A 115,343-nucleotide genomic window follows, 5' to 3' on the forward strand; every position below is an offset into this window, starting at 1 on the left:
CGCCTGTGTAATGGAGAAGCCTGGCCCGATCGTGCCCCGGAGCAGACATTCACCGAAAAATGGGACTGCGGCAGGCTGTCGGGTATCCGCCAATTTGCGGCTAAACCTTTAGAACCAATCCGTGCTAATTTTCAGAATTATGTCAATGAAGTTGTCCTTTTGGCAGAAAAAAGAGATGATATGCAACTGTCTGTATTACCTGCTTATGACATAGCAAGCGGTGCTCAGGCATGGAAAGGCTTTAAAGATAATGGCCTGTTCGGGAATGCGGATCGGGATATATCGTTCCTAAGTACTCCGCATAAGCAGGATGGCGGTAGCGCTATAGCATTGAAAACAAAAATAAAGAAAGGAGAGAAGAAAACCTTACGCTTCATTTTGGCATGGTACTACCCTGAGATAAAAATAGACAGAAAAAATGATATGCCTGAATATTACTGGGTAGGCGGCAGCGATTACGGGCGGTATTTCCATAATTATTTCAATGATCTGACCTCTCTGGTTGATTATGCTTATCAGAAAAGAAGTTATCTTCTGGAGAAAACAAGTGAATGGCAACAACCTGTGCTGAACAGCACAATGCCGGATTGGTATAAATTTAAGTTAATAAATAGCGCGTATGTCATTTATACCAATATGATTCTGAATAAGAAGGGTGACATGACCGTTAACGAAGGCGGAATGGGAGGACTGGCCGGTACTATGGACCAGCGTATATCATCGCATCCTTTCTATCAAAAGTTTTTCACACAACTCGACCGTTCCGAAATGGATATTTTTGCCGATGCTCAACAGTCGAAAGGAAATATACCTCATTTTGTAGGGCATTATTATATCGGCATGGGGACTGTCGGTGGGCGTGTACCTACAGAAGACAGCTGGATGACAGATAATACGGGCGGCTGGATTATTCAGTTAGCTAAAGACTATCAGCAAACAGGTGATATAAAATATCTCCGCCAACATACCGGGCGTGTACACGATGGTATGGATTTCTTGAAATCCCTGATGCCTGCTAATCTTGAAATTCCCATAGGTCCCACTACCTATGATGACTTTACCCATCCTCCTGTGTACAGTTATGGTGCAGGTATTTATCTTGCTACATTAAAAGCTGCTGCAGTAATATCAAAAGCTGTTGGGGATATCATTAAGGAAAAAGAATATAACGGGCAATTTATACGCACTCAGAAAGACATGATGCGCGTCCTTTGGAATGGCCGTTTCTTTTCTTACGGATGCGAGATAGATGGTTCCGGCAGGCTCGACAATATTTTGTTTACGGGACAATTAGGAGGGCAGTTTGTTAGTCGTTATTGTGGGTGGGGAGATATTATTCCAATGGATATGGTAAAAGCATCCCTCATATCCCAGTTCAAAATATCATTATCAAAAACACCTGACTACTATGCGAATAAGGTATGGGATATAAATCAAAATAAGGGAATAGACAACAGAGGTTCGCAATGCTGGCCGTTCTACCTTGAAAGTTACACCGGATATCCGGCGTTTCAGGCCGGATATTGTGCCGATGCATTAGAAATTATGAAACACATACAACTGGTACATTTGCGTAAAGGGTGGACATGGTGTCAGAATTTATGGAATCCGGCGGAATTATCTTATATGACAGCTCCCGTTACATGGTTTTCGACCGATGTACTGGCAGGAGCGGGATTGAATATTCCCGATAGGGAACTGAGACTGGCTCCGGTAATAAATGGCAAAGATAAAGTTGTTTTACCGCTCTTTTACCCTACTTTCTGGGCAACATTGACAATAGAACCAAAAACAAAAAAGCTGTCTTTGGAAATTATCAAAACATATGGCAATAATAATGTGACATTATCCAGAATAGTATCGGAACCCAACGGAGAGAGCACCGGTAACAGGCAGATTGTAGAAATACCGGAATTTTCCGTCAAAGAGGGTAACGTTTTAGATTTATCTCCGTATTGGGAAAGGATTGTCCGTATTAATACAGATAAGGCTATTTTACCCCAGGCAGATCAGGTAGACTTTATAACGGTGAAGTAATTGGATAATGAAATTTTTATATAATTATCTATACTCATTTCAGTCAACAGCCAACAGTTAGCATAAAAATAAGAGTGGAAAAAGTAACAATAAGAAAATGTGTAAATAGTGTTACATGTGTTACCTTTTGCGACTTTGCGAGAGACTTTTTCACCACAGAGTAAAAGGAGTTACACGGAGTTCCTAGAAGAAAAAGTGGTAGCATAAAAATATCGAAAAGGTGTCAGATATGTCAGATTTTAACACTATATAGTCAATAAATACGAATTTCGTTAATGATTACACCTGCCTATCTTCATGTGTTTGCCACAGTTGTTGGCTGCTAACTGAAAAAAGATTTTCAATAAAAAATAACAAATCTGTATGAATAGAAAAGATTTACTCAGCGTATTGTTTGGAATGGTAATTGTCTTCGTTCTTGGAATGGAGGTACAGGCTCAGGTATACAAAGACCCGAAGGTACCTGTGGAAGAACGGGTAAAAGATTTACTCCAATGCATGACTCTCGAAGAGAAGGTAGAACAGATGTCTATGACGGGAATCGGCAATTTCGATAAAACACAGGCTGTGTATGGCATCTGCGAAAGTCCTTTTGAAGAATTGGAACATGTAGCAACCTTATCTGCCAAAGCAAAAAAACATGCAAGGGAAAATACGCGTTTGGGAATTCCTCCGATTCAAATAGCAGAATGCCTGCATGGCGTACTTGCCTATGGAGCTACAATTTATCCGCAGGCAATAGCCCAGGGTAGTACATGGAATCCCCAACTAATCGAAAAAATGGCTGCCACTATTGCTATCGAAGCTTCGTCTGCCGGAATAGATCAGGCTCTTTCTCCATTGTTCGACCTGATAAGAGATCCCCGATACGGGAGAAATGAAGAATGCTATGCTGAAGATCCTTATCTCGTTGGTGTGATGGGTTCGGCTTTTGTGACAGGGATGCAAGGAAAACCAGAACAGACAAGAACCGGTATTCCGGTAGGAAAGCTTATGTGTACAGCCAAGCATTTTGCAGGATACAGTGTTCCGTGGGCAGGTATAAATCTGGCTCCGGCATCGATGGGCGAAAGAGAATTGAGGACGTTACATTTCACTCCTTTCGAAATGGTAGTAAAAGATGCAAATGTATATTCGGTAATGCCATCCTATAATGAAGTAGACGGTGTACCTGCCCATGCAAATGATTTCCTGCTTAATAAAGTATTACGCGACGAGTGGGGATTTGAAGGATATGTATTTTCAGATTATGGAAGCGTTTCACATCTGTATAATTTCCATAATATAGCTAAGGACAGGCCGGAGGCAGCAATGCGGGCTGTAGAGGCGGGAGTAGATCTGGAGGCAGCACGTCCGCATGTATATCCTCATCTTGTACAATTGGTCAAAGATGGTAAAGTGTCAGAAAAACTGATAGATATGGCTGTCTCTCGCATATTGGCAGCTAAGTTCAAAGCAGGATTGTTTGAAAAACCTTATGCTGACATAAAAAACGTGCAGAAAAATGTTCATACCTCCGAACATGTAGCTTTAGCACGTCAGATTGCAGAAGAGTCCGTAATATTGCTCCAAAATGAAAATAATCTTTTACCACTGAATAAATCCACTCTGAAAAGCATAGCTGTTGTAGGCCCGAATGCAGATCAGGTCCAGTACGGAGACTATAGTTATACGCGGGATAATAAATCGGGAGTAACCATATTGGAAGGTATAAAGAAGACTGTAGGTGAAAAGATAAAGATTAATTATGCTAAAGGTTGTGGAATTACCGACCTTAGCAAAGACGGATTCCGGGAAGCGATAAAAGCTGCACAAGAAAGCGATGTTATTGTTACTGTACTTGGGGAAACCAGTGTCATCCTTTCAGGATTAGGTTGGGGTAAAGGCCCGGGGGAAGGAGAAATTCAGGACCCTTTTACTACCGGCGAAGGATATGACCTGACAGATATTAATCCAATCGGAGTGCAACGTGAATTGTTACAAGCACTGAAAGAAACAGGCAAACCTATAATACTTGTTCTTGTACATGGCAGGCCATGGAGTATAAAATGGGAAAAGGAGAACATTCCGGCAATACTGGAAGGATGGTATCCCGGAGAACAGGGTGGAAATGCTATAGCCGACATCCTTTTTGGTAATGTAAATCCTTCAGGGAGGCTCAATGCCACTTTCCCCCAGTCAGTGGGACATATCCCCGTATTTTATGACTACAAGCCATCCGCAAAGGGTATAAACAGAGAGCCCGGAACACCGGAAAAACCCGGACGGGACTATGTTTTCTCTTCTCCGGACCCATTATTTCCTTTTGGATTCGGACTGTCATATACAACATTCGAATATTCGGATATGCAGGTATCGAAGAAAAAGTTCGGTAAGGAAGATATCCAAGTCTCTGTAAATATAACGAATACAGGGAAACGCAGAGGAAAAGAAGTGGTACAGTTTTATATAAACGATAAGGTAAGTACAGTAACCACTCCTGTGATAACACTCAAACGGTTTGAAAAAATAGATTTAAATCCGGGAGAGAGTAAGCGGGTTTCTTTCAACCTGTCATATAAAGACCTGGGGTTATGGAACTCGCAAATGCAATTTGTAACTGAGCACGGAGAATTTGAATTTATGTTTGGTAAATCAGCCGAAGATATCAAATGTAAAGATACTGTAGAGTTTGTTTCTATGCCTTAAATCAGGTTTGCGGACTATTATGGAAATACATTGATACCAGTATGCTGTTTGAGTCACTGGACAAATTAATGTAAATCTTTTACCCTGCACTATATAACCAATAGGAATTATTAAATTCGATAAAAACATAGCAAACGAAGTATTCAGAGTGACTATTAATGAAGAAAAAATTAAAAGTAAGTTTTTGTGGAATTTTGAAAATGCTCCTATAGAATTGAAAGTTAAAGCCAAAGCTATTCCTAGCTAGGGATTGTATAATGAAATGGCAGATTCTTTACCCTTCTCAATAAGCCAATGGAAAGATGAACCGGAAAAAGAGATAATATTAATACCGTATGGTTGTACAACGTTGAGGATATCACAGTTCCCGATAGTAAGATAAAGAATTTTATGCCCATGAAATAAATGTTTCAAAAAAGAGTACAACCATACACGCCGAATCGGAAGTAAAAACGAATACGTTACCAACAAAAAATTTCACTTTGAGGTAGAAATTGAAGACATGGAAAGTCATATTGTCAAAACCGGCCTCACATCAGCACAGGGAAAATTAGATGATATCCATTTCTGGAGCTAGGGTTACAGTTATCTATATAATGTATACACTATTCTAGATGTGGACAACAAACCTATGGATGATGGTTTCCATCCTATCTAGGTTGCCGGATATGCGGGCAATAGCCCGAATGTCATATATAAACATCATTATATAGCGACGAACCCAGATGAACAAAAACTTACAATGTCGAAAAAAACGGGATTAGCTGAACACCAAAATATTGTAGTATGTTTTATTCCAAATTCGCTCAAACCGATTATCATTATACTTCCTTTGTGGAGGACTACTCATAATGTTGCTTGCTGTTTTTAACTGCCTTGTACCACACACCTGACTATTATTATATGCTCAAGTCATAATTATTGATTTTGGATTTCGCCATATTGACTTGGAGTCATTCCATAAATATGTTTGAAACATTTGGAAAAATATTTGATATCGGAAAAGCCAACCATATAAGCGACTTCTTTTATCATATATTCCCCTGTCTTTAACAATAAAGCAGCTCTTTTTATTCTGATTTCCCGTATGAACTCCACCGGAGCCAATCCAGTCAGGCCTTTTACCTTATTATAGAAAACTTTTCGGCTTAAATTGGTTTCGGAAACCAAATCGTCTATGGTTAGTTCACTGTTATCGATATTCTTATCTATCACGGTGGTAATATCTTTTAAGAATTGTTCGTCCCGAGGAGTAATCCATGATTTTATTTCTTCGTTTTCGTCTTTACATAAATCGTTTTCTGGAGTATTTTGGGTCAGGTAATCGGATAATCGTTTTCTTTGTTTAATAATATTCTCGATTTTGGACTTTAATAGCTTTACATTGAACGGTTTTGTGATATAATCGTCAGCACCTTGTGCCGTTCCTTCCAATTTATCATCCAGGCTTGTCTTTGCTGTAAGTAATATAAAAGGAATATGACTGGTTTCTTTGCTGTTACGTATTTTTTGCAGAAACTCTATCCCGTCCATTTCCGGCATCATAATATCGCTTAATATGAAGTCAGGCATATATTTTACCGTTAGTTCATATCCCTCCCTTCCATTTTCCGCTTCATACAGGATGTAGTATGGAGACAAGATAGATTTAATAAAACTTCTTAAGTCAGCATCATCTTCTACGATCAATATAGATAACAGGTTTTCTTCTTTTATAGATTCACGGTTGGATGGATTCCCTGCTTCGTCCAATGCAAAAGCAACGAGTTTGTCTTGTCTGGTATTGCCTATGTGTGAGTTGATTATTTCAATATTTTCATCATTTAAGAATTGATTTAAACCCGGTTGGAACAAAACAGTAAACGTGGATCCTTTGTCAACATCACTTTCAACAATTATTCTTGCATGATGCTTATCCGCGACTTCCTTAACTATGGAAAGGCCTATGCCTGTGCTGGGTTTACTTTTGTCCGTATTGAAAGAGGTAAAACGTGTAAATAATTTATTTTGTATCTCCTTGGTCATACCCTTACCTTCATCTTTGACCTGAAAAGCAAACATTTTATCTTTTTGGAAAATACTGACTTCTATTTTTTTTTCGACTGCCGTATATTTGATGGCGTTAGACACCAGATTATAAACAAGTTTCTCGATACTGTCCGTATCGACCCATATTTTTTCTGATCCGATCTGATTGTTGACAACCAGTGAAATGCCTTTACTTTCTGCCGTCTTTCTGAAATTACTGCATAAATCGGAAATATATTCGCCAAAAGCGACCTCTTTTATTTGTAATTTTTGCTTTTGGATTTTTCTAAAGTCTAGTATTTGATTTACCATGTTCAGCATCCTGTTTGCATTTTTAAGTACCAATTGAAGTTGAGGCTCGGCATCCGGCAATACTTTATTATTCTCGATAATATCTTCTATCGGTGAGACTATCAGTGTAAGCGGAGTACGTATTTCGTGTGATATGTCCGTGTAGAAACGGGTTTTCATTTCAGTTTGCTCCTGTTCCAGTTTTACTTTGTCTCTCATCCTGTAGAATACGAACAGGCTGCGGAATATTACGAAGATCACAATAATAGATAAAATGATATATAATAGATACATCCATTGTGTTTGCCAGAAAGAGGGTCTAATAACAATTTTGAGTATACGTTCATTGTCGGTCCATTCCCCGTTGCTGTTTGTTGATTTTACCCTGAAAGTATATTCTCCGGGGGGAACATTCGTATAATTGACCAAACGTTGGTTTTGATTATATATCCATTCATTTTCCAACCCTTCCATTTTATATGTATATGAAATACTGGGTGGATTGGCGAAATCTAAAGCTGCATATTCAAGGCTGAATGTATTTTCCCTGTGACTTAAGGCTATTTTCTGTATATCGTCTAATTCCGCATTCAGTGTATAATCTTTCCCTGACACTTTGAATTTGGTGAAAGCAATATAGGGTTTATATTCGTCTTTTCTTATATTTTCGGGATCAAATGACAACGTACCTTTAGTGTAACCTAAAATGATTTCTCCTTTTTTTATGAACAACGGCGAAGCTTCAGAAAAAAAATGATTCTCAATGATTCTGGCAACATCCCTGAATTGTTCGACCTGTCCTTGTTGAGGATCAAATCTTGAAAGATTACCTTCTCCAACGATCCAGAGTCTATTATGTTTGTCTTCTATTACGGATAATACAATATCGAAAGGAAGTCCGTTACTTGTATCATACGTCTTGAATTGAGACGGAAATCCTTTCGTATCAGATTCACTAACGAGGCTTAATCCTCCTCCTTGAGTGGGGATGTATACTTTTTTGTCTTGGGTAATATATATCTTGAAAATATCATTGGCCCTCAATCCGTTTTTTTCTTTGTATGTTTTTGCATAAACTTTGTAATTCATGGATTCCGGTCTTTCATAGTTGACAGAGAAAACGACTAGCCCTAATGTTGTACCCACATAAAAAATATTACTCAAGCTATTGATTGCCCGTACCTGATAACCTGTATTCATCGGGTAGTTCTTCAAAAGATTGTGACTGTTGATAAACTGTCCGCTATTCTTATCGAAAAGATTGATTCCACCACCGTAAGTTCCAACCCAGATATATCCTTTATCGTCTTCATGTACGGAATAAACATTATTGTTACTTAGGCTGTAAATATCAGAAGGATTATTCTTGTAATTCTTGATATGGTATGAATTATCTTTGTCCTTCCTTTTTTCGAGAAAATATAATCCGTTTCCTTTGGTTCCAATCCAGATATTACCTTTGATATCTTGGGTAAATGTATATGCCATAACCTTTAACGGGGTAGCTGTTTTCGAAATATTTCCATCAGTGGTTAAATACCCTTTGAATTTCTTTTTCGAATCATATACAAGTATCATGTTTTCCTTACTTCCCAGCCAGATATTATTGTTTTTATCTTCAAAAAGAGCTCTTATCTCGTAATTTAATGAGTTGGGTTTCTCTGTAAAATCCGACTTTCTGAATATTTCACTGTCGAAACTTATCTTTTCCACCCCATCGGTACGGGTGCTTATCCACATATTACCCTGCCGGTCTATGCACAGATCGTGAAGCATATGCGAAAACTTCCATTCGGGAGATAAGGGGGCATTATAAAAAGGTAATAATTTGTCAACGGTTTTATCATAATAAGAAAGACCTCCACCTCTGGGATGTACCCATATACGTCCGCTTTTATCTTCTTCCATAACAAAGCGGGGAGGAAATAAATAATCGCCTATTACTGATACAGCAGGAACATAGTATCTCAATCGGCTGGTTATTATATTGAACCTTGCAATTCCGGGAGAATCCGTTTCGATCCATATATTATTATTGCTGTCAATGAAGCAAGATTTCATATTATTGGAGGGCAATTCTGCCGATGTTGATTTATCAAACTTGTTGAGTGTTGTTTTGTTTTTGTCACAAATGAAAAAACCATCTTCTGAACTTAGTATTATCAGCAGGTTATCATAAATATTTTTAATGGAAATGATATCGGATTTGACGTTTGTATTGAATATATCAAACTTTTTACTTTTTTTGTTGTAACACACGATACGTCCTTTGTCGGCTCCAAACCATACTTCATTATCCGTTTCGTACGCTGAAAAAAACGACATTCTTCCGCCGTGTTCTTTGTCGGAAGAGTAGAAAGTTTTATATGCCGCGTCTTCTTTCTCCGGTTCCTTGAATCTGACTATCCCCTGATCTGTTAGTACCCAGGAACAATTGTCGCTATCTTCATATATGGCTCTTACATTGTTACTTGGCAGGCTTTGATTTGCAATAGAATATATTTTATAAGTATTGGTTATGTCAAGTACACAGATTGCCCCCATATCTTCCGAGGTTAGCCATACTCTGCCTGATGGCATTATTAATATTTCAGATGCGGAAAATGGCTCATCTTTGATATTGAATGATGCTATATATTTCTCCTTATGCGGATCAAAGCAATAAATTTCTTTGTTATAAGTATGTACCCAAATATAACCGGAAAGAGCTTCGACAATTTTATCAATGCGATTACTCCTCATAAAGATACTATCTTCCCGAGAAGATTTGTAAGTGGTGAAATTATATCCGTCAAATTTGCATAGCCCATCCCATGTCGCAAACCACATAAATCCTTTCTTATCCTGTATGATGCTCATCACGGAACGTTGAGGCAAACCTTCCAATAATCCATAATGCTCTATATGACATTTTGGTTGTCCTGAAACAGAGTTATATAACGGAAGAGACAGGACTAATAAGGCGATAATGTGATAATTCATGATATAAGTCAAGTTAAACCCAAATGCTATAGCAAATATAACTTTGTTATAACAATAATCATAGTTCATTAAGAAGAATTTATGTTTAATATTTTGTATGGTTATTTTTGTTTTACGATAGCAATCAGCATCTTGTGAGTCGTGTATTGTTTTATCGGTTCCAATTTAACACCTACAAAATGCCAAATATTCGATATGAAACCGGAAATATTGTTTTATTATTGTAACAAGATAATCATTATTAAATAACCATTAAAAACTATGAAAAAAAAGAGAATCTTATTGAGTATATTTTGTATATTGTCATTTAGCTTGTGCTCTCAAAATATGGTAAACGAAGTCTCTAAAGCTTGGGTTTCAGATTTAGGGAATGGCGAGTATAAGAATCCTGTTTTGTATGCCGATTATTCCGATCCGGATGTCTGCCGTGTGGGTGACGATTTCTATATGACAGCTTCCAGTTTCAACTGTATCCCGGGACTGCCTATCCTGCATTCGAAAGATCTGGTAAACTGGACTATTGTCGGACATGCCATCGGCAGAATGCCCGAAAACGCTATCTTCGGAGATGGTGTAAATCATGGAGGCAATGTATGGGCTCCCTCTATCCGTTACCATAAAGGAGAATTCTATATCTATTACGGAGACCCCGATTTAGGAATCTTCATGACAAAAACCAAAGATCCCTGCAGGGAATGGGAACCTCTTGTACTGGTCAAAGAAGGTAAGGGACTGATTGATGCCTGCCCGCTTTTCGATGATAATGGCGATGTATATCTGACACACGGGTATGCCGGAAGCCGTGCGGGAATTAAAAGCCTGTTGGCTGTTACACGCCTTACACCCGATGGGAAGAAAGCTGAGGGTGAATCTAAAATAATATATGACGGGCACGATATTGACCCTACCATTGAGGGGCCTAAGTTTTATAAAAGGAACGGCTATTATTATATTTTTGCTCCCGCGGGAGGTGTTGCCACAGGTTGGCAACTGGCTATGCGTTCGAAAGATATATTCGGCCCCTATGAGCGTAAAGTAGTGATGGACCAAGGCAAGACAGAGGTTAACGGCCCTCATCAGGGAGCATGGGTAGATATTCCTACAGGTGAAGACTGGTTCCTGCATTTTCAGGATGTAGGAGCATTCGGACGTATTACCCACCTTCAGCCGATGGTTTGGAAGAACGATTGGCCTGTTATCGGTGAAGATAAAGACGGTGACGGATGTGGAAATCCTGTTTTGACAGATAAAAAACCGAATGTGGGTAAAACTTATCCTATAGCCACCCCTGCCGAAAGTGATGAATTCAATACCAACAGTCTGGGATTGCAGTGGCAATGGCATGCCAATCCTGAATCGTGGTGGTATTTCACTAATCAGGAGAAAGGATACCTGAGCCTCTATTCGGTACCCAACCCTGATAATTACCAAAGCTTGTGGGATGTACCCAATCTGCTGTTACAAAAGATTCCCGCACCTAATTTTACCGCAACAATAAAACTGGCGCTGAAACCGGACCTGAGATTTACGGGTGAGCGTACCGGATTAATAGTAATGGGATTGGATTATGCTTTGTTATCGTTCGAGAATACTGAAACCGGTTTTACCTTATCGCAAGTGGAATGCCAGAAAGCCGACAAAGGAGGGATGGAAAAAATAAACGCTTCCGTACCACTAAAAGATGCGACAGTATATCTAAGGGTTAAAGTAAATCCTGATGCAAGCTGTAGTTTCAGTTATAGTACGGACGATAAGAAATATACCCCGTTGGGAAACAGATTCATGGCAAAAGAAGGCAGGTGGATCGGCGCCAAGATCGGTACTTTTTGTTCCCGTCCCCTCAAAGGTAACGACGGCGGCAGAGTCGATATAGACTGGCTCAGAATAAGTAAATGATTTTGCATGGTAATTTTATATTTTTGAGTTAAGTTAGTCAGGTGTGGATAATTGGTCAATATCCACACTTTTTTATATTTAATAAGTACGTCATTTTAATTAGTATATATTATTATTGTTTAGCAGTTCTCCTGTTTATCAGACTTTTGGGGATTTAATAGCATAAACTAATTTAGCATGGGTGCTCATTTAAGTATAAAGTGCGATTTCAATTATTTACTACCCTCAGTTCATTAAGTTTAATGTTAAAAAACAGATATGATATATAATATATTTATAATCAATGTATTTACTTATTGAGGAGATTTGAAAAATCCAATTTAACCCTACTGAAAAGCCAAATTTTACCCTTTGCTAAAATTATTAAAATCTAATATTGCATGATAAATATTTATTATTTGTGTAAAAAGAATCTCTAAACTATGAATTATGCAAAAATCGAACAAACTAATTAGTCTGTGTATTGTTGCTTTGTTCTTCTTGAGTGTTAATGTTTATGCACAACAGAGGGCAGTAACAGGTACTGTTACAGACAGTAAAGGAGAAACTCTCATCGGAGTTTCAATTATTGCCAAAGGAGCAACAACCGGTACGATAACTGACATGAACGGTAAGTACTCTATTAGTGTACCTTCCGGTAGCAATGCTCTTATAGCAAAGTACATAGGGATGAAAGAGAAAGAAGTTGCGATCTCTGGCCCTATCGTTGATATCGTAATGGAGGAAGATAACGCCCAATTAGATGAGGTGGTGGTTATCGGTTACGGGGCGGTAAGGAAAAAAGATTTGACGGGAGCTGTCTCTTCAGTCGGAGAAAACGTGTTGAAGAATATTCCTGTTACATCCGCGGCAAGTGCTATTACCGGACGTTTGGCGGGTGTGAGTGTTATTACGACAGAGGGTTCGCCCGATGCTGCTATCAATGTTCGTGTACGTGGAGGCGGTTCCATTTCGCAGGATAATTCTCCGTTATTTATTGTCGACGGATTTCAGGTAAGTAATATCGATGATGTTCCGCCCGGGGATATCGAAAGCATGCATGTGCTGAAAGATGCATCTTCTACAGCTATCTATGGAGCTAAAGGGGCTAACGGAGTTATACTTATTACAACCAAGAGCGGTAGGGCAGGGAAAACAACTGTGCGGATGAACGCTTCTGTCGGCTTTAGTGATATGTATAATGAAACCCCTGTACTTTCCCCTTATGAATACGTTTATTTGCAAAGGGAATTGGACTTGGCCGATAACGCCAATTTCTTCAAGTATTACGGACGTTGGGAAGATATAGACATTTACAAATCGAGACAAGGAACCAACTGGCAAAAAAAATTGTATGGGGAAACCGGTGTAAAACAAAATTACAATTTAAGTATAAGTGGAGGAGACCAGTCGCTGTCATACAGTATTAGCTATACGCGTGATGATGAGAGTTATATCATGAAAACATCAGAATACAAGCGCGATAATCTCAATATAAAAATAGACAAAACTTTCGGCAAATATTTGAGGCTTGAGTTTAATCCCAAGATGTCAAGAAGGGTTATCGACGGAGCCAGCGTATCTTCGGGAGGTAAATTGCGGGACGCAGTAAAATTCGCTCCGGTAAATACGCAGACCAGTATATCATTGGATGACGCTGAAAACGGTTATAATTCGGAGAATATAAGCAACCTGAACGACCCATATTTCAATGTGGTAAATGAGTATAAAAAACAAATCAAATTCAGCAATTCATATAATGCGGCATTAACATGGAATATACTTAAGGGCTTATCCCTTCGTGCGGAAGGTATTTATGGCTTCTTAAACGACCGTACCGACCAGATCTATTTAAAGAATACGGGTGAAGCCAATCAAAAAGCCGGGCAACCGGTTGCTTACCGTACATATTGGGATGGTAATAATTGGACTGCCCGCGGTATATTAAGTTACAACAACAAAATAAAAGAGCATTATTTTGATGCGATGGCGGCAATAGAGTATAATCATTCAGTAAAAAACAGGATGGTGATCAATTCAGATTATTTCCCTCACGACTACACAGCTGAAAATATTTTGGCTATGTGGAACAATGGGAAAGCGGAACCTACCTATACGACCATTGAAGAACCAAGCCGTACGAAGTCGTACTTCGGACGTGCCAATTACATCTACAACGACCGCTATTACGCTACATTTACACTACGTGCCGATGGCACGAACGTATTTGCACCCGGAAACAAATGGGGCGTGTTCCCTGCCGGATCGATAGCATGGCGTGTATCAGAAGAAGATTTTATGCAAGTAACGCAAAACTGGATGCCAAATATGAAGATACGTGCCAGTTATGGTTTGGCCGGTAATGCCCGGGTTGGTTCATACTGGCGCCAGACCTACAATGCGGTAACAAACACCAAAAACCTGTATTATGTAAATGAGGTTGGACAAAGTTCCCTGCAACCGGGTAAAGAATTGCGCAACGAAAACCTATCCTGGGAAACGAAATACTCTACAAACCTGGGGCTTGACTTCGGATTCTTGGATAATCGTATCGGCCTGACAGTCGATTATTATAAAGATGTTACTAAAGACCTGATTATGCAGGTGGATTTACCGTCTAACTCGGGTTATGAAACTCAATACCAGAATCTGGGACAAACAACGAATAAAGGACTTGAGATTACTTTGAACGGGACTTTAATCAGCCAGAAGGATTTCTTTCTGGATATGAACTTCAATATCTCCTTTAATAAAAACAGGGTAGATGCCTTATACGGGAAAGAAAAAGATCAGATGATCATAAGCGGTACCAATGCTCTGGAAATCGGACGTGACAATTACCGGGTTGTAGTCGGGGAAGAAGTTGGCCTGATGTATGGATATGTATCCGACGGCATGTATTCTTTCGATGACTTTACTTTTGACGAAGTGGGTAGAAAATGGGTTATAAAGGAAGGTGTTGTCGATTGCCAGGGAGTATTGACCAGAGCCGGTAATTATTACGGACCGGGACATATGAAATTGAAAGACCTGAATGGCGACGGGAAAATCGATGCCGATAACGACCGGAAGATTGTAGGCCGCGCACAGCCGAAACATACCGGAGGATTCAGCTTCACAGCAGGGTGGAAAGGCTTTGACCTGGTTGCCATGTTCAACTGGTCGTATGGAAATGATATATTGAATGCAAGCAAGGTTGACTACAATAGTTATGCAGGGTCGAAACGCTATCAGAACATGACAACCGAAATGAATCTGGCAAACCGGTTCACGTTTATTGACCCTGCAACAGGACGTAACATTTACTCCGGAGATTACGCTAATCCTGGATTACTGCAACAGTTGAACACGAATGCAAGTTACTGGCATCCGATGACAAATGCGACCGTGATGACTGACTGGGCAGTCGAAGACGGTTCATTCCTGCGTCTCGGTAACCTGACGTTCGGTTATACTTTGCCGAAAAAAATTACCCGGAGATTCGCTGTTGAGAATTTACGCCTGTATGGTACGGTAAATAATGTATTTTGCCTGACTTCATATAGCGGACAAGATCCTGAGGTCAGTACATCTGGTAGCAATCTTTCTCCCGGTATAGACTATTCTGCCTATCCCAAATCACGTACATGTATTTTCGGAATTAATGTAACATTTTAGAAATTAAATTATGAAAAAGAACAGATTAATATATTTATTGATATTAAGTACATTCCTGTTAAATGCCTGTACGGATGATTTTCTGGACACAAAATCACCATCGATACAAAGCAGCCAGAATGTCTTTGAGAACGAAGGAATGGTGCGGTCCGCCATTATGGGTGTATATTCGCAACTGTCTACTACTTTGGTTTACGGACAAAAAATGTCTGTGAACTGGCAAGGCGTTTCCGATATAGAACTGGCAAGTGGTTATCCGTCCCAGACAAATACTGATAAAACGAGTGATACGGGTGCAGCCAATTATTGGTGCGACTGGTACAACCAAACCGTGCGTTGGAATGAGATATTTAAGTTGACAGAATTGGCAAGTGCCGCTGTAGATGGTATCCGTAATTCGGAAATGCTAAAAAGTAATCCTGATAAAATGAAGCCTTATCTGGGTGAAGCTCTGGTATTGCGTTCGTTAGGTTATTTTGAACTGGTACGCCGTTGGGGAGACATCCCATATAAGGATGGTATGTCGAGTTCCGACCTTTCGAATGTATATCTGGGTAAAAGTGACAGAGACAGTGTTTATACTGCTATTATTAAAAACATGCAGGAAGCTATCGAATATTTACCATGGCTTGGAGAAAACGCGGATTTCAATTGTGAACGTGTTACAAAAGGTTTCGCCAAAGGCTTATTGGCGCGTATTGCCCTTTTCGCCGGAGGTTGGTCGCTTCGTGACGGTAACAATTTTTCCGATGCTAATGTGGAACATTATCCTAATACCGAAAATAATCCGGGTATGGCCGAAGTGAATGGTTATTATATAGGACGCCCTAAAAATTGGCGGGACTTTTATGAAATTGCTGAGCAACAGTGCGCCGAAATGATAGGAAGTGCCGAAAATCCACATCGGTTAGACCCTGATTATGGTAATATATGGAAAACTGTTTGCGGCCTAGGATATAACTCTTCCAACGAAAATCTATTCGAAGTAGCCAACGGCGTAGGATATAGCGGTGATATAGGCACGCTGATGGGACGCGGCATAGACGGAGGTCTCGGCTATGGATCACGCGGTTTTGGCGGTACTTATGTGAGTACCAATGCGTATTATTTTTATTCTTTTAATCCTGACGATTTACGTCGCGATTATGCCTGTTACTGGCCTAACTACGGAAAAACGAATAACGTCAACATGGAATCGATGAAGAATGATATCATGTCCGTCCGGCTGGGTAAATGGGACTTTTTTTGGACAAGCAATGCTTACAAGTCTATCGCCTTGACGGCTACAGCGCGTGTACCGACGGGTATCAACTGGATTATTATGCGTTATCCGGATGTTTACCTGATGTTTGCCGAAGCCCGTAACGCGTTGTCGGATCCGGAGTCAGTTAATCCTGTAGCTGGAATGAGCGCCCGCCAGGCACTGGTTAAAGTTCGCGAAAGGGCTTTTGGTACCGGTTCTGCCAGTGCAGCAAATATCAATCCGGATTTCTTCCAGGCTATAGTGAACGAGCGTGCTTGGGAATTTGGAGGGGAAGGCATCCGTAAATTGGATTTGGTTCGCTGGGGATTGCTCGATCAAAAGATTGAAGAAATGAAGGAAGCCATGCTGTTGTTAATGGACGGGGGGCACCCTGTTAAGATATTTGACAAGGTATACCAACCGTCGGATTTCCCTCAAAATCTTTATTTCAGGTATGACAGTAATAATGAATTTATAGACCTCTCCAGCGTGAACTTTTACAGAAATTTAGCAGCCAATCCGAATGAGAGCCTTTATACTACTGTAAAATGGTTTCCTGCTAACTATTGGAATTTAACGGAAGGTAGTGAAACAACCTTGGTAAATAACTCGGTAAAAGTATTGATTTGCGCTTCAGGATTAAGATCCTCTTATAATTATAGCACTCTTTTCTCCAAGCTGAAATACGGTGCTAAGATCAGCGAAGCTTATGCCAATTACAATACAGGTAACAAAACCTGTAATTATCGTCACCTGTATGCTATCTATTATGAAGATATATACGAATCTAACGGCTACCTGTCCAATTCTTACGGTTTCGATTACGAATAAAAATAATAAGTTCCTATGTTTAAAATCGGAAGCGATGGCTGAGTAGAAAAAATAAGCTATATGTTTTTGGTTAATTTTAGTAATAGAGATTACTTACTTATTAACCTCAAAGAATATAGCTTATGAGACAAAGAAAGGAATTAGATTTCAAAGGACAAAATATCTATGTAGGGATAGATGTTCATTTGAAGAGTTGGTCGGTAACAGTTTTGTCGGAAACCTCTGTAATGAAGAAGTTTAGCCAAATACCAGAACCGGAAGCGTTGTATAAGTTTCTGGTCACGAATTATCCGGGAGCGGATTATCACTCGGTATACGAAGCGGGATTCTGTGGTTTTTGGATACATGAAAGATTGACAGGGTTAGGAATTGATAATATTGTTGTAAATCCGGCCGATGTTCCGACCAAAAGCAGTGAAAAGCTGCGTAAGACCGATTCCATAGACAGTGGAAAACTGGCGCGAAGCCTGCGGGCTAAAGAGCTGAAAGGCATCTACACGCCGGACAGTGTGTCATTGGAGATGCGTTCTTTGATAAGATTGAAAAACTCGATAACGAAAGACATGACCCGGCAGAAGAACCGCATCAAGTCACAGTTACGCTATCTGGGGATAGAGATTCCCGTAGAGTATCTGGAGCCGTACTCTAATTGGTCGAAGCGCTTCATCGTCTGGCTGAAGGAGGTACAGACACTCACATCTGTCGGCCGTCAGTCGCTTGACATCCGGATCAGGCATCTGGAGGAATTGCGCAGGCAGAAGCTGGAGATGACGCGGGCCTTGCGGGCTCTGGCCAGGACGGAACAGTTCCGCGAACCGCTACGGTTAATCATGACAGTTCCGGGTATCGGTCAGGCCACGGGTATGGTGTTCCTGTCGGAGATATGCGACATATCCCGTTTCAGGAATGCCGAACAACTGGCGGCTTATATCGGTATGATCCCCATGTGTCATTCAAGCGGAGAAAAAGATGGGACAGGAGATATTACCGTGCGCAAGCACGCTGCTATGCGCTGTAATCTGATTGAGGCCGCGTGGGTGGCAATCCGGCAAGATCCTGCAATGAACCTGATCTACACGCATAACTGCAAAAGGATGGCTCCAAGCAAAGCCATCGTAAAGGTGGCGCGTAAACTGGTTAACAGATTATTCTTCGTACTGAAACACAAAACAGAATATATCAATGGTATTGTGTCATAGAGAGAACTTCCTTCCGGTAGACGGATTTTCCGAGAGAGAATACTACATAATTGTTGCGGCTTTGAAGTCCGCTTAAAAAAGTTTGCTCCTCTCGCCTTTGTGAACTAATGCAGGAACTTGCGGCAGAGACTGACCGCTGTGGAAAGTCTGTTTACCGAAGGATTTAATATCGGGTTTTTTAAGCCATACGGACAGTATCGGTAACTTAAAAAGAGAGGCAGAAAACCGGCCTCCCAAGTAGCGTTACCGCGTACCGTCAGGATGTTTATTGCTGACAGGTTGCTCCCCAGCAGTGCCTGTTTCCTCTTAACATCCTGACATAAAGATATAAAACTGAAATTAATTAAAAATAATCATCCAATTTGTTTGGATTTTAACTGGAAAGAACAATTATGAAAATACCTTATTATATTCTATTATTAAGTTTTCTATCGTTCGCCCTCATATCGTGCGAGGAAGATGTGAATGATTGGGGTTATGATGAACGGTACGACAGGCTTTTCCGTCCTGCTACCTTTGAAGTTGAGAATATGTTGCCTACATCCGTGCAGTTGAAGTTTTCAGGTGTCGTAAATGCCACAAAGTATGTATTTGAATTCAGTGAAGGAGACAGTTTGTTATTTACAAATATTACCAAGATTGTTGATATTACCACCGATTCCTTGTATACTTTGTTTTCAAATTTAGATTCGAAAAAATCTCCGGCAGCAATTGAATTCTCAATGCCGTTCGGTGGTCTGAAAGGTACAACTCCTTATTCGGTACGGGTAAAAGCCGTAGATGAAAATCACAATTTGGAATCCGGTTATATGCAGGCCTATTTCGAAACGCCCGACGAACAGATATTCAAAAGTTCGAATTCCGCTACTAATAAGGCTACTCTTTTCTGGATGCCTGACGCCGAAGTTACACATATCCTGTATTGGGAAAATGTAGGAGAAGGGCAAGAGCCTGTACAACAGACCCTGCAATTAACAAGCGAAGATAAGCTAGCCGGACGGGCAACTATTACAGGTCTGGCCAGTGGCACAGGTTATATGGCTGTAATTTATAACGATGATGCCAAGCGCGGAACATGGTCATTCCGGACTTTGGGTATCAATAATGGCCGTACTATCAGGCTTCAGGCAGGTGATGCTTCCAATATCGATGCTATTTTAATTGACTGTGTAACAAATGGAGACAGGACTGTAACCCTTGTTTTCGATGGTAACCAAGTTTATGAAATCGACAAGATTATTGTTCCGGAGGGAATTGACCTGCTGTATATGGTCGGTGATGCAGCAACGGACGGTATACAACCCGAACTCTACCTTAACAATATAACGATGTCTGCTCCTATGACAGCCATAATATTCCAGGGTGTCGACTTGAATGCCCGGTTGAACAGCTCGAATTATGTATTCGATATAGGTAATACCAACTGTTTCAAAGGAGTTTCCTTTGAAGGTTGTACTATACGGAATATTGGAAGAAGCCTTGTCCGTCTCAACCATGAGGGGCTGAATGTCGACTATGTCCGGATTAGTGATTGTATTATCAAAAACGTAGGAGTAAGCGGTTATGGATTCATTAATATGGGAAAGAATATTGTCAAACTTGGGGAACTTTCTATAAAAAACAGTACGGTAATGGACTTTGGATCCGACCGCTTGATGCAATTACAAGGTGGAGTAGTGAACCTGATAATCGACAAATCGACACTTTGCAATTTCATATCCAAAAGCGCCGAAGTCTTCCGTTTTGACAGGCAACCGGGAAGCGTAACCGTGACCAATTCTATTTTTACCGGAAATAACGGTAATTCCAAGATTAATGCCGGCAGGAATGATTATTCCGCGTATCTCGAATATCCTAGTTGTTACATAACATCCGATCTTGTTATAAATACAAATCCATTCACAAATGCGGTATCATTGGAATTGACATCCGAAGATTTGTTTGTAGATCCCCAGAACGGTGATTTCCATTTTAAAGAAGGCGTTTCGTTTAACGGTAGGGGAAAAGCTGGAGACCCGCGTTGGTGGTGATATTAGTTATTAATTATCATTGAGTATTTGCCTTAGGAAAAGAAGGCTGTCCTCAAAATCGAAGACAGCCTTTTTGTCCAAATGGTTTTACTGTAATAAAAAATTATTCTTGAACAATGAAACCCCCATGACGTAAAAGCCGCCAAAGAGCATGTAAAAGTTCGCAAAGGCCCTTACCTTTGGATATAACCCATTAATCAGTAAGGCTATGGAACAGATTACATTCACCCAGGTCGTATCCAGGGGATGCGGCATAGACGTACACCAGAAAGTAGTAGTTGCCACCGTGTCTGGCGAAGGTATAAAGAAAACCACGCGTGAGTTCTCTACTTTCACGAGTTCTTTGACAGAATTAAGAGAATGGTTATTGGAATTGGGTATCACCCATGTTGCCATGGAGAGTACCGGAGTTTACTGGAAGCCGGTATATCATATACTGGAACCGACCGGAATGAAGGTCTGGATTGTCAACGCCCGTCATATCAAGTATGTTCCGGGTCACAAAACCGATAAGAAGGATAGCACCTGGATATGCAAGTTACTGCTTGCCGGATTACTCAAGCCGAGTTATATTCCACCGCGTGAACAGCGTGAATTGCGGGACCTGACCAGATACAGGGTCAAGCTGATACAAGGCATTGCCGCCAATAAGAATCGCATAAACCGGATTCTGGAAGACTGCAACATAAAATTGTCGAGCGTGATGAGCGGAACAGACGGTGTGGTCGCTACCAAGTTGATCGATAAACTGATCGAGGGAAAACAGATAAGCCCTGAAGATATTGACCGGGTCTATCACGGTAAGCTGAAAGCCAGCAAGGAAGAACTATTGGAAGCCTGCAATGGATTTATAACCGAACATCATGTTTACATGTTAGGTTTAATAAGGCGTGATATTGCCGCCTCAGAGGTTATCATATCCGAGATTGACGATAAAGTCAGGCAGGTGCTTAGCCCTTATGATAATGTCATCGAACTACTCAAAGGCATACCGGGCTTCAACCTTAAAACGGCTCAAGACCTTATTGCCGAGATTGGATTGGACATGAGTGTCTTTCCCAGCGAGAAGCACCTGTGCTCCTGGGTAGGTATATCTCCCGGCAACAATGAGAGCGCGGGCAAAAAAAAAGCAGACGAACCACCCACGGCAACAAATCCGCCAAAGCGGCAATCGTAGAAGCTGCCTGGGCGGCGACAAGGACGAAGAATACATTCTACAGTGCAAGGTATCACCGGTTGGCAGCAAGACGGGGCAAGAAAAGAGCCCTGGTAGCTATAGGACATTCGATCCTGAAGTCTGTCTACCATATACTAAGTACACAAAAGGATTATCATGAACTTGGAGCCGGCTATATCAACCAGAAAATGGAAGCCAAACGTAAGTCCTACCTGAAGAAAGAGTTGGAAAAACTGGGCTATCAGGTGGATTTGGTCGATACTAAAGCCGGATAGCTCAAATTACAATAAAGGTCGATGTTTACTGGCGCCAGTTATCCAAATAGGTAACATATAAGCCGACAATGAAACTGACTTCAACAGCTAAGTACCAAAGATTGTGGAATAAACCACGTGTATGAAATTTTAATTTTCTTGGCTGTTCCCTTTTAATATATCCAATAACCGTGCATTTATTACCATAAGTGTTATCTCTTGTTTTGTCTGAAATAACGATTTAATAACTAAAAGTCCTATTTAGGGACTATAAACTATAATTTATTTACGTATGAAACCTTACTATTTATGCATTTTTTTGCTGTTATTTCTGAGTGATTGTGGAAAATTCAATGTGAATAACCAATCAGGAACCAGAGAACCGGATTCGGGCACATACAATGATGAACTTGCCGCTTTCCCAGGGGCTGAGGGCTTCGGACGGTATGCTACAGGTGGACGCGGAGGCAAAGTATATCATGTGACGACCCTGGAGGACGGGAATTATATAGGCACATTTCGTTACGCCGTTCAGCAAAAAGAAGTGCGTACCATTGTTTTTGATGTAGCGGGTACTATTTTCCTGAATGGTAGTCTGGATGTTAAGGAAGGCAATCTGACAATCGCGGGACAGACCGCGCCCGGACAAGGCGTTTGCGTAGCCGGATATCCGGTAACAATCAAAGCAGATAATGTAATTGTCCGTTACTTGCACTTTCGTGTCGGTAATGAAAGTGGAGGTGATTACGATGGATTTGGCGGCTCAAGGAGCAATAATGTGATTATCGACCATTGTTCTATCAGCTGGTCGATTGATGAGACTTGTTCTTTGTATGGCGGCGAAAACCTGACCGTTCAATGGTGTTTCATAACAGAAAGCCTTCGTAATGCGGGACATGTAAAAGGGAGTCACGGTTATGGGGCGATTTGCGGTGGGGCAAAATCTTCGTTTCATCACAATCTGATGGCGCACCACGAAAGCCGGGTACCACGTCTTGGTCCTCATGCTTCGACTCAAGAACGCGAGCATGTGGATATGCGAAACAACGTTTTCTATAATTGGGCCGGGAACGGCTGTTATGGCGGTGAGGGAATGAAGGTTAATATTGTCAATAATTATTACAAACCGGGACCTGCGACCCCAAAGAACAGTCCGGTCAGCTACCGTATTGCCGCTATCGGCGTACGTACTACGAAGTATTGTACCCGTGAGGACGGAACGCCCAACGCATGGAAACCGATGGAACATGTCTGGGGCAGGTTTTATGTGGATGGTAATATTATTGAAAACAATGCCGAAGTGACAAAAGACAACTGGACAAAAGGAATTTACGGACAAATCAATAATGCCCAATGTGACAATACTTTTACTGAGCAAGTGAAAAAAGAAATACGGTTAAGCATTCCTTTGGAGACAGGTATAATTACCACACATACGGCAGAGCAAGCTTATAAACTGGTGGTAGCATACGCGGGATGCTCCAAGCAGCGCGATATTATCGACTCGCGTATCGCAGAAGAAACCCGAAACGGTACGGCGACCTATTTTGGAAGCATAGCCAAAGATGCGAAGGACAGACCTGGATTGATCGACTTGCCAAGTGATGTGAAGCCGGCAGGAGCAATGAGCGCATGGCCAGAATTGAGCAATGGGGGAATAAGCCCGGATGAGTTGAGAGATTCAGACGGAGACGGTATACCCGATGTATGGGAAATTGCCCATAAATTGAACGCGCAAGACGCTTCTGATGGTAATACTACGATATTAAGCAAAGCCGGATATACAAATCTGGAGATATATATGAATAGTTTAGTAGAGGATATAACCCAAAACCAGAATACACTGAAATAAAAGAAATGGTTAAGAGAAAACTCATAGTAATATACTTGTTTGTCAGTATGTTCGTATACGGATATGCTCAAGGTAATTCTTCCCCATTCCACGCCGTGGTAGCGGAAGACGGAAGTGGTGATTATACAAGTATTCAGAAAGCGATTGATATGGCGCCTGATAATTCTGCAACACCTTGGCTGATTTTTGTAAAAAACGGTTCGTATAAGGAACAAGTATTCATACCCAAGACAAAACCGAATATTCACCTGATAGGCCAGGATAAAGATAAAACGATCATTCACCATAGATTGAATGTCGGTGGAAAACCGGATGATAATACTCCTAATGAAAAGCGTGGCTACTGGGAGTATTCGGTACATAATCCGGCGTCTGAAATGTATAAATGTGAAGGAGCGGTCGTCAGGATAGAGGGGTCCCATTTTTATTCGGAAAACATTTCGTATATCAACGATTGGGGAGTGGATTTCCAAAGTGGCCCACAAGCATTGGCGATGAATACTCAGGCCGATTGCGTCGCTTTTAACAATTGTATTTTCCGGTCTTTTCAGGATACATGGATGACCTCTATGAAAAACGATGCAAACCGTATTTATGCGAGAGACTGCTGGATCGAAGGAGCAGTTGATTATTTTTACGGGGGAGGCGACGCCCTGCTCGAAAACTGCACATTTTATAATGTGCGCAGTGGCTCGGTAATCGTTGCCCCCAGCCATAAGACAGCCAAATATGGCTATGTGTTTCGCGACTGTACCATAGATGGTAGCAGTGCGGCGGCGGATGGCAAACAAAAGTTGGGTCGTCCCTGGCATAATTCGCCTCGCGCAATTTATATCCATACGACAATGCGTATTCCTGTCGCTCCCGAAGGATGGGCGAACATGGGAGCTGTACCCGCCTTATTCGCTGAATATGACAGCCGTGACCAGGAAGGTAATGTATTGGACTTGAGTCTTCGCAAGACAGAATATGAAGGTCGTGGAGAAAACGCGCCCAAAGGGTCTTGTCCTGCATCCATTACCCGGGAGGAAGCTGATGGATATGTGTATGAAAATATTATCCATGGTAATGACGGATGGAATCCCCGTGCAATGATGGACAGGCTCCCAGCACCCGAAAATATAAAATTTCAGGAGGGAAAAGTTACCTGGATGGCTATTCCTGAAGTAACCGGATATATTGTTTTCGATGGGGAAAATATAGTGGGTTTTACAACAAAAACATCCTGCGTTTTATCCGGAACAGTTACGGCTCTGAGTATATGCGGCATAAATCGTCATGGTTCCTTAGGATTAAAATCCCAGTAATAAAATACATCGGTTAAATAATAAATAAAGCAACATGAAAAAAACGGTTATAATCTGCTTCTTATTTTTACTGGCAGGGAGTTTATCGGCACAACAAGGATCGGGAATGAAATTATGGTATGATCGTCCGTCCGGTTTATGGGTCGAAGCGCTGCCTCTTGGTAACGGGCGTATCGGAGCCATGGTATATGGAAATCCAGTTAATGAAGAATTCCAATTGAATGAAGAAACAATATGGGGAGGTTCTCCCTATAATAATACCAATCCTTTGGCTAAAAATGCTTTGCCGCAAATCCGGCAACTGATATTCGAAGGACAAAACATGAAGGCCCAGGAGTTGTGCGGTCCGGCTATATGTACGACGGGAGCTAACGGGATGCCTTATCAGACCGTAGGTTCGTTACATCTGGACTTCGAAGGAGTGGATTCATACAATGATTACTATCGTGAGCTCGATATTGAAAAAGCAGTGGCAAAAACGACTTTCTTGGTAAATGGAGTTAAATATATTCGTGAAGCTTTTACTTCTTTTACAGACCAATTGTTGATAATAAGGTTGACCGCATCTGAAAAGAATAAAATAAGCTTTACAACCCGTTTTACCAGCCCGTATAAAGACGCGGTAAAAAGCATCGACAATAAAATGGTACGGTTGGATGCAAAAACATCCGACACTGAAGGAATCAAAGGAAAGGTATGTTTCACTTCACTGGTCAGGATAGATAATGACGGCGGAAAACAGGAGGTCTTGTCTGACAGCACCCTGAAAGTGAGCGATGCCAACAGTGTGATTATTTATGTATCGACAGGTACTAATTTTAAAAACTATAAAGACATATCGGGTGATTCCGAAAAAGCGGCAAAAGATTATTTGAAGAATGCCGGAAAAAAATCATTCGAAAAATATATGGCAGATCATTCTGCGTATTACGGTAAATATTTCAACCGTGTTTCACTTGATCTGGGAATGAACGGGCAGGCTTTAAAGACTACTGATATAAGGATAAAAGAATTTGCCCATACATTCGATCCCCAGATGGCCGCACTATACTTTCAGTTTGGCAGATACCTGCTGATATGTTCGTCTCAACCGGGAGGACAGGCCGCCAATTTACAGGGAATCTGGAATTATCAACTCAAGGCGCCCTGGGACGGGAAATATACCACCGACATAAATGTCGAGATGAACTATTGGCCGGCGGAAGTAACCAATCTGGTCGAGATGCATGAACCTTTCCTCCAGCTTGTAAAAGACGTTTCGAAAACAGGCAGGGAGAGTGCGGCTATGTATGGTTGCCGGGGATGGACTTTACATCACAATACGGACATTTGGCGTTCGACAGGAGCGATAGATGGTCCGAGATATGGTGTGTGGCCTACATGTAACGCTTGGTTTTGCCAACATTTATGGGACAGATATTTGTTTTCGGGAAATAATGACTATCTCAAATCCGTATATCCTATGATGAAGGGCGCTTGTGAATTTTATTTGGATTTTCTAATCAAAGAACCTGATAATGGCTGGTTGGTAGTCGCACCTTCATATTCTCCCGAAAACGCTCCTAATGTGGATGGGAAAAGAGATTGGGTGATAACCGCAGGATGTACAATGGATAATCAGATGGTCTTCGACCTGTTTTCAAATACGATACAGGCTGCTTCAATATTATCTGAAAACGGATCTTTTATTGATTCTCTGAAAAATGTAGTAAAACAATTGCCGCCTATGCAAATAGGGAATTGGGGGCAATTGCAGGAATGGATGTATGATTGGGACAACCCTAACGATCATCATCGTCATATATCTCATTTGTGGGGACTCTATCCGGGTTATCAGATTTCGAAATATCAGGATTCCGCCTTGTTCGAAGCTGCAAAAACTTCCCTGATACACCGGGGAGATGCTTCTACCGGATGGTCGATGGGATGGAAAGTTTGCCTTTGGGCAAGGTTGCTCGACGGAAATCACGCATATAAACTCATTGAAGATCAGTTGAAACCGACAGTCGAAGAGAAAGGGCAAAACGGGGGAACATATCCTAATCTGTTCGACGCACATCCACCGTTTCAAATCGATGGCAATTTCGGTTGTACGGCAGGCATTGCCGAGATGTTAGTACAAAGCCATGCTGGAGCTGTACACTTACTTCCGGCATTACCGGATGCATGGACAGTTGGGACTGTAAAGGGATTGAGATGCCGCGGAGGCTTTGAGTTGGAAGAACTGGCTTGGGAAAATGGAAAGGTGAAAAAGGTTGTTATCAGGTCCAATATTGGAGGCACATTGCGAATATGCAGCAGAGAAAGCCTGAGAATGAAAGGACAATCCCTGGATAATACGCAATCCGTATTATCTGTTAATCCGCTGTTAGCGACACAAGATGTAAAGAAGCCGTTGATAGCGGATAACGCATCTGTTACGGCCACGTTTCCATATCCGGAATTCCTTTATGATATTGAAACGGAAAAAGGGAAAATTTATGAATTTGAATATAATCAATAAAAATAGAAAATGAGGAATTATTTGTATAAACTATTTTGTATCATATTTTTATTATTCTTTGCAATATTACTGATTCCGGAAAGGTTTACCGCGTCCCTTAATGCCGGAAACAGATATAAATACCTTTATGAAGGCTTGCCCTTCGAAATGCCGTTTATTGACCACCCTCAATTTCCGCCGAATGAAGTTAATTTAAAGGACTATGGCGGTATTGCTGATGGTATGTATATCAATACGGAGGTCTTTGAAAAAGCATTCAAGGCTTTATCTGAAAAGGGTGGAGGAACATTAATTGTTCCATCGGGAATATGGTTTACCGGACCTATTGTTTTCCGGTCCAATATTAATCTTCACCTTGAAAAAGGAGCTTTGATACTTTTTTCATCCGATTTTAATTTGTACCCACTGGTGAAAACCGTATATGAGGGTTTGGATACATATCGTTGTCAGTCACCTGTTTCGGGTCGTAATTTAGAAAATATAGCTATTACTGGAGAAGGTTCGATAAATGGTTCGGGGGAGGCTTGGCGGCCGTTGAAAAAGGATAAGGTAACTGAATCTCACTGGAATAAAGTTGTCGGGGCGGGAGGAGTACTGAAAGATTCGAATTATTGGTTCCCGAGTGAAAAATCACTTTTGGGTGAATCTTTAAATGCCAATACGCCTAATGGACGATTCTCGGATGAAGACCGGCTATCTTTCAAAGATTATCTTAGGCCTGTAATGCTTAGTTTTATTGAATGTAAGAATGTATTGCTGGAAGGCGTTCTTTTCGAAAACTCACCCAGTTGGAATATTCACCCGTTGATGTGCGAGAATGTTATTATTGATAATATAACGGTAAGGAATCCGGCTTATTCACAAAACGGAGATGGTATAGACCTTGAATCGTGTGTAAATTCGATCATCGTAGACTGTGTATTTGATGTTGGAGATGATGCGATATGTATCAAGTCGGGGAAAGATGAAGATGGACGCAGGCGTGCGCGTCCGGCGGTTAATCTGATTGTCGACAATTGTAAAGTTTTTAAAGGGCACGGAGGTTTTGTTGTCGGTAGCGAAATGTCGGGAGGAGTACGGAATATATCAGTTTCGAATTGCCAGTTTCTGGGGACGGATGTCGGTTTGAGATTTAAGGCCAATAGGGGTAGAGGCGGCGTGGTGGAAAACATTTATATCAATAATATCAATATGTTTAATATTGCTACCGAGTCTTTTCTTTTCGATTTATATTACGGTGACAAATCTAATCCGGATGATATTCCTCCGGTTGACGAAACAACTCCGGTATTCAGGAACATTTATGTGAAAAATTTGATTTCACGCAATGCTAAACGCGCCATGTTCTTTAATGGATTACCAGAGATGAATATAAATAATATCCATGTGGAAAATGTGGTTATCACAGCGGTTACAGGTGCAGAGCTATCCGAGTTGGAGCGTATCAAATTGACGAATATCGAGATAATACCGGAGACAGGCCCTGCTTTAATTCTGAATAATGTGAAGGATATGCAGGTAAATGGCTTTAAATATCCCGAACAGTTAACTGAAGCTGTACGCATTACTGGTAATAAGAATAAGACAATACAATTACCAAAGGCTATAAATAAAAATAATATTGTGGAGAACTTAAAATAACTAGAAGATGAAATATGCATTTATAGGGTTGTTTTTACTTTTATCTCTTTGCTCATGCAGTGCACAGAAAAACTATGAAAAAATGGCAGATTCAGAGATGAGACGTAATCCGGAAGCCTGGATGATCGATTTTTCCAAAACTCCCGGATGGAATTATTGTCATGGACTGGAGATGCAGTCTATCCTGCAGGTATGGAAAAGGACGGGCAGTTCACGATACTATGATTATGTCTATGAATATGCGGATATGATGATTAATGATGAAGGTAAAATAAAGACATATAAACCGGAGGAATACAATATAGACCGGATAAATACTGGGAAAATACTATTTCCACTGCTGGAAAAAACCAGAGAGGAACGGTTTTGCAAAGCTTTGACCTTGCTTCGTAGTCAGATGAATACACATCCGCGAACTACAAATGGAAGTTTTTGGCACAAAAAAATATACCAACATCAGGTTTGGCTGGACGGACTATATATGGCTTGCCCTTTTTTGGTACAATACGCTGTACAGTTTGATGAGCCGGCTTTGTTTGATGATGTCGCTTTGCAGATAATCGATGTACACAGGCATATGTATGATAAAAAAACAGGCTTATATTATCACGGATGGGATGAAAGCCGCCAACAGAGATGGGCGGATCCCCGAACCGGATTGTCTCCTAATTTTTGGTCGAGAAGTATCGGTTGGTATATGATGTCGGTAGTAGATGCGCTTGATTTTATTCCTAAGGATCATAAACAACGTCAGGAAATAATTTCTATTTTAAAAAATCTTTCACAATCCCTTGAAAAATTTAGGGATAAAGAAACAGGTATGTGGTACCAGGTGACCAATCAACTTGGAAGAGAGGGTAACTATCTCGAATCGACCGGATCTATCATGTTTATATATTCTTGGATTAAGGGGGCGCAGAAAGGTTATCTCGACAATGGCTATTTACAGAAGGGAATAGATGCTTATGATAAATATATCGAAAGATTTATCCGGAAAGATGCTGGTGGTGAATTGTCTGTAACCGACTGCTGTGCAGTTTCCGGTCTGGGTGGCGAGAAGGTTTACAGGGACGGGAGTTTCGAATACTATATTTCCGAACCTATACGGGACAATGATCCTAAGGCGGTAAGCCCTTTTATTATGGCTAGCATATTATTAGATAGGTAATACTTATGAGAAAATATTAGTGTGTTAATGTAAAATTAAATACTTCACTAAAAAGCAGAATCGAACAAGATAAAAATATTCGTAACGCGCAAAAAATTCCATACTTTAATAAATATAGGTGTTTAGTCCACCCTCGTCAGACTATCGTATATATTCTAATAGGCTTTCACCATGTATTTAATGAGCTAGTCAAAGATTGTGTCTATTACATCTACTCATTGAGACAACTTTGGCGCCTTTCTTTTGAAATGTAGTGATGTGTTCCGCATAGTCAAGTTTTGATATTCATTATATGATGATATAGTTCTGGCAAGCATTTCCCCCTACTGGACTTCACTTGTTCCAAGTTTGGATAATCTTTTTTCAAGAGCTTTTATAGGTGGTATTTTTTATTTTCCAAATTGTCTGATAAATTTTCTTAAACCCTGTCAATGTAGGAAAAGAAAACCTCAGCTTTCTAGCCGGAATTAATGCCAAAGGATTTATTCTTTGACCTTTTAGCCTGAAAAACTTGTTCTGTATTATGTTTTGTTAATTCCAATTTAACACTCTATAAATTCCAAATTATCATCATGAAATAAAACCAGATCATATTAATATTGCGTTATGCTTGTAAAAGTTTATCATTAAACCAAATTACCTAAAGAATAAAAACATAATTAGATGCCATGTCTTTAAACAAATTTCATCTGTTAGTTCTCCTTCTACTTTTATCCCTGTCAACATTCGGGCAGGATTCCCTGAAATACGATATTGTTGTCGACCGCAACGGCTGGGGCGATTACAGAAACCTGCAAGAAGCCGTAGAATCTGTCAGAGCCTTCAATCCGGCAGGAATAACCACTATATTTATTATGGACGGAGTGTATAAAGAGAAGGTGGAAATACCGACTCATATATGCAATTTGAGGATAATAGGACAAAGCATCGAAAACACGGTGGTCAACTTTGACGACCATGCCAACATCAACAAGATGGGGACATTCAGGACTTATACATTCCTTATACGCGGCAATGATATCAGCATGGAAAACCTGACCATCGAAAATTCCTCGCTTCCATTGGGGCAGGCTGTAGCATTGCATGTGGAGGGGGATCGCATCATATTCCGCAAATGCCGTTTTTTAGGCCATCAGGATACGATATATACAGGGAAAGAAGCTTCCCGTATCTATTTTGAGAACTGTTACATCGAGGGGACTACCGATTTCATTTTCGGCCCGTCCACATGCTGGTTCGAATGTTGTGAGGTACATTGCAAGAAAAATTCTTATATAACAGCGGCAAGTACATCTCAGCATATTGAGTTTGGTTATATATTTAACAACTGCAAAATTACAGTAGGCAAAGACGTAAACAGGATGTATTTGGGGCGCCCATGGAGGGCTTATGCCATGACTTTGTTTATGAATACTGAATTACCCGAAGGTGTCAGGCCCGAAGGATGGCACAACTGGGGAAAAGAAGAGAATGAAAAAACAGCACGGTATATGGAATACAACAACACCGGTGTGGGATCAAAAACCGGGAACCGTGTGGAATGGGTAAAAATACTTACTAGCGAAGAAGCCCGGAAATATACTGTAGAAAACGTAATGAAAGGTTCCGACAACTGGAATCCCTTAGTAAATAAAAAATACAAATATTGATTATGAAACGACTAACAGCGTTAACTATCTTATCCCTGTGCTTTCTGATTATGCAAGGAAAGATTTATAACATGCAGGATATGGGTGCAGACACAACAGGGGCAAAAGCATGTACGGCCTTGATCAACAATACAATCAGGAAAGCGGCACAGGAAGGTGGTGGCACTATTTATTTCCCTGCCGGACAATACCTTACGGCAGCAATACATATGGAAAGTAATATTACAATAGAAATTGAAGCAGGGGCAACGTTGAAATTTTCAACTAACTTCGAAGACTACCTCCCTTTTGTCAGGATGCGTTGGGAGGGTGTGTTCATGAACAGCCTGTCACCTTTATTCTATGCCCGTAATGTGGAAAATATAACCATTAAAGGACGGGGAATAATAGACGGGCAGGGACATACATGGTGGGCTGAATCGAGGCGTATTATTGACGAAATAAATAACAACGGAAAAACATTATCGACAAATTCATTCCAGCAGAAATGGCTCGATGCCAACAAAGGCATAAAAGTTTCGCCATATTATGAAAAGTCGCTTGAACGCAAATTCTTCCGTCCACCGTTCATACAGTTCCTCGAATGTAAGAACATTTTGATAGAGGGCATTACAATCCAAAATTCTCCGTTCTGGACTATCAATCCCGAAGGCTGCGACAACATTGTCATCACGGGCGTAACAGTGTACAATCCGTGGGCTAATCCCAAAGGACACAATACAGATGGCATAAACCCTTCTTCGTGCCGCAATGTCCGCATATCGGATTGTTTTATCAGTGTCGGGGACGACTGCATCACCATCAAGTCGGGACGGGATGAAGACGGCCGGATTTACGGCAGGCCTTGCGAAAACATTACAGTTACCAATTGTGTAATGCTGACAGGGCACGGAGGCGTTGTTATCGGCAGCGAAATGTCAGGTAGTATAAAAAAAGTAACAATATCCAACTGCGTATTTAACGGTACGGATGCAGGCATTCGTTTAAAGGCGTCACGCGGACGTGGAGGTGTGGTAGAGGAAATAAGGGTGAATAATATCATAATGAACGATATTCAGCGCAATGCTTTCATCTTCGACCTGTTCTACGATAAAGAATCACAGGCTGAGCCTGTCAGCGAACGCACCCCGGTGTTCCGCAATATTCATATAAGCGATGTAACAGGGAGCAATATAAAAAAGATCGGATATATTACAGGTATTGATGAGATGCCTGCCGACGAAATATCATTTTCAAATATCAACATGACCGCAATTGAAGGCTTTACCGTAAAAACGGCATCCAACATACATTTCCACAATGTGGATTTTTCATCTGAAAAGGGTAGTCCTTTTTCTTTCTCCGACACAAAGAATATTATACTCGACAATGTCCGTTCAAAAAAGCCTTTGCCTAACCAGCCTGTAATCTTGTTTGACAATGTGGAGAACACACTCGTCAACAACTGTTTCCAACTGACACCCGCCGATATTTTTTATTCGGCAAAAAACAGCAATATCATATGGGGCAACAATTTCATGCAAAATGTAAAAACCATCGAAGCAGGGCAATAATATGAAAACAGCCGTATTTTTTATATCATTATTATATAGCATTTCATTTTATCCTGAAAAACTCTTTTAATATTGCATTTATTATAGATTTTCGAAAAAATATGACCCAAATCTACTTTCTTAATCACAAGAGAAACTATCAGAACGAAATAAACCAATGGAATATACTGATAATAATGCTGTTTATAAAGATGTACATATATTTCTCGAAACGGCATCCGGAACATTTCTGTCCGAGATACTGATAAATACTGTGGTATTCAGCTTTTACAATAACAATTTAAAGGTACTTTTACTCCAAACCGGGGAAGGCTGCTGTTATTTTTTGCCTGAGGGATATATTTCTTGTCTTTTTCATATTAATCCTGATTTCTTCAAAACTTTTTGCTGCGTATGCTTTTTTATGGATGTAGTTTTGTAAAGTTTGTGAAGGTTGGGGAGTTAACGAAGTGATTTTGTGAACTTCCTTTTTTGTTTAGGCTGGGTTTAGGGATTGTTTAAATTTTATTTATTCCGTTTTTTTAGATAAAAAGAGGCTGCGGGTTATATAGGATTGATGCGAGAGTGAAGTTGTAAGTATTTTCTCGTATATTTTTGCACAGACTGCTGGTCGCTTACTTTTAAATGATTAATAGCGATTTAAATAATAATCCGTATATGGAAACCATATGGTAAAAAATCCTTTCTAAATAAAAACCGGCGTCTTACGAGGTTTATTGGAACTTTCAGTAAAACGCCGGGGTGTTATAACCTAAGGAAGATACTCCTTCAGTTGGCTATCTTTCCTCAAACCCATCTGTTTGATTTTCCTTACTTTGTATCCCTTCCTTGACAGCTTTTTCGATAGCTTCCCTGCGTTGCCTGCGCAAATACTCCGATTGATGGTTCCCCGTCATAACCAAGGCAGGCGGGACATCACCGAATCCGGATTTATACTTATCCAATTGAGTAGCCATTTCTTTTGCTTTCGAAGGATTCTTCTTGAAAAGATCGACCCTTTCCGCCGGATCGTTTTTCAGGTTAAACAATAAGGTATCATGGGCTGCCGTGCCTGTCCGCCAGAAGTTACCCTTGATTTCTGCCTGGGGCAATGTGATTTTCCAGTCACCTACCCGCAATCCTGTTACGTCTTTATTATCCCTGAAATAGGCATAAGCATCACTGGCCCGTTTTCCGTTGTTTAGCAGCAGGTCTGACAGGTCGTAACCATCCAGGCGGATATTACCGGGAATATCGACATTACATACATGGGCGATGGTCGGGTACCAGTCCATTGTGGAAATTATATCTTTTCTTTCGACCGGGGTTATCCTTCCTTTCCAATAGGCAATAGACGGTATCCTGACTCCACCCTCGTAACTCGTTGTTTTCCCTTCCCGGAGAGGAAGAGCCTCTCCGCCCAACGGGCCTTCCTGTAACCACGGGCCATTATCGCTGGCAAAAATAATCAGGGTATTTTCCAGTATCCCCTGCTTTTCCAGTTCCTTTACAACCTCGCCCACACTCCAGTCTATTTCAAGTACTGCATCGCCGTAAATCCCTGCCGCCGATTTCCCCCTGAATTCCTCGGAACAGAAGATAGGAACATGCATCATATTATGTGCCAGGTAAAGGAAGAAGGGTTTATCCTTATGTCGTGAAATAAAATCTTTGGCTTCAGCCGTATATTTTTTTGTCATCTGGGACTGGTCTACATGGAAATCTTCCACTTCGTTGCCCCGCAAATACACCTGTGCTCCCATATCGTTGCTGTAAGGAATACCGAAATATTCGTCAAAACCGTTCTGGAGAGGCAAAAACTTATCCCTACTGCCGAGATGCCACTTGCCGACGATTCCCGTGGCATATCCGGCCGGTTTCAGTAATTCGGAGAGAAGAAGCTCTTCCTGTGGAATCCCCGTATAACTGTCCGGATAAAAGACGCCCTGGATTCCCATACGGGCTGGATAGCGCCCCGTAAGTAATGCCGCCCGGGAAGGACTGGATACGGGAGAAGCCGAGTAAGCGTCCGTGAACCTGACCCCTTCCTGTGCCAGGCGGTCGATATGCGGTGTAGACCATTTCTTTTGTCCGTAACAACTGATATCAGAGTAGCCCATATCGTCAAGATAGATAATCACTATATTAGGGCGTTCCTGGGCGTTTACATGTCCTCCTGCCAGGGACAACAGGGAAGTTGTCATCAATATATTCCGTACCTTCATATTTGCCTGTTTCATAGTTACCAAAGATATGATATGACGGATTTTGCAGGTATGGCATATTTGAAGCTGTCTTTTCCGTCATCTATTCTTATCGTTTTACTTTCAGTACTGTTGTTTAGTAACACCACGGCATGCGTGCCGTCGGGATTTTCAAAGGCCGAACTGACCACTTCCGGGTCTGTAAAACCTGTTGTGCCGATCCTGACCGCTCCCGGCTTTATCACTGCGGATAAATGGCCGACAATGTAATAATGTGAATTGAACGATAATGTTTTATAATCGGAAGCAATATCCACGGCGCCAAAGCAGGTCTTGCAGCCGCCGGGACGGTTTGGTCCCCGTTCCGCATCCAGCATTAAGTTCCAGACGATCACTGCGCGGCACCAGTTGTTGACCGTGCCCAGTGCTACATTTTGCATATCTTCCATCAGCCGGACAGACAGGTCTTTCCCGTTGTTCCATGTACCGATGGATGTCTCTGTGAATATCAGTTCCTTATTGGGATACTTGCCGTGTATATCCAGCAACTCCGACCTGCTTCCGCCGTAATTATGATAGGCTGCGCCGACTACGATGTCGTCTACACCTGACTCATATATTCTGGCCGGATAATCATCCTGTTCCCCCATGTTATCATAATTGTAATTGTGGTCGAACAAATAGATCGTGGTTTTCAATCCGGACGATTTCAATGCCGGAACCAGGGCAGAATTCACAAAGTCGCGCTGTTCCTGCCAGCCCATATACAACGAAGCGGAATTACCCCTGTTCAGCGGTTCGTTCTGAGGCGTCACCGCTGTAATAGAGATCCCTTCGGCTGCAAACGCCTGTACCCACTTTATAAAATAAAGGGCATAATCCTGGTAATAAGCCGGATTCAGTTGCCCGCTTGTCCATGAATTGTATGGCTGTAGATCGGCCAGGTTATTAACTTTCATCCAACGCGGACAGGTCCATGGGGAACCCAGTATTTTTATGCCGGGATTTATAGCCAGTATCTCTTTGAGTATGGGCATTACATAATGTGTTTCTTCATTTGTCAGCGTAAAGTTTTCAATACCCGGGACATCACAGCAGGTATATTCGCTCAGTGAAAAGTCAGAACATCCGATAGAGATACGTATATAGCTATATCCCATTCCATCTGTCGGAGAGAATGTATTTTTCAGGAATTTAGCCCTGTCCGCAACAGTCATCTTCAACAGGTTATAACATGTGGAACCCGTTATCGCCGCGCCAAAGCCGTACATTGTCTGGAAGCGCTGCCCGGGATCGAGCTTAATAGCCGGTACAGGCAGGTCACCCGGTGATGAGAAATTGACTTCCAGCTTGCTGAAAGCATATGTCCGGTCGGCCGATGTAAGGTAAATCCTGGCGGCTTTGTTTTCCGGTATGGGATTACCGTTGCTGTTTTCCTGCTCCGACCCTTTACAGGCGGATACTGTCATGCAAACAGCCAGAAAGAGATTCAATAAATTCATGTTTTTTATATTATTATTCATAATCGTTTACTTATCAGGGAAAGGGATATTTCCCCTACAAAATATCCCTTTCAATGGAAATATATCAATATCCCGGATTTTGAGTCAGCAGATCATTTGCATCCAGGATGGCTTTCTGTATCGGGAACTTATAGTGGGTGCGTGTAAACCTGTTCGTAATACGCGAATACGGGTCACGTTCCTTGAAAGAGTTCAACACCTCCTCTACTTTTTCAAGCCGTACCAGATCGTTCCACCGGTGTCCTTCAAATGCCAGTTCCTTGCGGCGTTCTTTCAGCATAGTATTCAATGCGGCCTCTTTATTTGCCATCGCCGGTGCCGTTAAGTCTGACAGGCCGGCACGGTGCCTGATCTGGTTAATGATTCCGGCTGCCCCGGACAGGTCAGGGTTCTGTTTTAATATCAATGCCTCGGCTTTTAGCAATAGGATATCCGCATAGCGGTATTTGATATTGCTGCTGAACGAAGAACGGAATTTATACATGTGCGGGTAATGGCTGGTGGTGTATCCCCAGTTACGCGGCGGTGTAAAACCGAGTTGGGTACCTCCGTAATACACGATTGTCTCGGGATAACGCTTATCGCCGCTTTCACTTTCGTACAGGTCGATCAGTTCATGGGTCGGAAGCACCCAGTTGGCAAATGTAACAGGAGTGAAATTGTCCAGTAACGGGCCGAATATCTGGTTATTAAAGCTGCCCCTGTCACCGGCCGCGGAGAACTGTATTTCGAAGATAGCCTCTTCTGTATTCCGTCTCCTGGCATTTATAGCCGGATTCGCGGGCCCCGGAGGATTTGCCGGATCTTGTAGCTGTACGCCGAATAAGTCGCTGAAATCTCCTGCCAGTGAAAACCCAAGGTCACGTACCTGGTCGCAGTATTGGATAACTTTATCATAGTCCCTGAACGAAGTGTTGTCTGCATAGATCTTGGCCAGTAAAGCACAGGCCAGCCCTTTCGAACAAAGGCCTTTATTGCTGTTGTCCACAGGCGCGTCAGGCAGGGCATCGAGCAGGTCTTTCTCTATCTGCGCATATACTTCATCCTCGGTGTTTTGCTTTGGAAAGTATTTTTCGTACGATTCCCCTATATTTTCGGCAGTGATGTCGCCGGCCTCGATAATAACAACCGAAACGCGCCCCCACAGCAATGCCATATCATAATAAAGCATGGCGCGGTAAATCAGGGCCTCGGCTTTATACTGCCTGCGTTCATCATCAGTAAGTGCAGGGTCAGGGACATTATCTATGTTCGATATCAGCTTATTGGCAAGGGCTATATTTGCCATACGACGGTTCCAGCCACGTTGCAAAGGCGGCTTTGCCATCATATCGGCCACATCATTCTTTTCAAATCCCGGAGGTGCTCCGCCTTCATTCCCTGAATAGGCATTATCTGAGTGTATTTCTGCAAATAAGAGTACATCCTGATAAAAATGCTCGCATTCCTTCAGTGCTATATACATCGATTGCCTGTGTGCAAGAACATCGGCTTTACTGGTAAAGGCCAGTCCCACCTCCGTGCCTTCGGTCACATCCGAGTAAGCGCCGACCGGATCATAATTAAGGGAGCAGGATGATAACAGGATCAAAAGTCCTGCTGTAAAAAACAGCTTATTCCTTTTCATATTATCGTAGTTTAAAATTCAACATTAATACCGAACACGAATGTTTTACTGTATGGATAGGTTCCCCAGTCGATCCCCTGGACACCGCCTGCATCACCCCATTCATTTACTTCAGGATCTGTTCCGGAGTATTTTGTAAATGTAACCATGTTGGTTGCCGTGATGTAAGGCTGTAATCTTGTTATACCGGCCTTTTTCAGGAATTTCCCAGTAATGTTATACGATAACGAGATGTCCTTGATCCGCAGGTAGCTTCCGTCTTTCACATAATAGGATGAGTTGGTGACGGCAGTTCCGGCTTTAGGTATCTTTGTGATATCCCCCGGCTTTTTCCACCGGTTCACCACAGTTGCCGCCTGGTTTCTCTGGGTGGTCATCGATTCGGTTTCTATCTTCGATGCATTGTAAATGTCATTTCCGTAAGAGCCTTGCATAAATATACTGAGGTTGATCCCTTTCCATGAGAATGTATTGGTCATACCTAAAATAAAATCGGGATTCGGGTCGCCTATATAGGTGCGGTCGTCGGGCGTAATGCCTTCTTTCCCGTCCAGGTCTTTGTATTTAAGTTCGCCTGTCTGCGGATCGACACCTTCGCAGATATAACTGTAAAATCCGCCGAGCGGGCGTCCCGGTTCATTACGGACGATATTATCCCTCAGGATTTCGCTGTTGATATAGGCGCCGTAATATACCTGCTGCAGGGCAAGGCTCTCAAGACGGTTCCGGTTAAACGACATGTTAAAGTCGGTCGTCCATGTGAAAGCGCCTTGTAAATTGCGTGAATTGACGGAAAACTCAAATCCTTTATTGGTCATTACCCCTTCATTGCGGATAATGCTGCTGGCTGCCTGTCCTGCCGGGAGGGATACATACATCAGCATATCGGAGGTGCGTTTGTGGTAATAATCCATAGCAACCGTAAGTTTGTTCCCAAAAACAGTGAAGTCGAGTCCTATATCCGTTTGTGAAGTTGTTTCCCATGTCAGGTCCCTGTTCCGCAGGTTGTTTACCGTGATGCCCGGAAGATCGTTGCTATGCCCCTCGATTGTCCAGTCGGAACGGACAATATTATATGTCTGGAGATAAGCATAGTCGCCAACACCTGACTGGTTCCCGGTTTGCCCCCATCCGCCACGGATCTTCAGGTCGTCGAGCCAGGTCATGCCTTCCATGAATTTTTCCGATGAGATACGCCACGCGGCCGAAAAGGAAGGAAAGGTGCCCCAACGGTGATCCGGGTGTAGCTTTGAAGAGCCGTCTTTACGGACATTGGCCGTCAGCAGGTATTTGCTTTCATAGTTATAGGCGGCACGTCCGAAGTAAGACATGATCCCCCATTGCGAGGCGTTGGATCCTGCGTTGTTCCAGGCGATCTTATTGGCGGCATTCAGCGTATGTATATTGCCATTCCGGAAATGGGAGGCATTAACGTAATTTTGCGACCAGTCGGACGTAGTCCGTGATGTACCGGCCATAGCTTCAACGTTGTGTTTACCGAACGATTTATTATAGGTAAGTACATTGTCCAGTACCGTCAGGGTATTGACACTCCGTGTATCCGACCCTGCTCCGTAATCGATCCTGCTCCCGTGAACGCCCGGTTCTTCCTCGATGTAAACCGGAGGACGGAAAGACGTATTCAGCCCGTTGCGTCTGTCCAGCGTAAATTGTGTTTTCAGTGTAAGCTCCGGCAAAAAAGAAATCAGGGAACTTCCCGAAGCGATCAGGCGGTTTTCCTTCGAACGGTTGTTCTTCCCGTTTTCCATGGCTTCTACCGGATTTGTCAGGTTCAGCCCGTTGAAATTACGGTTATAAGCGCCCATTGATTCATCCCATACGGGAGCTCCTGTAGGCAGGTTGATCGCCGACAGTACGAAACCTCCCCGGTTGGCGGGCAATCCGGTAGCTACCCCGTTGCCGGTATAGTCTGAATAGGATATGTTGGTATTGACAGTCAACCACTTGCGTATCTGGTTATCTACCTTTGCCCTGATGCTGTAACGGTTGTAGAAGGTTGAGTTGATAATCCCTTTATTATCCAGGTAACCGGCCGATAAAAAATATTTCATCTTGTCGTTACCGTTAGAAATGGATACCTGGTAGTTTTGAGTATATCCTGTACTGTAAATTTCCTTATACCAGTCCGTTACATCACCTGAGCCATAGGTGGCAAAACCAAGTTCCGACATCAGGTCATCATATTGTGCCGCATTGAGGGATTTTATCTCATTGCTCAGGTTGCTGACGCCTAGCTGTGCGTTAAGAGTCACTTTCGCCTGGTTCTGTACGCCTGACTTGGTGTTGATAATCACTACCCCGTTTGCCGCACGTGATCCGTAAATAGCGGCAGAAGAGGCATCTTTGAGTATCTGCATGCTCTCGATATCGGTAGGTGACAGGAATTTCAGGTTATCCACAGGTACGCCGTCCACTACATAGAGGGGATTGTTGCTGCCGTTAAACGATGTTGTACCGCGTACCCGGACTGTCAGTTCACTGCCGGGAGAACCGTTTGGTTGGGAAACCATCACGCCGGCCGCCTTTCCTTGCATAGCTTGTGCCGCTGAAATGATCGGCCGCTGGTCTATCTCTTTATTCGAAATGGTCGCCACGGCTGTGGTCAGGTCTCCTTTTTTTACTGTTCCGTACCCGATAACCACGACCTCGTCAAGTTCCCTGCTGTTTTCTACAAGAGTTATTTGCAGGTCGCTCTGATTGCCTGTGGTTATCTCCTGCTTCTCAAAACCGATATAAGATATAACCAGCGTGGAACCGGGGCGGGCTTCCAGCGAAAACCTGCCGTCATCATCTGTTATTATTCCTGTTTTACTGCCTTTAATGGTAATACTGGCACCGATAATAGTTTCACCCGATTCGTCTTTCACGATGCCTGAATACTTTTTTTGAGGGATGCCGGCATTTTTTTCCCCTTCTTTATTCTTAGCGTCCGTCAGCATGATCTGTTTATTTGCGCCTACGGAAAAGTTTATATCCGTTCCTTTGAATACCTTGGACAGCGCCGATTCGATACTTTCATTTTTTATATCCACGCTGACTGTCTTATCCAGGTCCAGGTAATCGTCGCTATAGAAAAAGCTGTATCCGCTGCTTTTCTCTATTTGCAGGATAATCTGCTTTATTTTGGTGTTTTTTGCCGAAACCGTAACCTGTGCTAAGGCGGATGCTTGTGTAGCGGCTATCAGGAGGAATAATAGCAGGCAGCCGAGCATTTTATTTTTTCTGTTTTTCATATCTTTATGATAATTAGGGTCTGCTGAAAAACTCAGCAGACCAATTCATATTTAATTCGGTTTGCGTCCGCTATTTCCCGGTTCCGATAACTATTATTGCGTCCATCCGATTTATTAGCGATTATCTCCAACAGCAATGCTGAAAAACTAAACCATAAGTTCTGAATAAGACACGGGAGTGCCATCCCCGCCAATTTGACCAGGTTTAGCACAAGGAAGATGCAGGCAATCCATGATTCGCTTGTTTGTCGGAGTCTGGCTTTGATACGGTTTAAGCCATAACCTGTTTTGGCTTGTCCAAACTTTCCTTCTATTGGATTACGCTCTCCCGGACTTACATGAATTGACATGGGCGAAGGCCTGCCCAGTGGCTTTGCTAAAAGTTTGATGCCTTTTTCCTTGAGCATAACCCGATTGGGACGACTACAGTAAATCTGATCAGCGAGTACTTCGCGGGGGTAGCATCCGAACCGTTCACGATACTTTTCAACATAGTGCTCCATGTGACTTCCCTCGTTAAAAGCATCCCAGGAAAGTTCATCCAGAAACGAGATGCCATCAATAATGGAAACATGTATCTTGGAACCAAACTCTACCTTGGCTTGACTCTTTCCTCTGACTATGGGGCGTACATGAGGTTGATGGATGCTTACTATCCGGTCTTCCACTGTATGCGTCCTGGACTTATACATGTACAACTGTTGATCAAACAAGGTCTGGATAACATACAATATTTCCGATCCTTCTTCTTTAAGGGAAGGTTAGGATAAGCATCCAGCAACCGATGGATAGAATTTATATTCCGCTTGAGATACCCCAATTGAATGCGAACGGAGTTTCTGATCTCTTTCTTGCTCTTTTTCTTCTTCTGGGCTGTCTTCAGATAGCGTTTGCGAGCAACCTTGCGGTAGCTACGCGGCTTTTTATCATGTAACAGATGGGTATAGAGCTGATCAATCAGGTTTTCCGATATTTCACGAGCTTCGTTGAGCAGATTCAAATCCGTTGGATAAGCAATATCCTGTGGACAAGCAGTAGCATCAAAAATGATCCGGCCTTTGTTCGCTGAGCCACCGGATAAGGAATCCTCATCAGGATCAATGCCGGAATCGTCTTTATCCGATTCTTTTTTCACAAACTCCATCCCTGTCTTCAACTGAACAATCCGCTCGTTGATCGCATTGATCGTATCTAGACCCAAGCGTTTTCGTAAATCCACAAACAGTGAAGCATCAAATGGGGCTTCATGGGTGAAGCTACAGTACCCCAGAAAGTATTGCATATAGATGTTTTCCGAAATCTGACTCACTGTCTCCCGATCATCCAAATTGCAAAGATGCTTGATCATTAGAGAACCCAAAACCACACGAGGACTCAATCCCGGTCGACCCGTTGAACTAACCCCTACATGTTTGAGGTAAAGATTGCAAATCTCATCCCAGGGAATCAAATGGGACAATACAACCCAACGGTTTCCCGGATCGAGTTGCTGATCGAATGGATTTTCAAATCCCGATAAAACCAACTGATTCGGACTCGCATAATTGGGACTAAGTGCACGACTTTTGCGCTGTTTCTTCATATATCCTTGCATTTGGAAAAAACAAATATAAGTATTTTCACTCATCCTTAACGAATTATCAGTTTATCAGCAGACCCTAATTAGATGTTGTTGGGATATTTTACTATCTTTGTTATGCAGACAGGGGTATAAGACAACCCGTTGAAGAGTATTTCCTCAATGGCGTTTTATGGATTAAGCTATCGACCCTTTGCATACGAACGGAATAATGCTCCAACATTGTTCCGTTTTTTCATTTTACAGGCAGTTTATGATGTGTTCATGGTTTGGATAAATTTGATAATTATAGGTTCTATTTATTACGGATAATTACGGTCGTGTCATTTTCCAGTGAATACCGGATTGGGGAAACAAAAGCAATCAACTGTAGTACACCTTCCAGGTTGTTGTTTTTAACCGTTCCCGAAAAGCGGATGTTTTTCAGATCATCGGAGGCAAAATGTATCCGGACATTATACATCCGTTCCAGTGTCTTGGCTATATTTTCCAGCCGTTCCTGCTCGAATGCGAGCTGGTTATTGACCCATGAAGAATTTTTCTCCGCATCCGGCATTATGCTTTTGGTAAACGCGCTGTTATCCTTGTTAAAAGTCAGTTTTTCGTTCGGCTCCAATATGGCCGATTGAAATGGTGAATTTACCCGGATGCTGCCTTCTATCAGTGTTGCGGCGATATAATTATCATCGGGGTAAGCCTTGACATCAAAGCTTGTTCCCAGCGCTTCGATAGAAATTTCATTGGCCCTTACAATAAAAGGCCGGGCCTTATCCTTGCTTACTTGAAAATAGGCTTCTCCTTGCAGGTAAACGACACGTTCCTTCTTATTGTATGTGCCATCATAGGTCAACGAACTGGCGGAATTGAGCCATACATCAGTACCGTCCGGCAGTTGCATTTTCGCTTTTTGCCCGGTCTCTACCTGTATCGTCATTTTATTACTACCCTGTACCGGTTTGCTTCCGGAATAGAAATATCCCAGTCCTATGCAAAGTAACGGCACCAGTATCGAAGCGGCTATGCGCAGGTATTTTTTCCAAACGGTGCGCTGTACCGGCACCGGTAAAACGTCAGTAGATTCAGGGCGTATTTGTTCACGTAACTTCAGCCAGATACGGTCTTCCATATCTTTTTCCGGGGAGGAAGCCGCCTGTTCCCATTTTTCATCGTATAAGCCGGAAAGCATATCTTCTGCTTCCGCCTGCATAAGCAGTTCTTTTAAACGGTTAGCTTCCCCGTCGCTTATCTGCCGGCGGAGGAACTTTTCTATCAATATGGTTAATTCGTTTTCCATTAAATTTCTACTGTATATAACTTATATATACGTGAGAGGGAATTTTATTAACAGCAGGATTGAAATTTAACGTAGTTTAACTTTTGTGTTTGTTTTTATTGGAAATAAATGCAGGCTAGTAGAGCGATGTAATTTTTTAAGTGTTTGCGGATATAATCCAGCGACCGCCGGATTTGCTGTGCGACATTTTCTTCCGAGATGGAAAGCCTCGCAGCTATTTCCTTGTTGCTCATATCTTCCGTAAAGTGTAGCAAGAATATTTTTTTACGCACTTCGGGGAGATTATCTATCAGACGGAAAATGGTTTCCCCCAGGGAATCGGCATGGATCGCTTCCTCTGTGGAAAGGTCTTCTTCATTCCGGCGCATTTGAAGGATATGGCTTTCATAGCGGTAGGACAGCACCATTTTTTCCGTTTCCCTGAAAACCATATTTTTGGCTATGGCATAGAGGTAAGCTGAAAAATTCTTTTCGGGTACAATATCTTCCCTGTGTTCCCAAACTGACAGGAAAACATTCTGGGTAATATCTTCCGCCAGGGTTTTATCATAAAGCGTATCCGATACGAAATGATAAATTTTCGCATTGTATTTTCTGAAAATGGCTTCGAAGGCTTCTTCATTTCCCTGTTTTAAAGCATATAATACCTTGATATCCATAATGCAACGGTAGATATGTTTAAAAACAAAAGTATATAATTATCCCGATTATTATAATAGATTGGGAACAATTATTTTTTGCTGCGTAGTTTATATAGACAATCCTGTTTCTGGCCTGAGGAAGTGATACATCGTACTGCAAACGGTTTGATGATTGTAATTTTCTTACGGTAAAGCTATAAAGTTTTATTGCGTTCACATATTAAGAACAGGTGTTTTCCTTTTCAAAGGCGAAGTTATCCCGCACCCTTTGAAAGCAAAGCGCCTGCCTTGGAGAAGGCGTATAATATAATTAACCCAAGTTGCCACTTGACAGGAACAGTGAAATATGGCTGCGTCACTTCGACTTGGAATAAGACGGTAACAATTGGAAGCTTAGCATGCAACAATGGTACAATAGGTCTGAGTTCCTATCATGTGGAATAAGCATACGCTGCATAAAGTAGTAAAAAATGCATATCCTATCTATTGCCTAATATCTTTTTCATATTGATTTTAATATCCGTAAAACTTTTTACTGCGTATGCCGTTTTATGGATATAGTTTTGTAAAGTTTGTGTTAAGGCCCTGAAGTTAACGAAGTGATTTTGTGAACTTCCTTTTTTGTTTAGATTGAGTTTGAATCCTGTTTAAATTTTATTTGCCCCGGTTTTTAGACAAAAAGAGGCTGTGGGTTATATAGGATTGATGTAATGTTGCTACTGTAAGCTATGCATCTGTTACACCTTGCTTACTAATAGATAGTAATTTCCTATTAAACCATACAGTATAGCTTGCTGGTTGCTTACAAATTGATGAGGCTATTGCTGCTTTTGGTTGCAAAAATCTTGTTTCTGCTCTTTTACTCTTATGATATACAGATCACAGAACCAGGATAAATAATATAATAATCCTGCTCCTGCTTATATATGGACAGCAAGGGATTATAAGCATCAATAAATATGATTTCCAAACAATTACATTGAATCCGCTTTACCAATTCCTGTATATATCAAATAAAACAGGATTGAAATACACAGACTATCCAATGACCTCTACTGTCCTGTTGCCTGTCAGTTGCTCCTGTTGCTTCCATCAGCTACAAGCAGTAACACACAAGCAACCAACCCAAGCTAAAAGCAACACCGGACAGCAACTACAAGTGTAAAAATGACCAAAAACAAGCGTGAACGATTACCCGCAGATATACAGTGAGTTATACGGGATTTGTTTTTGTTATTTTTGTATTTAACAAAAATGAATCCGGTGTGCAGGTCGTGTTTTGTTGGTTGTTGCCGCTTATCTGCTACACCTGTCGCTTCTAACTTGTACAATCAGGAAAGTACAAGCTACAACAAACTATAAAAACACACCTTGATATCCTGATGCATGCCTTTACAGACCTTTGCAAAAAAAAATATGGGCCCGGATTCAGGCCCATATAAATCCTTTATTATTTTACAATACACGGTTTACCAAATGCTTACATTCCTAAAGGCAGGGAAGCTGTCAGAGGTATTTAAACTATTCCAGGACTAAGCTCCTGTCGTTTACCGGATGATTGCATCAGGATGTAAAACACCCTGCTGCAACCCATAAAATACCCGTTCCGTTATACCCCTTATAATTCATCTGCAAGCCTTATAAGCCTGTCAATGAGTTTCCTTGCATCATCCTTCGTAACGGATATAACCAAAGATCCGTCTTTTGTCAGTCCATCAGGTATGATATCCCCGGCCAGGAATAAGAGCTCCTTTTGTGCCGGAATCCCGTCAATCTTAGGCGTTACCACCTGTAGGCTGAAATTTATACCTTCGTTGTTGTCAATCATGTAAGGCTTTTTAGCCGCTGTCTTTAAAAATTTCCGTTCCATTTTTTTTTAATTTTAAGTGTTGCGTATTTATATAAATTATTTAAGCCACTGTTCCTCAATATCTTTCATAAAGTGGGAAATTCCCCATTTTATGGGATTATCTTTATTTCCACTGTTTTTCATAAAAGGGCGGATATTCTTCTTTACGGGGTCACATCCCGGATCAATAAAATAGCCCTGCTTCTGAAGGATATAAAATATCCTTTCCGCGTTAGCCGTAGAATCGGATATCTCATCAGTCCTCCTGTAGCTCCAGCCTTTCCTGTTCCTTTCTGTTTTGTAAGCCTTCGTTAATCCGGTACATTCAGGAAGCCCGTTTTTGTCTCCTGCCGGATAACGATGCCGGATAAATCCCGGTCTGCGGATTTCATTGTTATATTTGTTTTCATTTCCCCATGTGTTTAAATGTATTTAAATATTTAGAAGGGACGTTTGCCCTCATTTTTCAATACCGGGGACTCTATGTCCGTAAACTGCGTCGTTTCACTGTTGAACGACACCAGGAAGCTGACAAGCCCCGTATTGCGTCCCTTGCCCCCGATGATAAGGGCCTTCGCCTGCGTATCGTAAGCTTTGAAAGGCTCCGGGAAATCCCTCCTGTAGAGTTCGGGACGGTAAACAAAGTAGATGTTGTCCGCTGCTTCCCCTATCTGGCCGCTGTCCCTCAGCCTGTTGATGTTCGGTTCCGGGTTGGATGCGTCCCGGCTTAACTGCGACAGGGCGATAACCCAGATGTCCAGCTCCCTGGCTATGTTCTTCAACCGCCTGGCCGCATCCGCCATCTGCTGCTCCTTGCCGGCTCCCTTCATGTTTACGGTCAGGATCTGGAGGTAGTCTACCACCGCCCCGTCGATATCATAACGGGCTTTCATCATGCGGATGGACGAAAGGATATTGTCGATGTTGGATGTGCTCCTGTCGTCAAAGTAGATGCCCGAATGGTACAGGGGTGATATGGACTTGTCCAGTTGCCCGAACCTGTGGTCTTCCAGCGGGGCGTACAACAGCTTTGCGGCGGGTATCCCGCTTTCCATGGCCATCAGGCGGGCCGTCAACTGTTCCTTCTTCATCTCCAGCGAGTAGACGGCTACACGGCTACCGTATTTGACCGTATTGTTGAGGACGGACATGGCGAACGATGTCTTGCCCTGTGAGGTCTCCCCGGCGATGATGACCAGGTCGGACTTTTGCAGGCCGCCTGTCCTGCTGTCCAGCTCCCGGAATCCCGTAGGGGAGCCGCTAAGGCATTTATTGGTCTTATTGGCCTCGATGATCGAGTATACGCCTTTGATGGCATCCTGTATCGTCGTTACCGGGTTCTGCGGCATGCTATAGAGGTTTTTCAGTACCTGGCCGCAATATGCCGTAATGTCGGCTATATCCGTAGAGTCCGTATAAGCTTCGAGCCTGACCCTATCGGCCAGTTGCACCAGCTTGCGCCGTGTATCGAGGTCGGAGAGCCGCAGGGTATGGCTGTACACCTGTGTTACTTCCGTCAGTTCGCCCATCCCTGCCAGCTCCACAAGCTTTATTTCGCCGGTTCCGGCTTTATACAGGCTTGCTATGCCGGCGATATCGGGCTCGGCGCCTTTGGCCTCTATCTCCCTGAAGATCCTGAATACCCTCCGGTGGAAGTCATCATAGAAACAGTCTTCGTGCAGGATGTCCCGGACTTCATCATATCCGTGGCGGTTGGAGATAACCGTACCGAGCACGATCTTTTCCAGTTCCGGGTCATGCGGCGGCATATATGCCGGAGTATCTGTATGTACCTGCTTTTTCATCTGGTGTATACCCTGTTTGATTGTATGTTTAACGCATTACGGAAGGTTGCCTGCCAGTCTATGGCCTGCGACCTGGTCTTTTTCTTGTTTTTCCATCCGGCTTCCAATGACCAGAACTCGACACAGGCTTTTTCGACCGATAATTTGATATCCACGTTCGGGTGGTAGCGCTGCATTTTGTTCAGCAGGCCTTCATCCGACATAAGGGTGTCATAGGCTTTCCTCAACCCGTCCAGGTATGTACCGAAATCATCCCTCCAGTTTTTAGCACTGGCAGCCGCTTTATCTTCCCCGGATGAGTGGGAAGGGGATACGCATGCAGGAAGGGAAGAAGGTAAAGGAAAAGAAGAAAGGCAGGGGGAAGGTAAAGGAGAAAGGCCGGGAGAAGATAAAGAAGAATCTGAATATTTATATGAAGATTCTTTCTCCTTATCATTCTTTTCGTTCTTATCATTCTTATCATTCTTGTTAGTTGTGAGGTCTTTGCCACCGCTTTGTGAAGGCTTTGTTATGCCTTTGCGGGAATCTTTGTCCCCTCCGCTTTTCGCCTGCTGGTAACAGTCCCAGTTACAGATGGTTATCAGCCTGCCTGTCTTTGCCGACTCGTTTGTCAGGAACCCGTATTTTTCGAAGCGTGCCAGGGCTGTCCTGACATGCTGTACCGATATCCCCTTGCCTGCCCTGCGGGTGATCTTCTCCAGGCTGGTAACCACCTGTCCCGGCTGGCAGTTGAACTTCCTGCCCTGCCATTCCCATCCGGCCTCTTTATGGTTGACCATCAGCAGCAATGTAATGAGTACTGTTTTTTGCCCGGGGGTCGAGAGATGCCAGATCGGTTTATCCGGCAGCGACCTGTATAGCTTGATATATCCTTCGTTTTCCATTTTTTTTGTATTACCTGTTTTGTTATTTACATTTATGCCGGCGATTCAATTATCTATGCCGGCTATCCGGTTGTTCAGACTACTGTTTTATTTATCTTTTCAGGATAACCCTTTCCCATACGCATATCAGGTTATCAGGTTAATATTATTGGATTCATATTAGTTATGTGGCAAAGGCTTTACCTCCTATACAGGGGCTTCCGGCTTATTTTCCGGAAATCCTGTATTTATGGACTCATCCGTAGTATTTTCTTTATATCGCTCACCCGGTACCTCCTTCTCCCCACGGTGGAGACAGGGCACAGGTAGCCGGATTTATTCCAGCGCCGGAGCGTGCCTGTATTTACATCCAGTAGCTGCGCCGCCTGTCCGGCGCTCAGGCAGGTTCCGTTTTCAACGTCCGTATCCTGATGCCCCGGTTCTTCCCGGGTTTTGTCTATACAATAATCGATTGCTTCGATCAGTTGCCCGGCATTGATGGTTACATTCAGGCTGGCATTGTCGCTTAATAAGTCATACAAGTTCATTATGCAAAAATTTTTGGTTTGCCCGTGTTCCGGTAGCTTACGGCCTATCCCGCACGTCCGGCAGTCCGTAAGTACCTGCCGTTTTAGACAATACAAAATTGCACAAAGGATACCTGTTTACAGAAAAGGGAATTTTCGAAAACAGGTAATAATGTAATATACAGAATATTGCAGGAAAAAGAGGGAATTGCTACAGGGAACAGGCAGGGAATTTATAAACGACAATTCCCTTTTATAATTTTTTAGTTATACTTTACAGGTAACCGAATAGCTTTTTGAGATCCCCCGAGGGTGTGTCCAGGTTATTGGGCTTGTATCCCTTGCCTTTCTCAATGCCAATGGCCTCACAGAACAGGCCGTACCATTGGGAGAATGTTGCAGGCTTCCTGCTGTTCATATGCTTGCCTGTGTATATCATATAAGCGATCTGGCCAAACTCTTTGGCTGTCCGGTCTGTATGTAATTCATCGACCAGGGTGTCGAAATAGTTGATGTTATTTCCCATGCCCCTGAAGGCAGGGCTAAAATAGTCTTTCAACTTACCGGCATCTATTATCCGCTGAGGCCTGTCCTCCTTTACTCCCGGATGTGCAGGCTGACCGGATTGCCCTATGCTTATCAATTCCTTTATAAGCCCTATTTCCAGCAGGCAGTTACCGGTAAAGGTGTTTTGTTCCGGAGTACCATCTGCATCCCGGTATTTTTGTAAAAAGGCCGTTTTACGCTCCAGCAGGTACGCCAGCTTTCCGGGATAGCTTTCGATTGTTGCCAGGTGCTCTTTCTCATCGTCCCAGTCAAAGCCTATGGCCTTTTCTATTTCTTCCCTGTCCGGCACGCAGTCATACGTAAAAAGGCGGCCGGGATTCCTGTTCTGCTCGCTTGCCAGCAGGTAAAACAGGTAGCCGAAGCTTTTATCCTGTTCAACGGCTTGCAGTAATTCAAGGCGCACTGCCGGGGCCGTATCTTTATTTATTTCACCGGGATTGTAGGCAAAGACAGGCTTTTGCCCGGCCATGATGCTTTTATTCAGTTCATAATCCATCGCGGAGTACCTGTACTTTTGGTACCGCCGGTCGGCGGTCAGGATACGCTCATGGTATTCACCGGTTGCAACCTCATCGGAACGGAGGGGATACAGGTCAGCTATGGCCTGTGTAACTTCCTCCAAATGGCTGATGCTGTTTTTATTTTTTTCGATATAATCTTTTGCCCTCATGACCGCTTATAAAAAACAGGTTGTTAGATTGCAAATGTAAGGCTTTAATTTAAAATCATGTAAAACAGTACCCGTTATAAATAAAATATGTTATATCTTGCAACCGTTATTTTTGACGCTTGATTATGGCCGTACAGGGATGTCATGGAAAGGAAAAGAAAGGTAGTTGGTGGTATCGGAAAAGAAATGTATCTTTACAGACTTAATCTTTCCAGGCGAATGTTGTTTTCTGCATTTTTGTTACCCGGTTGTTACTCACTATTTTTAAAAAGCAGGCTTATGTATTTATTATCAATTGATTACAAATACCATTTACCTTTGTTACCTTTTTGACCCCGCTCGCCCAGACGTCCCGTCTGTGTGTTGCGTAGCAAACATTTTTGCCCTGTCAACAAGACACGGACTGGAAGTCCGCGCAAGCGGAGGAGTTTGACTCCGTCGATTTGCAATTCAATTGGCACATCGGCAAATTTACTAATCGGCACATTAGTTTTCTGTCAGATATGTCAGATTTTAACAAAATACCCGGTGCCGTCCTGTATTTCTCTGTATGACCAAAAACTCACAGAGTTTAATGGCTCTGCCCTTCCGGAGACCAAGAAGAAGAAACTTTACAATTCTTATGTTATTCAATAGCTGAACCATTACGTTAAAATATTGTTTTTATTATTATCTTTGTCTTAGTAGAATTTATCAAGCATTTTATGGCTCTAAAACAGTCCTTACAACTCAAGCAGCAACAGAAGCTTTCGCCTCTTCAGATGCAGGTTATTAAATTAACCGAGTTGCCTGTTATTGAGTTGGAAGAGCGAATAAAGCAGGAGCTCGAAGATAATCCGGCTCTTGAAGAAGGTCTTGAAGCGACAGATGACACATCGGATTTCGATGATGAGTACAATTCGGAAGACGATGGAAATATATCGCAGGAAGATCTGACTTTAGGTGACTATATGAATGAAGAAGAGATTCCTGATTATCAATTACGGGACAGCAATAGACAAGCCTCGGGTAAACAAGAAGAAATACCGTTCTCGGTAGCCGCTTCCCTGCACGAATACCTGATAGAGCAATTGGGCGAATGTGAATTGGAGAAGAATGATGAAAAAGTAGCCGAATATATTATTGGAAACATTGATGAAAACGGTTATCTTGACAGGTCTCTTTCTGCAATTTCGGATGACCTTATTTTTCAGCAGAACCTCGACATTTCCGTCTCTAAACTCGAAGAAATCCTAAAGATAATCCAGGACTTTGAGCCGGCAGGTATAGGAGCACGGAATCTGCAGGAATGCCTCCTTTTGCAATTAACCCGGAAAGAAAAATCAGATAATACAGAATTAGCTATAAAGATAATTGCAGATTATTTCGAAGAGTTCTCTAAAAGACATTATGATAAGATCATCAGGCAACTGGATATTGATGAGACTGGGCTGAAAGGTGCGATACAGGAAATTACCACGCTGAATCCCAAACCGGGGAATAACTGGGGAGATTCCATGTCCATAACCCTGAGTACCATCATTCCCGATTTTATCGTGGAAACATATAACGGAGAACTTCTGCTAAGCATGAACAATCGCAATATTCCCGACCTGAAGGTAAGCCGTGAATATTCCGACCTGCTCAAAGGGTATGCCGATAATAAGGAAAGCATGTCCGCCGACAGTAAGAATGCTGTTTTATTCGTAAAGCAGAAGCTGGATTCCGCCCGCTGGTTCATTGATGCTATCAAACAGAGGCAGGATACACTCCAGCGTACCATGCAGGCGATAATGGATATGCAGTACGACTTCTTCCTTACAGGGGATGAAGCCCAGTTGAAACCAATGATACTGAAAGATGTAGCTCAACGTACAGGATACGATATATCCACCATATCACGGGTGAGCAACAGTAAATATGTACAAACCAGTTTCGGGATTTACCCGCTTAAATACTTCTTTTCGGAATCGATGCAGACCGACACGGGCGAGGAAATTTCTTCCCGCGAAGTGAAAGCCATATTAAAAGAATGTATCGAACACGAAGACAAGAAGAAACCACTTACAGACGACAGGCTTTCAGAGATACTGAAAGAGAAGGGGTATATAATTGCCCGCCGTACTGTAGCTAAATACCGGGAACAGATGAACTTGCCTGTTGCCCGATTAAGAAAGGAAATATGATAGAAGAAACAGACAATGTGCCGGAGATAAGAAACAATCCCGCTAATGCCGGCGATAAGTACGGCTCCGGTAAATCGCCGTTCTCATATGAACCACCAAAAGAAAAAGAGCCACTTCTTGCCCGGATAATATCTATTATCCTGCATCCCTTTTTTATGGGAGTGTATAGTGTCTCACTTTTGTTTCTGTATACGGATTTCAGGCTGATCTTTGCCGGACAGTTCATGCGGTTTATCACTCCCGTATTTTTCCTTACATGCGTGATTCCCGCGAGTAGCATATACTTTTTGAGAAAAGCCGGGCTGATAAAAGATTATGACCTGAAAAACAGGAATGACAGGTTTATTCCTTTTGTCGCGGCGTTCTGTTCTTACGGCTTATTGATATACTACTTTGTGTCGGCCGGATTATATGCATGGTTTATCGGGATACTGGTTGCTCCTCCCGTTCTGATCGTTATAGCTGCCGTCACAACCAGATATTGGAAGATCAGTGCACATATGATGGGGATCGGAGCGCTGATTGGTTGCACTTTGTCAGTTTGTTACTACGTTAAAGGGCTGAATCCATTCATTTTGTTCATCATTTTGTTTATCTTAGCAGGGTGTTTGGGCGTGTCCCGGCTGACGCTTCAACGGCATACTCCCGGACAGGTATATACGGGCTTCTTGGTTGGTCTTATCGTTTCATACCTGTGTGTACTGGTGGGGGCATATTGGGGTGTTATCATGTTTATTAAGAACTTATAATTTATTAATACATAAATAAAGAGATTATGAATTTTCCTGAAAATCTGAAGTATTCAAAAGATCACGAGTGGATCAAAGTTGAAGGTGATAAAGCTGTAGTTGGTATTACAGAATTTGCTCAAAGCGAACTGGGTGAAATCGTTTATGTAGATGTTACTACCGAAGGGGAAACAATCGACAAAGACGGAGTATTCGGCAGCGTAGAAGCTGTAAAGACCGTTTCTGACCTGTTGATGCCTGTATCCGGAGAAGTACTCGAAGTAAATGCCGATCTGGAAGACAAGCCTGAATTGATTAACGAAGATCCATACGGAAAAGGCTGGATTATTAAAATTGCTGTAAGCGATGCTGCCCAGTTGGACAGTCTGCTTTCGGCAGCAGATTACAAAAAACTAATTGGTAAATAATTAAATGAAACCTATCGTAAGTATAATTATGGGAAGTACATCCGACCTTCCCGTAATGGAAAAAGCTGCAAAGTTTTTCGATGAAATGGAGATTCCATTCGAGATAAACGCTTTGTCGGCACACCGTACTCCCGAACGTGTAGAGGCTTTCGCTAAAGCAGCCCACGAACGCGGAATCAAAGTTATTATCGCGGCCGCCGGCATGGCAGCCCATCTTCCGGGTGTTATAGCTTCCATGACATCTATTCCTGTTATCGGAGTCCCTATCGATGCTTCGCTCGACGGAATGGACGCATTGCTGGCTATCGTGCAAATGCCTCCGGGAATACCTGTTGCCACAGTGGGTATCAATGGTTCCCAGAATGCAGCTATCCTTGCCCTGCAAATGATAGCTACGGGAGATGAAGACCTGCATAAGAAACTGATCGCTTACAAAGAAACCTTGAAAAGTAAAATTGAAAAGGCTAATGAAGATTTAGCCAAAGTTCAGTATAAGTTCAAGACGAATTAAGAAGCGGTCTCGTTCGAAGTAAAAGAAAGTAGAGGTGTACTTTCGGGTACACCTCTATTCTTATCACAAATCTATTACTTACTTATGCTACCTCCACCCGACTTGTGGGCATTGATAGTTTCGTATGTCAGTTTTTTGATATCAACATCGGCTCCCCCACTGCAACTGACAGAGATAACCTTCACCTTTCCCGATAGTTCTACATCGGCTCCGCCACTAACGGAAAGGCTTACGTCATCTGCACTGCCGATATTTATATTTGAATCGCTTCCGCCTGATGCTGCTATCTTGAGCTTATTCGCTCTTAAATCCTTGATATCAGAGTCGGAACCTCCGGAGAAAGCAAAATTTGCCTCATTTACATTCAACCGGTCTATCTCTATATCCGCACCGCCTGATGCTGCGATAGACAACGCTCCTTTATTATTCAATTCTTTCGCATTGAAATCCGAACCACCCGATATGGCTATCGCATCTAATGCAGGGGCAGAAACATAGGCGTATATTCTGGAGTTTTTCTTAAAACGCTCGCCGTCTTTCCGCTTCAGTTCGAGATTGCCATTACTTACTGTTATTTCAATTTTCGGCATATTCTCCGCATCGGTTTCAATCTCCAATGAGTGCGAGTTGCTTTGGGAAAAATAAATGTCTATACCTCCACTTACGGCAATCTTGTTAAATGAACTTACCGGTTTCTTTTCTTTTACAACTTGTGCCGATATACCTAAAGATATCACACAACACACTGCTAACAGGATAATACTTTTTACTTTCATAGTTCTTTCTGTTTTTAAGGTCACAGACCTATTTATTACTTTCAGCAATAATCAGTTACTATTTAATAATATTACATTAAACACCTTCTTTTGCTTACCTTATATCAATATCTGCATAATTATTGGACACTACTATAGTTGCAGTAGGCGTACCGCTTCCTATCTGGCCTTTCTTAGTCACCTTATTACTCTTTTCAATGGATTCGGTATATTTTACAGTATACTTTTTCGAGATATTGAGATCTCCGTATATAAGGCTTGCGTCAAATGTTGCAGACATATTCAATGGAAAACCTATTGAAACATCGCAGTAACTGCCTTTTACATTTATCGTTTTCACTTTAGGCGACATTCCCCTAATCGTGACATCGCCATAAGAACTGCGAATGTCGATATCGGACAGCAGGTTGTCTATAATTATATCTGCATACATCAGCTGCCCTGTCATACTGCCGATAGTACCTATTTTCATATCACCGTATGAGGAGGATTTAGGAATCACAAGGGTTTGTACGTTATTGAACCGGCAATCGTTATAGTTACCAGACGACTCTACTCTCTTTGCCTTCTCTATCCTGAAATCCGAATAAGATCCCGATATGTTAATATCCTGTGCTTCTCCTATTTTCACATCACTATACCGTGCTTTTACTGAGGCAGCCTTATTTAAAGCCTGTGCCGAGAGATCACTGTACGAAAGGTTCGCGTCGAGACTTCCGTTTAGTTTATCCAATTTCACATCGCCATAGTCCAGATTAATATTCAGAGATATATTTTTAGGAACAGCTATTATATAATTAATCTGAGGTTTCGAATTACTCCTGCCGGTATTATTCGTAGTGATGGAAAGAAGCTTATTGCTTGTTGTTATATTACATGAAGCGGATTGATCCCTCTTATCGAAATATTGTATCTCCAGATCTATCTGACTCGAATTTGATTCCTTGACTATTATATTTCCGTATTTATGGAAGAATTCGATCTCGGATATATTCGAAAAGCTCTTCTTTTCTATACGGGTAGGTGTACCTTCAGCACGTTGTTTAGTCCCTTTACTATCATAGCTAAAGGCATAAGCGGTGTATCCTTTGCCATCAACATTGAGATTCCTGAGACTTGACTTCGCTGTTTTAATACCCTCTTTTGCAGCGTTCATGGCCAGTGCTGTGATAGAATCTGTGTTTATATTGATGATGAAGTCGTTCAATGCCGTGATAGAGTCCATATTAAGATCGAGATTGGGTCCATTTAATTCCATGAACTGGCTTGAATCTATGTCTATTCCATCCAACACCTTATCCAGATTGAGATTCAGTTTCTTTTTGAATACTTTGACAGAGTCCTGAGGCTGATTACCTGTGCTTTCATTCGCAAATGTATGAAAGAGGGTAAGGCAGCATAAAACCGTTAATAATATATTCTTCTTCATCGTGTGTACATTTTTAGCATTTTGTGTATTTACCTAATTTTTCGTTTATACTTTCCAGTTTTTGTATATTTGTTTTATAGTGTTTCACCAGATAGCGTATTGCCATTTCCTGATTTTCATTTTTTGACATCTCATCCACAAAGGCCGTATTGTTGCTCATTATCTTCTCTATATCGCGAGTCAGCTGTGCCTGGTTTTCGGTATCGGTATAGGCCAGTTTACACATGATATCCGCAATCTGCTCCTCCATTTGCTGATTGTAATAATCGTTTGTCGCCCTGAATTCATCAGTTGCTATGGAGCTTTCAGTTGGCGGAGCCACTTCCAAGCTTTGTGGCGCATAGAATTTGACGGCTACTCCAATTAATATCGCAATGGAGGCGGCAATCGAAATATAGCTTATCAGGTTTACTCTTTTAGCAGGTTTCTTTTCAGCTTCCTGAATACCCATCTGCTTGTTAAGCAAAGCTTCGAATCGTTCTGTATGACCTGCCGATGGCTCCTTATCGTCAAATAGTTCTCTATTCTTTTCTATATATTCTTTTCTATCTTTCATCTCTCTCTCCTTTCAGATAAGTTCGATTAATCTTTGTTTTGCTCTCATATATTGTATACGGGCCGTACCCGGTGCTATGTTTAGTATTTCAGCGATCTCTTCATGATCATAACCCTCTATCAGATACAAATTTATAACCAGACGGCTCGATTCCGGTAATTTATCTATTGCTGACTTCACCTGACCTACTTTTGCCATTATTTGCTCCCAATCGGCATTATCGTCCGTGTCGGCAATGTCATAATTCATATTATCATGCAGCTCTGTCATTTCCATATTTCTCCTCCTCAGCTTGTCGATGGACGCGTTAATCGCTATTCGTACGAGCCAGGCCTCGAAAGGAACAGAGTCATTGTAATTATCCAGTCCCGAAAAAGCTTTCAGAAAAGCGTCCTGCATCGTATCTTCAGCCTCGGCAGGGTTACGGAGTACACGAAAGCATGTGTTGTAAACCCTTTTGTAAAAGGTTGTATACATTTGCATTTGCGCCCTGCGTTCGCCTTTCCTGCACTGCTCGATTATACCTGAGTCGAAACTTATCATTTACTAATCCTGTCACCCTTTCTATTTAGGTCTCACATCTGTTTACTGACGTCCTAAGCATAATAACAACTGATAGTTAACTCTGCTGAATATGGCATTAAACACTTTCCTTTAATTATATGTACGCAATAAAAAAAGAAGTGTTACAAATGAACTGATTTTTTTTAAGAAAAATAAAAATCCCTTACCTTATTCTTTCTATATAAAACCTGCCATGATATCAGTTCTCAGCTGATTGCCGTTACCTGCCCGGCTCCGGATATCACGCAAACTGCTTTTTCAGGGAGATTTATATCATCATAAATAGAGCAGAAAAAGAATAAAAACCCCAGGCTGTCATTAGGCCTGGGGTTTTTCAATGTTATAACTTTAATGTCTGTGTGAATCTACTATATTACTCAGGATTATTTCAAAACTTCAGAGTATTCCCCATCTCTTGTATTATTTAGCCCAAAACAATTTTATATAGGCATTATCTGTTCCACCCATAGCCTGTATCTGTGCATCATAATTTTTTGTATTATTACTTCTTTCGGAATCCGGATAACGAATCCGGAAAGGTAATGTTTTCAATAATTGAGCCGCCTGATCTTCCGGATAATATAACTGGGGGTATCCTGTACGACGCACTTCATTCCAAGCCTGGAACGGCTGCATATAACCAAAATTCAGCCATTTCTGAGTAATGATGGCTTCTTCTTTGTTAGAGGCGGCATCCCATGCCTTTTCTGCATAAGCCTGAATAACCGACTCTGCCGGCATGTCCATCTTTGTTCCGGTTTTGCTCGGGCTGATGGCATTCTCTTCGAAATAGAACTGTGCGGAGTGTAGAATCCCGTCAACAAACGCCGCTTTTGCATCGCCGCTGGCCCATCCTTTCTGATATGCTTCGGCTTTCAGGAAGTCTACTTCGGCCGCTGTAAAGATCGGGCTTATAAACTGTGTATTGTACATCACTGTAGTAGAGTCGATACGCGAATATACGCGCTCTGATTCCGGCTTCGCGGTGTTTACCTCTTGTTCGGCATACGTTTCGCGAGTAGAGAGTCCTTTATATTCTCCTGCCGCGTTCTTGGAATACATGATAGGCAGGCGCGGGTCATTTTCTCCCGAAACGGCGTTTGTTAATACATCTAACATGGCTTGTGATGCACGGCTCTGGTCAATATAGCCTGTCCGAAGATCATCCGGATTGAAAAAAGCTCCGGTATCTTTATCATTGGAATCCAGTTTAATAGTTTCGTTCAGGCTGGATACGAGGGGATAGCCACCACCCAGGATTTCAGCTATCACCTGCTTTCCTTTGGCAGATAAGTCACCCTGTGAAGCGACCCGTACGGCAAGGCGCAGGCGAAGCGAATTACAATACCTTTCCCATTTATCCAGATCGCCGTAATTGATAAAATCCTGCTTAGGCAAGGATGCAGACGCCTGTTTGTCCAGATTATCTTTTAAACTATGTATATCTGTATAAAGTTCGCCCAGACGGTCGAGCATCGTAGTATATATGTCCGTAGCCTTATCGTATGCCGGATAGCTGCCGGCCACATCACTGGTAATGGCAAGAAAACCGGCCTCTTTGAACGGCGCGTCGCCGAAAGTATCCACTATCTGCGATAAATGATCGTAAACAAATACTTCGGATAAATTCTTGAATACTCTATATATATCTTTTTCGCTGTCGCTTAACCCTTCATAGACATTCTGAAGTACACGAAACTGTGTCAGTGTATTATAGAAATGTATCCATCGGTCGTTAGCATAGCTGTCGTTAGCCGAATAAAGGGAACCTTGCGAATTCATAAATCCGAGTGTCTGGGCATATTTTCCCGTAACGGTATTATCCCATGTGTACATGCGCCAATAAGAATTGAACGTATAAACACGCCCTGTATAAAACACACCTGTCATCAGTTTGTCACAGGATGCTATATCGGTTTTTGACGGATCAGGGTATTTATCCGAATACTCGCTGTCGGCGCAGGAATAGAATGTGAGCGCCGCAACCAATACAATGAGAAATAAATATATTTTTTTCATATTGTTCTTTTTTTATTAATTAAAGAATTAGAAGCTGGCTCGTAACGAAATACCTACCGAGCGGGTTGTCGTAGTAGAACCTCCCAGGCTGGCCTGTGTTATCCAAGATGTACCGTCTGCTGCTTCAGCGTCCAGCATCGGCATGTTCTTGTAAACATAGAACAGGTTACGTCCGAATACGGATACCATTAAACTCTTACACTTGACTTTAGAAAGTATAGACTTCGGAAGATTATAACCTATTGACAATTCGCGGCATTTTACATAGGTATTATCAAATACGCCATGAGAATAATAAGTTACATCTGTCGGATCATAACCACCCCAGTTGTAAGTCCAATATGCCAGCTGGTCACCCGGAATCATTGTCGTATTAGCGCTTCCATCCGCTTTAACTCCTTGCAATATCACACCGTTATCATAAATCCTCTCTCCGTTAGGGCCTGCAGAACCTGTGAAAGGAACGACGTTACGATTGGCATCGAAGTAATAGGTCAGCCCTTTACCTTCTCCATCATGATAATCCAGACTTTCTTTAATCGCTCCCTGTCCCATCATATACTGGTAAGGCATATTCATTACCGCACCGCCTATGCGGTAATCGAACGAAGCATCGAGCACGAAATTCTTATAAGAGAAAGTAGTGGCGAAACCTCCGACCATCTTCGGCATGGCATTTCCCACTTTAACCGGTTTATCGGTCAGTTGATAGAAACCATCTTCACGGATAATATAATTACCTTTGTCATCTTTCTTAGGCGCCAAAGCATATATATCTCCGGCTGGTTCTCCTAATTTTGAATAAAGATACGCGGACCCGTTATCCCAGTTTGTATGTGTTATCTGGTCGATACCTTCCGCCAGCTTAACCACGGTATTTTTATTCCATGCAAAATTGGCGCGCACATCCCATCTCAGGTCACGTGTCAGAACCGGCGTACCGTACAGGGAAAGCTCAACGCCTCTGTTCTTCATGTCGCCGATATTTAATGTCATACTTGTTGCACCGGAAGATGCAGGCATGGTAGCATCCAAGATCATATCCTGTATTTTATTGGTATAATAAGAAAGTTCGAAACCTAAGCGATTGTTAAAGAATTTACTTTCCAATCCGAATTCCCATTCGAATTTCTTTTCGTTGCGGAGGTTGTAATTGCCCACTTTAGGATCGACACTATTATATATCCACTTACCGCCGACTGATTTTTGCGTATAGGCCTGAACGGCGTAATACGCCGGCGGTGGATTGCCCACAACGCCGTAAGAGGCGCGGATCTTGCCATAATCGTACCACGAAGGCATTTTATCTTTAAATAGTTCGGTGTAAATAATACTTCCACTCACAGATGGAAAATAGAATACATTCTTCTTGGGTGCCAGCGTGGATACTTTTTCCTGACGGAGTGTTCCTTCCAGGTAAGCCCAGCTATCGTATGACAGGTTTAATGTTCCGAAGTACGCGGTCTTCAACAGATTTAATTTACGCATTTCAGAAGATTTCGGTTCATTGCTGGCATTCAGGTGAAACCAGTTTTCTACCGAAAGCCCACCATTGGTATTGGCCCAGGTATTGAATTCTTTTTCCGTACGTCCCTGCCAGCCGACCATAGCGTTCATACCCAACTTATCAGTCAGGTTGGTATCATAATTCAACATAATGTCACCGTAGAAGATTTCATAGCGATTGTTACGCGCCATATAGTATCCTACGTTTTCGTTGATCAACCGAGAGTTCGCCGCCTGCTCTTTTTGCTCGATCTTTTCGGCAGTATAATCTGTTGCTATACGCCCTTTCAGAGTAAGACCCTTTACAATTTGCCAGCTTGGAGTAACATTTGCCAACAAGCGGTTGGTATTATTCAGATATTCCTTACTCAGGATATTCCAAAAATATTCGTCTACCAATGCATAAGGAGCCGGAGTCCATTCGAATCCTTCATCCGGAGTAATTTGATTAGCATCAGAATAAATCCGGTTCAGGTATCCTAAGCTTGTTCTTGTATGCTCGCGCAGGTACTTAACATCATCGAAAGGCCCCGCCATACCGCTAAAATTAGTCAATGTACGGCTGAGACGGTAAGGCGGATTTTTTTGGTCCTGGAGTATATAATTAACACCGTAACCGACTGAAATATTTTTCGTTACGTTATAATTACCTGTCAGGTTAAAATTATGCTTATGAAACGTGGAATTATACTGCGTAGGCAAATTGTCTATATAAGTATAAGAAAAGCGGAGATTGCCCTTTTCAGTAGCGTTTGTAACAGCCAGGTTGTATTGTTGGGTAAAGCCTGTACGGAATATTTCCGACCATGGATTATCATTTATCGGAGAGTACTTGCGTACTGTTCCGTCATAATAGATTACATCTTTACCATCATATTTCGGCCCCCAATACCTTGTCGTTGAAGACGCTCTTCTGTGGTTTACGCCATGTCTGTCATCCCAGCCATTAATCCTCCATCCTTCTTCATCGAGTCCGTTTGCCGCAGTGCGTTGATACCCATTAGCTCCCGGGCCATATTTAGTCTGATATTGGGGCATATAAGCCACCGGGTCCCATGTCAGACTGGCATTGAAGTCCACACCCAAACCCGTAGAACCCTTACCTGTTTTGGTCGTAATCATCACAACGCCGTTGGTCGCCTCCGAACCATACAAGGCAGAGGCCGCAGCACCTTTCAGTATAGACAGGCTTTCAATATCCTCGGGATTGATATCTGCCAAACCATTAGACGATATCCGCTGATTATCCCAGTAACCGCTCAGGTTAGCATCACCGTTATGGATAGGTACACCATCCACCACGACCAGAGGCATATTGGTCAGGTTCAGGGAATTCAGACCGCGTATATTGATAGAAATGGCACCTGCGATACCTCCCGGGGCTGTCTGGATACGCACGCCGGACGCTTTTCCATAAAGAGCGGCACCTAAAGTAGGCGCTGCCGCTTTTGTTAAGTCGCCTGCACTTATTGTACTGACCGAGTAGCCCAGTGCTTTCGCTTCTTTTCTAATACCCAAAGCTGTCACCACAACTTCATCCAGCTGAAGGGCATCTTCCTCGAGGGCCACATCAATTACCGATGAGGTTACAGTTACTTCCTGTGACTTATAACCGACAAAGGAAAAGACCAACACTGAATTTGTACCTGCTGATATAGCATACTTTCCGTCTATATCTGTCAAGGTACCATTAGTCGTTCCTTTCACTGTGACACTTGCCCCTATAATAGGCTCATTATTTATGTCTTTAACTACACCCGTTACTGTTTGAGCCTGAGCAAAGACATGGGAGCATAATAAGATACCGCACAACAGCAGTGCTTTACATACGCTCTTACTAATTTGGTTTTCTTTTAAGTAAACATTCATAATAAAAAAATTAGAGGTTACTCATTAATAATAGAGAAGTAATTACCGAATAAATCGTTTCTGAATCTGTAAAAATCTGTATCGACCCTACCTTACGTAACAAAGATCTTACCTTCTGAATGGAATACAGAAGGTAAGATCTTTGTTATCATATATATACATGCTAAAAAACCCGAATAACAATAATTCGAGTTGTATATCTTTAGGTAAGACTTGACTACTTATATTCTCTCTCTCTCTCTCTCTCTCTCTCTCTCTCTCTCTCTCTCTCTCTCTCTCTCTCTCTAGTTTATTTGCGTATAAAAACAAATCTAAAATGTTAAATTTTAAAGGTTTAACGTTTTCGATATGTAATCGATTAACCGTTATTATTGATTGTGAAATACAGGATATGAAACAATCCATCCTTTATTCTTATTTTTAAGGTTAATTCATTAATACAAATATACAAGTTAAATATGATTAAAAATAACAAATTATCGACAATTTACTAACACTATTTCGACATGAGTCATTTGCATAAAATCTGGCATATCTGGCAGAAAGCTAATGTGCCGATTGAATTGCAAATCGACGGAGTCAAAATCCCCCGCTGGCGCGGACTTCGATTCCGTGTCTTGTTGACGGGGCAAAAATGTTTGCTACGCAACACACAGACGGGACGTCTGCGCCAGCGGGATAAATATACGGGCCTCGGTCTAAAAAGCATAGATTCCTTAAAGCAACGCTTTGCCCTGTTGGAAAAATGCCTGCCCTATACGCATATCACACGCCCGCCCAGGATAAAGTGGGTTGAGTTCATTCCTCCCGAAGCGAGTAATAATGATGAATATTAAGCAGGGTTGATTTATACTTATGACAGGATTATCCATAGAAATTCGTGTTAAATCACATATACCAATAAACAAAATATCAGAAAAATAATGTACCTTTGTGCGCATTAAAAACAATAACTTATACTTGTTATTTTTATGCAAGAGAAAATCATTATCCTCGATTTCGGGTCACAAACCACCCAATTGATTGGTCGCAGAATCAGAGAATTAAATACTTACTGCGAAATTATCCCTTACAACAAGTTTCCTTTCGATGACAAAAGCGTAAAAGGCGTAATCCTGTCGGGAAGTCCTTTTTCGGTAAACGATGCTACCGCCTTTAAACCAGACATCAGCCAGATAAGAGGTAAATATCCGGTATTGGGTATTTGTTACGGAGCGCAATATATGGCCTATACATCGGGTGGGAAAGTGGAAAAAAGCGATTCCCGCGAATACGGACGGGCACATCTGACAAAGATTAAGTCCGGCGTTGCCCTGTTTGACGGAATATCTGAAGGTACTCAGGTATGGATGTCTCACGGAGACTCTATCACAGTAGTGCCGGAGAATTTCGAAATAGTAGCTAGCACAGCTGATGTACCGGCAGCAGCATATAAAATAAAAGGAGAGGAAACATGGGCCGTACAATTTCATCCTGAAGTTTACCATACTACAGACGGCACACGACTTTTAAGTAATTTCCTGAATATCTGCCATTCGAAAAGAGGATGGAGCCCTGCTTCTTTCATCGATTCCACAGTGGACCAATTGAAAGGGATGCTTGGAGACGATAAGGTGATCCTTGCCCTTTCGGGAGGTGTAGACTCTTCGGTCACTGCCGTTTTGCTGAATAAGGCTATCGGAAAGAACCTGACCTGCGTATTTGTAGATCACGGATTACTTCGCAAAAACGAATTTGAAAATGTATTAAGGGATTATGAACATCTCGGACTGAATGTAATAGGCATAGATGCCAAACAGCGTTTCTACAAAGAACTGGCCGGCGTGACCGACCCCGAACAGAAACGTAAGATCATAGGTAAAGGCTTTATTGATGTATTCGACGAAGAAGCGCATAAGCTTAAAGATATAAAATGGCTGGGCCAGGGAACTATTTACCCTGATATTATAGAGTCGCTTTCCATCACAGGCCATGTCATCAAATCGCATCACAATGTAGGCGGGCTACCGGAAAAAATGAACCTGAAGCTGGTAGAACCTCTGCGCCTGCTCTTCAAAGACGAAGTGCGCCGTGTAGGTCTGGAACTGGGCATGAAGGAAAACCTGATAAAACGCCATCCATTCCCTGGACCGGGGCTTGGCATCCGTATATTGGGAGATATTACTCCGGAAAAAGTAGAAGTAGTTCAGAATGCCGACGATATCTTTATCCGTATGCTTCGTGAACAAGGCTTCTATGATAAAGTATGGCAGGCGGGAGCAATTCTGTTGCCGATCAAATCGGTTGGGGTAATGGGTGATGAACGCACCTATGAAAATACAGTAGCTTTGCGTGCTGTGACTTCTACGGATGCGATGACTGCCGATTGGGCACATTTGCCATATGAATTTCTGGCTAAGGTATCAAATGAGATTATCAATAAAGTAAAGGGTGTAAACCGTGTCGTTTATGATATTTCATCAAAACCTCCTGCCACTATCGAGTGGGAGTAAAAAAACACAAGATATTTTCCTTAAAAAGTGTCTCCTGCAAAGGGGACATTTTTTTTTAAAAGCATCGGACTTAAAAGGTTCAGAGCTTCCTTTTCACCTGTTTATTTTGGACGGAATCCTAATATTTGTTTCATAATTCAATTTTTTCTTATTAATTTTAGTGTATTAACCTACACACTTGATATTCCATGACAAATTTAAAGAGGATCAGTCTGGTAATTATACCTGTATCAATACTCAATCCATATGGCTATGGACAAAAGGAACAAAATAAATCCCGTCCCAATATTATACATATAATGACAGACGATCATTCGTTCCAGACAATCAGCGCATATGGGCATCCGCTATCGAAAATAGCTACTACTCCCAATATAGACCGTCTCGCAAATGAAGGAATGTTATTCCGGCAAGCCTTTGTTGAGAATTCGCTGTCAACTCCCAGCCGGGCATGCCTTATGACTGGTTTATACAGCCATCAGAACGGACAACGCCAACTGGGAGCAGGCATTGATACAACTAAGATCTTCTTTTCCGAATTATTAACTCAGGCAGGTTATCAGACCGGAGTTGTCGGAAAATGGCATATGCAATGCGAGCCAAAAGGATTCAATTATTATTGTGTATTGAACGATCAGGGAGATTATTACAATCCCAGTTTCAAGACGAAGGAGTCTCAAGGTAAATATGTGCGTGAAGAGGGTTATGCAACTAACCTTATCACTACCCATTCCATAGAATTCATAGAAACCAGAGATAAAAACAAGCCTTTTGCCCTTTTGGTGCATCATAAAGCTCCCCACAGGAACTGGATGCCGGAAGCCAAATATTATGACCTGTATGAAGATGTAGAGTTTCCAAAGCCGGAAACATTCTATGATGATTACGAAAGCCGTTGTTCTGCGGCTAAGACTCAGGATATGACAATCGGCAAGACAATGACATTTATTTATGACCTTAAGCTGATTGAATTGAGAAATACTACCCCATATAATAAAGAGTGGAATAACGGCGGCCTACAACAAGCGATGAATCAGATGACTCCTGCACAACGCGAAGCCTGGGAAAATGCCTACCATCCCAAAAATATGGAATTTATCGACAGTAATCTATCCGGAGACGATCTGCTTAACTGGAAGTATCAGCGTTATATGAAAGATTATCTTCGATGTATAAAATCGATTGACGATGAAGTCGGACGTCTGATAGACTATCTTGAAAAAGAAGGGTTGATGGATAATACCATCATAGTCTATACCTCGGATCAGGGTTTCTATATGGGAGAACATGGATGGTTTGACAAACGTTTCATGTATGAGGAATCATTCAGAACTCCGCTTATCATACGTTATCCCAAAGCTGTCAAAGCAGGTACGAAGACCGATGCCCTGGTTCAGAATATAGATTTTGCACCTACATACCTGTCTTTGGCAGGAATAAAGAAACCGGCTGAAATGAGCGGTGTATCCCTTGAGGCTTTATTTAGCGGAAAAACGCCTGAACATTGGAGAAAAGATTTATACTACCATTATTACGACTATCCGGCAATCCACAATGTCCGCCGGCACGATGGAATCAGGACAGACAGGTATAAACTCATCCATTTTTATGGTAAAGGCGAAACCCGGAATGATGAAGACATTGATTGTAACGAATTATTCGATCTTAAGAATGATCCGAATGAACTGCATAATCTCTATGGTAAAAAAGGATATGAAAAGATAAGCCAGGAATTACAGGCTACTTTAGATAATTACAGAAAGAAGCTTAAAGTAGATGAATTCTAAGAACCTGTTTAAACTTTCCATCAAATTTTTACCATATATGAAGATGTATCACTCTACTCCCTGAAACTTAAAAGGTTCGGATGTTACAAAATTATCAGCGGTATTTCCCGCATAAGTTTTACCCCCGACCAAATCCAGTTTTCTTACAGGGGCTTTCTCCGAAAAATCGACATTCTGAAAATCTACCCAGAAAACATTCGGATATAAAGCAGACTCAAAGTAATATACTTTATGCTTCTGGTCTGCTACTGTTCTCCACCTGGTAGATGAAATGTTCGGTTCGTCAGGTGTACTTATCCCAAAAGGAACCGATGTATTCCGTATGACGCTGAATACGCTGGCAACAGCCAGTCTGGTATCATCTACTTTCGGAATTACGTTTATATAATAAGAAGCCCTTACAAATCTGTCGGCGGCACGGTTAGTCCCCGGAAGAAAAGTCAGGCCTCCAATACTTTTCCAGTATTCATTCAATGCCAGTTGCTGGTCGAATACGGGCGAATTCGTCATCACCTGATAGGATTTATCGTGATGTATCACCAACTTTCCGTTTATATATTCAAAAATAGCGCTATCACCGTCCGAATCTGACAGGGACAGGTGGAGAGTAGCCATTCTGGAACCATCGGGCATCATATCCGAAACGACTTCGAATGTCCCTTTTTCCATATATGCTACGGCTTCATTTACAGTAGCGAAATTGTCGAGTATATACTGCACCCATGCAGCGATCGACAAGCCCGGCTTCTTCTTATCCCATTCCGGATATGCCGACTCTGCAAGCCAGAGAAGATTGGCTACAAGACCTTTCTCGTTCATCCCGTCTGTACTGGCAATATCGTATGCAGAAGTAATCACGCTTCCATATTTCGATTTCCACTTCAAAGGGTTGCTGCCCACTTCACCGTTCCGTTCCATACCTCTGGGGAAGATCCACAGGTTACTCCTGCTGTCCTCTTTCCAGTCCATAGTTCTTGCAGTCAGTACCGTATTATTGAGTCCGTGATAGACTATACGGGTGCAAGCCTCGATTGCGCTGAATTGTGTAAATGCCAGAACCGCTGCCAATAGAACGATTCGTGTAATAGTTCTCTTCATAAATCTTTTAATCTGATTTGTTCATACTTTATATAGAGGAACAATCCCTGATGGCTAAAAGTTTATAATTGCAGTAAATATCCTATCTGTCGAAATGTAATCTTTCCCCTCTCATGTCGTAAACCACACCATCTTCAAAGGCAATCTTTCCATTCAGGAAAGTCTTTTCTATCGAAGTGGAGAATGTCTCCCCTTCCAGCGGCGCCCATTTACATTTATACAGGATATTATCTTTAGTGACAGTATAAGGTTTATTGGGATTCACCAATACCAAATCGGCAAAATATCCTTTACGGATATATCCCCGCTTATCTATCCTGAACATGGTGGCTGGCGCATGACACATTTTATTCACCGCTTGCTCTTTTGTTATTTTGCCTTTCTTGACCAACTCAAGCATCATTTGCAGCGAATGCTGAACCAAAGGTCCTCCCGACGCGGCTTTCAATGCACCGCCCTGTTTTTCTTCCAACAGGTGGGGTGCGTGGTCGGTCGCGATTACATCCAGTTTATTCTTCAGTAGTCCCTGCATCAGAGCACCCCTGTCCTGTCTGGTTTTCACCGCGGGATTCCATTTTATACGCGCGCCGTATCTGGAATAATCTTCATCCGAAAACCAGAGATGGTGAACACAAACTTCTCCGGTGATCTTCTTCTCCGTCAAGGGTTTTATATCGAATAAACTTATTTCTTTCTCGGTGGAAAGGTGTAAAATATGCAAACGGGTCTGGTATTTATCTGCCAGCTCGATAGCTTCGGCAGACGAGCGATAGCAGGCTTCGGCGCTACGGATAAGTGGATGATACTGAATCGGTATATCCTCTCCGAACTCGGATTTATATTTAGCCAGATTCTCCCGTATTATTTCTTCCTTTTCGCAATGGGTGGCAATGAGCATATCCACTTCGGCAAAAATGGATTGCAAGACCATTTTGTCATCCACAAGCATATTCCCTGTCGAAGAACCCATAAACACCTTTACCCCGCACACTTTTTTCGGATCGACTTTTTTCAGTTCTGTAATATTATCATTTGTAGCCCCCATATAGAAGGAATAATTGGCGAATGATTTTTCGGCAGCCAATTCAAATTTCTGCTCAAGGAGTTCAATTGTTGTCGTTTGCGGCTTAGTATTAGGCATTTCCATAAACGAGGTAACACCTCCGGCAATAGCCGCGCGACTCTCGCTGGCAATATCTCCTTTATGTGTCAATCCCGGTTCGCGGAAATGTACCTGATCGTCTATTACTCCGGGCATCAGCCATAATTCCCTGCCGTCAACAACCGTTGCATTGTTCAGTAGCCGGTCGGGAATCTCTTCCGTTCTGAATATCTCCGCTATAACATTGTTTTCTATCAATACCGAACCGATGAAAGATGTTCCTTCATTTATAATGGTCGCCTTGTGAATGAGTATCATGATTAAAAAAAATAAATGGTTTGATGCAAAGGTAGAAAAAAGAGTTTGTCGATGTATACGAAATATGCTAATCAGTTGAGATTAGAAGAACATTAAAACCCAACTACTGACCCGCACTGGTAAGCAATGAGTATTGAGTGACAAGTGAATTAAAGATCGGCAGAGCCAAAAGTGTAGAATGAAAAATGTTTTTTGCACTTTAGCGTCTTTGCGAGAGGCTTTTCACCACGGAGTAAAAGTTGTCATACTTACTTTTGACACGCCGTCCTCTCTACTTTTTCCGTTCATCACTTATGGCAGGCTGCTTGTTCACTGCCGTTTGAGTCGAATCAGCCGGTAGGGCAGGAGGTGTTTGTTGTTCTGCGGGGCTTGTTGCGTTCTGTTGCCTTTGTATTTGATCCTGATCCTGCTGAGCCTCGTTCCGTCTGAACCTTCTCGGCTTAAATGACTGGAACAGGCGCTTCAGTGTCGCCGCTTCTTTGTTGTAAATAATACCCACACCCTGTGTTGTAGGCGCCTGGCGGTAATATTTATCGTTGGTATGGCTATATGCTCTCAATGTCCATATTGTATTCAATTTATATTCCAGGTCGAAATTCCCGATAAAAGTATTATCTACACTCGATTGATCTGTGCGGTAGCCTAAGTCTGTTTTCAGTATCAGCCTGTCATCCCAGAAAGTACGGGAAACGTTTACCTGCATGTTCATGTCAGATAATGTACCGTCGTTCGACTCCACAGTAGCGCCTACCTGCCATTTATCCCCCAGCATATTACCTACCAGAGACGACATAACACTGGATAGGGCACCACCGGCGATACTGGTCCATATACCGTCGCCAAAGTTTGCCCCGCTACTCCCCGAACTCGAATAAAATGTACCCATAGCAATCAGGGATGCAAATTGCTTTATTTTTTGCTCGTCAGTGCTGATATAGGTGTTTACTCTTCGCTGTACATCATCATTTGCATCGGGTAAACTGATATTGTATGTCAGGTCCATGTTATCCATATTTCCTACGATACCCAGTACACAGTCGACAGATATTTTTGATGATGAATTATCCATCGCAAAACTGGGGTCCAGTGTCTCCAATGCCGCCCTGACCCTCCTGTAAGCTGTGATTTCGAAGCGGGTCTTCATCGGGTCTCCTATGAAATGCAGCTTGCTGCCGTTCTGTATTTTAAAGTCCAGTTTCTTTATATTTTGCAGGTTCAGTTTCACCGTTCCGTCTGTCAATGAATAATCGCCATATGCCGACATATTCTCATTCAGCATATTATAACTGAACGTAATGGAACCGTTTCCTTTTGCTTGCAACTCATCTCCCGTTACCGGATCTATGATGATGCCGATTGCCAGATCGGGGGTCACATCGAGTTTTACGGTCAGCTGTATGGGTAATGGTTGATCTTTGGCCCTGGCAACGATATCTTTGAGCGAGTTTTTCAGTTTTTCTTCCGGTACGTTGATATATACCACACTCTTATAGTCTGTCGCTTCCGAATGTTGAGGTAAAAGGATATTCAATATGGAATTCTTGTCATTCTTTATCTGCAAGTTTATATTGATACCGTCGTTAGTACCATCTATCTTTACATTACCTGAAGCGTAAACCCGCCCGTAGAAAAGGCTGTCAGTCCTGTGTTCGGTATTCAGCACCATGAGTTTGTCCATCCGCATATTAAGCGAATACTTCATGTTGTCGAAATTCTTGTGTGTAACGGTTGCGCTCACATTTGCCGTGTTCCCCTGGCTGTCTTTCAATATCAGATTGTCAAACCCTATTCTGTCGGGGCTTACCCTGATGGTATCGGATATTGTATAGGTTACATTGGTGTAATCTATACCTATCTGTGTGTCGTTAAACCCGAGGAATCCCCTCACAAGCGGAGCTTTGGTGTTACCTTCTATCATCAGGTTGGAACTGATGGTGCCATCTACCTTGTTGAGCATGTCGGAAACGAAAGGTTGCATCCAGCGCAGAGGCATCTTTTCCATCCTCAGCTGGAGGTCGAGTGAGTCCTGATTGGTATAGATAGTCCCGTCTATCTCCGCAAGGGTTTCTTCTGCCCTGACCAGCGCCGCCTGCATGGCCACCCCCCCGTATTCGTTGCTCCAGTGGCTGTCGAGGTCTATTGTGCCTAATGTGTCGGAGAAGATAACGATATCGGCTATCTGGAAGCCTTCTGTATATAGTTCTGGTTGGTCGAGTATATTTGTGAGCAGGACATCCCCGTGGATACATCCCCGGATGTTCTTCACATCGAATGCCTCGAGCAGGTCTCCTATCTCGGCATGGGTGAAGTAAACCCTGAGGCTATCGCTTTTTTCTCTCGAAATTACCCCATCTATATTGAAATACGGTTTTTTGTTCACACCCAGACCTACATTATGTATTTCGGTTCGCGTTCCTTCGTTCAGTATCTCGGCAGGCAGCAGGTTGAGAGCCAGCCTGTCCACCATGATGTCTGACGGAGTTATCTTGAGGGAAGATACAAGTTCATTCTTCTCATTCCTGCTAAAATCAGCCAGGGCTTCGATGTCCCCTTTTATATTTATATCGGTACTATCGCTGGTTACACTTACGAATGAATATATTGTGTCGCTCTGCCCGGTTGTATTAAGGGCGATATTATACTTGCCTTTGTTCATCAGTACACTACTGCCTCCGGAGATATTAAATTCCGTATCCAGGTTCACGACATTTATTATAGTGTTTTTGATCTCGGTTTCACCGAAGCGGAGATGCGGAATATTTCCTTTAACCGATAATTGCTTATCGATCGTATTGATCCGGCCGCTTATTGTGGCAGGGGTTATGACATTGACAGGCAATACGAATATTTCACCGAGTTTCTCTGTATTATTGGCAGTGATATTAAAGGTAAAGTCATTTTGTTCCTTCCTGACGTGTTTGGTTGCGGGGAAGATTGCAGGCAGGTATCCATTCATCAGATTTGAAAATTCATCGGAAAGGGACATAAATGAGTACCGGCCCGTAATATTCGCGGTGAACAGCGAAGAGGTCAACGCTATATATTTACTGTTATCCTCTTTTTTGCCGGCTTCCAACGTAAATTTTCCGGGTGTAAACGAAAAATTATCATCATGAAAATCAAGACTGTCGATAGTAGCCGTCCCTGTCATATTATCAATATCCAGGCCTTTGATGCTGCCATTCAGAGCCATGGTCAGACGGGGATTTACCCAGTCGGGATTTTTATAGAAAGGGTCTATCTGTAGCGAGTCTAGTCTGACCCGTACATTGATGTCAGGTACTTTAGCCTGGGACATATCGGCATCAACGAATATTTTTCCTATTTTCCAGTCGGCGCGGGCAGTCAATCCCATTTTTTGAGCATTGTAAAATCCGTTGAAAGGAACATTCTTCATCGTTTCTTTTTCTATTTGCAAAGCATCTATATTTCCCTGCATCTGTGCAGAGAGAGACTCTTTCTCAGTTTGCCTTGCTCTCAGGTCTATATGGGCGGAGAGGCTACCCAGTCCTGCCGTACCTCCGAGCAACCTGCCCAGATTGAAGTTACGTGTTCTCAGCCCGGCATTTACATTGAAGTTGGTAAATGTTGTATCCACACCACCGGTAGCGAGGAGCGAGACGAGCCCCTGCCTGCACCATGCTTCGGAATTGAGCTTAAACTTATTCAGTTGCCCTGTCAATGTTCCTTTCAGGAATATGTCTCCCATGTCTCTCAGTATATCGGGAGTCACAAATGTGGAATCGCCCAGTTTGGCAAAATCGGAAATTGCTTTGGGCGACGCTTTCAGTTTGTTGATTGAAAGATTTATATCCGAATTGCCGTATTGTTCATAACTGCCCAGACTGGCCAGCCCTTCAAGGACAAAATCATCGCCATAGGTGAGGTTTATATTTTCGATATTCACAGCAGGCAGCGTTCCCGATATATTGGTTTTCAGTGAAAGTCTGTTTCGCAGAAATTTGAGATTCGGCAGGAACGCGATTAAGTCTCCGGCTGATAATTCCGTGTCGTCGGTGCCTATTTCGAAAGCGCTGTTCGATAGGTTATATCTTACTTTAGTGGTTATCAGGTGAGAGTTAGGTAAGTTTAAGGAGAGGTTTTCTACCCAGAGTTGCGACTTGTCGGAGTATAAATGCCCTTTCAGGCTTTTGATTTCAACTCCCGACTTTTCTTTTGCCGACAGACTGTTGAGCGCGATGTCGAATTTGTCGGCATCTATCGAGTTCAGGTCTGCATTGGCATTTACATCATATAGTGATATATGCGATGCATTGAACATCTGCGGTGTCTCCGGCACAGACAATACGTCATAATTCAATCGACCGCGTTTCAGACTGACGTCTTCGAAGACCACTACCAGCGAGCTTTTGGTCGTATCCACTTTGGTGGTGTCGGCGCTCGAAAATGCATCTATTACAAACTGGAAGTTAAAGTCGCTTATGCTATCTTTCTGATTTACATTTATCAGGAAATTGTCTACCGTGATTCCTGTAATCGCCAGTTTATTGCTTTTGATAAATTCCCAAGGGCTGAGGCTTACGCTCAGGTCCTGCGCATAAAGCAACGTATCCCTGGCCTGATCTTCTATATAGATGCCTTTAAGGCTTACATTATTGAACAGACTTAGGCGGATCTCATCTATCGAGACCTCCGTTTTCATCGTCTCTTTCAGTTTGTTTACTGCAAAGTCCGCAACTTTTTGCTGCACATACGGTATGGAAAGGAGAACATATAAAAGCACATTAAGCCCGATAAGTCCGAGGACTATATACAGGAATATCCTGAAAAGCTTTTTAATCAGGCTTTTCTTCTTCGGGGTCTTTTGGGGTACTTGTTTTACGTCTTCTGTTTCCTCCATGCAGGACTATTTATTATTTTAGCCTTTCAGACCATTCTTCTTCATTGAATCCTACCAGTACAAAGTCATTCCCGATAACCAGCGGCCGTTTTACAACCATTCCGTTGGATGCGAGTATATCTATCAATTCACTCTCGGATGCGGACTTGACCTTTTCTTTCAGATTCTCTTCCTTATAAATCCTGCCTGAGGTATTAAAGAACTTTGCGATAGGCAATCCGCTCTTCTTTATCCATGCAGCCAGTTCTGTTTTTGTAGGGTTATCGGTTGTTATATCACGGCTTTGTACGGTCACATTGTTTTGTTTTAGCCACTTGGCCGCTTTCTGGCATGTGCCGCATTTTGGATATTGCAGGAATAGTTTTGTGTCCATTCTGATTTCTTTATTTTATTTTGACTAATTGCAAAATTAAGGATTTACTAATGATTAACGCAGATTGTACATTTAAAGTTCTTGTTTTTTAATAGGAACGTATAATATTTGTGTATTTTTGTGCCTAAATCTAAAATTAGCAGCATGATACAATCAATGACAGGTTTTGGAAAAGCCACAACCGAACTTGAAAAAAGAAAGGTTACAGTAGAAATAAAATCCCTTAACAGCAAACAACTGGATCTATCGGTCCGTATGCCAAACCTATACAAAGAACATGAAATGGAAGTCCGCAATATGCTTTCCCGTGAATTGGAACGTGGAAAAGTAGATTTCCTTATATATGTGGAGAATATCGGCAATGAAACAGCAAACCAGATCAACCACAATCTGCTCGAAGGATATTATAACCAGATAAAGGAATCGGCCCGTAAACTGGGAATAGATACTCCTGCCGATTGGTTTTCGACTTTACTTCGTTTACCGGACGTATTAAAATACGAATCGCAGGAAGTGGATGAAGCCGAATGGGCTGCCGTTTCGAAAACAATAAGTGAAGCGAAGAAGCAATTGCTTTCTTTCCGCAAACAGGAAGGGGCTATGCTGGAAAAACTGTTTGAAGAAAAAATAGCGAATATATCACGGCTTCTGACTGACATAGAACCACATGAAGCCGAACGTGTGGATAAAATAAAAACCCGTATTACAGAAGCCCTGCACAAAATAGAGGACTTCGATTATGACAAAAACCGTTTCGAGCAGGAAATGATCTATTATATCGAAAAACTGGATATAAACGAAGAAAAGGCACGTCTGACAAATCATCTGAGCTACTTCCTCGAAACAATGAAATCCGGTTCGGGTCAAGGCAAGAAGCTGGGTTTCATTTCTCAGGAAATGGGACGTGAGATAAATACAATGGGTTCGAAGTCGAATCATGCCGAAATGCAGCAGATAGTTGTACGCATGAAGGATGAACTGGAGCAGATCAAAGAACAGGTATTGAACGTATTATAAAGGTCACTTATAAAGTTAATGGGTAAATTAGTCATATTTTCGGCTCCTTCAGGTGCGGGTAAATCTACAATCGTCAATTACCTGCTTTCGCGGGATTTGAACCTTCAGTTTTCAATATCGGCTACCAGCCGTCCGCCAAGGGGAACAGAAAAGCATGGAGTGGAATACTATTTTCATAGTCCCGAAGAATTCAGGGAAAAAATCGCCAATGGCGAGTTTCTCGAATATGAAGAGGTATATACGGATAAGTTTTATGGCACGCTGAAAACAGAGGTGGAACGTATTATGAACGGCGGAGGCAATGTGATTTTCGATGTGGATGTAGTAGGCGGCTGTAATATAAAGAAATATTACGGAGAGAAAGCTTTATCTGTGTTCATAGAACCACCTTCCATAAATGAACTGCGTTGCCGTCTGGAAAAAAGGGGAACCGATTCGCCCGAAGTTATCGAATCCCGTATAGCAAAAGCCGAATATGAAATGACATTCGCATCCCGGTTCGATGTGGTGATACACAACGATAATCTGGAAGAGGCGAAAGCAAAAGCATTGAACGTGGTAACTGATTTTCTGAAGGAATGAATATCGGCATCTTTTCAGGGTCTTTCAACCCGATACATATCGGGCATCTGATACTCGCGAATTATATAGTGGAGTTCACAGAAATAGAAGAGGTGTGGTTTCTGGTAAGCCCGCAAAATCCGTTAAAATCGGAGAATGAGCTTTCGGATGAACATATACGTCTGGAAATGACAGAACTTGCGCTGGCAAAATATACAAAGTTAAAAGCCAGTGATTTTGAATTTTCAATGCCCACCCCATCTTATACGGTGAATACCCTGGACGCTTTGCGGAATGAATATCCCGGATATAATTTCACGCTGATTATCGGCGCCGATAACTGGAATGTATTTGAGAGTTGGCGGGAATATGACAAGATCCTCGAAAATTATAAAATCAGGGTATATCCGCGATTAGGTCACCGTATCACCATTCCTACGAAATTGAGGGATAAGGTGGAGGCACTGGATTCCCCTATTATCGAGATTTCATCGACATTTATCAGAGACAGCATTGCCGAAGGAAAAGATGTAAGGGCTTTTTTGCCGGATGACATATATGATTATATTCTGAATAAAGGATTGTATAAATAAAGATTATGAACAACAAGGAAGCATTGACAAAAGATTTGGAGATTCGCTGTTCCCGTCTGCAGAAAGCAATGCAGGCGATGGAAGTAGAAGCTTGTATATTGAGTACATCTGTGAACGTATTTTATATGACAGGCATGGTTTACAATGGTTATTATTATCTGCCGGCCGGGGGTACCCCTATACATTTTATTAAGCGGCCCGAAGGTATCGCTTTTGAAAATACGATCTATATCCGGAAGCCGGAACAAATTACGGAAGAACTTCAAAGCAGGGGCATATCATTGCCCAAGACATTATTATTAGAGACAGATGTCCTTTCCTTCGGTGAATGCGCCCGTTTGATGGGAACATTTAATATAACCAAAGCTGCTAATGCTTCAACTCTTATGCGTAAGATACGCAGTGTGAAAACGGATTTCGAACTGGAACAGGTGAGGGTCTGCGCCCGGAAACACGAAGCTGTTTATAAGCTGATCCCATCCGTTTACAGGCCAGGTATGACTGATATAGAATTGCAGATAGAGATAGAAAAACTGATGCGTTTGCACGGCTCTATGGGCATCTTCCGCAGTTACGGCGACAATATGGATATCTATATGGGAAGTTTGCTGGCCGGAGAGAATGCAGAAGCTCCGTCTCCTTACGATTACGCTTTGGGCGGAGCAGGTAGTAGTCCTACTTTACCTCTGGGCGCATCGGGACAAAGGATAGAAAAAGGGCAAACCATTATGGTGGATATGGCAGGAAATTATTCGCCTTGGATGACCGATATGACACGTGTATTTTCGGTAGGAAAGACATTAGATATCGCTTATCGTGCCCATCAGGTATCGATAGATATTCATAACCATATAATGGATGTTGCCAAACCCGGAACCGCTTGTGCCGAACTGTATAATATCCCGATGGAAATGGTCGTAAAGAATAATCTTGAACCATACTTCATGGGTACGAAACAACAGGCTAAGTTTGTCGGACACGGACTCGGCCTTGAAATAAACGAGCCTCCGGTATTGACTCCCCGTTCGAAAGAATTACTGGAAAAGAATATAGTTTTTGCGCTGGAACCGAAGTTTGTGATTCCGGAAGTAGGGGCCGTGGGAATAGAAAACACATATGTGGTGACTGAAACCGGAATAGAGAAACTGACCGTATTGGAAGAGGGGATAATAGAGCTGTGAGGGATAGGGAAAAAGGGCAAACCACTATCGGAGATAATTAACCCTTCGTTTGCGGGTTCGCAGTGTGAGTACTGCTCATAGGGCAAATCTTTCTACTTTTTTTAAGTAAGACGCAGTTTGTGAAACCGCGCCGATGGGAGGAAGGCAAATTCTTATATTACCACATCTTTTACCGTGTTATTTCTCATCTCCCAGCTAAGGCCGAAGGTAATTCAACATGACAAAGAGGAATATATCTTAATTATTATTCATTACTCAATTCAATATATACTCTAATAAACTAATGCATGGAATTTATTTTACTTATCAGACTTTTTAATAAGTACGGATTCTATCAATTCTTTTGCTGTAAAATTCTTTAATTGGATTCCATTCGAAGCCACTGCCGCCCTGACCTCCATAGCTTCATCTCCGGATAGCTCTTCCAATAAATATTCGGGGCAATTCGGATTTCCGGCAAGTGCCGCACGAACCCTGAAATCCTTATCTCTGGATAAAACATCCATGATATTTTTATGTAAGTTGGGATTCGCTCCCACAGAACAGCGGATCGCACTGTTTCCGGATACGGATAATCTTTCCAATACCGCGCTCGGACAATTGGGATTTCGTGTTATGGATAACTGCATGTTAACGTCTTCATAGCTGACAAACTTATCCAGTATTTTTTTCGGACAGTTCGTATTTGACGCGACAGTGTGAAGGACTTCAACGGATCTGTCACCTGAAAGCTTTTGTAACAGTTTTTCGGGGCAATTCGGGTTCGAAGCCACGCCCAAACGGACTTTTACATTTTCATCCCGGGATAGCTTATCCAATACATCTTTTTCGGTAGAAGGATTGGCTGCCACGGCTGCGCGTACATTAAATACCTTTGACCGCGAAAGTAATTCGAGTAGTTTCTCCGGGCAATCAGGGTTGGACGCGATTCCTACGCTGACCTTCTGATTGTCATTTTCATAAAGGCTCAACAAAATATCCTTCGGACAGGTGGGATTTGAAGCCATGGCACAAAGGATGTCCAAAGATCCCGTAGCATGGAATTCTTCAAATAATTCCTTCGGACAACTCGGATTTGAAGCCACCGCGATACTGAAATAGGGAGCGTTTAGCGCCAGTTTGCGCAAAAGCTCTTTGGATGTATTGTGATTCAGCGCGACACCCAAACGGATTAGATTATCCGCGCTTTCTGAAAAGAGTAAAAGCAGGTCTTGCGGGCAACCGGGATTTTGAGCGACCCGGGAAACCACCTCAACATTTTTATCCCTGGACAAGCGTTCCAATGTCCATATATACTCTTTTGTGTACTTTCTTTTATAATTGTAGTTTCCGGGGGAAACAGCGGAGCATAAGCCACAACTGAGATAAAGTATAAATAACGATACAATAAAATGTTTCTTCATGAAAAAATACTCTGTAATTGACATTGTTGCTATTTTTTATAATAATTACTTCTTTAAGTTTTTGATCGCGATGATACGAACATTCTGGTCATTGTCCTCAGCCAGCTTTTTTAATACATCCCAAGGGGTGTTCGGGTTGTTTGCCACTCCCCAACGAACATCCGTATTTGCATCTTCAGCCAGTACGACGAGTATTTCCCGTGGCGTATTCGGATTTTCGGATACGATCCAACGTACATTTTCACTCCTATCCATTGATAAAAATTTTAGTACGTACTGAGGAGTATTCAGATTCTCTGCCACATTCCAGCGAACCTCATTGTCTTCATTTTCGGCAAGTCTGGCTAATACCTCTTCCGGTGTATTTACGTCTTTGGCTATTTCCCATTCGGTAAAGCTGTCATTCTCTTCTGATAATCTCTTTAATATTTTCTCCGTTTTATTTCGATTGGCTGTAAGAGCCGCCATTTTTACTTCTTCAACAAGGTTTGTACCTGAACTCACTCTTTGTGTAAACTCATTCCTTGTTTTCTTTCCATAATCCTTGGCAGTATTTTTACTTTTATACATATCCGCATATTTTTGAGCGAAAAGATCGTAGGAGTCTGCCATGCCATTCATGGTTCGGGTCACAGCCCACGTGACATACAGGTTGTTATCCTTTGACAGGGTTTCCAGTATCTGAGGGGAAGTATTCGGGTTTTCGGCAACTCCCTTACGGACGTGATAATTAGGGTCAGTCGACAGTTTAGTCAATATATCCGGTGGGGTATTCAGGTTACGCGCCACACCGTAGCGGACATTCCAGTCGCTGTTTTTGGATAAGCGGCTCAGACTGTCTGTTTTAAGTCTAGGATTCAAGGCTATATCCAGGCGAATGTCGATATCATCCCTGCGATCATAATTTTCCCGTGTATTATCATCTGCGTATAAATTCCTGAATAAGTCAATTGTCCCATTCATGGTCCGGGTCACAGCCCAACGCACATACAAATCGTCATCTTTCGACAGGGCTTCCTGTATTTGGGGAGGAGTTTTCAGGTTTTCGGCAACTCCTTTACGGACACGGTAATCAGTGTCTGCCGACAGTTTACTTAATATATCCGGTGGAGTATTTATGTTACGGGCCACACCATAGCGGACATTCCAGTCTTTACTTTGGGATAATTTTCTCAGGGCGTCTGTTTTAAGGTTGGAATTCAAGGCTATACTCACACGGATATCATCATCATCTTCCCTGAAAAGCCCTTCCGCAAACTGACCTTGCGTATGAAATAAGGATGACCGATAAAACGAAGACATATCGTTCCTTCTTATACTATGCGCTCTGCAACAAATTGTTGAAGCAGATAATATAAAGACTGCACACAAATTCGAATACTTCATTTTTTCAAATCAGATAAATTAAGTTTAGTTTTTTCAGATAAAAATATCACTCAATTTTGTAGAATTTTTGAATTTTTCGAATAAATGGTTAATTTTTTCATTTTCTCATACTTATCGGAAATACAGGAGTCTTATAAATAGGAAGTATAAATATTTTCTTATCTCCTATTACCGTTGAAGTCTAAAAGTTTAGCAAAAATATTATTATAGGTTCCTAGACAGACTCTGAAAAATCCTAAAATTCCATATAAATAAAAATCTTATTTATCTATATCAAAAAACGGCTATGGCAAAATATGAAGCAAAAACCGATGGAAGAAATATTGGAAACCTGTATTGTGGCAATCACGAAGTACCCTCCGAAAAACGAACATATAGAAAGGGAGATGAAAGAGCTGGCTTCTTCCCAAGAAGAAAAGGCGGACATAAAAAGAAGAAAAGTATGACAACCGAAAAAAAAAGTGTAAGATCTGTCAGATTTTAACAATTTGGCTAAGCCGGAATAAGGATGGGTAAGCTGATACTGTAACAAAAAAACACTTACTTTGTATCCATATTGAAAAATGTTAGGTTTATTCGTAACCTGTTTACGAAACCCTATAAGAAAATCCGATGAAAACAATCAATATTAAAGGAGAGCTAGTAGATCTGTCTTATCCCGTTGTAATGGGGATACTGAATATTACTCCCGATTCATTTTATTCCGGTAGCCGCAAAGAAACCGTGCAGCAGATTATAGACAGGGTTTCGGAGATACTTTCTCAGGGAGGAACAATTGTAGATATAGGAGCGCAGTCAACCCGTCCTTCCTCGACTTTACTGTCTGCGCAGGAAGAAATAGAGCGGCTGAAGTTTGCTTTGCCTCTTATCAACAGGGAATTTCCCGATGCTGTTCTTTCAGTGGATACTTTCTATGGGGATGTGGCCCGTTTTTGTGTTGAGGAACATGGAGTATCCATTATAAATGATATATCGGGAGGTGAAATAGACAAAACCATGTTCGATACGGTTGCCCGGCTTAATGTGCCTTATATATTGATGCATATGCGCGGTACGCCCCAAACGATGAAGGATTTGACCGGTTATGATAATCTGATTCAGGATATTTTCTATTATTTCTCTAAAAAGATAGCGGAACTGCACTTACTCGGGGTGAACGATATTATTATCGATCCGGGGTTCGGGTTTAGTAAGACGATGGATCAGAACTATGAGTTAATGGCTGCGCTGCGTGGCTTCTCTGTTTTTGAATTACCTCTTTTGGTGGGGATCTCGAGAAAAAAGATGATTGCTAATTTGTTAGATACCACATCTGCTGATGGCCTGAACGGAACAACGGTTCTGAATACTTTCGCCTTACAGAACGGAGCTGATATTTTGCGGGTACATGATGTAAAAGAAGCGGTGGAAGCTATAAAAATAGTGAGTAAGCTGGGGGAATATAAATTCTGAAAGCATTGATCTGTAGGATATAATTTATATACACATGTCGTTCTGGTGTTTTTTATAGAAAGAGTGTTAATTTTAGTATTTGTTAAAAATCTTCTTTGTATCTTTATAATTCTAATAGTATAAAATGCCAAAATCTTATTATTATGAAAGCAATATTTAATATTTCATTCATCCTTATTATTTCCACATTATTCTTTAGTTGCAGCTCTGAAGATACATCTGAATTTGAAGTGCCGGAAAAGCCTTTTAACACATTAACATTATCTATCAACCAAAATAAAATCCATTCAGTTGAAGATGTGGATGTTGAGTTCGAAATATTATCAGGCAATGGAGAATATGCAGTAACATCGTCGGATGAGAAAATCGCAAAATCAAGAATTGAGGGAAACAAAGTGATTGTAAACTTCATCAGTAACGGATTCGTGGAATTAGATATAACAGATAGTAGAGAGCAAACTGCAAAGGTAAGAATGAGCATTTATTCAAAATCGCTCATTCCCTCTTCACACACTCTCATTACTGAAAAAGGATCAATATATACTATTGATGATTTGTCTTTTGGTGTAGGTGATTATAGTCTGGAAGATATAAAAGGTACAAGTGCCGAAGTGCTTATCGAGAATGATATATTGAAAATAAAAGCATTAGATCATGGAAATACCTATTGCAAAATAGCAGATAAGAGAGGTACAGTAATGGATTTCGAAGTGATGGTAGCGGCAATGGCCAATCTTACATCTGACAGACTTGATATAGAAATGAAAAGAGATCAGAGAACATCCGTTCTGTGTCTTTGGGGCAAAGATTGGAAGATAACTTCTCCGTCTGAAGCCTGTGATGCTGTGATTATCTCAAATGCCAAACCGCAAAATGTTGATATTCTACAGATTGATACCAAATCAGATATATGGGGGAGTACATCCATACAGTTACAAGATAAAGACAATAATTTTGCTACTGTAAACATTAATATAAAGTAAGGAACAAATTATTTATAGAAGCGACAGGGATTGAAATCTATCTCAGCTCAGGACATGTAATGTATGACAGGCAACCAATGCTGCCGTTTCGGTGCGCAAGCGGCTGTCTCCCAAAGAAATGGGTTTGAATCCATGGTCTATTGCCATTTTGACTTCCTCTTCTGAGAAGTCACCTTCCGGCCCGATAAGAATAAGAGCATTACTGCCTTTTTTATAAATGTCTTTCAGCAGTACTTTTTCCTGCGGATAGCAATGGGCGATGAACTTCTGTCCGTCATATTCCTGTTTGATGAATTTCGAGAAAGATTGTATGTCATCCAATTGAGGCAATAAGGCTTTTTGGGATTGTTTCATTGCTGAAACAAGTATTTTTTCTATCCGTTGGGCCTTTATCTCCTTCCGTTCGGAATGCTGGCAAAGAATAGGGCTGAGGCGGTCGATCCCTATTTCCGTGGCCTTTTCTGCAAACCATTCTATGCGGTCGATATTTTTTGTCGGGGCAAAAGCTATTTGCAGGTTGAAGTCCCAGCCTTTAGGCTGTTCTATGGTTTTGAGGATGTTTACTATACAATGTTTCGGGTTAGCCTGCATTATTTCGGCATCATAAAAAAAGCCCTTTCCATCGGTAAGTAGTATTTCATCGCCTTCTTTTTTACGCAATACTTTTATGCAATGCAGAGCTTCCTCCACCGGCAGTTCAAGATTGGAGAGAATATCAGGGGTAAAAAAGATTGTTTTATCCATTGCTTAATCTTCGAAGATGATCTTATTATCACCCAGTTCCTTGATTTTAGCCAGCGACTCTACGTGGATACCGAGTTCGCGCAGACGCTGTCCTCCGTCCTGGAAGCTTTTCTCAATAATAAAGCCCATGCCGTAAAGTTCGGCCCCGGCTTCTTTTATCAGGTTGTATATACCGATGGCCGCGTTACCGTTAGCCAGGAAATCATCGATGAAAACGACTTTGTCGTTCGGATTCAGGAAATCTTTGCTTACGCAGATTGTATAGTCTTTGTCTTTAGTAAAAGAATGGGCAATGGTCGACACCATATTTACCATTGTTTTCGGTACTGCTTTTTTTACAAATACGACTGGCAATTCAAGCAGGTAACCCAGCATGATAGCAGGGGCAATGCCACTGGCCTCTATTGTTATAATTTTATTTATCGGCAGATTCCCGAACTTACGGACAAATTCCACTCCTATCGACTTCATCAGGATAGGGTCCATCTGGTGATTGATAAAGCTGTCTACTTTAAGGATTCCTCCGTCAAAGCTTTTTCCATCCTTAAGGATACGGTCTTTTAATAATTTCATATTAGTTAGTTACGAGTTGCAAGTAAACAAGTTACGAGCTACTTTGTATTATTTTAAATTTTTCACTTTCCGTTTTTCACTTATATTAGTCTTTGATACGGATAATCACATTAGCCAGGATAGCAACAACACCTCCGGTCGTAATTCCCGATGCAAAGATTCCTTTTATAGCTGTCGGCATTTGGGAGAGGATATCAGGAACCAGTTCCACGCCGAGCCCACAGGCAAAGCTGACCGCAAGTACCAGTATGGCTTTTCTGTCGATGTTTTGCGATGCAATGATGCGTACTCCCGATGCGGCAACAGTACCGAACATCAGCAATGTGGCGCCTCCAAGTACAGGCTCAGGCATGATAGAGAATATACCGCCGATGAAAGGGAAGGCACTCAGTATAATAAGGAATGCTGCGATATAGTAACCTACCCGGCGGCTGGCTACCCCTGTCAACTGGATCAGTCCGTTATTCTGCGCGAATATCGAATTAGGGAAAGAGTTGAATATTCCGGCAATAGCCGAATTGATGCCGTCGGCCAATACTCCACCTTGTACACGCTTCATAAATTTAGGGCCTTCTATAGGTTCTCCGCCAATCATCGAGTTTGCAGTGATATCACCGTATGCTTCGATAGAAGTGATAAAATAGATAAGAGCTACGGCAATGAAAGCAGAGAGATCAAAGCCTAGTCCGTATTTGAATGGCTGGGGAATAGTAAATGCTCCTATTTCACCCATATTTGAAAAATCTATCCATCCCATGAAGTATGACACGACATAGCCGATCACAATACCGATAATAATGGAACTCATACGGATATACTTATTCTTTATACTGTTCAATATAAGGATGGATATTAGGACAAGGGCTGCGATACCCAGATTCTGCGGGCTGCCGAATCCTCTTTCTCCTTCAAGTCCCATGGCTCCGAATCCGCCGCCACAGGATATAATCGCTACTTTAATCAGGGAGAGTCCTATCATTGTTACCACAATGCCCGAAACAAGCGGAGTGATGATCTTCTTTGTATATTTCAGCAAGCGGCTCACAATCATCTCCACAGGAGAGGCAGCGATACAGACTCCGAATATAGCGGCAAGGATGGCTGCCTCCGTCATATCGCCTTTAGCTGCGAAACTGGCAGTCAGCGCACCGATGAAAGAAAAGCTAGTTCCCTGTATACAGAGTAAGCCACAACCCACAGGGCCGAAACGACGGCACTGTATAAATGTAGATATACCCGAAGCGAGTAATGCCATGGAAACAAGGAAGCCGGTTGTTTCGGCACTGAAATTTAATGCCCGGGATATAATTAACGGAGGGGTTATAATAGCCACAAAGATAGCCAGCAGGTGTTGAAATCCTGCGAACATGGCCTCGCTGAAAGGCGGTTTATCCTCAATCTGATAAATCAGGTCTGTTTTTCGTATCGGTTGGATAATTTCATCCGCTTCTTTCTCTGTGACTTGCATAAGTATTATTTGTTTTATTATATTATCCTAGTGTATTTTTCATTTCCATATTGAAGTTATAAACCTCTTCTACAGGTATAACCTTCTTCGTTATTTTATTTATATCTTTCCCCTCTTTAGTCCAGAGGAACGGGAAAAAGTTATAAGAATAATCGGGATTCAGTACTGCAATATCTTTCTCCCAGTCTTTCCAGCGCAGCCCTTCATAAAAGTCGTTCATATCCGTTTCGAAACAAAACAGAAGGAACTGGCTATATCCGATTTCCATGGGCAGCCAGCGTAACAAGTCGGGTGCAAAATAATACATATTACCAGCGTCTTTTCCCAGAAAGCCTGCGTTAATAGCATAGAATCCGCCGATAGCATCATCTGCCACCAATAGATATGGTGTAGGTTCTCCGAATTCTTCAAATGTTTTGCCCTGATTCCAGTCCGGCAGGGTTCTCTTCATACGGTCGCTACCTGAGCCCAGGATTCGTATCCAACCATTGTCGATGAGCAGGCCGCCTGTTTCGTAGATGATTGCTCCCATCAGGGAACGTGTGGTGACTTGGGTATTTACCAGAGCATTTTCGGCTCGCTCGCGTTCGCAAGGTAGAATTTCCACCTTGTTTTTGGCCATACTTATCCATTCCTTGATAACAGGCCAACCCGGATCTTCCGTATTTACAAGCTCTTGTAGTGTACGCATAGGTACAGGTTTTAGAATAAGGTGCAAAATTAGTATAATTATAGATATATGCTAAATAATGTAGTGAGAATAATGTAAAAGTCAGCGTTAAATATGACATTTTGGAAAAGGAAGAGAGCTTCATCATGAATCCGGCCGCCAACAGTGAATAGTAAACAGCGGTTGAAGTAAAATCTGACATATCTGACACTATTTACAGTAAACAGTTAGCAGTAAACAGTAAACAACCCGTAACTGTTAAAAGGTAACAGATATATCAGTTAACAACTTGTATCTTGTATCTTGTTTACTTGTAACTCGTAACTGCCCAAAGGGCGAAGTAACTCGTAACTTTCTTAAAAGGTAACAAAAGTAACAGTTTTTTAGCCTTTGTGCCCTTTGCGACTCCCTTCGTGTACTTAGTGGTTAAAACTCTTTGCCACAAGGGACACAAAGATTTACACAAAGAACACTATATATTCAGTTAACAGTCAACAGCATTTCCCGCAGAGACGCTAAGGCGCAAAAGGTAACAACCAACTGCCACGGGAATATAGCCTATGTAAAAGTTACCCCTTTTTAATTTTTAAATCTAAACCTTTCTGATATTTCAAAGAACGTTTTCATTGCCAAATTCGCTAATCGACACATTAAAATGATATAGATAATTATTTTCCGTTTTGTTGATGAATTTACCCACTTCAAATGTCATAGAGCTAGAAAGATTATCTCCTCAGTCAGACATTCATATTTTTAATTAATTGTTATATTTGACATCAATTTCTAATCGCATAATATAAGACTTATATGCTGATACAATTCCTCTTTGTTCTCACAGCCATTATTATCGGAGCCCGTATACAAGGCATCGGATTAGGAGTAATGGGAGGATTAGGGCTTGCAGTCCTTGTCTTTGGTTTCGGACTGGAGCCGACCTCGCCACCCATAGATGTCATGTTGATGATAGTTGCCGTTATTGCGGCGGCAGGTTGTATGCAGGCCGCAGGAGGACTCGATCTGATGGTGTCGATGGCAGAGAAACTCTTGCGGAAGCATCCGCAACGTATTACATTGCTAAGCCCGATAGTCACTTATCTGTTTACCTTTGTTGCCGGAACAGGACATGTCGCTTATTCCGTATTACCTGTAATAGCGGAGGTTGCCCGTGAGACAAAGATACGTCCCGAGCGGCCCCTCGGCATTGCTGTAATTGCATCTCAACAAGCTATAACTGCCAGTCCTATCTCGGCGGCCACAGTAGCTTTGCTAAGTATGCTGGCAGGATACGATATCTCCCTGCTTAATATTTTGATGATAAGTATACCATCGACCCTGATCGGAGTATTACTGGGTGCTGTATTCAGTATGCGTGTAGGAAAGGAATTGCATGAGGACCCTGAATACCTCCGGCGGGTAGAGAATGGCATGTTTGCTAAAAGTACCTCGATAGAAAAAATAGATTATAAGTTGAAGAGTAAAGCGGGATTGTCTGTCCTTATATTTATTCTGGCAACTGTCTTTATCATTCTGCTCGGATCGGTAGAAAGTTTGCGTAAAATAGGAGGCAATACTTTGAATATGCCCATTATTATAGAAATATTGATGCTATCTGCCGCCGCCCTTATCCTGCTTACTACAAATACAAACGGGATAAAAGCCGCGCAGGGTTCTGTCTTTATTGCCGGAATGCAGGCCGTAGTTGCCATATTCGGAATAGCGTGGATGGGGGACACTTTTATCAATGGGAATATGGAGCAGTTACGCGCTTCCATCGAAGGAGTCGTGACTTCAATGCCCTGGATATTCGGAATCGCTTTGTTTGTAATGTCTATTCTGCTATATAGTCAGGCCGCTACTGTACGGGCGCTGATGCCTCTGGGGATTGCATTGGGAATATCTCCGTGGATGCTGATAGCTCTTTTCCCTACTGTAAACGGATATTTCTTCCTGCCGAACTATCCTACTGTGGTAGCGGCTATTAATTTCGACCGTACAGGGACTACCCGTATCGGTAAATGGGTTTTGAACCATTCCTTTATGTTGCCCGGACTGGTTGCGACTATCGGAGCCGTGTGTACGGGCTTATTGATGATTATGCTATTGGGAAAATAATACGCTTATCCTGTTATTCAATAGTAAAGGTGCTGAGTACAGCCCTGTGATCGGATGGATACTTATTAAACTTTATATTGCTCAAAGGACTTTCTTCTCCTACAATCTGGGAATTCTCCAGTTTGATATTGTCCCCTGAGAAGAATACAAAATCGATACGATCCAGGACTTCTGTATATGCCTTTGTCTCAGGCAGAGTTGTCCATGTATGTCCGGGATCTTTGACTTCATCCGGATATTTCTCCCGATAAGAATCTTTTAGTCCGGCATCTATAAAGGCTTTCGTCGATGGCCATGCGACAGCTATCTTGCACAGCTTTGCTTTTGCAGCCTTGTCTGTCCAGTCCAGACAGGATGGCTCGTTAAAGTCTCCTGTTAAGAATACCGGATACCCTTCTTTCTGAACGGTTAGGATATCTGCTATATTAGATTTAACCTCTTTTTCGCGGGAGTTTTTCGCAGATTCAATCGCTTCAGTCCCTGTGGAAAGAAACGGAGCTTCACAATATTCGATTCCGTTCAGCTGGTATGGTTCGTAAGGGCAATGTATCAGATGAACATTGAACATCCACACAAAATGGCTGTCATCTATCTTTATTTTTACTCCTTGCTTATTCTCCGATGTGTCTACAATTGGGTATTTACTAATGATGGCTGTACTTCTTCCATATACATAAGAATGCCAGTTCAGACTGTCTGCTATCTGCTTTGCCGTATTCTGGTCTTTACGCGTGGCTTCCTGTATGCCTATAATATCGGCACCGCTGTTTACCAGCACTTCAGCCGTGGCCTCGATGGATTTACCTCCACCCTTCCATATATTAAAACTCATTACGTTCAGAGATACAGGTTCGGAACTTTGCTTGTTGCGACAAGATGCTGTTGTTACAAGCAAGATAAACGATAATAAAATCAATCCGGATATGTTTTTCATACGATATTGGGACTACATGTTTTTTTGAGGATACAAGATACATCTTTACTTGGATACTGCAAAATAAGAAATGATTGAAAACTATTTCGTATTTTTGTTCCCTCTAAAAGTTTTGAGGTCGCGGACCTGTTTATTATTTTGGTAAATAAAGCAACAATAGTCAATTATGATTCAAAAGCGTATCATTAACTCTATCTGTTACTAAATGATTAATTATGGAAATTGCAAGTAAATACAATCCTGCAGAAGTAGAAGACAAGTGGTATAAATACTGGTTGGAAAACAGGTTCTTTCATTCCGAACCCGATAGTCGCGAACCTTATACGATTGTTATCCCTCCGCCTAACGTCACCGGTGTGCTGCATATGGGACACATGCTGAACAATACTATTCAGGATATACTTGTACGCCGTGCCCGCATGATGGGTAAGAACGCCTGCTGGGTACCGGGAACCGACCATGCCTCCATTGCAACCGAAGCAAAGGTGGTGGCAAAACTTGCGTCCGAAGGTGTAAGTAAATATGATCTTACACGTGACGAATTCCTGAAACATGCATGGGATTGGACTCACAAACACGGTGGGATCATCCTGGAACAGCTAAAGAAACTGGGAGCGTCGTGCGACTGGGATCGTACGTGTTTCACTATGGATGAAAAACGGTCGGAAAGTGTAATAAAAGTATTCGTAGATTTATATAATAAAGGACTTATTTACCGCGGCATCCGTATGGTAAACTGGGACCCTGCCGCCAAAACGGCGATTTCAGATGAAGAAGTTATCCATAAGGAAGAGCATGGAAAGCTGTATTATATAAGGTATAAACTAGCCCCCCTGCCCCCCGAGGGGGGTGTGGCTGACGCACCAAAATATCAAACTGCAAAATGGGATAATTATAATTTGCTAAAGGAGCATGCGAAGGATATGCGGAAGTTTTCGACTGAGGCTGAAAGTGCTTTGTGGGAGATGTTAAAGAAAAAGCAATTAGGAGACAAATTCAGAAGACAACATGTTATAGAGAATTTTATAGTTGATTTTGTTTGTCTGGATAAGAAAATTATTATCGAAGTTGATGGAAAATACCATAATGAACCGGAAATTGAAGCAGCGGATAAATTAAGAGATGAGATTCTAAACGATTTGGGATACAGTGTTCTCCGCTTTACAAACGAAGAAGTGATAGCACATACTGAATCTGTCTTATCAAAAATACAAGACTCTCTTAGTAGCTCCCCCTCCGGGGGAGTTGAGGGGGCCGATTTTGTGGTAATTGCTACCACCCGTCCCGAAACTATTTTCGGTGATATCGCTGTATGTATCAATCCAAACGACCCGAAAACAGCTTTTGCGAAGGGGAAGAAAGTTATTGTACCTATCGCCAATCGTGTTGTACCTATTATAGAGGATGAATATGTGGACATGGAATTCGGGACAGGATTTCTGAAAGTTACTCCAGCTCATGATGTGAATGACTATATGCTGGGAGAGAGATATAATCTCGAAGGTATCGATATTTTCAATGATGATGGTACATTGAATTCATACGGGCTTCAATATGAAGGCATGGATCGTTTCGATGTGCGTAAGAAGATAGAGAAGGATTTGCAGGAGTTGGGTCTGCTCGAAAAAGCAGAGGCATATACCAATAGTGTCGGATACTCGGAGCGTACGCATGTACCTATCGAACCGAAATTGTCGATGCAATGGTTCCTGAAAATGGAAAACCTGGCAAAGCCTGCACTCGATGCAGTTGAAAACGATACAATCAAATTCTATCCGGCCAAGTTTAAAAATACATACCGCCATTGGATGGAAAATATTAAGGACTGGAATATAAGCCGCCAATTATGGTGGGGACATCAGATCCCGGCCTATTATATCCAAGCCCCCCTCAGTCCCCCCGAAGGGGGAAGCTGGGGCTTTGTGATTGCCGAAACTGAAGAAAAGGCACAAAAGCTTGCAATCGAAAAATATCCATCCTTAAAGGAGAGTGGTTTCCAACTCGTTCAGGATGAAGATTGCCTCGATACATGGTTTTCTTCATGGTTGTGGCCGATATCTGTTTTCGATGGTATCAACAAGCCCGACAATGAGGATATAAAATATTATTATCCGACTAATGACTTGGTAACAGGCCCGGATATCATATTTTTCTGGGTAGCCCGCATGATTATGTCCGGATATGAATATCGTAATAAGGCTTGTTTCGAAAACGTTTATTTTACAGGGATTGTACGCGATAAAGAGGGGCGTAAGATGTCGAAACAATTGGGCAACTCTCCTGATCCGCTCGATCTGATTTCGAAATACGGAGCAGACGGTGTGCGCATGGGATTGCTGCTCACTGCTCCGGCGGGTAATGATATTCCGTTCGATGAGGCTCTTTGCGAACAGGGGCGCAACTTCAATAATAAGATATGGAATGCTTTCCGTCTGGTAAAAGGATGGGAAGTGGATAAGAATATTGAACAACCCGAATCGGCTAAAATAGCGATAGAATGGTTTAAGAATATATTGGCTAAAACAACCGCGGAACTCGACGATTCTTTCGGTAAGTATCGCTTGTCGGAAGCTCTGATGGCAGTCTATAAACTATTCTGGGATGAATTCTCATCATGGTATCTGGAAATGGTAAAACCTGCTTACCAGCAACCGATAGATGCTAAGACGTATGAGGCTACGCTTGGCTTTTTCGATTCGTTGCTTCGTCTGCTTCATCCGTTTATGCCGTTTATAACAGAAGAATTGTGGCAGGTGCTGGCCGAAAGGAAAGAAGGAGAGAGCATTATGGTTTCCGATATGCCAAAAGAGGCTTCATTTGATAACGGACTGCTCGAAGCCTTCGAAAAGGTAAAAGAAACCATTGCGGGAGTGCGTACCATCCGTTTGCAAAAGAATATACCGAATAAAGAGGAATTATCGCTTGAGGTTATCGGAGAATACAATACGGCTTTCGATAGTGTTATTTCCAAAATGGGTAATCTTACTGCAATAAAGACTGTAAGTGAAAAAGATGTTACGGCGGTATCTTTCTTAGTTGGTACAACTGAATTTTCCGTACCTTTGGGTAATAATATTGATATAGAAGCCGAATTGAAGAAACTGAACGAAGAACTCGTTTATCTGGAAGGTTTCCTTAAATCGGTAGCAAATAAACTCGGCAACGAAAAGTTTGTTGCTAACGCCAAGCCTGAAATTGTAGAAAACGAGCGCAAGAAGCAGGCAGATGCGGAGAGCAAGATAAAAACGATAAAGGAAAGTATTGCTAATCTTAGCAGGTAATTTCCCTAATCACCTGAAAAATAACAGGGAGGAGCTGCATTTGTAGCAGTTCCTTTCTTTTTAACCCCAAAAGATAAATAATATGGCTCGTATTTTATACTTTCCTTACCAGTGGTTAATATTTGTTCCATTGCTGATTCTGTCTACCATTTGGTGTACGTTGACTATTATAATAGGCTCTGTCATTGGCAATAACAAATTCTGGGGATATTACCCCGGAGTGATCTGGGGTAGGTTTGTATGTACGGTTGCGTTATTAAGAATTAAAATTAACCGGAATAAAAATCTCGATAAAAATCAGTCGTACGTCTTTGTGGCCAATCACCAGAGCGCGTTCGATATTTTCCTGATATACGGTTATTTGGGGCATAATTTCAAATGGTTGATGAAGCAAAGCCTGAAAAAGATGCCTTTAGTAGGTTTTGCCTCCGATAAAGCCGGCCATGTCTTTGTAGACTCCACCTCCCGCAAGGGAATAGTGGATACGATGCGAAAAACAAAAGAGACGCTCAAAGATGGTATGTCTACTGTTGTTTTTCCGGAAGGTCACCGTTCTCCGGACGGGAAAATGGCTGAATTTAAGAAAGGAGCCTTCCAGACGGCGCTTAGCCTTAAACTGCCGATAGTTCCGCTTACTATCGATGGAGCGTATAAGGTATTGCCTATCCATTCGTGGATAATGAATCCTGTGAAGATAACGCTTACTTTCCACGACCCGATAGAAACCGCCGATCTCAAGCCGGACGACTTGCCGGAGTTGATAGATAAAGTATATGCTATTGTAGGATCGTCGTTACCTGAGGAAAGTAAATGAGGCGTGGTCTTTTAAGAGCCGGATATATTTATCAAGATTTGTAATAGTGAATGAAATATTGATTCGTCCCATAGAGGAAAAAGATAACAAGGAGCTTGCCGCTTTAATCAGGGCTGTGTTTGAAGAATTTGGCTCTGAAAAAGTGGGTACGGTATATAGTGATCCGGAAACAGACGCTCTTTTCCGGTATTTTTCCGAAGCAGGAGCCGAATACTGGGTTGCAGAAGAAAATGGGTCACTTATAGGGGGATGCGGCATATATCCAACGAAAGGATTACCTGACGGATGCGCCGAGCTAGTCAAGCTTTATTTATCACCTTCAGCCAGAGGAAAAGGTCTGGGGCTCCGGTTGTTTGATAAATCGGTAAAGAGTGCTATTAAACTGGGTTATAAACAACTATACCTCGAATCGTTTCCTGAGTTTTCCAAAGCTGTGTCCATGTACGGGTCTTTCGGTTTTAAACAGTTGGATTATCCTCTTGGCAGCTCCGGACATTATGCCTGTACTATTTATATGATTAAAGACCTCTGAATATCACCGTTATGCTCAATAAGATAAAGTCGTATATGATGCCTATAGCCATGATTACAGGGATTATACTGCATCGGTATATGGGGGCGCTTTCTTTTCTTACCCCTTACCTTATTGTCGTAATGCTGCTTATTACTTATTGCAATATTTCTTTCAGGGATATTCAGTTCACACGCCTTCATCTTTGGCTGATACTGATACAGGTTACCGGCAGTATCGCCGTTTATTTACTCCTGTTCCCCGTACATCCGATAATCGCGCAGGGAGCCATGATTTGCGTTCTTGCACCTACAGCTACATCGGCACCTGTCATTACAGGTATGTTGGGTGGTAATGTAGCCAGCCTGGCGGCATATAGCCTGCTCAGTAATATGACAATAGTTGTTGTCGCCCCTGTTATATTTGCATTTACCGGGGAAGTGAATGCTACGTCTTTCGCCGATTCGTTATGGGTTGTCTTTCAGAAAGTATTCATATTGTTGTTCCTGCCGTTCTTCGGAGCTCTTCTTCTGCAAAAGTTTTTGCCAAGAGTACATTATGAGATACAGAAAGCCAAAAGCCTTTCTTTCTACATCTGGTCTGTCGCACTGGTAATTATCACAGGAAAAACCGTTCAGTTTATTTCAGACCAGGAAAGTCCGAATTACCTTGTAGAGGCAGGTGTCTCATTCGCGGCTTTGGTGGTTTGCGTTTCTCAGTTCTTAACCGGACGTAGGCTGGGCCGCGTCTATGATGATACTGTTGCCGGAGGACAAGGACTCGGACAAAAAAATACCATCCTTGCTATCTGGATGGCGCAAACATATTTGAATCCTATTTCATCAATTGGTCCGGGGGCGTATGTGCTCTGGCAAAATATGGTAAATTCTTTTCAGGTATGGAAAAACCGGAAGAACTTGTGATAGGTTAATTTACGCTGGCCTTTGGTTGCACAAAAATATCTGATGGAACCAGTACCATATTTTTCAGATATTCAAATTCCAACTCAAAACATTCGCTGAATATTTCATCTGCAAAACCGTTTTCGAGTTGTTTTATTGTCCAGAATTTACCGTTCATCTTTCCATTCCTTTTTATTAAATCCTCATCGTCGATATTAGCCGTGAATAAGAATATCAGGCGTCTTGTGGCGTCATTCTCGAAGACATATTTCAGCAGGAACTTAATGGAAAACTCTATCTCATCACCTACCATCTTACGGATACTGTTGCGTGCAGCCAGATTGATTTCATGGTTGAATAGCATGTATTTTTCGAACGGGTAGTCGAGTTTTCCCGGATTTAGAATGTCGTTCAGAGGTCTTTCCTGTAAATACACTTTAGAGTTTGAAATCAATGCTACTCTGACTACAGGATGTAAAAACTTATTTTTCATATTCATGGACACATTCTTTGCTATTTTGCCGGTAACTTCACCTTTCTCCGTAACGATAGGTATCCATTCTTCTTTTCTAAGCCTGGCAACCAGATTACTGATTTTAAGAACCTGATAGATGCCTATCAATAGGATGATAAAGACTGGTAATATAGAGAAGATAATAATTTCGGATATATAAACGTTCTGACTGCTTACTGTAAATTGGCGGTACAGCATTATACCGAAAACATGGAGGGTGAGCCCATATTGTATCAATGTCGCCGACTCGTAAAACTCATTTAAGAGGGCCTTTTGAATCGGATTCTTCTGACGAAAAAAGTGAGCGGACATATAGGTCTTACTGGCTCTGAGCAGCATGAATAAGCAAATTATGGAAATTTCACAAATGACAATATACGTGTTTTGCTTTTCCACATAGGGATGAGTGATTAGCCATACTATGAGGCTAATCAGGATCGACACTCCGGAAATATAGAATGTTGCGCTGAAAGCCCGGCTTTTATAGTACATGCGGAAGACGAATTCACCAATGACAGCCAAGGCAAAGCCTGCACATAATGCGAATTGTTCCATTACGTTCATTGTATGTAAAATGATGAACAGGATGAATGGGAGGAGTCCTATTACAGAATTTGAAGCGTGCTTTCTTAAACCTTTACTTAGCATTTTTTTTTAATTCTATTATCACGAGAATGGTTATGTGAGTTTGTTTTTTCAAGTAATAGCGCTTTAAATACAATAAAGCCGGTTCATTAGGCGTAGTCTTGTCACAATTTATTATTCTCTTTAGTATTTAAACAAACGATGCGAAATTTTGTTTGATTAAATCCCTTAATTGTTCTTCAAGAAATTGCTTTAGATTATTTTTCATGTTCTTTAAATGTGAAAAATTTATTTATGGCAAATTGTATGGCTGCGACAATGAAAATAGCAAATACTTTTGCCAGCATATCGTCTATTTTCATAATACCGATAAATAAAGTGAGTAACATCGAACTAATGACCATACCTACTATAGCAATGGAGGCAAAAGACATGAAGCGCTTCAGTTTTTTATCTGTAACCTTGAATGTGAAATAACTGTTGAGGATGAAATTGTTTATAACGGCCAGAGTCTGGCTTATTATATTGGATATGAGTATATCCAGCATGCCTATGGACATATTCCCTTTCAGCAATGAACTTATCGTTGCCGAAAACGGATAATGTACAGAGAACTTATTTACCAGCAGGTAAAATATGCCCATATCTATTGTTAATCCTACAACGCCTACCAGACCATATTTGATTAATTGTCTGATGGCTTTTCGTTTAGCCAGTCCGGTTAACTGATCCTTCATGTGTGCTTTTTAAGTTTGTCTGAATATGCTATTTCTTTTTCTCTATTTTGAAAAAGAGTATTTCATTTTTATTTTCATTCATCTTGTCGCTCGATTCGAGTAGTGTAAACTCATACTCTTTGTACTGTTCTTTTATTCTGTCTATGTCCAGTTCCAAGGCGATAAAGTAGCCATAATCGGGCTTTTCTTTCTCTATGTTCTTAAAACTATTGTGCATGGAAAAGTTGAGTGAATAAAGGTTCCTGTAATTTTTCAGGTAGTTGGTTACATATACATTGTCTTTGAGGTCATATTTCTTTGCAAGAAGTTCAGCGAACGGGCGGGTCGAATACGCGTCTTTGTAGCCGGGCAGTAAATATGAGTCCATAAATATATTTATGGACAACATGAGTCCGAATCCGGCCATCAGTATTTTCAGGTTCATCTTTTTTCTCAACAGATAGAAAGTATTCACGATGGCGGCGAGCAGCGCTGTTATCCCCAATAAGCCAAGCCATCCGGGGTGCCGGAATAGCGTGAAAAAGACATGAATGTCCCGTAAAGTCCTTTCCCTTTTCGACAGGGACCGCGCCATATCTTCGGTTATTATATCCGTATATGCCAACAGTACAACCAACAATGCCAGTATGCTTACAGTTAACAATATCGAGGTAGATATGCGTACTGCCATTGGTTTGGCATCTGTAAGAAAGATAAAGAAACGGGCAATAAAGATGGCGATAAACGGATAAGTGAGCATAATATATGTGCTCCGCTTTGAAGCGGGAACCGTAAAGAAGATTAGGGTTACAACCGTTACAAGCAGGCTGAACAGAAGTAGCTTATCCATCGACAAAATCTTGGATATGAAGGATCTTGCCGTCCCCGATGGTTTTTTATACCGGATGAAAAATAAGGATATTGCCAGCAATATAGTCCAGGGAAGGAATCCGGCCATAAGGGAAACCGGATAGTAATACCACGGGTTCTCCACTCCCAATTCATAATCTATATCCAGGCTTGTGGAATCGAGACGCAGAAACCGGCCGAAATTCTCAGCAAACACTTTATCCAGGAATGCGTCTCCCTGAATCTGGTATGCCGCGTAGTACCAAATTAGCGGGACTACGAGGGCCGAGGCTAATATGGCGAGGCATTTTAGTGCGGATTTAAAGAAGTTTTCGTGTCGGGTGAGCAAGAATATCCCGAAAATAAAGCAAGGTAGCAGGGCGCCTACAGGCCCTTTTGCCAAAGTGCCCAGGCTAAGGAAAACCCAAGCCGATGCAAGCAGCCCGAACCGTCGTTTTTCATACCATGTGTATAATTGAATCAGTGAGGCGACCATCAGGAATGTGAGCAACATGTCTATCCGCGTGGTCATAGCCGCCCGGTGTATTTCGAAACACGTAATCACTATCAGGCAGGATATAAAGGCTTCGAGAACAGGACGGCGACGGGCAAAAAACATAAAGCAAATCCCGATCATGGCAATAAAAGCCAGAGCCGATGGCAGGCGCGAAGTGAATGGAGTCACTTCCCCTTTGTTTATAGCGAGAGAAAACCCGGAAATCAACCAGTGGTTCAAAGGGGGTTTGTATGCAAATTCATCGGCATAGCTGGATGGGATGATCCACTCCCCTTTTTCGATCATAGATATAGCTAAAGCTGCCTCGCGGGGCTCCCCTTTCGTATAGAATTCTCCAAGGCCGATCCACGGTAAAGTAGATAATGTAGCGATGAGGAGAATAAGCAGCAGAGGTTTTTGCAAGTATAGCGTTTGCAGGAAATGGGATCTCTTCATATACCTATCATTCATTTTTCTTTGCAAAGATAAGTTTTTATTTTTTTGGTAATCATAATTCACAATTAAATGCGAGGTAAACTCATGAAAAAGCAGTGAATAGCTATCAGTTAATGATATTTCCCCTGTAACTCTGTAAAAACCCACGACTTGTTAAAACCTGACAAAGTTGACACTTTTTACAGTTAGCAGTAAACAGTAAACAACCTGTCACTGTTAAAAGGTAACAAAGGTAACAGATATATCAGTTAACAGTAAACAGTTATCAGTTAACAACCCGTATCTCGTATCATGTTTACTTGTAACTCGTAACTGCCCAAAGGGCGAAGTAACTCGTAACTTTCTTAAAAGGTAATAAAGGTAAATGGTATTTGTAATCAATTGATAATAAATACATAAGCCTACTTTTTGAAAATGGCGAGTAACAATTGGGTAACAAAAATGCGGAAAATAACATTCGCCTGATGAGATTGATTATGTAAAGATACATTTGTTTTCCGATATTAGCAACAACCATTCTTTTGCTTTCCCGGACATCATCCATTTTCGTTCTTACAGTCTCAGTAACCCCACTACCAAACAAATGGAGTAAATTTCACTTTTCGGTATCCCGAAGTCCGGATAATCCGGGTTAAACGAGTTACACCTGATGCTGTCGCCTGCATCGTATATCCTTTTGATGATAAGTCCCTGCGTAGTATCCAGCACATGCACTTTGCCCCACTGTATAAACTGCGAGCCTTTTATCTTCCTGCAAGCTATTTCATCACCGCTTTCATAATGGGGGTACATGCTGTCCCCTTTGATGAACATCGTAAAGTCATATTCCGGAAATATGCTGACTACCGGGATTTGTTCGCAGTCACACATCCTGACACCATCCATCGCACAGGTCAGAGCCCCCGCCGCAGCATTCAACGGGATACGGGGACGTGTCTCCCGTTTCCCACAGATGCATTTATCTTCCCCTGCATCCGTATCTTCCTTTGACTGTCCGAGAGTCCCGGTAATCATATTTCCCTCCCCTGCCAATAGCCAGTTAGAATTAACGTCCATATATTCGCTTACCGCCCGGATCTTTGTTTTGTCAGGAACTGTCTTTCCTGTCAGCCAGTTTGTGATGGTTGTAGCGGACAAATGGCAATCCTTAGCCAGCCTGTACCGGGATATGCGCCGCATTTCCATCGCCTCATTTAACCGAAATTTAAAATCCTTCATTTATATAAAAGTTAAATTAATCTAATCATGACACAAATATAATGCTTTTAATCCAAATACAATCCACTATTGGAATATATTTGCATAATAAAAGCAAATAAACGGATATAAACAACCGTCATAAACCTTAACGGCTTCACACACCGCAAATGTAACGACAGGAGTTTATGTATCCAAATAATAACCTTATAAATATAAAGATTATGCCGTTAACAGAGAACGATTACAACTACCTCAAAGACAACTATATGTCTTACGGGGAATGCCTGCTGTGCCTGTGTATCGCGCGTTCCACGCTCCAGCAGCATATCCGCGAGGGGAAGAAGTTCAACCGTCCGGGGGATACGCTTATCCTGCCCAGTAAGAAACGTGTGTTCCTGAAGGAAGCCGTCAGCCGTGAAGTAGCCAGGGTCATGGAAGAAAACGGGATAACAGGATGAGGGCCTCTTAGATTGTATCTTAAACTATAAAAGATGGAAACAAAAGTGATATACGTTACAGGCGATGAGGTATCGAAAGGGGAAGCGGTGCATGACTTTTTCAGAATGCCGGATACAGCTATTATCAGCCGGCCTGAACTGCCGGAAGAAAGGATATTGTCCCTCTGCGGGGTAAAGGAAGCCTGTATTAAAATCCTGTCCTGTTATAACAGCGGGAATGACAAGCCGGATTATTACACTTACCTGGTATATAACAAATAAAAGGCTATGGGCGGAACATTGACAAAAGGCGGTAAAGATACGGAGATGATCATACAGGCGGATGTGATCCAGGCGGGTGATAATTGCAGTATCAATATGACGGTAAACAACTTCAACATCGATGTACAATCGCTTGTCGCCGGACAACTGGAATCGAAGGATGAGGTAATAAGGGCGCTGAGGACTGAGAATGAATTATTGCATAGCGTTATCAGGCAGTTGCAGGCATCCGGGGAATAAACAGATATACTAACAAAATCTAATCACAACAATAAGAACAATGACAATAAAAGGCGGTTATATCTTGCAGCCGCGAGCCATCAGTGAGAGCGCCATATCGAAGTCTCCCCCCTGTGTGCGCGAGACCTGGGCATACCTGCTCAGGGAAGCCAACAGTTCGGATACGGAGTATGGCGGGTACCTGGTAAAACGGGGTCAACTGTTCCGCAGTTACCGGGAGATCCGGGAGGCCCTTTCATGGACGGTTGGGGCCCGTACAGGGCGTTACAGCGAATCTCAGGTGAAGCATACCATGAACGCCCTGCGAACAGCCGGACGGATCGCCACACGAAAGTACCCACGGGGCATCCTGATAACGATCTGTAATTATGATTATTACCAGAACCCCGACAATTACGAAGGAACCACGGGCATACCGGTGAAGAAAGGACGGGCGACCCACGAAAGATTGACGAATAGCCCATCCATTAACAAGAATGATAACAAGAATATAGATATAGATAAATCTATATCTTGTGTGACTGAGGAAAAATTTCCGTTTGAACAAGCCTGGCGGATGTACGGCATGAAAGGCAACCGCAAAACGAGCGAAAGGAGATGGTCGAACCTGAAAAATCATTGCAGGGAAACGGCACTGGAGCATATCCCGCTTTATGTGGAGTCTACGCCTGATAAGCAGTACCGGAAGAACTTCGAGACCTATATCAGCCAGGAGGCATGGAACGATGAGGTAACCCGTTACGGCTTAATGCCGGACGACCCGTCCAAACCGAGGTTTATGTGACTGCTATGGGAACATGGAGCGATACAGGGATAGAAATACCTTTCGGCAGGACATCCGGCAAGGTCAAAACGCTTTGCCCGAAATGCCGGGAAGGATCGAGGCGTCATAAGCTGGACAAGTCCCTTTCTGTCAACCTGGACGAAGGATTGTACAAGTGCCATTACTGCGGCTTCTCCGGCAGCATCAACCAGAAAAAAGATTATTACAACCACAGGGAAATGGAGAAAAAGACTTACCGCAAGCCTGCATGGCAGAACAATACAAAGCTGTCGGACAAGCTGGCGCGTTACCTTGAAGACGAACGGAAGCTGTCGCAGGCTACCTTAAAGAAGTTCCGGCTGTCGGAGGGCCTGCATTACATCCCGGCCAAAGACAGGAAATGCAATACCCTGCAATTCCCCTACTTCCTGAACGGGGAAGTGGTAAACGTAAAATACAGGACAGGGGATAAAGCCTGGGCCATCGAAGCAGGGTGCGAGCTGATCCTCTATAACCTGGACTCTACGGTTGGAAAGGAAGAAGTGATCATCACGGAGGGGGAACTGGATTGCATGTCATTCGGCGAATGCGGGTTCGAATCGGTTGTCTCTGTTCCCAACGGCGCGAACGGCACGGCTTACCTGGATAACTACATCGAGGAGTATTTCGACGACAAACAAACGGTCTACATTGCCGTGGATACCGACAGGAAAGGCATTATCCTGCGTAACGAACTGATCCGCCGCTTCGGGCCTGAACGCTGTAAGGTTGTCACCTACGGGCCGGGATGCAAGGATGCGAACGAGCACCTGGTGAAGTATGGCCCGGAATCGCTCCGTATAGCTGTCGCCAATGCGGAGGAGATACGCATCGAGGGCATATTCACCCTGCCGGATATCAGGCAGCAGGCCGACCTGCTTTTCAGGGAGGGGCTGCATCCGGGAATGACAACGGGACACAGCGACTTCGACAGGCTGCTGAGCTTTGAAACAGGACGCCTGTGCGTCGTTACCGGGATACCGTCACACGGGAAGAGTGAATTTGTCGATGAAATAGCCGTCCGGCTGAACCTGAACTACGGCCTGAAATTCGCTTACTTCTCCCCGGAGAACCATCCGCTGCCCTACCTGGCGGCAAAGCTGGTATCCAAGTTCACAGGCAAACGCTTCGACAGGGAATCCCTGCGCCCCGGCGCATATGAAAGGGCCTGCGCCCATATCGGGGATAACTTCTCATTCATTTACCCGGAAGAGGACTTCGGTATCGGCAATATACTGGAAAAGGCTTCCTTCCTGGTCAAAAAGAAAGGCATCCGGGTGCTTGTCATCGACCCCTACAATGCGATAGAGCACCAGATGCCTCACGGAACAAATGAAACGAACTATATCTCCGCCTTACTCAGCAAGCTGGTAACATTCGCCCGCCAGAAAGACGTGCTGGTATTCCTGGTAGCCCATCCCCGTAAGATGGAAATGAAAGGCGGCGTACCTACAGCCCCCAACCTCTACGACGTGAACGGGTCGGCGAACTTCTACAACAAGGCCGACTTCGGGTTTACGGTCTACAGGGATTACAGGGAAGACCATGTCCGCGTGGATGTGCACAAGGTCAAGTTCAAACATTTGGGTAAATGCGGGGCGGCTTACTTTAGCTACGACTATGCCAACGGCAGGTATGTCCCGTTTGTCAACGGTAAAAAGGGAAAGGAGGATGATACGGATTACCTGGAGAGCTATTGTCAGGGTAGCCAGTCATCCATCGGCTTTACAAAATCCGCAGAGGAACTGGAACAGGAATTTATCGCGGATACCACGGAAGCCGCAGACCTGCCTTTTTAGGCACAGGCTTATTCTTCATCCGGCTGCGATAAGCGTTTGAAGAGCACCGACTGTGTATTCAGTGCGCTTTTCTCTTCGTCGGCCAATGGACGCGGGAAGATATAGGGATAGAGGTTCTTCAGGTGGTTCAGCCTGTCGGCAGGGTCCTGAAGGGCCAGTATATCATCCATGATCTTATTGATAATATCCTCCTTTGTGAGCCTGCCGATCAGTGTATCCCTTAATTCCCTGCCCAGCAGGTTGGCACTCCCCCTGGGACGCCCGTTGGGATTGTTGGTAGTACCTTTCTTCAAACCGCTTTTTCCTTTTACTCCGGCCATATCATTTTTGTTAAATACAGGATTTACAAAAATAACCCGCCGCTATCGGCTTCCATACCACCGTAGCGGATACTTATTTACATCTACACATCTTTTTGCACAGGGAACAGCCAAAGACCGTATCAATCCCTTTATTTGCGGCTTAACAGTCCCGTATGGGCTTTTATAATCTATTTATCTTATAAACAACAGGCTATATGGCAGTAGATATGGGCAGCGCAGCCAGTGGCGCAGGAAAAGGAGCGGCAGCGGGGGCGGCCTTCGGGCCCTGGGGAGCTGTAATAGGCGGTGTGGTAGGTCTGGGTGCTTCCCTGATCGGGGGTAATAAGGCAGCCGGACAGCGCAAGCTGATGGAGGACTACCTGAACAGGCAGGATACGGAAAATAAATCATTTTATAACGCCAATGCTTTATCGGACTATACACAGCGGACGGATGTACAGAACCTGATGAAGCAGTTGAGGGACAACCTGGGCAGGCAGAATAAGACGATAGCCAATACGGCGGTTGTCACGGGAGCCACGCCGGAACAGCAGGCAGTAGCCAAAGAACAGGCCAATAAGGCTATCTCCGATACTTATGCGAATATCGGGGCAATGGGCCGGCAGTGGAAAGACCGTGTTACAGACCGTTATTTATCGCGCAGGGAAAGCATAGCCAACCAGCGCATGAATATCATGCAGGGCAAGGCTCAATCGGGAGAGAACCTGCAAAGCAACGGGCTGAATATGCTGGGTAATTCGGCGGGAAGCCTGCTAAGCATGTGGGGGAAGTAATTCAATAAAGTGAAAAACTAAAAGTGATAAGTGAAAAGTTATGGTTTATAAGTGCTTACTACTTTCAACTTCATTTTTCATTTTTAGTTCTTCGTTTAAGAATGTTCTTCGTTTTTCACTTATCACTTTTCATTTAAAAAAATATGATCTTGGACGATATACTGGTTAAGGACAAAAAGAAGGGTGTAAACACCTTTCTTCCTGTGGATGAGCAGGAGTTGGCAGTTAACAGTAAACAGTTAGCAGTAAACAGTCATCAGTTAACAGAGGGTTTTGATAATCTGCAAGCAACTACCGGGCAAAACGGGGACAATTTGCCAGCAACAGGACAGCAATATGAGGGTGTAACGGCAGCTAGACAAAGCAATCTGTTAGCAAACGGTAGCAACCCGGCAGCAGGAACAGCAACCCGGCAGGCAGTAAAATACCCAAATAAGCCGCAGGGACTGAATGACGGCGAGTATGAACACCTGCTTAAATACTTTACTCCCGAAGCGTTAATCAGGTTTACGGCCCCTTTCGATCCGGATGCAGGGGAAAATATATTGCAGCGTTACTATGAATCTGCCATACCCAAACCTGTTGCACCGGATGAAAAGAAAGTCAGGAACGCACAACTGATAGCTTCCATTGCCGACGGTATAGGCTTACTGTCCCAGATGTACAGCTATGGCAAAGGCGCACATGTGGAAAAACGTGATTACAGCCAATCCGCCCTGTCGCAAGCAACAGGCAGGGCCAAAGAACTGGAGAACCGCTATATGCAGCAATCCGCACGGTATAATGACGGCCTGTTCAATGCCCGCCTGAAAGATTTCCAACGGATGCTGGATGATTACAATACCGGAAAGAAGGGTATTCAGGGCGTCCTGGCAGCAAAACAAAAGCTGGATCAGGCGCAGGCCCAGTTCGAAGACAAACAACGCCTTGCCTATGATAAACTGGCGCAGGAGCAAGCAAACAAAGATAAAGACCGCAAAGTAAGGGAAGATAACCAGAAGAGCCTGGACAGCTACCGTAAAGCGATGGTAGCGCAGGGATGGTCGCGTGTTGGCGATGCTAAAAACAGGACGTCGGCATACGTGAAAAAGGTTTCTTCATCCGGTGGCGGTAAGAACACCGGCTACCGGATGGTGATCGAGGCTAATCCGGCTGATAGGGAAGCCGTCAGAGATAACCAACTGGGAGCGGATGTGCGCGTATTTGAAATGTCCAAAGGCGAAATAGACAGGTACACGCGGGAAGCATTGTCCGATCCGGCATTCAAAGCCAGATATCCGCAATATGACCGTAAGCCCGGACTACCGGGTGAAGCCCCCAGGTCATTTACCGAAAAAGAAAGGACGGATATAGCCGCCGCCTACTTGCAGGAACAGTATAACAACAGCTTTGCTTCAACTCCCGCCGCTCCTGATTATTCCGTCCCGTCGACAGGTGGAAGTAACACATACCGGCAATGGGAACAAAACAACCGGCTTCCGGGGTTTGGCAACAATGTTCCTCCTGCTACACAGCCTGTAGCGCCGTCAAGTCTTCCCGTACAGGCGGAAGAGGCGGAAGAGGCAGGGATACCGGAGGAAGAGGAAGAAGACGAAGAGTTCCCATCGGTGGGTAATATTGCTAATTTTTAAAAAGGAAACGTTTATGCCTGATAAATTTTATATAGACAGCAAAGGTAACATACGCCTGGTTCCGGAAGGAAAGGAACAAAAATTTCTGTCTAAATATCCCGGTTCGAGGGAAGCCACACGTAAGGAATTGTCCGATTTCGAGGACAGGCGGGTACAAAACGGCATATCAACCCCACGAGGGTCGGATATTCAGGACGGACAAGGCCGTTCTGCGGCTATAACTCCGGCAAATCAACCTTTAAATGGCTTTAACTCCGGTTTTGGGGCTAATCAACCTCAAAAAATGAAGACCAGGTTCAAAGATGGAACAGAAGGTTATGTCGATATTCCGGTAAACACAAATATTTCCCAATTAAAAGAGCCGGATCTGTCAGGAATTTCCGCATTTAAAGGTAAGCCGTTAAAAGAAACCATTAGTAATACCATGCAAAATATGCCCGTTAGCCCGGAAGCATACTTCGATATGTCCGTCGACAGGTACAGGCAGGAAAAAGACTGGGTAGAGCAGGTGAAGAACGACAGCAGCCTGTCCGAAAATGTAAAGCAATCCCTTATCAATGACTATCTGGCTAATACCCGTACTCCTGATTTAACGGTAGCAGATAAAGACCTGCCGCCTGCCGCTAAAGACTGGCTGGAGAGGAACAAGGTATCGAGGGAGCTAACACATTACAACCCTTCTGTTACGGGTGGCGGCTCTTATCCGACTACCGTAAAAGAGAATACCCCGGAACAAACCGCATTTATAAAAGACTATATCGCCAATAGTGAAGAAGGTAAACGCTATGCACAGGCACATAAGGAGTTTATAGGGCAATTAGAGGGTGATGCGGACATTCTGCTTAACCGGATTGAAAGTATAAGGGAAGCATCGGAGAAAAATAAGGAAGCATACGCCGGGCGGCACAATATAAGCGCATGGAGCCTGAAAGGAACCAATTACCGGAATGATGCCATACTCGGTAAAGCCGCCAACCTGCTAAAGAATACCAAACTGTTGTTATCTGCAAGCAAAGAAGGCGACGGATTCAGGAAAGGGCTACATCTGACAAATGAAGACCTGAAAGAACTGGCCGTATTGACAGAGAGCTTTTACAATGATAAAGCCCTGAATCAGGTTATCGACAAATACCAAAAGGCCCCCGGTTCGTTAAGCGAAGAAGAAGCCATCATTATACAGGCCAAATACATTGCCGATCAGATTAATGCAGGTGTCGATCCGGGTAGCTGGTACAATATAGGACAGACAACAAAACAGTCCCTTCCTTTTATGCGGGATTTTATGCTTACCGCTCCCATCGGCGGCGCGGCAGCCAGTGCCGTAAAAGGAGGCGCATCTGCATTAGCTGCAAAGACAGGGGCAAACCTGCTACTGTCACGTGGTATCGGAGGAACAGCTAGCAGCCTGGCAAAAGGAGCCATAGACCTCAGTGTACGCCCTGCCGTGCAGACAATGTTCTCCCCATCTTCTTATGCAATGGCTTATCAGGAGATGCAGGGACAGGCCGTGAACAAAGACGGACAGGGGAATATCATGTTCGGTAACAGGAAGTCACAAGGACAGGGTATGACTTCCGCATTTATCGAAAACCAGTCGGAGGTACTCGGCGAGGTCGTCCTCGATAAGCTGTTCCAGAAATTCAGAATACCCGTACCTGCTTTCTTAAAAACGAATGCAGCCAAAAGACTAAGCAGCGCGACAGGAATACAAGGCCCAATCACAGAATATGCAGAGGAAAAGTATGCAGACCTGGCAAATATAGTCAGGGGTGAACAAACGATAGAAGGCTTCTTCGATCCGCGTCAGAACCTGGAGACATTCGGGGCGGTGGCTATCATGCAGATACCCTTCTCTGCTATCAATGCTACAGGGTATGGAATAGGCAGGATAAGGGACGTACAGGCTAAACGCGCCATACGGCAAACATATGACAGATCGGCTGACAGCCTGAATAAGTATTTCGGGGAGGATGCACCGCAGGCTGCGCTTGCTTTCAATAAGCTGGTGGATAACAGCAGTGAGGAGGAACTCAAACAGGAACTCCTTTCCGTGGTCGGGGATGAGCGGCTGGATGATAACGGGAAAAGGGCCATTGTAGAATATGTGACTGCCTGTTCCGCCTATTCGGGAATGAATAAAGCCAAGCAGGAAGATATACAGCAGGCAGAACAACAAATGGCCTGGCTGGCAGATGAAAATATCAACCTGCAGATGAATGCCGTTGTATCCGCTGTTATCGCAGGCAACGGGAATCCGGTACAGGTTACCGGCGGGAACATCGTACAGCGTGAGGACGGGAGCATAGACAGTGAAGCATCGGACAAGCAGATATTTTATGTGGATGCGGAAGGGAACAAACAGGTAACATCTATTGACTTTATTGAAAGCATAGGGGAAAATATCCCGGCGCAGGATGCCATCGCCCAATTAATAGAGATGGAAACGGCAAATATCATATCCCGACAGGAGAATGAGGAAGTAAGGGAGTACCAGCCCGGAGAAACGGTAACGGCGGATGTAGCGGGTAACGGTATAACATTTACAGGAGAGGTAACAGGTATAACCCAAAGCGGCAACTATATCATCGTAAGCCCGGTTACAGGAGAGCAGGTAGAAGCAGAACCCCGTCATATCATCAACCAGGACAATATACAGGGCGTGGAAAACGGCTCGCTGGTCGAATACAGGAACGAGAGAGGCGAAAGGGTACAGGGCACTGTCAACGATGCTTACGGCCTGCGTCCGCAGGGTATGATGGACATCGACGGGAATGGTGTGCCTGTTGCCGGTATTATAGGACTGGTAAGTCAGTTAACGGTTAACAGTAAACAGTTAACACAGGAATCTGACAATTTGCAGGCAACTACCCCTGAAAGTGCAGACAACCTGCAAGCAACAGGGCAGCAAAATAAGGATATACCGGCAGGAGAACAAGACAATTTAACACCAGCAGGACAGATACCGAAGGATGAGAAAGGCAACCTGTTATTCGAACAGGCTCCCGTTGAGGCAACTATCGGGGCATTGAGCGAAGTATATAATGATACAGCCGAATTGTCGGGTGTTGTGGATGCTACTATCGGCAATATCCGGAAGCAGATAGATAAGGCTAAGGCTCCCAAACCTACCGGTGATATAAACAAGGATATTGCCGGTAAGCGTGCTGCCAATCAGCAGTTGGAAGAACTGAACAACCGCCTGTCGTATTGGGAAGAGGTCAGAAAAGCTATACAGGAGAGCAAACCTCTCAGGCAGCAAATAACCGAACAGTTGACAAATGTATCGAATGATAATAATATAAGTTTTAATGAGCCGGAGAATAATGAAAAGAGGGTTGAACTGGGAGACAGCATATTTACCCCTGATAATTCATCTGTACCGGATGAAACAGCCGGAGACGAAGCAGAAAAATCTTCCCCTGCATTCGGAGCTAATAACAAACTCGTATCCACCGAAAGATATGAAGAGCTAAAAAAGCGGATGCGCGATAAGCTGAACAACCTGAATATAGGTATCGACCCGGAGTTATTTGCCATCGGCGCGGAAATGGCGGTATATAATATTGAAGCGGGCGCACGGAAGTTTGCAGATTTTGCGGGCCGGATGATAGATGACCTGGGCGACAATATCCGTCCCTACCTGAAAGCATTCTACGAAGGAGCCCGGCAAATGCCCGGTATGGAAACCATCCGGGAAGAAATGGATAGTTTTCAAATTGTAAACTCCTTCGATGTGGATAGCATCAGAACTGGAGAAGAAGCATCCCCAATAAACCGGGAAGAAATCGAATCATTTGCCGGAGTTTTAGCTAATGACATACTATCCCGGCCAGAGAGCCTTGAAAAATATTTCAATAATGACAGGCAGAAGCAGGACATTGTCTTCGACAGCCTGTTCGGTTCAGCCATGCTGAACCACCGGAAAGAGCATGTCTCTGCCTATAAACAGTTTGTAGAGCATGAAGAGTTTAGCCGGGAGCTAAAAAACAAAGTAAAATCACTGTTAAATGAATACGGACAACGAAGAAAAAACGAAAAACCCGTTACAGGAAACGCGGAAACTATTGTCAGAGAGCTGAATAATCATTACCTTAGAAGCGGTTTAGACACCGAAAAAGAGCAGGAGGAAGCAGCAGGGCATCCGGCTGAAAGTGAACAACGGCTTACTCCTGCTTTTGACGAGGAAAAACCAATAAACGGAACGGATATATTAACCGGCGGTGACGATTTTATAAAGAACCATATTGTCACCGGAACTATAGCTAAAACAGATGTACAAACCAGACAGGACAGTAACAAGAATAATACTGGAAGATTACCAGACCGTATGCGCCAAAGCGCGGGTGGAATGGATGATCGTGCACCAGCCGGAGGAACTGTACCGGATGATGCAGGACGATACGCTGAAAGACTTCCTGAACAAGATCGGACAGGACGGGATGAGGGCGGAGAGGCAGATGATAAACAGCGGGATGAGTCCGGAGGAAGCCGAGTACCTGGCCATCAACAGGGTGGGACTGCCCTACGACCTGACGGAGATGGAAGAACCGGAACCGGAGGGCGAACCGCTGAGCCACGAAAAGACACGGGAAGTGGAGGAATACCTGGGGATCATCCTGTATTAAACCGTAACAATTTCAGGACCGGTGATAAGGACAACATCGTTCCTAAAGGCGCAGTATCAAAGATAAGGGCCAATATAAAGGCCATCGGGCTGCTCAAGAAGCTCGAAGAAGAAGGCAGGGATGCCACGGACAATGAAAAACAGATACTTTCCCAATACTCCGGCTGGGGCGGCCTGGCCGAAGTTTTAAATACCACACGCAAAGGGGAATCCTCCTGGCGGGAAAAATACGGAGAATACCACGACCGGATTATAAGTTTACTAACTCCCGAAGAATTTACGGCAGCCGAAAACTCGACCATCAACGCCCACTATACCAGCGGCGGCATTATCGCTGAAATGTGGAAGCTGGCGGAAAGGCTGGGCTTTAAAGGCGGCAGGGTCTTGGAGCCCGCCCTGGGTACGGGAAACTTTTTCGGCCTGATGCCGGAGCATATTTCCTCAAAATCATCGCTCAGGGCCTATGAACTGGACAGCATCACAGGCCGGATAGCCGCTAAATTATATCCCGATGCCCGGATACAGGTAAAAGGCTATGAAGAATCGAAAGACCGGGATACAGACCTTATCATCACGAATGTCCCTTTCGGACAGAAGGCCCCCTATGACAGCGCGAACAGGGATATCTGCGACTTTTCACTGCATAACTACTTTATCGCAAAGGGTATAAAGCAGCTTGCGCCGGGAGGCCTGGGGCTTTTTATCACCTCGAAAAGCACGATGGACAGCGCGGCCTCGGCAAAATTACGGGAATGGGTGACAACCAAAGGCTATGCCGACCTGATAGGAGCAATCCGCCTGCCGAATACCGCCTTTTCTGAAAATGCCGGGACGGAAGTAACAACCGACATCCTTGTATTCAGGAAAAGGGACAGTGAAAAGCCAGGCCGTTATGCAAAGGATTTCCGGTTTACCAACGATATCAAAGAGGTAAAGATGCGGGACGGCTCGCCGACCGTAATAGAAGCGAACGAATACTTTGCGCAGAACCCGGATATGATGCTGGGGGAATTAAAGCTGGCCTATGAAGACAACAAGGGAGGCCTGTACTCCGGCGACGATGTGACACTGGCTCCGCACAGGGGGCAGGACTTAATCAAAGCCCTGGATGAAGCCATCCGGTCTTTTCCTGCCGGTATCTCGGATATCGAAAACGCAAACTTCAATGAAAAAGCAGAATCGGGAGAAAAGGAGGGCACAATGGTCGACAGGGACGGCCATATCTATGAGGTAATAGACGGGGAACTGTCCGTACCCGGATGGATCAATGAGAATACCACAACTGTCCGCAATAAAAAAGTACCCAGGGTGAAAGTCGCCCGGCATTACCTGCGGATAAAGGATATAGCAGGTAAGCTGATAGATGCCGAAAGGGAAGACAAGGACAACATCGAAGAACTGAGGGCGGAACTTAACCGGGAATATGACAGTTTCTACAATGAATACGGCAGGTTCAATGATAACATAAAACTCCGCTTCCTGGTCGATACCGATGTCGAATACAATACGGTATTTGCATTGGAGAAAGTAAAAAGAATCAAGGAAGTAGACAGCCAGGGAAATGAAAAAACTATAACGGATATAGGGAAAGCGGATATATTCAGTAAACGCATCCTGTTTCCGGTACGGGAACCCGTCCAGGCAGATAATATAGCGGATGCCCTTGAAATCTCGCTTTCATACAGGGGATCGCTCGACCTGAACTATATAGCCGGATTAACGGGCTTATCCGCTGATGAGGCAAAAGAGAAACTAAGGGATGAGGGGCTGGCCTTTACCAATCCATCCACAAGCCTGCTGGAAGACAGGGACAGCTACCTGTCGGGTTATGTGCGCAGCAAATACTACGAGGCGCTGGAAGCAGCCCGGACAGAGCCGGAGTTTGAGCGGAACGTAAAGGCGCTGGAGCCTGTCATACCGAAGGATATCCCCGGAACGCAGATAAAGATACGTTTAGGCTCCACATTCATTCCGGATAAATACTATGAGGAGTTTGCCAGGGAGAAGCTGAAAGCAGATGCTAAAATCGCTTACCGTCCGGAATTGAACAAGTATGTCGTACAGTTAAATTCCGGCAGGGACAGTGCGGAGAACAAAACGAC

At 42.8% G+C, this 115,343-nt stretch carries 80 protein-coding genes (2 of these 80 cut by a window edge); 43 read left to right on the forward strand and 37 right to left on the reverse strand.

Features of this window, described 5'->3' with window-relative positions; all coding sequences use genetic code 11:
- Together ACYQ3L_RS01450 and ACYQ3L_RS01455 are read left to right on the forward strand one after the other, a co-directional pair.
- Nucleotides 1-2,037, forward strand: the 3' portion of a protein-coding gene (locus ACYQ3L_RS01450; protein ID WP_379993813.1) for a GH116 family glycosyl-hydrolase. 672 nt of this gene lie to the left of the window's left edge; 2,037 of the gene's 2,709 nt are visible here — the last part of the coding sequence; the start codon falls outside the window, past its left edge; the stop codon is at nt 2,035-2,037.
- A 363-nt stretch (nt 2,038-2,400) separates the two neighbouring features.
- Complete coding sequence (locus ACYQ3L_RS01455) at nt 2,401-4,725, forward strand: glycoside hydrolase family 3 N-terminal domain-containing protein (protein WP_379993814.1); 2,325 nt, start codon at nt 2,401-2,403, stop codon at nt 4,723-4,725.
- 918 nt (nt 4,726-5,643) lie between these two features.
- Here the strand turns inward: ACYQ3L_RS01455 and ACYQ3L_RS01460 are convergent.
- Nucleotides 5,644-10,026 carry a hybrid sensor histidine kinase/response regulator transcription factor gene (locus tag ACYQ3L_RS01460; RefSeq protein ID WP_379993815.1) on the reverse strand — a complete coding sequence of 1,461 codons (4,383 nt, stop codon included), beginning with the start codon at nt 10,024-10,026 and terminating at the stop codon, nt 5,644-5,646.
- Nucleotides 10,027-10,353: 327 nt separating this feature from the next.
- On the opposite strand from ACYQ3L_RS01460, the gene ACYQ3L_RS01465 reads away from it, so the two are divergent.
- From ACYQ3L_RS01465 to ACYQ3L_RS01530, 14 genes are all read left to right on the forward strand, one after another.
- Nucleotides 10,354-11,922 carry a glycoside hydrolase family 43 protein gene (locus ACYQ3L_RS01465; protein ID WP_379993816.1) on the forward strand — a complete coding sequence of 523 codons (1,569 nt, stop codon included), beginning with the start codon at nt 10,354-10,356 and terminating at the stop codon, nt 11,920-11,922.
- Between the two features lie 429 nt (nt 11,923-12,351).
- Nucleotides 12,352-15,558 carry a SusC/RagA family TonB-linked outer membrane protein gene (locus tag ACYQ3L_RS01470; protein ID WP_379993817.1) on the forward strand — a complete coding sequence of 1,069 codons (3,207 nt, stop codon included), beginning with the start codon at nt 12,352-12,354 and terminating at the stop codon, nt 15,556-15,558.
- Between the two features lie 10 nt (nt 15,559-15,568).
- The gene (locus ACYQ3L_RS01475) at nt 15,569-17,632 is read left to right on the forward strand and encodes a RagB/SusD family nutrient uptake outer membrane protein (protein WP_379993818.1); all 2,064 of its coding nucleotides are present in this window, start codon (nt 15,569-15,571) and stop codon (nt 17,630-17,632) included.
- Nucleotides 17,633-17,754: 122 nt separating this feature from the next.
- Entirely contained in the window at nt 17,755-18,831 is a 1,077-nt protein-coding gene (locus ACYQ3L_RS01480; protein WP_380002099.1) for an IS110 family RNA-guided transposase, read from the forward strand.
- A gap of 392 nt (nt 18,832-19,223) precedes the next feature.
- A complete protein-coding gene (locus ACYQ3L_RS01485) occupies nt 19,224-20,861 on the forward strand; it encodes a DUF5123 domain-containing protein (protein WP_379994044.1) in 1,638 nt (545 codons plus the stop codon).
- Between the two features lie 208 nt (nt 20,862-21,069).
- The gene (locus tag ACYQ3L_RS01490) at nt 21,070-22,038 is read left to right on the forward strand and encodes an IS110 family RNA-guided transposase (RefSeq protein ID WP_459952254.1); all 969 of its coding nucleotides are present in this window, start codon (nt 21,070-21,072) and stop codon (nt 22,036-22,038) included.
- A gap of 59 nt (nt 22,039-22,097) precedes the next feature.
- Nucleotides 22,098-22,313: a hypothetical protein gene (locus tag ACYQ3L_RS01495; RefSeq protein WP_379994162.1), complete on the forward strand. Its 216-nt coding sequence runs from the start codon at nt 22,098-22,100 to the stop codon at nt 22,311-22,313.
- A 271-nt stretch (nt 22,314-22,584) separates the two neighbouring features.
- Nucleotides 22,585-24,144 (forward strand): pectate lyase family protein, encoded by a 1,560-nt coding sequence (locus tag ACYQ3L_RS01500; protein ID WP_379994163.1) that lies wholly within the window; start codon nt 22,585-22,587, stop codon nt 24,142-24,144.
- A 5-nt stretch (nt 24,145-24,149) separates the two neighbouring features.
- Nucleotides 24,150-25,451, forward strand: coding sequence for a pectinesterase family protein (locus ACYQ3L_RS01505; RefSeq protein WP_379994164.1), 1,302 nt, complete (start codon nt 24,150-24,152; stop codon nt 25,449-25,451).
- A 34-nt stretch (nt 25,452-25,485) separates the two neighbouring features.
- Entirely contained in the window at nt 25,486-27,954 is a 2,469-nt protein-coding gene (locus ACYQ3L_RS01510) for a glycoside hydrolase family 95 protein (RefSeq protein ID WP_379994165.1), read from the forward strand.
- Nucleotides 27,955-27,963: 9 nt separating this feature from the next.
- Nucleotides 27,964-29,595 carry a glycoside hydrolase family 28 protein gene (locus tag ACYQ3L_RS01515; protein WP_379994166.1) on the forward strand — a complete coding sequence of 544 codons (1,632 nt, stop codon included), beginning with the start codon at nt 27,964-27,966 and terminating at the stop codon, nt 29,593-29,595.
- Between the two features lie 82 nt (nt 29,596-29,677).
- The gene (locus ACYQ3L_RS01520) at nt 29,678-30,763 is read left to right on the forward strand and encodes a glycoside hydrolase family 88/105 protein (protein WP_459952255.1); all 1,086 of its coding nucleotides are present in this window, start codon (nt 29,678-29,680) and stop codon (nt 30,761-30,763) included.
- A gap of 668 nt (nt 30,764-31,431) precedes the next feature.
- Nucleotides 31,432-32,412, forward strand: coding sequence for a pectinesterase family protein (locus ACYQ3L_RS01525; protein WP_379994168.1), 981 nt, complete (start codon nt 31,432-31,434; stop codon nt 32,410-32,412).
- 2 nt (nt 32,413-32,414) lie between these two features.
- Nucleotides 32,415-33,965 carry a glycoside hydrolase family 28 protein gene (locus ACYQ3L_RS01530; protein WP_379994169.1) on the forward strand — a complete coding sequence of 517 codons (1,551 nt, stop codon included), beginning with the start codon at nt 32,415-32,417 and terminating at the stop codon, nt 33,963-33,965.
- A 776-nt stretch (nt 33,966-34,741) separates the two neighbouring features.
- On the opposite strand, the gene ACYQ3L_RS01535 is transcribed toward ACYQ3L_RS01530, so the two are convergent.
- The 13 genes from ACYQ3L_RS01535 to ACYQ3L_RS01595 form a co-directional block, all read right to left on the reverse strand.
- Nucleotides 34,742-36,184 carry a sulfatase family protein gene (locus ACYQ3L_RS01535; RefSeq protein ID WP_459952256.1) on the reverse strand — a complete coding sequence of 481 codons (1,443 nt, stop codon included), beginning with the start codon at nt 36,182-36,184 and terminating at the stop codon, nt 34,742-34,744.
- Between the two features lie 2 nt (nt 36,185-36,186).
- The gene (locus ACYQ3L_RS01540; protein ID WP_380002060.1) at nt 36,187-37,650 is read right to left on the reverse strand and encodes an endo-1,6-beta-glucanase; all 1,464 of its coding nucleotides are present in this window, start codon (nt 37,648-37,650) and stop codon (nt 36,187-36,189) included.
- Between the two features lie 85 nt (nt 37,651-37,735).
- Nucleotides 37,736-39,298, reverse strand: coding sequence for a RagB/SusD family nutrient uptake outer membrane protein (locus ACYQ3L_RS01545; RefSeq protein ID WP_380002062.1), 1,563 nt, complete (start codon nt 39,296-39,298; stop codon nt 37,736-37,738).
- An 11-nt stretch (nt 39,299-39,309) separates the two neighbouring features.
- A complete protein-coding gene (locus tag ACYQ3L_RS01550) occupies nt 39,310-42,552 on the reverse strand; it encodes a TonB-dependent receptor (protein WP_459952257.1) in 3,243 nt (1,080 codons plus the stop codon).
- A 32-nt stretch (nt 42,553-42,584) separates the two neighbouring features.
- The gene (locus ACYQ3L_RS01555) at nt 42,585-43,244 is read right to left on the reverse strand and encodes a transposase (protein ID WP_459952258.1); all 660 of its coding nucleotides are present in this window, start codon (nt 43,242-43,244) and stop codon (nt 42,585-42,587) included.
- On the reverse strand, nt 43,205-44,134 hold the full coding sequence (locus ACYQ3L_RS01560; protein WP_459952259.1) for a transposase: 930 nt from the start codon (nt 44,132-44,134) through the stop codon (nt 43,205-43,207). The genes ACYQ3L_RS01555 and ACYQ3L_RS01560 overlap by 40 nt, the downstream gene beginning before the upstream one ends.
- Before the next feature lie 292 nt (nt 44,135-44,426).
- Nucleotides 44,427-45,425 (reverse strand): FecR family protein, encoded by a 999-nt coding sequence (locus tag ACYQ3L_RS01565; RefSeq protein WP_380002010.1) that lies wholly within the window; start codon nt 45,423-45,425, stop codon nt 44,427-44,429.
- Nucleotides 45,426-45,520: 95 nt separating this feature from the next.
- Complete coding sequence (locus ACYQ3L_RS01570; RefSeq protein ID WP_380002012.1) at nt 45,521-46,084, reverse strand: RNA polymerase sigma factor; 564 nt, start codon at nt 46,082-46,084, stop codon at nt 45,521-45,523.
- 1,600 nt (nt 46,085-47,684) lie between these two features.
- Nucleotides 47,685-47,936, reverse strand: coding sequence for a hypothetical protein (locus ACYQ3L_RS01575; RefSeq protein ID WP_380001150.1), 252 nt, complete (start codon nt 47,934-47,936; stop codon nt 47,685-47,687).
- A gap of 419 nt (nt 47,937-48,355) precedes the next feature.
- Nucleotides 48,356-49,720: a replicative DNA helicase gene (locus ACYQ3L_RS01580; RefSeq protein ID WP_459952260.1), complete on the reverse strand. Its 1,365-nt coding sequence runs from the start codon at nt 49,718-49,720 to the stop codon at nt 48,356-48,358.
- Complete coding sequence (locus ACYQ3L_RS01585; protein ID WP_459952261.1) at nt 49,717-50,604, reverse strand: hypothetical protein; 888 nt, start codon at nt 50,602-50,604, stop codon at nt 49,717-49,719. The genes ACYQ3L_RS01580 and ACYQ3L_RS01585 overlap by 4 nt, the downstream gene beginning before the upstream one ends.
- A 227-nt stretch (nt 50,605-50,831) precedes the next feature.
- The gene (locus tag ACYQ3L_RS01590; protein WP_380002133.1) at nt 50,832-51,131 is read right to left on the reverse strand and encodes a helix-turn-helix domain-containing protein; all 300 of its coding nucleotides are present in this window, start codon (nt 51,129-51,131) and stop codon (nt 50,832-50,834) included.
- A gap of 253 nt (nt 51,132-51,384) precedes the next feature.
- Nucleotides 51,385-52,347: a hypothetical protein gene (locus ACYQ3L_RS01595; protein WP_459952262.1), complete on the reverse strand. Its 963-nt coding sequence runs from the start codon at nt 52,345-52,347 to the stop codon at nt 51,385-51,387.
- Between the two features lie 704 nt (nt 52,348-53,051).
- Between ACYQ3L_RS01595 and rpoN the strand changes: the two genes are divergently transcribed.
- The 4 genes from rpoN to purE are packed head-to-tail and all read left to right on the forward strand — an operon-like array spanning nt 53,052 to nt 56,179.
- Nucleotides 53,052-54,512 (forward strand): RNA polymerase factor sigma-54, encoded by a 1,461-nt coding sequence (gene rpoN / locus ACYQ3L_RS01600; protein WP_379997374.1) that lies wholly within the window; start codon nt 53,052-53,054, stop codon nt 54,510-54,512.
- Nucleotides 54,509-55,261, forward strand: coding sequence for a phosphatase PAP2 family protein (locus ACYQ3L_RS01605; protein WP_379997372.1), 753 nt, complete (start codon nt 54,509-54,511; stop codon nt 55,259-55,261). Before rpoN ends, ACYQ3L_RS01605 begins: the two co-directional genes overlap by 4 nt.
- Nucleotides 55,262-55,287: 26 nt before the next feature.
- Nucleotides 55,288-55,668 (forward strand): glycine cleavage system protein GcvH, encoded by a 381-nt coding sequence (gene gcvH / locus ACYQ3L_RS01610; RefSeq protein WP_006800830.1) that lies wholly within the window; start codon nt 55,288-55,290, stop codon nt 55,666-55,668.
- Nucleotides 55,669-55,672: 4 nt separating this feature from the next.
- On the forward strand, nt 55,673-56,179 hold the full coding sequence (purE, locus tag ACYQ3L_RS01615) for a 5-(carboxyamino)imidazole ribonucleotide mutase (protein ID WP_379997370.1): 507 nt from the start codon (nt 55,673-55,675) through the stop codon (nt 56,177-56,179).
- A gap of 74 nt (nt 56,180-56,253) precedes the next feature.
- On the opposite strand, the gene ACYQ3L_RS01620 is transcribed toward purE, so the two are convergent.
- The 7 genes from ACYQ3L_RS01620 to ACYQ3L_RS01650 all read right to left on the reverse strand — a co-directional run bounded on the left by ACYQ3L_RS01620 (nt 56,254) and on the right by ACYQ3L_RS01650 (nt 65,207).
- Nucleotides 56,254-56,955, reverse strand: a complete 702-nt coding sequence (locus tag ACYQ3L_RS01620; RefSeq protein ID WP_379997368.1) for a GIN domain-containing protein — start codon at nt 56,953-56,955, stop codon at nt 56,254-56,256.
- A 94-nt stretch (nt 56,956-57,049) separates the two neighbouring features.
- Nucleotides 57,050-58,384, reverse strand: coding sequence for a DUF4097 family beta strand repeat-containing protein (locus tag ACYQ3L_RS01625; protein WP_379997366.1), 1,335 nt, complete (start codon nt 58,382-58,384; stop codon nt 57,050-57,052).
- Nucleotides 58,385-58,397: 13 nt separating this feature from the next.
- Entirely contained in the window at nt 58,398-58,940 is a 543-nt protein-coding gene (locus ACYQ3L_RS01630; protein ID WP_379997364.1) for a hypothetical protein, read from the reverse strand.
- Between the two features lie 12 nt (nt 58,941-58,952).
- Nucleotides 58,953-59,483 (reverse strand): RNA polymerase sigma factor, encoded by a 531-nt coding sequence (locus tag ACYQ3L_RS01635; RefSeq protein WP_379997362.1) that lies wholly within the window; start codon nt 59,481-59,483, stop codon nt 58,953-58,955.
- A gap of 441 nt (nt 59,484-59,924) precedes the next feature.
- Nucleotides 59,925-61,523: a SusD/RagB family nutrient-binding outer membrane lipoprotein gene (locus ACYQ3L_RS01640; protein WP_379997360.1), complete on the reverse strand. Its 1,599-nt coding sequence runs from the start codon at nt 61,521-61,523 to the stop codon at nt 59,925-59,927.
- A 27-nt stretch (nt 61,524-61,550) separates the two neighbouring features.
- Complete coding sequence (locus ACYQ3L_RS01645; RefSeq protein WP_379997358.1) at nt 61,551-64,898, reverse strand: SusC/RagA family TonB-linked outer membrane protein; 3,348 nt, start codon at nt 64,896-64,898, stop codon at nt 61,551-61,553.
- A 108-nt stretch (nt 64,899-65,006) separates the two neighbouring features.
- Complete coding sequence (locus ACYQ3L_RS01650; protein WP_459952263.1) at nt 65,007-65,207, reverse strand: hypothetical protein; 201 nt, start codon at nt 65,205-65,207, stop codon at nt 65,007-65,009.
- A gap of 197 nt (nt 65,208-65,404) precedes the next feature.
- Between ACYQ3L_RS01650 and ACYQ3L_RS01655 the strand changes: the two genes are divergently transcribed.
- From ACYQ3L_RS01655 to ACYQ3L_RS01665, 3 genes are all read left to right on the forward strand, one after another.
- The gene (locus ACYQ3L_RS01655) at nt 65,405-65,734 is read left to right on the forward strand and encodes a hypothetical protein (protein WP_379997356.1); all 330 of its coding nucleotides are present in this window, start codon (nt 65,405-65,407) and stop codon (nt 65,732-65,734) included.
- A gap of 135 nt (nt 65,735-65,869) precedes the next feature.
- Nucleotides 65,870-67,390, forward strand: a complete 1,521-nt coding sequence (guaA, locus tag ACYQ3L_RS01660; protein ID WP_379997354.1) for a glutamine-hydrolyzing GMP synthase — start codon at nt 65,870-65,872, stop codon at nt 67,388-67,390.
- 188 nt (nt 67,391-67,578) lie between these two features.
- Nucleotides 67,579-69,177, forward strand: coding sequence for a sulfatase family protein (locus ACYQ3L_RS01665; RefSeq protein WP_379997352.1), 1,599 nt, complete (start codon nt 67,579-67,581; stop codon nt 69,175-69,177).
- A 48-nt stretch (nt 69,178-69,225) separates the two neighbouring features.
- On the opposite strand, the gene ACYQ3L_RS01670 is transcribed toward ACYQ3L_RS01665, so the two are convergent.
- The 4 genes from ACYQ3L_RS01670 to ACYQ3L_RS01685 form a co-directional block, all read right to left on the reverse strand.
- Nucleotides 69,226-70,275, reverse strand: coding sequence for a linear amide C-N hydrolase (locus tag ACYQ3L_RS01670; RefSeq protein WP_379997350.1), 1,050 nt, complete (start codon nt 70,273-70,275; stop codon nt 69,226-69,228).
- A gap of 82 nt (nt 70,276-70,357) precedes the next feature.
- Nucleotides 70,358-71,695, reverse strand: a complete 1,338-nt coding sequence (locus ACYQ3L_RS01675; protein ID WP_379997348.1) for a dihydroorotase — start codon at nt 71,693-71,695, stop codon at nt 70,358-70,360.
- 271 nt (nt 71,696-71,966) lie between these two features.
- Nucleotides 71,967-76,556, reverse strand: a complete 4,590-nt coding sequence (locus ACYQ3L_RS01680; protein WP_379997346.1) for a translocation/assembly module TamB domain-containing protein — start codon at nt 76,554-76,556, stop codon at nt 71,967-71,969.
- 13 nt (nt 76,557-76,569) lie between these two features.
- Nucleotides 76,570-76,929 (reverse strand): arsenate reductase family protein, encoded by a 360-nt coding sequence (locus ACYQ3L_RS01685; RefSeq protein WP_379997345.1) that lies wholly within the window; start codon nt 76,927-76,929, stop codon nt 76,570-76,572.
- A gap of 144 nt (nt 76,930-77,073) precedes the next feature.
- Here ACYQ3L_RS01685 and ACYQ3L_RS01690 point away from each other — a divergent pair, with 144 nt between their 5' ends.
- The 4 genes from ACYQ3L_RS01690 to ACYQ3L_RS01705 are packed head-to-tail and all read left to right on the forward strand — an operon-like array spanning nt 77,074 to nt 80,281.
- The gene (locus tag ACYQ3L_RS01690) at nt 77,074-77,946 is read left to right on the forward strand and encodes a YicC/YloC family endoribonuclease (protein WP_379997344.1); all 873 of its coding nucleotides are present in this window, start codon (nt 77,074-77,076) and stop codon (nt 77,944-77,946) included.
- Nucleotides 77,947-77,964: 18 nt separating this feature from the next.
- Nucleotides 77,965-78,528: a guanylate kinase gene (gmk, locus tag ACYQ3L_RS01695; protein ID WP_379997343.1), complete on the forward strand. Its 564-nt coding sequence runs from the start codon at nt 77,965-77,967 to the stop codon at nt 78,526-78,528.
- Nucleotides 78,525-79,100, forward strand: coding sequence for a nicotinate (nicotinamide) nucleotide adenylyltransferase (gene nadD / locus ACYQ3L_RS01700; RefSeq protein WP_379997342.1), 576 nt, complete (start codon nt 78,525-78,527; stop codon nt 79,098-79,100). The genes gmk and nadD overlap by 4 nt, the downstream gene beginning before the upstream one ends.
- 5 nt (nt 79,101-79,105) lie before the next feature.
- Nucleotides 79,106-80,281 (forward strand): M24 family metallopeptidase, encoded by a 1,176-nt coding sequence (locus ACYQ3L_RS01705; protein ID WP_379997341.1) that lies wholly within the window; start codon nt 79,106-79,108, stop codon nt 80,279-80,281.
- A gap of 299 nt (nt 80,282-80,580) precedes the next feature.
- Here the strand turns inward: ACYQ3L_RS01705 and ACYQ3L_RS01710 are convergent, their stop codons facing one another.
- Both ACYQ3L_RS01710 and ACYQ3L_RS01715 read right to left on the reverse strand, forming a co-directional pair.
- On the reverse strand, nt 80,581-81,684 hold the full coding sequence (locus ACYQ3L_RS01710) for a hypothetical protein (RefSeq protein WP_379997340.1): 1,104 nt from the start codon (nt 81,682-81,684) through the stop codon (nt 80,581-80,583).
- 45 nt (nt 81,685-81,729) lie between these two features.
- Nucleotides 81,730-82,986, reverse strand: a complete 1,257-nt coding sequence (locus ACYQ3L_RS01715; protein WP_379997339.1) for a hypothetical protein — start codon at nt 82,984-82,986, stop codon at nt 81,730-81,732.
- Between the two features lie 370 nt (nt 82,987-83,356).
- Here ACYQ3L_RS01715 and ACYQ3L_RS01720 point away from each other — a divergent pair, with 370 nt between their 5' ends.
- From ACYQ3L_RS01720 to ACYQ3L_RS01730, 3 genes are all read left to right on the forward strand, one after another.
- The gene (locus ACYQ3L_RS01720; RefSeq protein WP_379997338.1) at nt 83,357-83,554 is read left to right on the forward strand and encodes a hypothetical protein; all 198 of its coding nucleotides are present in this window, start codon (nt 83,357-83,359) and stop codon (nt 83,552-83,554) included.
- A gap of 128 nt (nt 83,555-83,682) precedes the next feature.
- A complete protein-coding gene (folP, locus tag ACYQ3L_RS01725) occupies nt 83,683-84,522 on the forward strand; it encodes a dihydropteroate synthase (protein WP_379997337.1) in 840 nt (279 codons plus the stop codon).
- A gap of 143 nt (nt 84,523-84,665) precedes the next feature.
- Entirely contained in the window at nt 84,666-85,505 is an 840-nt protein-coding gene (locus ACYQ3L_RS01730) for a hypothetical protein (RefSeq protein ID WP_379997335.1), read from the forward strand.
- A 42-nt stretch (nt 85,506-85,547) separates the two neighbouring features.
- Here the strand turns inward: ACYQ3L_RS01730 and ACYQ3L_RS01735 are convergent, their stop codons facing one another.
- The 4 genes from ACYQ3L_RS01735 to ACYQ3L_RS01750 all read right to left on the reverse strand — a co-directional run bounded on the left by ACYQ3L_RS01735 (nt 85,548) and on the right by ACYQ3L_RS01750 (nt 88,981).
- Entirely contained in the window at nt 85,548-86,249 is a 702-nt protein-coding gene (locus ACYQ3L_RS01735; RefSeq protein WP_379997333.1) for a 16S rRNA (uracil(1498)-N(3))-methyltransferase, read from the reverse strand.
- A gap of 3 nt (nt 86,250-86,252) precedes the next feature.
- Nucleotides 86,253-86,822, reverse strand: coding sequence for a xanthine phosphoribosyltransferase (gene xpt / locus ACYQ3L_RS01740; RefSeq protein ID WP_379997331.1), 570 nt, complete (start codon nt 86,820-86,822; stop codon nt 86,253-86,255).
- An 85-nt stretch (nt 86,823-86,907) separates the two neighbouring features.
- Nucleotides 86,908-88,290 carry a nucleobase:cation symporter-2 family protein gene (locus tag ACYQ3L_RS01745; RefSeq protein WP_379997329.1) on the reverse strand — a complete coding sequence of 461 codons (1,383 nt, stop codon included), beginning with the start codon at nt 88,288-88,290 and terminating at the stop codon, nt 86,908-86,910.
- A 22-nt stretch (nt 88,291-88,312) separates the two neighbouring features.
- Entirely contained in the window at nt 88,313-88,981 is a 669-nt protein-coding gene (locus ACYQ3L_RS01750; RefSeq protein ID WP_379997327.1) for a DUF2625 domain-containing protein, read from the reverse strand.
- A gap of 786 nt (nt 88,982-89,767) precedes the next feature.
- On the opposite strand from ACYQ3L_RS01750, the gene ACYQ3L_RS01755 reads away from it, so the two are divergent.
- The gene (locus ACYQ3L_RS01755) at nt 89,768-91,072 is read left to right on the forward strand and encodes an anaerobic C4-dicarboxylate transporter family protein (RefSeq protein ID WP_379997325.1); all 1,305 of its coding nucleotides are present in this window, start codon (nt 89,768-89,770) and stop codon (nt 91,070-91,072) included.
- A 13-nt stretch (nt 91,073-91,085) separates the two neighbouring features.
- Here ACYQ3L_RS01755 and ACYQ3L_RS01760 read toward each other — a convergent pair whose 3' ends face one another.
- Nucleotides 91,086-92,006 (reverse strand): endonuclease/exonuclease/phosphatase family protein, encoded by a 921-nt coding sequence (locus ACYQ3L_RS01760; protein ID WP_379997323.1) that lies wholly within the window; start codon nt 92,004-92,006, stop codon nt 91,086-91,088.
- Nucleotides 92,007-92,221: 215 nt separating this feature from the next.
- Between ACYQ3L_RS01760 and ACYQ3L_RS01765 the strand changes: the two genes are divergently transcribed.
- From ACYQ3L_RS01765 to ACYQ3L_RS01780, 4 genes are all read left to right on the forward strand, one after another.
- Nucleotides 92,222-95,287, forward strand: coding sequence for a valine--tRNA ligase (locus ACYQ3L_RS01765; protein WP_379997321.1), 3,066 nt, complete (start codon nt 92,222-92,224; stop codon nt 95,285-95,287).
- A gap of 82 nt (nt 95,288-95,369) precedes the next feature.
- Complete coding sequence (locus ACYQ3L_RS01770; RefSeq protein ID WP_379997319.1) at nt 95,370-96,101, forward strand: lysophospholipid acyltransferase family protein; 732 nt, start codon at nt 95,370-95,372, stop codon at nt 96,099-96,101.
- Nucleotides 96,102-96,147: 46 nt separating this feature from the next.
- Nucleotides 96,148-96,633, forward strand: coding sequence for a GNAT family N-acetyltransferase (locus ACYQ3L_RS01775; protein ID WP_379997317.1), 486 nt, complete (start codon nt 96,148-96,150; stop codon nt 96,631-96,633).
- Between the two features lie 11 nt (nt 96,634-96,644).
- Nucleotides 96,645-97,535 carry a bile acid:sodium symporter family protein gene (locus ACYQ3L_RS01780; RefSeq protein ID WP_379997315.1) on the forward strand — a complete coding sequence of 297 codons (891 nt, stop codon included), beginning with the start codon at nt 96,645-96,647 and terminating at the stop codon, nt 97,533-97,535.
- Nucleotides 97,536-97,539: 4 nt separating this feature from the next.
- Here the strand turns inward: ACYQ3L_RS01780 and ACYQ3L_RS01785 are convergent, their stop codons facing one another.
- The 4 genes from ACYQ3L_RS01785 to ACYQ3L_RS01800 form a co-directional block, all read right to left on the reverse strand.
- Entirely contained in the window at nt 97,540-98,676 is a 1,137-nt protein-coding gene (locus ACYQ3L_RS01785) for an NUDIX hydrolase (protein ID WP_459952264.1), read from the reverse strand.
- A 194-nt stretch (nt 98,677-98,870) separates the two neighbouring features.
- The gene (locus tag ACYQ3L_RS01790; RefSeq protein ID WP_379997311.1) at nt 98,871-99,350 is read right to left on the reverse strand and encodes a GtrA family protein; all 480 of its coding nucleotides are present in this window, start codon (nt 99,348-99,350) and stop codon (nt 98,871-98,873) included.
- Between the two features lie 28 nt (nt 99,351-99,378).
- Entirely contained in the window at nt 99,379-101,130 is a 1,752-nt protein-coding gene (locus ACYQ3L_RS01795) for an ArnT family glycosyltransferase (RefSeq protein WP_379997309.1), read from the reverse strand.
- Nucleotides 101,131-101,682: 552 nt separating this feature from the next.
- Entirely contained in the window at nt 101,683-102,348 is a 666-nt protein-coding gene (locus tag ACYQ3L_RS01800) for an XRE family transcriptional regulator (protein ID WP_459952265.1), read from the reverse strand.
- Nucleotides 102,349-102,551: 203 nt separating this feature from the next.
- Between ACYQ3L_RS01800 and ACYQ3L_RS01805 the strand changes: the two genes are divergently transcribed.
- From ACYQ3L_RS01805 to ACYQ3L_RS01825, 5 genes are read left to right on the forward strand one after another with little or no spacing between them, the layout of a single operon-like run.
- Nucleotides 102,552-102,788, forward strand: a complete 237-nt coding sequence (locus ACYQ3L_RS01805; protein ID WP_459952266.1) for a hypothetical protein — start codon at nt 102,552-102,554, stop codon at nt 102,786-102,788.
- A 33-nt stretch (nt 102,789-102,821) separates the two neighbouring features.
- On the forward strand, nt 102,822-103,049 hold the full coding sequence (locus ACYQ3L_RS01810) for a hypothetical protein (RefSeq protein ID WP_459952267.1): 228 nt from the start codon (nt 102,822-102,824) through the stop codon (nt 103,047-103,049).
- A gap of 6 nt (nt 103,050-103,055) precedes the next feature.
- Nucleotides 103,056-103,289 (forward strand): hypothetical protein, encoded by a 234-nt coding sequence (locus tag ACYQ3L_RS01815; RefSeq protein WP_459952268.1) that lies wholly within the window; start codon nt 103,056-103,058, stop codon nt 103,287-103,289.
- A 40-nt stretch (nt 103,290-103,329) separates the two neighbouring features.
- Nucleotides 103,330-104,073 carry a hypothetical protein gene (locus ACYQ3L_RS01820; protein WP_459952269.1) on the forward strand — a complete coding sequence of 248 codons (744 nt, stop codon included), beginning with the start codon at nt 103,330-103,332 and terminating at the stop codon, nt 104,071-104,073.
- Between the two features lie 5 nt (nt 104,074-104,078).
- Nucleotides 104,079-105,890: a bifunctional DNA primase/helicase gene (locus tag ACYQ3L_RS01825; RefSeq protein ID WP_380002115.1), complete on the forward strand. Its 1,812-nt coding sequence runs from the start codon at nt 104,079-104,081 to the stop codon at nt 105,888-105,890.
- Between the two features lie 8 nt (nt 105,891-105,898).
- Here ACYQ3L_RS01825 and ACYQ3L_RS01830 read toward each other — a convergent pair whose 3' ends face one another.
- Entirely contained in the window at nt 105,899-106,210 is a 312-nt protein-coding gene (locus ACYQ3L_RS01830; protein ID WP_380002113.1) for a hypothetical protein, read from the reverse strand.
- A gap of 197 nt (nt 106,211-106,407) precedes the next feature.
- Between ACYQ3L_RS01830 and ACYQ3L_RS01835 the strand changes: the two genes are divergently transcribed.
- From ACYQ3L_RS01835 to ACYQ3L_RS01845, 3 genes are all read left to right on the forward strand, one after another.
- Entirely contained in the window at nt 106,408-106,986 is a 579-nt protein-coding gene (locus ACYQ3L_RS01835) for a hypothetical protein (RefSeq protein ID WP_380002111.1), read from the forward strand.
- Nucleotides 106,987-107,129: 143 nt separating this feature from the next.
- A complete protein-coding gene (locus tag ACYQ3L_RS01840) occupies nt 107,130-108,617 on the forward strand; it encodes a hypothetical protein (protein WP_380002109.1) in 1,488 nt (495 codons plus the stop codon).
- Between the two features lie 13 nt (nt 108,618-108,630).
- A protein-coding gene (locus ACYQ3L_RS01845; protein WP_459952270.1) for an LPD38 domain-containing protein crosses the window boundary here: on the forward strand, nt 108,631-115,343 show its beginning. 6,856 nt of this gene lie beyond the right edge of the window; the window shows 6,713 of its 13,569 coding nt (coding positions 1-6,713); its start codon is at nt 108,631-108,633; the stop codon falls past the right edge of the window.

This window comes from Dysgonomonas termitidis (genome assembly GCF_054657735.1).

What these genes read in the sequence shown, in the direction of transcription:
- ACYQ3L_RS01815 (WP_459952268.1), top strand. Translation starts at nt 103,056, where the DNA reads ATGGGCGGAACATTGACAAAAGGCGGTAAAGATACGGAGATGATCATA.
- ACYQ3L_RS01525 (WP_379994168.1), top strand. Translation starts at nt 31,432, where the DNA reads ATGTCTTTAAACAAATTTCATCTGTTAGTTCTCCTTCTACTTTTATCC.
- ACYQ3L_RS01670 (WP_379997350.1), bottom strand. Translation starts at nt 70,275, where the DNA reads ATGAAGAGAACTATTACACGAATCGTTCTATTGGCAGCGGTTCTGGCA.
- ACYQ3L_RS01730 (WP_379997335.1), top strand. Translation starts at nt 84,666, where the DNA reads ATGAAAGCAATATTTAATATTTCATTCATCCTTATTATTTCCACATTA.
- ACYQ3L_RS01715 (WP_379997339.1), bottom strand. Translation starts at nt 82,986, where the DNA reads ATGTCTTCGTTTTATCGGTCATCCTTATTTCATACGCAAGGTCAGTTT.
- ACYQ3L_RS01735 (WP_379997333.1), bottom strand. Translation starts at nt 86,249, where the DNA reads ATGGATAAAACAATCTTTTTTACCCCTGATATTCTCTCCAATCTTGAA.
- gmk (WP_379997343.1), top strand. Translation starts at nt 77,965, where the DNA reads ATGGGTAAATTAGTCATATTTTCGGCTCCTTCAGGTGCGGGTAAATCT.
- folP (WP_379997337.1), top strand. Translation starts at nt 83,683, where the DNA reads ATGAAAACAATCAATATTAAAGGAGAGCTAGTAGATCTGTCTTATCCC.
- gcvH (WP_006800830.1), top strand. Translation starts at nt 55,288, where the DNA reads ATGAATTTTCCTGAAAATCTGAAGTATTCAAAAGATCACGAGTGGATC.
- ACYQ3L_RS01680 (WP_379997346.1), bottom strand. Translation starts at nt 76,556, where the DNA reads ATGGAGGAAACAGAAGACGTAAAACAAGTACCCCAAAAGACCCCGAAG.
- ACYQ3L_RS01795 (WP_379997309.1), bottom strand. Translation starts at nt 101,130, where the DNA reads ATGAAGAGATCCCATTTCCTGCAAACGCTATACTTGCAAAAACCTCTG.
- ACYQ3L_RS01635 (WP_379997362.1), bottom strand. Translation starts at nt 59,483, where the DNA reads ATGATAAGTTTCGACTCAGGTATAATCGAGCAGTGCAGGAAAGGCGAA.
- ACYQ3L_RS01550 (WP_459952257.1), bottom strand. Translation starts at nt 42,552, where the DNA reads ATGAAAAACAGAAAAAATAAAATGCTCGGCTGCCTGCTATTATTCCTC.
- rpoN (WP_379997374.1), top strand. Translation starts at nt 53,052, where the DNA reads ATGGCTCTAAAACAGTCCTTACAACTCAAGCAGCAACAGAAGCTTTCG.
- ACYQ3L_RS01510 (WP_379994165.1), top strand. Translation starts at nt 25,486, where the DNA reads ATGAAAAAAACGGTTATAATCTGCTTCTTATTTTTACTGGCAGGGAGT.
- ACYQ3L_RS01835 (WP_380002111.1), top strand. Translation starts at nt 106,408, where the DNA reads ATGGCAGTAGATATGGGCAGCGCAGCCAGTGGCGCAGGAAAAGGAGCG.
- ACYQ3L_RS01765 (WP_379997321.1), top strand. Translation starts at nt 92,222, where the DNA reads ATGGAAATTGCAAGTAAATACAATCCTGCAGAAGTAGAAGACAAGTGG.
- ACYQ3L_RS01745 (WP_379997329.1), bottom strand. Translation starts at nt 88,290, where the DNA reads ATGCAAGTCACAGAGAAAGAAGCGGATGAAATTATCCAACCGATACGA.
- ACYQ3L_RS01520 (WP_459952255.1), top strand. Translation starts at nt 29,678, where the DNA reads ATGGCAGATTCAGAGATGAGACGTAATCCGGAAGCCTGGATGATCGAT.
- ACYQ3L_RS01820 (WP_459952269.1), top strand. Translation starts at nt 103,330, where the DNA reads ATGACAATAAAAGGCGGTTATATCTTGCAGCCGCGAGCCATCAGTGAG.
- ACYQ3L_RS01565 (WP_380002010.1), bottom strand. Translation starts at nt 45,425, where the DNA reads ATGGAAAACGAATTAACCATATTGATAGAAAAGTTCCTCCGCCGGCAG.
- ACYQ3L_RS01475 (WP_379993818.1), top strand. Translation starts at nt 15,569, where the DNA reads ATGAAAAAGAACAGATTAATATATTTATTGATATTAAGTACATTCCTG.
- ACYQ3L_RS01575 (WP_380001150.1), bottom strand. Translation starts at nt 47,936, where the DNA reads ATGGAACGGAAATTTTTAAAGACAGCGGCTAAAAAGCCTTACATGATT.
- ACYQ3L_RS01555 (WP_459952258.1), bottom strand. Translation starts at nt 43,244, where the DNA reads ATGTATAAGTCCAGGACGCATACAGTGGAAGACCGGATAGTAAGCATC.
- ACYQ3L_RS01590 (WP_380002133.1), bottom strand. Translation starts at nt 51,131, where the DNA reads ATGAACTTGTATGACTTATTAAGCGACAATGCCAGCCTGAATGTAACC.
- ACYQ3L_RS01780 (WP_379997315.1), top strand. Translation starts at nt 96,645, where the DNA reads ATGCTCAATAAGATAAAGTCGTATATGATGCCTATAGCCATGATTACA.
- ACYQ3L_RS01560 (WP_459952259.1), bottom strand. Translation starts at nt 44,134, where the DNA reads ATGAAGAAACAGCGCAAAAGTCGTGCACTTAGTCCCAATTATGCGAGT.
- ACYQ3L_RS01640 (WP_379997360.1), bottom strand. Translation starts at nt 61,523, where the DNA reads ATGAAAAAAATATATTTATTTCTCATTGTATTGGTTGCGGCGCTCACA.
- ACYQ3L_RS01605 (WP_379997372.1), top strand. Translation starts at nt 54,509, where the DNA reads ATGATAGAAGAAACAGACAATGTGCCGGAGATAAGAAACAATCCCGCT.
- ACYQ3L_RS01750 (WP_379997327.1), bottom strand. Translation starts at nt 88,981, where the DNA reads ATGCGTACACTACAAGAGCTTGTAAATACGGAAGATCCGGGTTGGCCT.
- ACYQ3L_RS01830 (WP_380002113.1), bottom strand. Translation starts at nt 106,210, where the DNA reads ATGGCCGGAGTAAAAGGAAAAAGCGGTTTGAAGAAAGGTACTACCAAC.
- ACYQ3L_RS01720 (WP_379997338.1), top strand. Translation starts at nt 83,357, where the DNA reads ATGGCAAAATATGAAGCAAAAACCGATGGAAGAAATATTGGAAACCTG.
- ACYQ3L_RS01515 (WP_379994166.1), top strand. Translation starts at nt 27,964, where the DNA reads ATGAGGAATTATTTGTATAAACTATTTTGTATCATATTTTTATTATTC.
- ACYQ3L_RS01490 (WP_459952254.1), top strand. Translation starts at nt 21,070, where the DNA reads ATGGAACAGATTACATTCACCCAGGTCGTATCCAGGGGATGCGGCATA.
- ACYQ3L_RS01675 (WP_379997348.1), bottom strand. Translation starts at nt 71,695, where the DNA reads ATGATACTCATTCACAAGGCGACCATTATAAATGAAGGAACATCTTTC.
- ACYQ3L_RS01770 (WP_379997319.1), top strand. Translation starts at nt 95,370, where the DNA reads ATGGCTCGTATTTTATACTTTCCTTACCAGTGGTTAATATTTGTTCCA.
- purE (WP_379997370.1), top strand. Translation starts at nt 55,673, where the DNA reads ATGAAACCTATCGTAAGTATAATTATGGGAAGTACATCCGACCTTCCC.
- ACYQ3L_RS01545 (WP_380002062.1), bottom strand. Translation starts at nt 39,298, where the DNA reads ATGAAAAGGAATAAGCTGTTTTTTACAGCAGGACTTTTGATCCTGTTA.
- ACYQ3L_RS01535 (WP_459952256.1), bottom strand. Translation starts at nt 36,184, where the DNA reads ATGAAACAGGCAAATATGAAGGTACGGAATATATTGATGACAACTTCC.
- ACYQ3L_RS01505 (WP_379994164.1), top strand. Translation starts at nt 24,150, where the DNA reads ATGGTTAAGAGAAAACTCATAGTAATATACTTGTTTGTCAGTATGTTC.
- ACYQ3L_RS01455 (WP_379993814.1), top strand. Translation starts at nt 2,401, where the DNA reads ATGAATAGAAAAGATTTACTCAGCGTATTGTTTGGAATGGTAATTGTC.
- ACYQ3L_RS01625 (WP_379997366.1), bottom strand. Translation starts at nt 58,384, where the DNA reads ATGAAGAAGAATATATTATTAACGGTTTTATGCTGCCTTACCCTCTTT.
- ACYQ3L_RS01655 (WP_379997356.1), top strand. Translation starts at nt 65,405, where the DNA reads ATGAGTCATTTGCATAAAATCTGGCATATCTGGCAGAAAGCTAATGTG.
- ACYQ3L_RS01465 (WP_379993816.1), top strand. Translation starts at nt 10,354, where the DNA reads ATGGTAAACGAAGTCTCTAAAGCTTGGGTTTCAGATTTAGGGAATGGC.
- ACYQ3L_RS01480 (WP_380002099.1), top strand. Translation starts at nt 17,755, where the DNA reads ATGAGACAAAGAAAGGAATTAGATTTCAAAGGACAAAATATCTATGTA.
- ACYQ3L_RS01690 (WP_379997344.1), top strand. Translation starts at nt 77,074, where the DNA reads ATGATACAATCAATGACAGGTTTTGGAAAAGCCACAACCGAACTTGAA.
- ACYQ3L_RS01685 (WP_379997345.1), bottom strand. Translation starts at nt 76,929, where the DNA reads ATGGACACAAAACTATTCCTGCAATATCCAAAATGCGGCACATGCCAG.
- ACYQ3L_RS01810 (WP_459952267.1), top strand. Translation starts at nt 102,822, where the DNA reads ATGGAAACAAAAGTGATATACGTTACAGGCGATGAGGTATCGAAAGGG.
- ACYQ3L_RS01470 (WP_379993817.1), top strand. Translation starts at nt 12,352, where the DNA reads ATGCAAAAATCGAACAAACTAATTAGTCTGTGTATTGTTGCTTTGTTC.
- ACYQ3L_RS01540 (WP_380002060.1), bottom strand. Translation starts at nt 37,650, where the DNA reads ATGAATTTATTGAATCTCTTTCTGGCTGTTTGCATGACAGTATCCGCC.
- ACYQ3L_RS01785 (WP_459952264.1), bottom strand. Translation starts at nt 98,676, where the DNA reads ATGCTAAGTAAAGGTTTAAGAAAGCACGCTTCAAATTCTGTAATAGGA.
- ACYQ3L_RS01630 (WP_379997364.1), bottom strand. Translation starts at nt 58,940, where the DNA reads ATGAAAGATAGAAAAGAATATATAGAAAAGAATAGAGAACTATTTGAC.
- xpt (WP_379997331.1), bottom strand. Translation starts at nt 86,822, where the DNA reads ATGAAATTATTAAAAGACCGTATCCTTAAGGATGGAAAAAGCTTTGAC.
- ACYQ3L_RS01595 (WP_459952262.1), bottom strand. Translation starts at nt 52,347, where the DNA reads ATGAGGGCAAAAGATTATATCGAAAAAAATAAAAACAGCATCAGCCAT.
- nadD (WP_379997342.1), top strand. Translation starts at nt 78,525, where the DNA reads ATGAATATCGGCATCTTTTCAGGGTCTTTCAACCCGATACATATCGGG.
- ACYQ3L_RS01665 (WP_379997352.1), top strand. Translation starts at nt 67,579, where the DNA reads ATGACAAATTTAAAGAGGATCAGTCTGGTAATTATACCTGTATCAATA.
- ACYQ3L_RS01570 (WP_380002012.1), bottom strand. Translation starts at nt 46,084, where the DNA reads ATGGATATCAAGGTATTATATGCTTTAAAACAGGGAAATGAAGAAGCC.
- ACYQ3L_RS01790 (WP_379997311.1), bottom strand. Translation starts at nt 99,350, where the DNA reads ATGAAGGATCAGTTAACCGGACTGGCTAAACGAAAAGCCATCAGACAA.
- ACYQ3L_RS01620 (WP_379997368.1), bottom strand. Translation starts at nt 56,955, where the DNA reads ATGAAAGTAAAAAGTATTATCCTGTTAGCAGTGTGTTGTGTGATATCT.
- ACYQ3L_RS01825 (WP_380002115.1), top strand. Translation starts at nt 104,079, where the DNA reads ATGGGAACATGGAGCGATACAGGGATAGAAATACCTTTCGGCAGGACA.
- ACYQ3L_RS01460 (WP_379993815.1), bottom strand. Translation starts at nt 10,026, where the DNA reads ATGAATTATCACATTATCGCCTTATTAGTCCTGTCTCTTCCGTTATAT.
- ACYQ3L_RS01710 (WP_379997340.1), bottom strand. Translation starts at nt 81,684, where the DNA reads ATGAAGAAACATTTTATTGTATCGTTATTTATACTTTATCTCAGTTGT.
- ACYQ3L_RS01840 (WP_380002109.1), top strand. Translation starts at nt 107,130, where the DNA reads ATGATCTTGGACGATATACTGGTTAAGGACAAAAAGAAGGGTGTAAAC.
- ACYQ3L_RS01805 (WP_459952266.1), top strand. Translation starts at nt 102,552, where the DNA reads ATGCCGTTAACAGAGAACGATTACAACTACCTCAAAGACAACTATATG.
- ACYQ3L_RS01585 (WP_459952261.1), bottom strand. Translation starts at nt 50,604, where the DNA reads ATGGAAAACGAAGGATATATCAAGCTATACAGGTCGCTGCCGGATAAA.
- ACYQ3L_RS01500 (WP_379994163.1), top strand. Translation starts at nt 22,585, where the DNA reads ATGAAACCTTACTATTTATGCATTTTTTTGCTGTTATTTCTGAGTGAT.
- ACYQ3L_RS01580 (WP_459952260.1), bottom strand. Translation starts at nt 49,720, where the DNA reads ATGAAAAAGCAGGTACATACAGATACTCCGGCATATATGCCGCCGCAT.
- guaA (WP_379997354.1), top strand. Translation starts at nt 65,870, where the DNA reads ATGCAAGAGAAAATCATTATCCTCGATTTCGGGTCACAAACCACCCAA.
- ACYQ3L_RS01755 (WP_379997325.1), top strand. Translation starts at nt 89,768, where the DNA reads ATGCTGATACAATTCCTCTTTGTTCTCACAGCCATTATTATCGGAGCC.
- ACYQ3L_RS01760 (WP_379997323.1), bottom strand. Translation starts at nt 92,006, where the DNA reads ATGAAAAACATATCCGGATTGATTTTATTATCGTTTATCTTGCTTGTA.
- ACYQ3L_RS01645 (WP_379997358.1), bottom strand. Translation starts at nt 64,898, where the DNA reads ATGAATGTTTACTTAAAAGAAAACCAAATTAGTAAGAGCGTATGTAAA.
- ACYQ3L_RS01485 (WP_379994044.1), top strand. Translation starts at nt 19,224, where the DNA reads ATGAAAATACCTTATTATATTCTATTATTAAGTTTTCTATCGTTCGCC.
- ACYQ3L_RS01800 (WP_459952265.1), bottom strand. Translation starts at nt 102,348, where the DNA reads ATGAAGGATTTTAAATTTCGGTTAAATGAGGCGATGGAAATGCGGCGC.
- ACYQ3L_RS01705 (WP_379997341.1), top strand. Translation starts at nt 79,106, where the DNA reads ATGAACAACAAGGAAGCATTGACAAAAGATTTGGAGATTCGCTGTTCC.
- ACYQ3L_RS01530 (WP_379994169.1), top strand. Translation starts at nt 32,415, where the DNA reads ATGAAACGACTAACAGCGTTAACTATCTTATCCCTGTGCTTTCTGATT.